A 115,343-nucleotide genomic window follows, 5' to 3' on the forward strand; every position below is an offset into this window, starting at 1 on the left:
ATGCTTAGGCCCCATCATATTCCCACTTTAGCCATGGCCGCATCGGGGGGAGACTTAAAAAATCGAATCTTACGAGTAGTCGATCATCAATGTACGCCTAAAAATACTTTTAATAGTGACGCTCTCGTTGCTGTCGTGGTTTTATCTTTGTTAAGCAGCGCTTTTTATAATCAAAAAAACCACGACCCAGAACTGAATCTGCCGACCCTGACCAGTATTGACACCGCACCTAATGATCAGTTAGAGCCAATAGGGACATTCGATAGCCCCATTGAGCCAACAGCACCGCTTGCAAATACCAACCACTCTGAACAGAGAAAAGTTAATCATTCAATATCGACGCCGCGACTGGCCGCTCAATCGATTCATTCAGACACTGAAGAATCATTCTCTCCCGTCGCTCAGCTAACTGCGACCCAAGGTATCAAGGAAACAGCACTTGAGAATGAATCTCCGACACCAGTGAATCAAGTCGATAGCAGCCCCAGCACAGAAATGCTAATCACAACACGACCTGTAAGTATTGATGCCGAGCCGGAAAAAAATTCAAACGTTATACTTACCCAAAATACAGCTCATTCAAGCGTTTCAGTAACGCCCCCCCCCTCACCACAGGCTGAACCAACATTACCTGCGCTCGAAAAAATTGAGCCGCCAATTTTAACAACGACAAACACACCGTCCTCTGCCGTGTTGAAACCACAACAACCAAAAGAGATAGTCGCTAAAAAACCACTACCTAAACTCAACGAAAACTCAGCACCTGAATTAATTCATTCACTGCCGGTTGAAACACCCAAAATAGGTTTTAGACGCAAAGATCGCGTGTCAGTCCAAGTGACATTTACGGTCGATACACAGGGTAATGTAAATGGTTTTGAATTTGAAAATGGCGCTTTGGCATTTCGAAAAGCGATCAAAGAGTCGGTGGTCGATTGGCAATTCAAACCCGCAGTCACTGATGGACAGTTCGTCGCTGCCCGAGTGACTCGAGAGTTCATTTTTACTAAACCTGAATTCTATGATGATCTCCCAACCACAGGAACTAGAATCAAACGCTATTAAATGTAAAAATACCTTCCCATTTTTTAGCGTACGATGTACATGATTATTAATCCAGCTTGGCGAGTTTTAACCATTGGCGATGGTGACTTATCTTTTTCTGCCTCAGTGTGGCAGCACCACCGACCTGCACATCTCACAGCAACCGTGCTCGATAGTGCCGATGTGCTTTGCACTAAATACCACCACAATCAGCTGGCATTTTTACAACAGCAAGCGGTGAATGTACTCACAGGCTTTGATATCACCGACCCAACAAGCTGGGGTGACATTAAGCGCCATCAATTTGATTTGGTCATCTTTCAATTTCCGCTCGTCCCTAACTTTACCGATGCCGCAGACTATCAGCGCTATTGCCAACATATTAGTGTCAATACGCTCAATCGCATCCTGCTCAGACAATATTTAATGCATTGTTTTTCGACTTTTTTGGATCCCCAAGGAGCCAAACTTGCGGTTATCACTTCAAAAGATGTTAAACCTTATTTACACTGGCAAATAGACACCACATTGACCAACCAAAGCAATATTCAATTTCTCGGTAAACGTCAATTTGAAATTAATCAATTTCCAGGTTATCAAATCAGAAATGTCGATCGCGACAAACACGTAAAAGACACCCAAGGATGGAGCTACTTTTTTAGTACTGAGCCTGCACACTCAATAAAAAGTGAGCTCGACCAACCTATTGATTATCAGCTTGGTTGTTCGCTATGCAGAGTCAAGTTGTTATCCACCGCTGATGAACAAGCGGCCCACTTTAACTCAAAGCGCCACCGAGAAATGCTCAACTTTGAGCAGCAATGGCAATGGGCCTTGCAGCACCATCCAGCTATCCAACGAAACAATTAGCCGAACCTCCAGGTTACATTGCTACATCCGACTTTTAACCCGGTTAGTCGCCACACTTGTGGCGGGTTCGTCTGGCCAAAAATGTTTTGGATACCGCCCTTTCATTTCTTTTTGCACCTCTTTATAGCTGCCTTGCCAAAAACCAGCCAAATCTTGGGTCAACTGAAGTGGGCGACCCGCGGGCGATAAAAGCGCCATGAGTACTGGTATTTTACCTTTGGCGATCTCAGGACTTTGCAGCCAACCATACACCTCTTGCATACGCACTGATAACTTTGCAGGCCCATCCAGTTGATACTCTAACCCAATTGCGGAGCCACTTGGTACTTTCACTTTCGTCGGAAAAAGTTGCTTGAGCTGATTTTGACTTTCCCAATCAAGCAAATTACTCACTATTTCAAATAAGGTTACTTTCTTTAACTGTGAAAATGTCGTGATATTCACTAAATATGGCGCTAACCACAGGTTTACATTCTCTTTTAGATAAGTATCTGAACACTCATTAAATAAATCGGGAAAATGTGTTGCCGCCAACTCCATCCGGATCAATAACTGCTGGCACCGTTCATACTCAGTAAACAACCCTAAACCCTGTTTGCTCACCAAGTTTAACCAAGCTTGCGTCCGAAGCTGTTCATCTATATTTGCTTTATTATCTTTTCGCTCAACAACAAGCGCCCCTAACATTAAGCGATTTTCAGCGATAAATCGCTGCGCTTTTTCATCAAACTCACACACATCGCCGCGCTGAAATAAATGGGGTAAGTACTGTTGCAATTGTGCTATTGCCACAGGGGCTGCACTAAAAATTCGCTGTCCTTTATGCCCTCCAAGTTCAGCAATAGCCAGATACTCATCTTGATACCAGTACCCCTCAAGCGCATCAGCCCCTGCACCGTTCGCCAACTGATACCCTTGACCTCTGCGCTTTGCAATTCTATCCGGGTAAGCCATTGCCACGAGTAAGCCTAAGTTTTCGGTTTCAAGCGAGTCTCGACCTTTTAAACCAAAGCGTTTTAGCCACGCCTTTAAGCTCAATTTAAATTGCGGATGAGTTAAATAATGAGTCGTTTGTAATGCCAATGCCAGATCTGGGTGCTTACTGACTCGAGACTCTAACAGCGCCACTAAATAAATGGCTAACAGCAGGAGTTGAGGCTGCTCAGCATGTAATGCTTGAGCCTTCAGCAACATATGCGCTAAACGAAGATCAGTACCAAAACTTAACATTTGACGACCAAATGGAGTAACTTTGTGCTGATTATCAACGGCTTCAAGCATAATCAGCACTTGCCATGCCTGCTGTTGAGCTATGTTTGAAGGGTAATCGAGTAAAGATAGCTCTGCAATATCACAACCCCAAAGCGATGCTTCTAACAATAATTGACTAATATCACTGCTTAATATTTCAGGTACATCGTGGGCATCTCGGCGCTCAAATTGTGCTAAAGAGCCCAACCGATACACAACCCCTGGCTCTAACCGCCCTGCTCGGCCAGCACGTTGCACCGCAGATGAACGTGATATGTGTGCAGTCACCAGCTCTGTTACTCCTGTTTTGATATTAAAATGTGCTGCACGTTTACGACCGCTGTCGACCACGATGCGAATACCTTCAATCGTTAAGCTGGTTTCGGCAACATTAGTGGTTAAGACTATTTTGCGTTTACCTGATGCAGCTGGCGCAATCGCCGCTTGCTGCAGGTGTTTGCTTTGCTCACCAAATAATGTCAATACTTCAATGTCAGCGGGCAGGTCCATCAACTGCTTATATACGTAATTTATTTCTCTTTGACCTGGTAAGAACACTAAGCAACTTCCAGGCTCTTTCACTATCGCTTGTTTGATGATCGATGGCATTTCAGCAAGCCAGTTACTCTCATCTTTGAGAGCAACATAGTGCTCAGAAATTGGATAACTGCGCCCTTCACATTGGATCAAATGGCAGTCAAACTGCTGTGCTATCCGCTGCGAATCTAAAGTTGCTGACATAATTAAAATGGCCAAATCTTCACGAAGCGCCGCCTGACATTCCAAAGCAAACGCCAACGCAGTATCTGCGGCTAAAGATCGCTCATGAAACTCATCAAAAATCAGGCAATCAACACCATTAAGTTCAGGGTCTTGCTGGAGCATCCGGGTTAATACCCCTTCAGTCACAATTTCTAACTGAGTCTGCTCGCTGATATGCTGCTCATTGCGTATACGCAAACCAATGCTTTGCCCCAAAGGTTCTTGCTGGCAATTCGCTAAAAAATACGCAATGTTCCGCGCCGCAAGTCGCCTAGGCTCTAACATAATAATACGTTTAAAATGTTTATCTCTAACAAGCTGCAGCGGTAACCATGTTGATTTACCCGCGCCAGGAGGGGCTTGTAATAAGGTGACAGGATGTGAGTGGAGTTGCTCAACGAGATCGGAATAAATAGTCTGAACAGGAAGCACGGAGAAATAACTTTACCAACAAAAAGATACGCTATTGTAGCGCTAATTAGTCGCTCGCCCAACCAATTAGCGCAATGCTTTTACACCAGAAAACTCGGTGGTAATAAAATTTCAGCCACAAATGGGAATGCTAAATACCGTGTTAAATACTGATTTATTAGCACATACTCTGTAGTTAAATTGAAGCCCTCAGGCAAATGAGAAACATAAAAAAGCATTGGTAAAAGTAAGGCATCTGCAATGCTAAATAACGGCCCATTTAAAAAAGGTAAGCCCGCCCCTAAAGCCTGCTCAACTACCTTTAAAGCTTCATGAACACCACTTTGCTTTTGTTTTGCTACATCATAACGAACTGTACCACTTTCTCCTTGCGGGAACGCAAATTCTAGAACGTATTGACGCATTAACGAACGGTTAATATCAATGGAAATCATCGCACACCAAGCATCTTGTAAAGCTCTCATTGCATTATCATCACTTTGCAAGTGCGGGGTCGGAAACTGCAGATCAAGATATCGACAAATACTGGCGGTTTCGGGTAGCACTAATTTTTGATGCAACAATACAGGTATTTTTCCAAATGGGTGACACTGGTGGTGCTGCGACGATTTGAATCCTATCGGTTGACCCTGGTAGTCCAAACCAACACTGTAATCGAGATTTTTATACGCACAAACAAGCATGACACTTCGTACAAAATGTGATTTTTCTAACCCTAAAATATGGACTGTGCGTGTGTTATTACTTTCTGACATATAATTCACTCCTGTGTTTAATCTGAGTGCTAACTTACGCAACTTTAAAATATGTTAAAGAACATATTTTAAAGTTATGCTTCAATAGGCATTCCAATAAAATCAGAGGAGCATCTTATGGCTTGGCAATCGACTCACAAGCACAATACAAAGCAACGCATTCTTCTAAGTGCTGCAAAGCTTTTTACTCAACATGGTTTTGCTTTAGTTTCAATTGATAATGTCATGCAAGATGCTGGCTTAACGCGCGGTGCTTTTTATGCCCATTTTAAATCTAAGAGCGAGCTGTATCAGCAAGCATTGTGCACCGCGTCACTAGAAGCCCAGGCACGAATAAGCCCAGCCCAACACTCGGATCTGGCCACGCTTGCAAAGCATTACTTAAATGAAACGCACCGCAACAGTGGAGACAAACAAATGTGCCCGCTTGCGGCCTTGATTTGCGATATCAGCGCACAAGATCACGCAATCAAACACACCTACACTGAGTTATTCAAAGGGTTTTTGAACCATACCGAATCAAGAGCAACAAACCGTACTCATGCATTGCAAGCGAGTGCTTTATTGATAGGTGGACTGGCATTGGCTAAAGCACTCAATGATGAAATGCTTGCCAAAGAGTTAATGGCCGCTTGCCATCAAGCAATCAGTCAACTCACTTAATAGATACCTTATTGATGAGTAAGTACTTACAATTAATTTAATACCAAATAAAAACTTGCAAAAATCATCTCGCTGAGCCGTGAAATTTGATACAAATAACCAGACAATTGAATCCTTAATAAACACATACCCAACCGAGGATTATTTAAAAACACTTGACTGCGCTTTGCTTTCTATTACTTAGATAGCTGCTTAAGGGGTGGTTATTTAGGTGGAAAGCCCCTCAATTCACCTTACATAAAGAATTACGAAAATCAACAGGGTTTACTGAACCTTTAACCTACATGCTTTTTGAATTGTGCCATCACCTCTTCAAGATCATGGACTATTTTAAAGTGCTCCAGGGCCATTTCTTCGAACTTCATTAAAGTTGAATCAGTCACTTCTGTCAGCGATTTTTCTTCATCATCCGTCAATTGCAGTTGATTAAACACTTCAAAAAACAACCAAGATTGTTGAGTTTGGATATGATTGGTTTCTTTATTAAATTCGTGCATCCTGAATTTTACTAAATCAAGCGCCTCAGAGACTTTAGAGAAATACAACTGCTTCATCATATCTTTATTTATACTGACTAAATGATGCTCAGCGCACTCTACATAAGCGGTCAATACATCAATTAGTTGCCCTTGTTTAATTTCATCGTCAGGGATATTTTTAATCAGCATACTGATGTTTTCAGTTTGAAAAAAATAGCGTCGCCCTATTTTTAAAATTCGATCTCCTTTTTGCATCGCCAAGCACATTACTTCTTGTTCTAATCCCGTTGCAGCATCTTCAGGGCTATCCCAAATTGTCAGCCCCTTATTCTCATTAATAGCAATGGCTGCTAATAAATTAAGCTCACTGAGATAATGAAAAATAGCACTCAAAAAACCCGTTATACTGTGAGTCGTTAAACAAGAACGAATTGCACGTGCCGTGTGACCCCATACAAATGAATCAGACATCGCCACATACACGGCTTCCGTAGACGCTTGCTCTGCTAAAGCAATCTGGCGATATTTAGCCTGAAACTTTAATGCTTGCTCTAATTTAAAATTTAGCATCGCAGGCGCACATTGTGTTTTATCAATCCAGTCAATTGCACCGCTATTAAAAGCAGCCATTTTTTTATCAAGCTCTTTCGAGGCGCTTAAAAAAATAACAATTGGACGCTCAGAACGAGATTTGAGCTGCTCTGAAATAACCACCCCTTCTCCATCAGGTAAATGGTAATCCAATAGCACAACATCAAAATGTGTGCTTTCTAAGCATCGTTGACCTTGTGCTATGTTGTGAGCTATTTCAGTCTTATATCCTTGACCTAATGATAAAACTAATAAATCACATACACTCTCATCATCTTCAACAATAAGTACTGACACAGCCATAAATAAACCCTCAAATAGAATTCATTAAGCTTAGTAAATATCTTAAAAAAACCCGCCTCATAATTGAAAAAAACACATCAATGCCTCTTAGCAAAAAAAAGCCCGTCTTAACAACGGGCTTTTTTATAAGCTGAGTAATTAGATGTTACTGCGCACAGTTACAAACTCAGGGTATGCGTCAACGCCGCAATCATGTTGATCCATACCATTAATTTCTTCTTCTTCAGAAACACGGATCCCCATAAACTGCTTCAGTAAGGCCCAAGTAATAAATGACGCAACAAATACAAAGGTAAAAATCGTTGCTGTCCCAATCAACTGATTAATAATCGTCGCATCTGCATTAGACAGCGGCACAAGCATGAGCCCTAAAATACCGCACACTCCATGAACAGATATTGCACCAACAGGATCATCAATTTTGAGCTTATCAAGTAACACAATACTAAATACCACTAATGATCCCCCTAATGCGCCCAGCAATAAAGCCAATACAGGAGTCGGTGATGCAGGCTCAGCAGTGATTACAACTAAGCCAGCAAGTGCACCGTTTAACACCATGGTTAAATCCGCTTTACGCCATAAAATTTTACATACAAACAACGCAGCTATCGCTCCTGCAGCAGCAGCGGCATTGGTATTGACCATAATTTTACCCAGCGCCGTTGAGTTCTCGACATCAGATAAGAGCAATTGCGAGCCACCGTTAAATCCAAACCAGCCCATCCATAAAATGAACGTTCCCAATGTTGCTAATGGTAAGTTTGAACCTGGGATTGGGTAAATCTCGCCATTTTTACCATATTTACCTTTACGAGCACCTAATAAAAGAACCCCCGCTAATGCCGCTGATGCACCCGCCATGTGTACAATGCCAGACCCTGCAAAATCAACAAAGCCTAACTGAGATAAAAAGCCCCCTCCCCATGTCCAATAACCTTCTAGCGGGTAAATAAACCCGGTGAGTACCACAGTAAAAGCCAGAAATGCCCATAGCTTCATGCGCTCAGCAACAGCGCCAGAGACGATTGACATCGCCGTTGCAACAAAGACCACTTGGAAAAAGAAATCCGATTCTAAAGAGTGATTAGCATCTGCAGCTTGCGACCCAATCAATCCACCAAACGATGGGATGATGCCGCCTTCAGGATTATCCACATACATAATGTTATAACCCACTAACAAAAACATAGTGCACGCAATGGCATATAAAGCCACATTTTTAGTTAAAATTTCGGTGGTATTTTTCGAACGCACTAAGCCCGCTTCTAACATCGCAAAGCCTGCCGCCATCCACATCACTAAGATACCTGAAATCAAAAAATAAAACGTATCCAGTGCAAATCGTAATTCTAATACAGTGTTTTCCATTATATTCCCCTTAAATCGCTTCTTCGTCGAGTTCGCCAGTACGAATACGCACAATTTGCTCTAACTCATACACAAAAATTTTGCCGTCGCCTATCTTTCCTGTCGACGCCACTTTGGTAATCGCCTCAACAATACGCTCAACATTTTCACTGCGAGTCGCGATTTCTAGTTTGATCTTTGGAATAAAATCCACTTGGTATTCAGCACCACGATATAGCTCTGTGTGACCTCTTTGGCGGCCAAATCCTTTGACATCAACCACAGTCATCCCTTCAACACCCAAATCAGAGAGCGCTTCACGCACATCATCTAATTTAAATGGTTTTATAATTGCACTAATCATTTTCATAGTGGACCCTTCAATATCATTATTATTAATCTGTTGATATTTTGTTAATCCAACCTTTGTGCCACTCTGTAAAAGACAGTAAATTCAGCATGATAGAAATATTATTTAACAATTCAAAACTTTACTTGCACCACAAATGTGCAAAAATAAATCACTGCACACATAATTGGTGCAAACTAAGACGCCTGATTTAGTTACAGATTGATTTATTGTGATTTTTATCACAATATAGGGTCTTTATTACCCGTATTTTGAGTCCATTTTTCTGGGGTAACCTTTTTAATTTACAAGGTAGTTTTTAACCAATGACTTATTGGATCCTCCAAGCCATCGCTGCTTTAGCTTTGTTTAGTTTGCAGTTTGCTTTTGCTCATGAGCGCGAATTTAGTATTTATCCTGCATGGGTCGTATTAACCCTTATCATCAGTAATTGTGCTCTGCTTACCCTGCTAAGCCACTTTATTATTCGTGCGCCACAAAAACATTTACACAAAGATAAAGCCCGAAAAAAACTGATTTTTTACACCTTAATCATCACGTCATTAGCGGCGTCCCTTATCGATATCACCATTGCCTCTGTGATTGACGCCACAATTAAAGAGCCATTAAATGGTCAAGTTTATCAATTTAGAAACGGCAGTGAATTCACTCAAGAGCTCAATGTTTTGGGGCTGTATAAAGAGACTTGGGATATTTCGCGATTAATTGTGATCCCACTGATCATGTTTGCTCTTTATTTTTTCTGGGGCCTTTGTTATCTATGCCTGACCAGTCTAAGAAATCGATTACAAATCAAACAAAAAGTCAAAGAAGGACAATTGGCCCTGTTGATGAGCCAACTTAATCCACATTTTTTGTTTAACTCGATGAATAGTATTCGCGGCATGATTTTCGAAAATAAAGACATCGCCAAGGAGCTGGTCGATAAACTCACCGAACTGTTTCGCTATAACCTCAGCTCAAAACAGCAACCAACAATTTCCCTCAAAGAAGAGCTTAAAATCTGTGAGTTCTATCTCGATATTGAACACACTCGCCTTGAAGAACGCTTACTGATTGAAATTAATATTCCGGACGAGCTGTATCATTATTCTATCCCAACCATGGGTGTACTCACCTTGCTTGAAAATGCCATTAAACATGGCATTGCCCCTCGAATTGAACAAAGCTTGTTGCGTATAACCGCTTCTGAGCAAGACAAAACGTGGCAGATCGATGTCTCTAACCCACTTTATCTGGGTGAATTTAAGGCCAGCGGCACTGGAACAGGGCTATCTAACCTCGAGCAACGAATGGCATTGATGTATCAAGGTGATGCAAGCATTTCAACCAAAGAAATCGACAGCCACTTTATTGCGTCACTCACTTTACCAAAAAAGAAGCATTAATATGAATTGGCGATACCTTACTCACACGGGCAAAAAATATTGGCAATACCTTGGTATCTCTTTTGTGATCGGGATTGGCTACTCCTTTTACACCATTCTCACCTTTTTTGAAGAGTTAGCCAGCCGGCCCTACCTTGTGGCACAGGTTTTAGTTAGCTACACCGGATTTTTCATTGCTTTTCACGTTGTTGCACGTGGTATGTACAAAGTAAATGAACACAAAATCATGTCGATTAAAAAGCAGTTGCTTTGGATTGTCTGTATATCCATCATGGCTCCACTTCCTTGGTTACTGATTGACTTCCTCTTTTTTCAACTTGCACCACGCACATTTACATTTGATGATTTAATGAACATCATGTATCAACTTCCAACAACTAATTTTTCGTATCAATTAATGACAATCGCGGGGAGCTATTGGGGGAACTTTATCGTTTACTTGATTGTGTACGTCATGATTGTATCTGGGCGTAACTACCAAAAATTAAAAGACATTAATGAAAAGCAAGAGCTGAAAATTCTGATCAATCAAATCAATCCTGATTTTCTTTACAACACAATGGACGTGATAAAGCAGACAATAGATGTCGACACTGAGCAAGCCGCCGATGTCGTCACCCAAGCTTCAGAGCTCTTTAGATATAACCTCACCGCGAGTAAAAACAATGCAGCCACATTAGAGCAAGAGCTAGAAAGTCTCACTAACTACCTCAATTTACTTAAACTGCAAAAGCGCGCACCACAAGAAATCCACATAGAACTGGTAGATCAACATTTAATTGAATCACTGCCAACGATGACCCTGATTTTTATGGTGTCGCATATTTTAAAAAATGCCTTGCATCCCAATCATTCATTATTGATAAAAGGGGAGCAACAAGGTGACAAGTACGTGCTTAGTTTGCTACACACATCGACGAAAAAACGCATTGTTGATGCTGATTACTTTAGAAACATCAAACAGCGACTCGCGTTTATGTTTCATGACAAGGCACAACTCACCTCTGTTAAAGATAAAAATAGTCATAAGTTAATGTTATCTTTGCCCTTAAAGGAACAAACAACCACTCATCCTGATATTTTACCTTCTGTCATTTAACATTAGGAATTATGGATGTTAACTTTTACAATTATTGTTACGCCTTAATTAATGCGATTCTACATTACTTTTAAAAAGCGACTTTATGTTTGATACCAATACCGAATCAGCGCTCAACCCACACTTCATCTTCAATAGTATGAACGCGATTCGCTATACAATTTTTGAAGATCAAGACAAAGCCAGTGAGCTACTAAGCGAACTTGCACAATTGCTCCGCTACAAGCTCGCAGATGGCAAAGCTCACACCGATGTGCTTGAAGAGCTCACCTATGTTCAGCAATATTTAAACCTTGAAGCTTTACGCCTTGAAGAGCGACTAATCAGCACTGTCACCGTCAATAATGTCAGTAAACATAACCCGCTTAGTCATTCAGTTTTATTGCCTTTGGTAGAAAAAATCTGTCACGAAAAAGACATTTACAGCGTACAAGAAAATGCGCTCACTATCGACTGTACAGAGCAGGACAAGTGTGTCACGTTTACCCTTGAATTAACCCAAAAACCCGGCGTCAAAGCTGGTGAAATCAATTTTGATACCGAACTCAATGTAATTAAATCCAGCGTAGCAACTACAATTGCACAAACACTGACAAAAAATAGCTATAAAATGGAGTTAACGCTTAATTATGACCATTAAAGTGATCATCGTAGATGATGAGCGTCTTGCCCGTAACGAACTAAAACGCCTACTCGCCAAACACAGCCAAGTAGAAATCATCGACGAAGCAAAAAATGCTGAAGAAGCGAAAGAAAAAATAGCCGAGCATAAACCCGATGCGATCTTTCTCGATATTCATATGCCTGGTGCTACAGGGCTTGAATTAGCTGAGTCACTTGGTGATGACGTGAATATTATTTTCTGTACTGCTTATGATCAGTTTGCAGTCGATGCATTTTCCCTTAATGCTATGGATTACCTCGTCAAACCCGTCAATCCAGAGCGCCTAGCTGACAGTTTAGTCAAATTAGAAAAGCGTTTAGTGCAATCGAAAGAAAAGTCGTCACTCCCCGATGACCACAAATTGATGGTTAAGTACGGCGAAAAAATGCGCATTATACAGCTCAATGAAATCATACGTTTTGAATCGATAGGTAATCATGCTGCCATCTACACCCCACATGGCAAAGCGTACTTACACAGTTCATTGAATAAAATCGAAAAGAAACTCGACGAATCTCATTACTTTCGTGCCAGTCGCTCAGACATCATTCGCCTTGATGCGATTTCAAGTATGGAACAATCAATAGGTTATGGCTTAACCGCGACATTATCAAACAATCAAACTGTTGAAATATCACGCCGTCAAGCCACTAAACTGAAACAACTACTTGAGTTTACTCAGCTATAATGACTAAAAATCAGCAATGCATCACACGGGTTCGATGCATTGCTCTTTACTCTCAAAGACTACCACTTGATTTCGACCTTGTCCTTTGGCGTCATACAATGCGACATCCGCGTGTTTAATGGCCGTTTCAAGCGAAGGGTCATCAACAGATGCCACTCCAACACTTATCGATACAGCAATAGGCTGAGAAGCAAAACTAAACAAATAATTTGACACATAAAATCGAAATTCATCCATCAAATCTACAGCTTGATTGACGTCATTCACATCTAAAATTAATGCAAATTCTTCACCGCCAATTCGGGCAATTAAACATTCACAAAAGTGATTTTGTAACAAGGAAGATAATGATACCAACACTTCATCACCGGCTTGATGGCCATAGGTATCATTAATTTGTTTAAAATAATCAATATCGAGCATGGCCAAGGCAAAATGAGTATCTGACTGGCGATTTTTTATCATCAGCTGAGCTTGTTGATAAAAGTAGCGACGATTATATAAGTTAGTTAAATAATCTCGGTTAGCCGCGTCTTTTATTTGGCTAATCATATTAAGCTGCTCCATTGTCTGCATCACTCGACAATGAAACTCTTCAGGCATAAAAGGTTTAATCAAAAAATCATTCGCGCCATATTTAATAAATTTTGCCGATAAACTTTGACTGCCCGAACCTGAAATACCGATAATAGCGAGTTCATCTCGGCCACGGCGATGGCGGATCGCTTTAGCAAGTTCAAACCCATCCATTTTTGGCATCGCGTAATCTGTCAGCAGCAATTTGATTGAATTATCGGTACTCAACATCTGTAAGGCTTGCTCGCCATCAGCAGCTTCAACCACTTGATAAAGTAGCTGTTCTAACATCTGCTTCATTAAGTTACGACTGGTTTTTGAATCATCCGCTACCAGAACTTTACTACCTTGATTGCGTAAAAGTTGGGCTAAAAGCTTGATTGCATAAAGGTACGAATCTCGATTATCTTTAAGCACATAGTCAATCACGCCCATCTCGATCATTTGTAACCGTTTATATTCATCAATGGCAGAAGTGAGCACCACCGTTGGAATCGCTGATTTCATCATTAATTTAACGACTTCACCATTGGGCGCATCCGGTAAGGTTAAATCAACCAACGCAATGGTGTAACGATGTTTCTTTATCAGGGTGGCAGCCTCACGCAGCGACCAAGCAAAATCAACGTCAATATCTAACCATTGGGCAGCTAAATGCCTTAAAACTTGTTGAACCATTTTGCTGTCTTCAACAATCAATACTCGATGCATGTCTCTACTCCATACTGCCAAGACCAAAAACCTTAGCCAGCTTAACGCTTTATTATTACAATCGATGCGAGATAAATACCGAATGTAACAACTTGTTGCAAATTTAACAACTGAGACTCGAATGAAAAAAATAATGATTACAGGTGCAAGCGGCCTTTTGGGGCGCGCATTAATGACCACTCTCTCTGCTCATTTCACCGTATTAGGCACTGCGTTTTCTCGAACAGTACCACCTCTATTTAAGTTAGACCTCACCAATTTCTCCGCACTTGAAGCCTTTTTGATCGAACACAAACCAGCTTACCTAATCCACGCAGCAGCAGAACGTAAGCCTGAAGTCTGCCAAGCTCAGCCCGAACTCACTCAGCAGCTCAATGTGTCACTACCAGAAAAGTTAGCCCAACTGTGTCACCATCATCAAATTGAGTTGTTTTTTATCAGTACTGACTATGTGTTTGATGGCTTAAATCCTCCGTACGCAGAAAATGCCGCCACACATCCGTTGAACGACTACGGTCTCTCCAAACAACAGGCAGAGCAAGCAGTGTTAAGCTTTGCACAACACACTGTGATCCGTGTTCCTGTGCTTTACGGCCAAATTGAATATATTGAAGAATCCGCGCTGACAGTAACTTGGGCACAATTACAACAAAACCAACAACCTAAAATGGATAATTGGGCCATTCGTTACCCAACCCATGTCGATGATATTGCTGCCACCCTACTGGATATGATGACCAAACTTACCGTGTCTGAGCGCGGTGGGATTTTTCATATCTCGGATACCACAGCTCACACTAAATACGCACTTGCCTGTGCACTCGCCGATGCATTTGGTTATGACAAAACCCGTATTATTGCGCAAGATAGCGCTGTTGGTCAGGCTGCAAGGCCTAAAAATTGTCAGTTGCAAGATAACCGTTTAACGAAAAAAGGAATTTTACATCAACGAGATGCGATAAAAAGCTTAATTGAAGTGGTGCGTCCATTTATCACAGAATCATCAAATCACTAACTTCACCGTAAAATCTGGTCATCAGTCTCAAGATGTTTGGTTTTTAGTCTAAAGTTGCTTTAAATGGACAAACTCTAATCTTACGAGACCCGTTATGAACGTATTAAAAAGCTCGCTCATATTGATGCTGATGCTCAGTCAATTCAGCTTTGCGACCAATATAGAAATTGAAGCTCAAAGTAAAGTGACCACTGAACACAAAGTAAAAATCAATGGTGATACTGTTAATTACTCAGCCACAACCGGTACGCAACCTGTTTGGGATGAAGAAGGTCAAGCTATCGCCACTTTGCATTACACGTATTATCAAAATAAAGCATTCAAAGATCTCAGCAATCGGCCACTACTCATCTCTTTCAATGGTGGCCCAGGCTCCGCCTCTGTTTGGATGCACCTCGCCTACACAGGCCCCCGAATTTTAAATATCGATGACGAAGGCTACCCAGTGCAACCATATGGCGTCAAAGCCAATCCTTATTCAGTATTAGACGTGGCCGATATTTTATATGTTAATCCTGTCAATACTGGCTATTCTCGGGTACTGAAAAACCAAGATGGCAAACTTCCCAGTAAAAAAGAACAACAAGCATTATTTTTTGGCGTCAATGCCGACATCAAGTATTTAGCTCAATGGCTCAATACTTTTGTGACACGCCACGACCGTTGGTTATCTCCTAAGTTTTTAATTGGCGAAAGTTATGGCACGACCCGTGTTTCAGGCTTAGCTCACGCCCTTCAAAATCAACAATGGATGTACTTAAATGGGGTCGTGTTAGTTTCTCCAACCGATATAGGCATTAAACGCGATGGGCCTGTTGATGCTGCCAATCGCCTGCCTTATTTCACCGCTGCGGCGTGGTACCACAAAGCCCTCACTCCAGAGCTGCAAAAACTCGATTTAGATGAAGTCTTAGCCCAGGCAGAACTCTTCGCCATTGATGAGTTGATCCCTGCTATTTCTCGGGGCGGTTTTTTAGCACTCGATGAAAAACAACGAGTGGCCGAGAAAATGGCTCATTTCAGCGGCTTAAGCAAACAAGTGATCATGCAAAATAACCTCGATGTGGCGCCAAGCTTTTTTTGGAAAGAGTTGCTAAGAGATAAAGGGTTAACTTTAGGTCGTTTAGATTCTCGCTATCTCGGAATTGATAAAAAAGAAGTCGGTGACTCACCTGATTACTGGCCAGAGCTTACATCTTGGTTACACTCATTTACGCCTGCAATCAACTGGTACCTCAGTCAAGAGCTGCAATATAAAACCGACATCAAATACAATATGTTTGGTCCTGTTCACCCTTGGGATCGCACCCAAAACAAAACTGGCGAAAATTTGCGTCTGGCCATGGCGCAAAACCCCTATTTAAATGTGCTGGTGCAAGCAGGTTATTACGACGGCGCCACCAATTATTTTGATGCCAAATACACCTTATGGCAGCTTGATCCGAGCGGAAAAATGAAAGATCGCTTAAGTTTTAAAGGCTACCGCAGTGGCCATATGATGTATTTGCGCCGAGACGATTTAAGGCTCTCCAATCAAGACTTACGCGAATTCATCTTAAACTCATTGCCCGCAGCAGGCGTAGCAGCTAAGTATTAATATCATTTTGTATTTTATGAGCAAAGGAGGCATTCACCCCTTTGCTCATAAAGCTCCCCTCATAGCAATAAAACCAATAACTTCTTCGAGTTAGTTTCTAAATAATTTCAATAAAATCTTGCACCTATTTAAACACCTAACTCGCCATAATCAGCTTCTTGGGTATATAATTTAAACTTCGAAATGGGGAATAGAGAGCAATCAATGAGTGATCAATGTAAAATTGTCTTTGCAGGCTTAACCGCCAAAGTATCGCCTGAGGCAGCTAAACAGTTATTACAGCAAAAATTAAAGCTGAACGACAGCACCATTAGTAAGTTTCTCAAAGGTCAGGATGCCTTTAACCCTACAACCGTTGAAAAAGCTCAAAAACAGCAAAAGATTTTCGCAAGCCTTGGCATTAAAGTGCAAATTGTCCAACTTAATCACGACGACCAAGAAGACGAAGCAGAGCAAAGCCAAAAAGAGCGCGATTTAAAAATCATCAATGCGCTCGATTACATCACGACTAGCCTAATTCGTTTAGAAGAAAAAGTTGACGAGTTGGCTCAAAATACCCCAGCCAAGATGCCCGATCTCGAGGATGATATTGATCCTGAGCCCCATGCAGAACCCTTAGTATTTGAAGATGATCTAGACGCGCCGATTTCTAAAGGGCCCAATAAAGTTTTTATGCTGATCGGTGGGTTTATTTTGATACTGCTCATTGCCCTTTTAGCAATCAGTTTACTGTACCCAGACATGATTAAATTTTAATCCACCATTACTCTGATGCAGCCAATGCTGCATCCTTTTTATTCGGTAAAAAACCTTGAATCGAGCAAAAATAAGAGAACTCGTGCGAAAAAAGCGCAATTCTCTAACAAAAAAACAGCAACAAGACGCAGAAAAACACCTAAACTTGAATTTAATTCAACAACTAAAACACCACAGAAACGCCAAAATAGCCCTTTACCTAACCAATGACGGTGAACTTGGTACAAGCGAGTTAATAAAAGGCTTAAGAGCGCTAAACCATCAGATTTACTTACCCGTAATCCACCCATTTTCAACCGGGTATTTACTCTTTCAGCGCCATGAAGAAAATTCACCCATGACCACAAATCGCTATGGTATCTTTGAGCCCAAGTTAAATTGCAGTCAAATCTGTCCAGTTGAACAATTAGATATCCTATTTACTCCCTTAGTCGCATTTGATGCACAAGGGAACAGATTAGGAATGGGCGGTGGGTTTTATGACCGAACATTGGCCAAATACTACCAAGAGCAATGGCAAAAGCCGATTGTCATTGGGTTGGCACATGAGTGCCAAAAAGTAGCCAAAGTGCCAACCGAAGCGTGGGATATTCCGTTAAAATGGATTGCTACCCCCGAATTTAATTACCGTTGGTAACTAAAAAATTTATATACTGACGCCCTAAACAAATACCCGTTCTGGAGATTACTGCAATGACACAAGATGAAATGAAAAAAGCAGCGGCTTGGGCTGCACTCGAATACGTAGAAAAAGGGAGCATTATCGGTGTTGGGACGGGCTCAACCGTCAATCACTTTATCGATGCGTTGGGCAGTATCAAAGAAGATATTCGCGGTGCGGTTTCTAGCTCTGAAGCATCAACGGCCAAACTCAAAGAGTTAGGCATTGAGATATACGAATTAAACGATGTCGACAACTTAAGCGTGTATGTTGACGGGGCTGATGAAATCAATCCACATAACGAAATGATCAAAGGCGGTGGTGCGGCACTCACACGCGAAAAAATCGTTGCCGCAGTCGCCAAAAAATTTGTTTGTATTGTTGATAGTACCAAACAAGTTGACATTTTAGGCCAGTTTCCGCTGCCGATTGAAGTAATCCCTATGGCTCGCAGTTATGTGGCGAGAGAGTTAGTGAAACTAGGTGGCGATCCTTTGTATCGCCAAGGTGTAATAACTGATAACGGTAATGTTATTTTAGATGTGTTTAACCTGAGTATTACCGACGCTAAAAAATTAGAGCTACAAATTAACCAGATTGTGGGAGTCGTGACCAATGGCTTGTTCGCTGAACGCGGCGCAGACATTGTCATTATTGGCACCCCTGATGGACCAAAAACACTTAAATAAACTGAGGAATGAGGATGAGTAAGGTTTCGTTAGCAAAAGATAAAATTAAGATTTTATTACTCGAAGGGTTGCACCAAAGTGCCGTTGAAACACTAAAACGCCATGGATATAGCAACATTGAGTATGTCAAAACTTCCTTAGCTGAAGACGACCTTATCGAGCGGATCAAAGATGTCCACTTTATTGGGATCCGCTCTCGAACTCATTTAACAGAAAAAGTATTAGATGCGGCAGAAAAATTGGTTGCTGTCGGCTGTTTTTGTATCGGCACTAACCAAGTCTCTCTCGATGCCGCTCGTACTCGTGGGATTGCGGTCTTCAATGCACCGTTTTCAAACACTCGCTCTGTTGCGGAACTCGTTTTAGGTGAAATTTTATTGCTACTACGGGGTATCCCTCAAAAAAATGCCATGGCTCACCGTGGAGAGTGGGATAAATCTGCTCATGGCTCATTTGAAGCTCGGGGTAAAACATTAGGTATAATTGGCTATGGCCACATCGGTACCCAACTGGGTATCATGGCTGAGAATATCGGCATGAATGTGCAGTATTTTGATATCGAAGATAAATTAAGCCTAGGAAATGCCAATCAAGTCCATCAACTAACGCATTTACTTCAAACTTCTGATGTCATCAGTTTGCATGTACCAGAAACACCGCAAACCAAAAACTTAATAGGGGCTGCAGAGCTTGAAGTAATGAAACAAGGCGCAATTTTAATTAATGCCTCTCGCGGTACTGTGGTTGATATTGATGCTCTTGCCAGCAGCTTAGCAGAGAAAAAACTCTCTGGCGCTGCGATTGATGTCTTCCCTGTTGAACCTAAATCGAATGATGAAGAATTCATGTCGCCACTGCGCGAGTTTGATAATGTGATTTTAACCCCTCACATTGGTGGTTCAACACAAGAAGCCCAAGAAAATATCGGAATTGAAGTCGCGGGTAAGCTAGCGAAATATTCAGATAATGGCTCAACGCTATCTGCGGTTAACTTTCCAGAAGTCTCTCTTCCTGAGCTTGGTGATCGAAGCCGTTTATTGCATGTTCACCACAACCGCCCAGGTATCTTGACACAAATCAACCAAGCATTTGCTCAGCACGGCATCAACATCGCTGCGCAGTACTTACAAACTGATGAATCTATTGGTTATGTTGTCATTGATGTTGATTCTGATGACTCAGAGATCGCTATCAAAGAGTTACGTGCTGTAGAAGGCACAATTAAAGCGCGTATTTTACATTAACCAACAGAATCATACCGAGTCCTCTGTTAGTGACCGCTCATTAACAGAGGGCGTTGAAGGTGAACCTTTCCCGACACCACAATGTCATTCTGCAAGTCATAATTGAACCCCAAAGAAAGCCCTCTCGTTTATTTAACATCATTTTGGTTTAAACACTAAACCTGCGCTTGGCGTATAAAAAGATCTCATCATCGTAAAACAGTTGTTGACAATAAGCTGCTTAAATTTAAAATAACCACATTCGAATTATGTTCGAATAAAGTTCAAATGGTTTTATTCAACATCTTTGACGAGAACGTTAAGCTATTTTTTTAAGCGAGAAACCTGATATGCCAGCACCTAAATACACACCTCAGCAACAAGAAGAAATCATTCTAAATGCAGCTGCAGAGAGCATTACTTCAACTTCCCTATTAGATTTCACAATGTCAGCAGTTTCTAAAACGGCTAAACTTTCAATGGGTTCGATTTATAAGCATGTTCAGTGTAAAGAAGATATTATTTTCGCTCTCGCCACTCGCGTTTTTCGCTATCAATCAACCATTTTTGCTCAGATTTTAGATTTACCTATCAGTACCCCTGAAAAAATCGTGGCGATTGCATTGCTCAACCCAGCCAAGATCAAAGTGTATTCATTTGACAGTGATTTAGAATCATTCGCCGCCAATGAACTGGTAATCAGTCGGGCATCTAGCACATGGACTGAACGCATGATCCTCGCGCAACAAACATGTGAAACAATCTTTAATAAATGTATGCACCAAGCCGCATTTTCAGGTGAATTGACCTTAAATGGCAATACGGAGCAAATGATTGAAGAAATTAATCTGGGCTGTTGGGCGTTATTAATGGGTTATCAATATGTAGATCGCATGACCCAAATTCGAAATATCAACAGCGGTATACACCCGCTTGATGAACCTCTCGCACTCGATGCCACCCCGATAAAGAGCTTGCAACGCCTGCTCAATGCGTACCAATGGCGCCAACCACTGACTCGCGATGGGATCCAAAAAACCGCAAATTTACTGATCGAACTTCAATTGCGTTAAGTCATACAACACAAAGGTGAAATAGAATGAAACTTTATCGTTGGTTAACTACCATTTTTATCATTGCCGTGACAGTGACCGGGCTTGGCTTTGTAAAATTTACCCAAATCCAAGCAGCCATGGCGATGGCTGAATCATTTCCAGAGCCATCTGCGACCGTCAATAGCATCATCACTGAATATACAGAACTTCAACACAGTGAAAAAGTGACCGGCCAAACATCCGCCACTCAAGTCGTACAACTGCAAAATGAGTTGCCTGGGCTGATTAGTCAGGTTAATTTTGTTGCTGGTCAACACGTTCAGCAAGGTAAATTATTACTTGCGTTAAACACGACCGAAGAAGAAGCGCAGTTGGCTGCTGCAGAAGCTAACTTTACATTAGCCAAAAGCAATTTTGCTCGCATGGAAAAGCTACTCAAGCAAAACAAGGTGAGTCAGCAAGAGTTTGATACCGCCGACGCCGAGCAAAAAGTGTCACAAGCCAATGTCGAAAACTTAAAAGCCACGATTGCAAAAAAACAAATCTTTGCGCCTTTTTCTGGAATGGTGGGATTAGATACCTATCAAGTCGGTCAATATGTCGCGGCTAATTCAGCCATCACAACATTAGTGGGCCATGAAGCCACTCTATGGGTTGATTTTCAATTACCGCAACTCAAAGAAAAACTCGCAATTGGTGATACCGTGTTAGTTAAACCAATTAACGCACCTGATACGGCTTATCAAACTGCACAGATCCTTGCCAAAAATAGTCAATTAAAACAATTGTCACGCCATATGACTTATCGCGCAACACTCCCGAATGGCCGCCAATGGCATGAGCATAATGAAATTGTTGATGTCAAAGTACTCAAGCCAAGCAATCAACATATCCTAGTCCCTAATTCAGCCATAAGCCGAAATCAAAATGGTAACTACATATTTATATTAGAAAAAGATGAATCAGAGCAATACCGAGCTCATCGTGTTCAGGTCGAATTAGGCCAACGACTTTTAGATGATCAAATCATTAAAACGGGCTTAAAATCTGGTCAATTAATCGCAACTGAAGGCGCATTTAAGTTACGTGAAGGCTTACTCGTTTATCCAAAAACACATGCTGAGCCAATTGTCCGCTTATCTCAACAGGCGACGACTTTATGAACCACAAATCGCATGACTCATCTTCTGTGATGGATATTTTTGTTAAACGGCCCGTACTCGCCATCGTGTTATCACTCTTAATTGTGCTTGCGGGGCTATACAGTGCAAGTAATATTTCGGTGCAACAATATCCTAAAATACAAAGTGCTTCTTTAGAAATCACAACGACTTACACGGGTGCCTCGTCAGAGATCGTAAAAGGGTTTGTCACAGAGCCCATTGAGCGTATCGCCGCGACCGTTCCTGGAGTTGATTATGTTGACTCAATCACGACCTCAAGTAATTCCAAAGTGACTGCATGGCTTGAGCTTAATCACGACACCAACGATGCACTGACCGAGTTGAACACTAAACTCAGCCAAATCAAGTTTGAATTACCTTCGGGCGCCGAAGATCCAGCCATTGAGGTTCGCCGCACAGACAGCCCTTATGCTTTGTTTTATCTGGACGTTAAATCTGCAGGACAGTCACGTTCTGAACTCACCGATTACCTAGCTCGAAATATCACCCCTATTTTAAGCGATATAAATGGGGTGCAAAAAATATCACTAGAAGGTGGGCGCAACCCCGCAATGAGAATTTGGATTGACCCTGATAAACTGGCTGTTTTCAATTTAAGTGCAAACCAAGTTTTTTCTGCATTACAGCGAAATAATACCATCGCCACTTTGGGGTATAGCGAGAACAACCAACAACGGGTTGATGTGATGGCAAATACCACCCTCGAAACTGTCGATGATTTTGAACAATTGGTCGTGGCCGAGGTTGATGGTGCCCAAATCCACCTTGCCGATGTGGCCCAGATTGGAATTGGTGAAGAAGAAGGGTTTGTCAACGCCCGCTTAGATCATGACACCACCATTTTCTTAGCTGTGTGGGCACTGCCTGGCGCCAATGAAATCAGTATTGGCGATGCTTTATACCTCAAACTTGATCAACTCAATAATACCTTACCGGATGGAGTCAGTATTAGCATCGGTTACGATGGGACTTTGTACATGCGAGATGCAATCAACGAGATTTTTACCACCCTGCTAGAAACCGTTTTACTCGTCGGTGTCGTTGTGTTGGCAATGATGGGATCTTTTCGCAGTGCTTTAGTTCCGCTTATTACAATTCCTATTTCAATTTTAGGCGCCATTGCAGTGATGTCGTTAATGGGGTTTTCTCTGAACTTATTAACCATTCTAGCGGTTGTTTTATCTGTTGGCCTTGTGGTTGATGATGCCATTGTGGTGGTTGAAAATGTGGCACGTCATATGCGAGAGGGGAAAGGACGATTTGAATCAGCATTGCTCAGCTCTCGTCAACTCTTAGTCCCTGTCATTGCAATGACTCTGACACTTGCCGCTGTTTATGCGCCGATTGGGTTTTTGTCTGGTTTAACGGGATTTTTATTCCGAGAGTTCGCCTTTACTTTAGCCGTTGCTGTAATAATTTCAGGGATCGTCGCTATCACGCTGTCACCGATTATGAGCGCATATGTGTCTGCTGAAGGCGGTAAAGAAAGCACGCTCACGCGAAAGGTGAACCATGGTTTTGATTACCTACAAACTAAATATCGGCATTTTCTTGAAGGTGTTTTTCAGTGGCGCTCACAAGTATTAGTAATGGCGATTGTATTTAGTTTATTGGTCGTGCCTTTTTATATGTTTTCTCAAAAAGAACTCGCCCCCATTGAAGATCAAAGCAGTATCCAAGTCGTGGTTGAAGCTCCGCCAGAAGCCTCTCTTAATTACACCTCAGAAAACATGAATAAAGTGGTTGATACACTAAAGACCACCGACGGCAGTAAATTTGTTTGGCAAATTCTCACTTCTGCTGCAGGGTTTGGTGGGGTAGAACTTAAGCCGTATGACGAACGAGATAAGAGCGTGCAGCAAAGTGTGCCTGAGCTTTACGGCAAGCTAGGTGAAATCAGCGAATTAACCCTATTACCAATCTTACCTTCAGCCTTACCGACTGCGGGTCAATTTGATGTGGAAATGGTGATCCGGGCAAACGATAATGTCGAAAACATGCGAAACTTTGCAGAACAAATTATTGCTAAAGCTTATCAAACCGATCAATTCATGTTTGTTGATACCGATTTAAAAATCGATTTGCCACAAGCCAACCTGTTAATTAATCGCCAACTCATTGCCGATTTAGGCCTCACTTTAAGCGAAGTCACCGAACAACTGAGTGTATTAACATCCAATAATTACGTGAACCGTTACAATGAAAATGGTAAAGCATATCGCGTGATCCCAGTGGTGGATAATGCCAATAAATACAAGCCTGAACATCTTTTAGATCTACAGATAACCACACCGAATGGTGATCTCATCCGTGTGGCTAGCTTTGCTACTATCGAATCGGTTACGAGTCCTCGTGTTTTAGGCTCATTCAATCAACAAACCGCGTTTCGTATTTTTGGCGGAGCACTGCCTCATATAACTAAAGAGCAAGCTCTTAGTACTATCGAGAGCCTTGCTCAAGAAATCCTTCCTGCGGGTTATTCTATCGATTATGCAGGTGAGTCTAGGCAGCTAAGAAAAGAAGGCAATACGATGATTAATGTCTTACTGATTTCAATGATCGTGGTGTATTTTGTATTAACAATTCAATTTAACAGCTTTCGCGATCCTCTTGTTGTCTTATTGGGCTGCGCACCTTTGGCACTAAGTGGCGCTCTTTCACTCGCATTTTTAGGCTTTACATCGATTAATATTTATTCACAAATTGGTTTGATCACGTTAATCGGCCTCATTGCTAAAAATGGTATTTTAATTGTTGAATTTGCCAACCACATGCAGCAAGAAGGCGCGACAAAGCTCGACGCGGTAAAATCAGCCGCTGCGACGCGTTTACGACCAATTTTAATGACGACCGCAGCGACGGTTTTAGGTCATTTTCCCTTAGTGTTAGTCACTGGAGCGGGCGCTGAGGCGCGAAATAGCATAGGAGTGATCTTAGTCGCCGGTATGTTAATTGGTACTTTCTTTACGTTAATTGTCCTGCCTCTTTTATATAATTGGCTGGCGACGGATCATAGGAAATCACATCAAAACGCAGAAGGATTAACAGCGACCCCATCACCCGTCGTTTAATACCGCACACAAAAAAAGCCAATCTAAATAGATTGGCTTTTTATCTCACACGATAGCGTGTTTATTGAGCTGCTTTTTTCGCACGCGCTTGATGCAGTTTTTTATAACTCTCTATCAAACGTTGATGACGCTCTAACCCTTCCAGCTTCATGCTAGTTGGAGTCAAGCCATAAAATCTCACATCACCCGTTACTGAACCTACGACATTTTTCATCACGTCTTTACCGAACATGCGCTCAAAGCTAACCATGAAATCACTCAGCTCGAGTTCCTCATCTAAAGTGATCTCTAACACACAGTGAATCGCTTGATAAAACAAGCCGCGCTCAACGGTATTATTATTAAACTGTAAGAATGACTCAACTAACTCGATCGCCTCTTCTAATTCACCTAACGCTAAATAAATTAAAATTTTCAGCTCTAAGATCGTCACTTGACCCCAAACGGTATTTTCATCAAACTCAACGCCTATTAACGTAATAATATCGATGTAATTATCTAATTGGCTTTCTTCTAAGCGTTCAACAAGCGCCGACAGCGCATCTTCATCAAGCGAGTGAATATTAAGAATATCACTGCGATACGCTAACGCTTTGTTGGTATTGTCCCAAATTAAATCTTCAACCGGGTAGACTTCAGAGTAATCAGGAACCAAAATACGACAAGCGATGCCTAAATCTGAAAACTCAGCGACGTAAGCTTCCTTACCAAGCGCTTTTAAAATACCAAACAAACTGTCAGTTTCTTCGGCATTAGTACCAGAAAAATCCCATTCACAGAATTCATAATCGTGTTTCGCACTGAAAAAGCGCCATGAGATCACACCGGTTGAATCAATAAAGTGCTCAACAAAATTCTCAGGTTCAGAAACGGCCATGCTGTTAAAGGTTGGCTTTGGCACGTCATTGAGCCCTTCAAAACTGCGCCCTTGTAACAACTCAGTTAAGCTGCGCTCTAATGCCACTTCAAAGCTCGGGTGTGCACCAAATGACGCAAAAACACCGCCGGTTTTTGGATTCATCAACGTAACGCACATCACCGGGAATTGACCACCTAACGAGGCGTCTTTAACCACGACCGGAAACCCTTGCTCTTCTAAACCTTGAATACCAGCGACAATACTTGGGTACTTATCTAATACAGATTGCGGTACATCTGGCAAAACGATTTCTTGCTCAATAATTTGGCGCTTTACTGCACGCTCAAAGATTTCAGATAAACACTGTACTTTCGCTTCAGCAAAGTTATTTCCAGCACTCATGCCGTTACTGAGAAATAAGTTTTCAATCAGATTCGATGGAAAGTACACCGTTTCGCCATCCGAGTGACGAACATAAGGAATCGCACAAATACCGCGTTCACTGTTTCCTGAATTCGTATCAATCAAATGTGAGCCACAAAGCTCGCCCTCGGGATCATAAATTTCTCGGGTATAGTCATCTAAAATACCTGCAGGTAACGCATCGCTGTCATCAGGCTTAAACCACTTTTCATTCGGGTAATGAACAAATTCACTGTTTGCTATCTCTTCGCCTAAAAACTGGTCATTGTAAAAAAAGTTACAATTTAAGCGTTCGATGAACTCACCTAATGCAGAGCATAACGCGCTTTCTTTGGTCGAGCCTTTCCCATTAGTAAAACACATGGGTGAGGCCGCATCACGAATATGCAATGACCAAACATTGGGCACTATGTTACGCCACGATGAAATTTCTATTTTCATACCTAAGTCGGCTAAAATAGCGGTCATATCAGCAATGGTTTGTTCAAGCGGCAAATCTTTACCGACAATAAAAGTATTGCCATCATCACTTGGTTTAGCCATCAACATCGCTTGCGCATCTTCATCCAGATTGGCCACGGTTTCGATTTTAAATTCAGGCCCCGTTTGCACAACTTTTTTCACCGTACAACGGTCGATTGAGCGTAAAATTCCTTCACGATCTTTATCTGACAAGCTTTCTGGTAACTCAACTTGAATTTGGAAAATTTGGTTATAGCGATCTTCCGGATCAACGATATTATTTTGTGACAGTCGAATCCCATCTGTCGGGATATCACGCGCATTACAGTACACTTTTACAAAATACGCAGCGCATAAAGCCGAAGATGCTAAAAAGTAGTCAAAAGGGCTAGGTGCAGAGCCATCGCCTTTATAGCGGATCGGCTGATCGGCAATAACAGAGAAGTCATCAAACTTAGCTTCGAGTCTAAGGTTGTCGAGAAAATCAACTTTAATTTCCATTGAAATAGTTCCAGTTCGAGTACAATTAGTCAGGTGACACCGCTATTGACGCTGCGCACCTGTTATTTGCATTGATCTTAATTGCAGTAATTATCTGCTTTTTCCAAGCAATAGTCTTGGTCAAATCGTATAAATTACCAATAATGTGGTGCAGACGTCATAAAGAGCCACCGATTGGTGGCATTCCATGTCTGCGTAAATGAACACATTCATGCTGGTGTGCTAAAACAACGCATCCAATGCTTGCGATAAACTGGTGACCGCAATCACTTCCATACCATTAATCACTTCTTTTGGTTTATTGGCAACAGGAACGATTGCTCGTTTAAAACCATGTTTAGCGGCTTCTTTTATGCGCTCTTGTCCACTGGGCACAGGTCGTATTTCACCGCCTAAGCCAACCTCTCCAAACACCACTAACTCTCGAGAGAGCGAATAATTTTTAAAGCTTGAAACTAATGCGGCAATGAGTGCTAAATCGGCACTGGTTTCTGTCACTTTGACGCCACCAACCACATTAACAAATACATCTTGATCGGCCACTTGTAAGCCACCGTGACGATGCAATACAGCTAACAGCATCGCAAGCCTGTTTTGATCCATGCCAACAGTGACCCGCCGAGGATTAGCCAACTGAGAGTAATCAACAAGGGCTTGCACTTCTACCAACAAAGGGCGAGTACCTTCCCAAATCACCATCACCAACGAACCTGGCGTTTGTTCAGTTGAGCGATTAAGGAAAATAGCCGATGGATTACTGACTTCTTTAAGCCCTTGCTCTGTCATGGCAAAAACGCCCAGCTCATTCACCGCGCCAAATCGATTTTTATTACCACGCAAAGTGCGAAAACGGCTATCGCTTTCCCCTTCTAGTAAAATAGAACAATCAATACAGTGCTCAAGAACCTTCGGACCCGCTAAAGAGCCGTCTTTAGTAACATGACCGACCATAATAATCGCCACTTGATGTTGCTTTGCAAACCGGGTCAAATAAGCAGCACTCTCTCTTACTTGCGAAACACTCCCAGGCGCCGATTGCACATCACTCATATGCATCACTTGGATGGAGTCAATCACCATGATTTGTGGCTTTTCAATTAACGCCAACTGACATATAGTCTCGACGTTGGTTTCGGCTAACGTTTTAAGGTTTTTGGTCGGCAGATTCAGTCGTTTAGCGCGCATCGCAACTTGCTGTAATGACTCTTCGCCAGTGACATACAAAGCCGTCATTTTTTCAGCTAATAAACACATTGTCTGCAACAACACCGTGCTTTTACCCGCTCCAGGAGAGCCACCGATTAATATTGCACTCCCCGGAACAACCCCCCCACCTAGCACACGGTCAAACTCCGAAAAGCCCGTACTAAAGCGCGGTAGCTCGGCCAAATCGACATCATCGAGGCTTTGCACCTTCGCTTCAACAAATCCTGCATAACCCGCAGTTGTGCCGCGAGTTGGCTTAGTTGAAGGTACTCGAAACTCCGAAATTGTATTCCAAGCTTTGCATTCCGAACACTGACCTTGCCAACGTGAAAAATCAGCCCCACAATCATTACAGACAAACGCAGTTTTCTTTTTTACCATAATATCAAAGGCATACTTTTTGCAGTGATGTTTAATAGAGATTTTTACCACAAAATTGGTTATTCTCATTATTCACTACGTGGTGATTCAATATTCTAATTATACAGTGTTTTCAAATACAAAGGTGATGGATTTTTATGCCAGATGATGTCTTGCTTAAGTATCAAAGTATAATCGAAGAACTTCGAGACAAACTCGGCGCACCCAATTTCGACAAAATTTTTCAAAATAAAACCAAAGCTTTATCTAAACCTGACCAATTCTTATTAAAAATGGAAATGAATCGCTTGTCACAGCCTGTGCAACGATTTATTGATTTACGTGGTCAAGTGACCGGTGATGTTCGACCATATGAGCATAATGGCAAGCAACACTTTATGGACGATCTTGCTATCGAAGTGTTTGAAAAAGCATTAAAACAGCATGGCTCCTACACTTTAGCTGTGTATGAGTCAGTGATGAACACTGACAATAATCACAAAGTCATGCAACGCAAAGCCAAGGCGCTTGGTACTGACGCTCCCATCAATGTCAAAGAACCCGAAAAAGAAAAAGCCCTCACCCATTTGGTCGAGTTTGCTTCCTATGAAACACGCAGTGAAGAACGCATGAATTACTCTATTCGTGTGAAGATCCATATTTCGGCCAAAAATACTGTCGAAGCCAATACTTCTGATATTTCTGTGAGTGGCTGTAAAGTCAAACTGCCGATGCGCTATCAACTTAAGGCAGGGCAAAAATTAAATATTCGTTTGGTTGGGCTCGAACAAGATTTCGAACTCGGTTTAAAAGAAGGCGTGCAATACGAAGTGGTGGCAATTGAACCGGTAAGCGAAGACACCAATCACATTCGGATGAAGCGAACTTATGCCGAAAACAGCGCCAGTTTTGATGATTTTTTACGTAGCTTTATTCATGGCAACAAACGCCGCTATAAAGTGAACCTCGACAATACACTCGAAGCTGTGATCGTTAAAGGCTATGAGCAATACTACTTGCCACGTGTGAGCTCACTTTTTCTTTATATCAGTGATAAAAATCAGGTATTGACCCCTTCACTCTCTTTGACCAATGAAAATAATATTAATACTTTGCGTTATTTCACTGATGAAACCAAACAATCGGTATTATCGAGTATTTTAAACCCTAAACGGCTAAGTTCGATCATTAAGCAATCAGGTCAAGTGAAGTCAACAATATTGTATTGCTTTACCCACATTGTCGCCGGAAAAGTCTATTTCTATTCATCGACAGCGCAAGAGCTCGACTTGGTGCCGGCACTTAAAGCGCTATTTTTTGGTTTTGGTAGCCAAAAAAATAGCTGGCGTACATTTAACTTGCAAATGCTGCCGACTATCGAAGCCGATGCCTTTATCCCTTTATCACTTCCTGAAAGTGCCAGTGCTGATATCGCCAAATTTAATAAGCCGCCTTCAGCTCGAGTTCAGAGCTTTATTCAGAATATTCAATTTATTACCTTACTCACTGATATCACTTCTAAATCGGCTTCTCAGGAGTACCAAAAAAACACTTACAATAAAGAGCAAGTCAACGCCCTTAAACAGTTTGGCCACGCCAAACAAAAAACTTATGCCAACATTGACGCTGTAGCACTCGAATACGTAAATTTACGCAGTGAGACCCGCTACTTGTATAAGACGACCATTGAGCTCGAACAAGAAGAAGGTGGGAAAATTACCGCGCATACCTTAGATTTATCAGAAAATGGCTTACAAATAGAACTGCCAGAACCAACTCTGTATGAGAAAGGTGATCTCTTGCTGGTTGCGTTACCTGACATGCAAAAAATCACTAAAAAGCATCAATTAAGTAAGTTGCCTTACGAAATTATGGCGGTGAGTAAAACCAAAACAATAATCAATTTACGAAGTTATCACCCGACTCCTGACATGCAGCATCAAGGGACACTGTTTTTCACTCAATTGATTGCCCATAACCGAGAAAAACTCCAAGCAGCCGCAGACTCCCCCAAGACGCCAGGCCTTTCCAGCGCTTTACGTAACATGGCGACCAAAAATGTCTGCCAATTTCCTTTTTACATGCATAAAAAAGGCGCTCATTTTGAAATTGGCGCCATTGGTAAAGGTTTGTATCCGAACAGTTGCCATTTGTTACTCCAGCACTTTGATTTGCTCAATGATCATTTTTCAATTGAACATTTCATACCAGAAAGCGCCATTAATGATATTTTTGTACCCCGATTAAAAGCTCTTAAACGCCAAGATCCACCACTACAAATCGATTTATACATTCGCTTTAATCCATTAATAAAAAACATTGAAAAAGCCATGATGTGTGATTTTATGCCCACGGAATATACAGGGATAACTAAAAAAAGCTTTATTGCCGCTTCAGCAACACAAGATTTATTTTTTGGTTTTCGGATTTACTTATCGCGTACCGGACGCCCCGATACTGAGTATTTGTCCAAAGAGCTAAGTTATATCAGTCACTATGCCATTCATAAAGCCAAAATATTAGAAGAAGAATTATGGTCAGTGGTGTGTGTCGGAGAAATGATTGAAATTACTCAAGAACTATTCCAGCGCTATCATATCGAGCCTAGCATTATAAAAAACATGCAGATCCGCAAACAACGCTGGTTAGACAAACTTAATCAATCAACCTAGGGAAACTTAAAAAGTACGCGACTTGCAACAATGATCCGGTATTAATCGCAACATCAGCCGTTTTTGCAACAAGTGGCTTGCCGTGTACTGCAACGCCAAGCCCCGCAGTAGCCATCATGACTAAATCATTCGCGCCATCGCCCATCGCAACTGTTTGTTCAATATTTATGCCTACAGTGTCTGCATATTGCTGTAAAAAGCGGCTTTTTTCGTGCGCATCAACAATCACCCCGAGTACATTTCCTGTTAATCGTTGATTTTCAAATTCTAATTCATTGGCATGAATGGCATCTAAATTCAGTAACTGTTGGACTTGCTCGGCAAATGGGATGAATCCACCCGATGCAATAGCGAGCTTCCAATTGTGTTGTTGTAAATATTGGCAAAGTTCTTTAACGCCAGACATCAGTGGAAGCTGTTGTTTTAATTCATCAATTAAAGATTGTTTAATGCCTTTTAGTTTTGCTACTCGCATCCGCAAGCTTTCTGAAAACTCCAAGGCACCTTGCATGGCCTGTGCTGTAACCGCTGACACTTCATCATAGACACCAGCTAATCGGGCTATTTCATCAATGCACTCTATTTCGATAGCAGTAGAATCCATATCCATCACTAATAACCCTGCTTCATGTACAGTCGGTGCGTGTGTCACCACAGCTAATTGCCCTGTTACACGTGATTGGAATGTGTCTATCTGGGCTTTTATTTCTGCTGTATCGCCATTGAAGGCTAGTACCACCGCAGGAAGCAACGTTTCAGTCGGTTGAAATACCGCCGCATTGACGACAGGCACTTTGGCATGGGTCAATAACTCATGCAAAACATCAAATTCTATTGCATCCAATATTGTACCAAAAACCAACAAATACGAGAGTTCTTTATCTCGTTCGACGTTAAATGCTTCATCAGTAAGTTGAAATGTTTGCCATTCATTTTGAGCTAAAGAAGGGTGGCTGAGGCTTGAATGTATTGCAGCCCATGGAAATGAAGGCATGTATTACTCCTGTATAAAGTGGGTGAATGCTCAAGGCCATGTGATATACCTTTTACTGTATTGCATTTTTACCAAGAAATGCGCACACTGTCAGTAAGGTATTGGGCATTATGAAAAAAACACAACTACAAAATCCAGCTGTCGCATCCATTTATCAAAGGATCACTCGTTTGAGCCTGGCGCTGCTTTGCCTGTTTATTTTTATCAATATTGCTTTTAATACCAGTTTTGAAAGCCACGAAATCTTACTCAAACAATCACATACGACCGCTCGCAGTTTAGCATTACAAATGTCGCTCACTGCGCGCGATGCAATCAAAGAAGATGATAATACCGCCTTACAACGTATTGTTGATAATGTAGTACAAGATCCGTATGTACAATCAGCCGCCATTTTTGATAAACACGGCCAACTGATCAGCAAAAGTGCAAATGGCTACTTATATAAAGAGCAGCTCAACCAACCCAAAGCTTTACCAGGTATTTCAAAATTACTGACTCCTGTGATTGAGCCCATCACATCTAAATCGGGAAAACGATTAGGGTTTGTTAGATTGACCTACTTATCGATGGCGGCCATGCATGAAGGCCACTCGTACTTCCACCAGCTTGGACGGCAAATTGGCTTAATGCTGATTTTATGTGTTGTTGGCACTTGGTTAATCGCCCGCACCATCAAGCGATGGCAAGTCATGCGCTATATTCGAAAAATATCTCTAGTAGATTGATAGACTTGCTGGCTAACTTGCTCGGCAGGTTCAGATCTAAGTGTTTGCAAACACTTCAGTACTTCGGCTAAAGCCAATGGAGAATTATGTTGACCTTGTGCGCCAGCTAATGGCATCGAAGGAGCATCAGTCTCGAGCACTAAAGATGAAAGCGGAACATGAGCCAAAGTCTGCTGAGTTTTGCGGCTTCTTGCATAAGTGATGATCCCTCCAACCCCCAACTTAAAGCCTAAATTGCAATAATAATTCGCGATTTGCTCACTTCCCGAAAATGCATGGATTACGCCACCAAACTTCGGCTTGGTTTTTTTAAAAGCAGCTTGGATTAAATCATGGCTTTGCCGATGATGCACAATCAACGGGCGATCGAGTTCATTAGCAAGTTTAATATGCTGAATAAATAGCTGAGATTGAAGGGCCACATCAGGCTGGCTTCGATCGATACCACATTCACCAATTGCAACTATGGCTTGCTGGTTTTGCCTGCATAATTGCACTAATTGGCTCATCGAATCTAAGTTGTGAGTCTTGATAAAGTATGGATGCAAACCGAATGAGACTTCAACAAAATCAGAAAACTGACCTTTGAAACCAATCAATGCCTGACATTGTTTTAAGTCGACACCCGGCACGATGAGCCGTTCAATCCCTAGCGCTTTACACTGTTCAACCATCTGTACTCTTTGGCCATCAAATACAGAAAAGTCAAAATGACAATGTGAGTCTATCAGTCTAGGCATGATAAAATAGATGAGTTTACGGGTTTAATCGTTCAATCGACCACTCACCATTTTCTTGCTTTTTATACATGAAACGATCATGCAGACGGTGTGCGCCTCCTTGCCAAAATTCAATTTGATGAGGCTCAATACAATACCCCCCCCAAAATGAAGGCAGTGGAATTTCGCCTTGAGAAAACTTATTTTTCATTTGCGCGAACTTTTCTAACAGTACTTGTTTAGACGAAATAGGGCGACTTTGTGCCGACGTCCAAGCGGCTATTTGACTTTCTTTTGGGCGAGATAAAAAATATTTTGTAACCGCTAAATTAGATAAAGGCTTGGCCGTACCATAAACGATTACTTGACGCTCTAATGGGTGCCAAGGAAAGTGCAAGCAAATTTTTTGGTTTTGAGCCAGCTCCTGCGCTTTGCGTGACTCTGTGTTTGTAAAGAACACAAATCCTTGCTCATCTAAATGCTTGAGTAACACAATGCGCTGTGAAGGTTGACCATCTGGAGCCACTGTAGCGACAACCATCGCGGTCGGATCTGGTAAATCAGCTGCAACTGCTTGCTCTAACCAGATTTCAAATTGCGCAATTGGGCTGTCGTTTAACATGTCACGATCAAGCCCATCTTTTAAATATTCACGTCTAATGTCTTCTAATTGCATTTTTCATCCCAAGCAAAAAATGATACATAACAGCCAAAAACAGCGCCGGAGCGCTGTTAATGTTGAAGGGTTACATCTGCTCCATCACTTCAATACCGAGCAAATCAAGCCCTTGCTTAATGGTATTAGCGACTAAATTACATAACATCAAACGGCTGTCTCTCAGCGCTGGAGGTACATCGTTCTTTAGCACTGGGCACGCTTCGTAGAATGTCATGTATAAGCTCGCTAACTCATACAAATACGAACACAATACGTGCGGCGTCGCTTCATTGATCATTTGATCCAGCACTTCTTCTAATTGTAATAGCTTAAGCGCTAATGCTTTTTCTTGTGGCTCTGCAATGGTAATGGCTGCATTTAAGGTGCTGACATCAACATTCGCTTTACGGAATAAGCTTCTTACGCGCATATACGCGTATTGTAAATAAGGAGCAGTTGCGCCTTCAAAGCTCAACATTGTATCCCAGTTAAAAATGTAATCACTGGTGCGATTTTTTGATAAATCGGCGTATTTCACTGCGCCTATACCAACTTTACGAGCGATTTCAGCACGCTCTTGCTCAGATAAGTCTGATTCACGCTCAGCTAATTTTGCAGCCGCACGAGTAATAGCTTCTTCTAATAAATCAGCAAGTTTAACTGTATCGCCGCTGCGCGTTTTGAATGGTTTGCCATCTTCACCCATCATGGTGCCAAATGGACAGAACTCATAACTTGTCTCTTCACGTAGTAAACCGGCTTTACGCGCGGTTAATTCAACTTGACTAAAGTGCAAACTCTGACGGGCATCAACAAATATTAAGATGCGATCAGCCATCAGAGTATTTGAACGATAATTACACGCGGCTAAGTCTGTTGTCGCATACAAGAAACCACCACCTGATTTTTGCACGATAAAGGCCGATGGCTCGCCGTCTTTATTGGCCAGCTCATCTAAAAACACCACTTGTGCCCCTTGCGATTCAACCGCGATGTTTTTCTCTTTTAATAGCGAGATAATCGTGTTTAGCTGATCGTTATAGGCACTTTCAGCCATAATATCGTCTTGACTGAGTGTGACATTTAATTTTTGATACACTTCAGCAGAGTGCTTCACTGATGTATTGATGAATAAACGCCATAACTTATCGCAGTGCGCATCACCGCTTTGTAACTTCACGACATAATCACGGGCCTTGTCTGCAAACCCATCTTCATCATCAAAGCGCTTTTTCGAATCACGGTAGAAAGACTCTAAATCAGCCAAAGCAACGGCTTCTAAGTCGATACCTTGATTTAATAAATCTTCAAGATGCGCGATTAACATGCCAAACTGCGTCCCCCAATCACCCATGTGATTTTGACGCACAACGGTGTCACCACGAAATTCAAGCGCACGCACCACAGCATCACCAATAATGGTCGAACGTAAATGACCAACGTGCATCTCTTTGGCTAAATTTGGCGATGAATAATCCACAACAACTTTTTGTGTAGTTGCATGAGGACTGACGCCCAGCTTTTCATCTTGATTTGCACTGACTAACTGACTCGCTAAAAACTCTGGCTTTAAATGGATATTGATAAAGCCTGGTCCAGCAATTTCAAGCTGAGCTGCCACATCGTCAAGCTGCAGATTATCGATAATTTTTTGGGCTAATTCACGAGGATTGCTTTTTAGTTTTTTCGCAGCGCCCATTGCACCATTAATTTGATAATCACCAAACTGAGGACGTGTACTTTGTGTGACCGCAGGGTTTGTGTCTTCAGGTAAACCTGCAGCGACCATCGCGGCGATGGCTCTTTCGACTAATAATTGACGAATATTCATTATCTTTCTCTTATAGTCGCCGGTAACCTTGAAGCACCAGCTATGTCATTAGAATATCGATTGCATCATGCAATCTAAAACACGCAAACAGCGGTGTGATCTCACACCGCATCAGGGTTAATTTTCGCGAGTCTGATGGAAGCTCACGTCAGGGTGGCGTTCCATCGAAAGGTTTAAGTTCACGCGACTCGGTGCGATATACGTTAGGTTATCACCCCCATCCAGTGCTAAGTTCGCTTCACACTTACGCTTAAACTCTTCAAACTTTTTATTATCGGTGCTCGACACCCAGCGCGCAGTGTTTACATTGACACTTTCGTATAACGCATCGACGTTATATTCTGATTTCAAACGAGCTACAACTACATCAAACTGCAGCACACCGACCGCACCAACAATCAAGTCATTATTGATCAGTGGTCTAAATACTTGCACCGCCCCTTCTTCAGACAACTGCACTAACCCTTTGAGTAACTGCTTTTGTTTAAGTGGATCACGTAAACGAATACGACGAAACAGTTCCGGTGCAAAGTTTGGAATACCACTAAACTTAATTTTTTCACCTTGAGTAAACGTATCACCGATCTGAATCGTGCCATGATTATGCAAACCAATAATATCGCCAGCATACGCATCAGCAGCTCGCTCACGATCGCCCGCCATAAAGGTAACCGCATCAGAAATACTGATTTGCTTTCCAATTCGAACATGGCTCATTTTCATGCCTTGGCTATATTTACCCGAAACAATGCGCATAAAAGCGATGCGGTCACGATGTTTTGGGTCCATATTTGCTTGAATTTTAAAGACAAAACCACTGAAGTTCTCTTCTGTTGCCACGACTTCACGTTCTTCTGTTTGACGAGGCAAAGGCTGCGGTGCCCAAGCTGTTAAACCATCTAAAACATGGTCAACGCCAAAGTTTCCAAGCGCAGTACCAAAATAAACAGGGGTTAACTCACCGCTTAAGAACAGCGCTAAATCAAACTCATGAGAAGCACCCATCACTAACTCTAATTCTTCACGCAATTGTTCGGCTAAATCTTCGCCTATTGCTTGGTCAAGCTCAGGGTTATCCAACCCAGCCACTGTGCGCACTTCTTGAATCGTATGGCCTTGGCCTGTTTGATATAAAATCGCTTCTTGGCGATGGATATGAAAAACACCTTTAAACTCTTTACCACAGCCGATTGGCCATGTGATTGGCGCACAGGCGATGTTTAATTCGTTTTCAACTTCATCCATGACCTCCATCGGATCGCGGATATCACGGTCTAATTTATTCATAAACGTGACTATCGGAGTGGTACGTAAACGCGTGACTTCCATCAACTTTCGGGTACGTTCTTCAACACCTTTTGCCGCATCTATCACCATTAAACATGAGTCAACAGCTGTTAATGTACGATAAGTATCTTCCGAGAAATCTTCGTGCCCGGGAGTATCGAGTAAATTAACTAAACAATCATTATAAGGAAATTGCATAACAGAGGTCGTTACTGAGATACCCCGTTCTTTTTCCATTTCCATCCAGTCAGATTTAGCATGCTGATTAGAGCCTCGGCCTTTTACAGTCCCAGCTTTTTGTAATGCCTTTCCGAATAAAAGGACTTTTTCTGTAATCGTTGTTTTACCCGCATCCGGGTGTGAGATAATGGCAAACGTGCGACGTTTGGCCACCTCAGTAGAAACACTGGACATTAAAACCGCCAATTGCTGAATTTAAGGATCAAAAAATGGCTTCGATTATAATACCAAACCATTATTTTAACTAGGGTCTGTTGATTTTTAAAAGTGAATATTCCCAGACACAACGTTTGCTGGAAACGCAGTAGCAACCACTTAGATCCAACCTCTTTTCAGCCAAACCTTTCGAGAAGCTCCAATTTAAAAAGCAGTAAAATAAAGGCAATTCATTGCATTTTATTCGTTTGGTTAATAAACATATTTAGCAAGATATGCTAAGTTAATTTAATACACTGTAATTAATAAATTATTCAATGAATTATACGCATTTATCTTCAGTACTTTTATTAGTTAGCTGCGCATTTTCATCGACTGCCGATGAAAATGAGTTATATAGCTTAGAAACACTGCATGTCATGTCTCTTAATGAATTGCTTAATTTAGAAGTCATTAGTGCAAGCCGCACAAAAGAAAAAATCATTGATGCCCCAGCGAATATTACCGTAGTCACAGCTAACACTATTCAACAACGCGGTTACCAAAATTTAATTGATGTTTTACGTGATGTGCCCGGGTTTGACTTTGCCAATATCGAAGACAGTGCAGGAGAATACACCACCCATAGCATCAATAGAGGAATTGGCGGTTCTCCAGGTAATGTGCAACTGCTCATTCTTGTCGATGGTGTGGTGCAAAACCACATTGGTTTTAATTGGTCACAGCCATGGGGAAATCAGCAAATTTTTGCTGATTTAAAGAAAATTGAAATCATTCAGGGCCCAGGCTCTGCCAGTTACGGAGCCAATGCTTATTCTGGCGTCATTCACTTTATAACCGCTGCCAGCGATGAAGAAGTAACCGATCAATTCTCAACATTATTTGGTCAAAACGATTCTCACTCATCGAGCTTTGTGGTCGACAGTCAGCTGGGTGAATTGTATTTGCAAGCATCTGGCAGATTCTCAGAAACCGAGGGTGACTCAGGTTTAAAACGCTATGATCCTGCAGGCTATTTTAGCGCCCTCCCTTGGCCACTGACGCAAACGCAAGATTACAATAATGGTCAGTACATCACAGATGCGCCAAACCCTTTCGCTCAGCAACTCCAACCAGCAGGCTTTAACAACCAATCGAAAGATTGGGCACTGCGAGGCAAAGCAACCTGGCAACCAACGAACCAAACCCAAGGGGTGACCCGAATCAACCTTGCTTTTAATAAATGGGTACAGCAACAAGGCTTAGGGAGTTATGTGGCGGGTTTTGAATATCAAACGCGTGCAGAAAGCTTTCAAAAGCACCATGAAGCCGCTCATATTGCCCTCGATGTTGACTACCAAATCAATCACTATGCGCTTTTAACTTCTAAGCTTTGGTACCGAGAAAACAAGCAGTTGCCTCAAACCGGTTTTCAATACAGTTATCGCTTTGTCGATTTAGTAAAAAGCTACCACAGCACCAACAGTCAAGTTGGATTTGAACAGCAAATACAACTTAATCAAATCAACTCGAGTTGGCTTTTTGGCTACCGAATTCAACAGTCAGATAAAATGAATCATGTGATCTCACTTGGGCAATATCAAAGTGGCAAAGATGCTTCAACTCAGTCGCATTGGGAAAGTGCAGCTTCAGGAGGTGGGCTTAACCAATACGCGCACTCTGGTAGCAACTTAGTCGATGAGCACGCAGCTTACGCACAATATCAAAATAAATTTGGTGAGTTATTCAATTACACCCTCGGGTTGCGTTATGACAAGAGCGATGAATACGGTTCGACCATCAACCCACGGTTAGCGTTGATTTATAATGCAGATCGCCTAATAGAAAGTGTAGATTGGCGCATTAAGTTTTTATATGGCCAAGCTTTTCGGGAGCCAACTATATTTGAATTAACCGATGAATTCAGAGGCAATAATCACCTCAAACCTGAATCAATTAACACCTATGAAATCGTGAACCACTGGGTGTCGAACAACGATTCGTATGATGCCAGTCTAAAAGCAGCCATTTTTTATAGTCAACAAGATGATGTAATCACCCTTCAAGCCCAAGACAGCGAAGGGGGCAGTGTTTATATCAATGGTCAAAGTAACGATACTTATGGCTTTTCACTCGATAGCCATTGGAACATCTCGCCATATATCCAAACTTATGCCAATTATCAATTTACTGACGGTACAAATAACGCCAGTACATTATCACTTCAGCACACAGCCAAACATAAAATCAATTGGGGAGTCAGTCTCGACACTTTTGAACAAAAACTAAATATTAACTTACGAGTTAATCACCTTTTATCACGCTCTGTGCCACCAAGTAACCGCTACTTCATCGACAAAGCACCCAGTGCCACTCTCGCCAACTTAGTGCTCAGTTGGCATGGCTTTAGCTCATCAACCATGACTATCACCCCTCAGTTGTTAGTTAACAATTTATTTGATAAACAATATTTAGGGGTGGGCCGCCAAGATGGGAGCAGTGACATAGCGAGTTATCATCCAGAATATAACATTAACCCGAATGGCTTTACCCCACCTTACCACCCGCAGCCCGGTCGCACAATTGCGGCCAATATTAAGGTGACATTTTAAGCAGAAAAAGTAGGCACCGACTAACGATAAGTTTGTGCAATTGACAAAATTTTATCATCCCACTGGAGGCCTGATGCGGTACTCGTGGTTAAATTAATATAAAATTTAGGCCGCCCATCTTTGGCTCCTAACCCTAATGTCACCCCTTTTTTTACCCAAGCAGGGTTACTTGAAATTAATAACGCGTTATTTTGAATTGCGTATTCCACAGCTGCGTCGAGCTGTTCTTCATCGGCTATATAAACTAAATCAAATGTCGAGTTAGGCAGGTGAGAGCCAATCTCAAGGTTATTGATTTGAATTTCGCTGTACCCTTTTACTTTTAGCTTATGAAATGCTTGGTAAATCGTTGGCGATGCTAAGACATAAATTGAAATGCTCTCTTTGCTGTTCAGTTTAGCTTCGTAAGATAAAATCTTTGACACTAAAATAACTTGTAAGCTCGCAGGAAGTTCAGACGAGAGTGAGAGTTTTGGCAGGAGCAAAAAGCACATACAACACAACATCATCACGTTGTGTTTTAATTGGTTATTTTTATTTTGCCGCGACCCCTGCGTCATACTAATATTAAATACTCTCAATGTAGTTAAAAAACATCTCGTAAATTGCTATGTTCCAAACATAACTATTTAATATTAAATCACCTAGTGTTATAAACAAGTACTAATAAGGATATAGGGATAAATAATGATCAAAAGCAAGCTTAGTATCAAGTTACTCTGGTATGTAACCCCGCTTGTGATTGTACCATTATTATTTCTAGGCGGTTTCGCACTCTCTAATGTCACACAATTTACAGAACGTCAGGCAGAGCTCAGCGTAAGTCGTTTCGTAGATCAACAACAACAAAAAATATTCAATTACACCGAGTCTTTTCATGCGACAACAGAGCTGCTTTCAAACTCGCCGGTTTTGTTTGAATTTCTTGACGATTATGAAAATAAAACCAAAAACAAAGTGGTTAACCCCGGTAATTTACTCGATGTTTTTGTCAGTTATACCGATGCCTACCCTGATATTCTGAGCATTGATTTAATTACACCCGACGGTAAAAGCATTGCGTTTTATTCTAGTGATTTATTTGCAACCTCTGATAGCTACCACTTTACGGATAATTTAAAAAACAGCTCTATTAGACGCCAGCAGTTTATGTTTCAAAATGAGCAAGGCGCAACTTCACTCTACTTTGCACAACAAATTTTCAAAGCAGATTACCACTTAGAAAGCCCGAAACTACTAGCCTATCTTATTGTGCACTTAGACCCATCAGTTTTAAACACCAGTATCTTAGAGACCCCTTTTGAAAATACGCTCAATATCGTTTTAAACGACGAGGGTAAAATTCTATTTAGCTCAGATTTCAGTAAGCTTGGGCGGTTTTTAACTGAATTTGAATATAAAAACATAGTAAACGCAGCTGAGCGAGCTCACCTCATTGAACTGCAACTCAATACACTTGATGATGAAGAACGGATGATTTATGCCAGCCAAATGAATGGCGGTGCTTACTATGTATCGTCCATCCCAAAAAACATCCTTTATGAATCGGGTAAAGCCATCACATTATTCACCGCCTTGGTGGTATTGGCATCTGTGATTTTTTTACCCATTTTGATCTTTATCGTCGTACGTTCTTTACTCTTAACTCCGCTCGAAATGCTCGCAGAAGCCAGTCACAGAGTCGGTGATGGTGATCTAAAAATCCTGCTACCTATCGAGCGTGAAGATGAAATGGGCTCCCTGTTCCAAGACTTTAACCACATGGTCAGTCAAATTCGCCATTACCAAGGACAACTTGAAGATTATAAAGAGCACCTAGAAGAAAAAGTGTCCGCACGAACGCACGAGTTGGCTAAGATGAACCACCAACTTGAAAAAGCCATGAATCAAGCCGAACAAGCAAGCCAGTTAAAAAGTCGTTTCTTAGCCAATATGAGTCACGAAATTAGAACCCCTCTAACTGCGATTATGGGCTTCACAGAACAAATGCTAACCAAAGAGCCTGACGACAAAAAATCACAGCATCTTAATACTGTGTTACGGAACTCTCGTCACTTACTCGAGCTCATCAATAACATTCTTGATCTGTCAAAAATTGAAGCTGAAAAACTAGAAGTTGAGCAAAAGCCGCTCGAGATAAACCAATTAATTGATGACATTACCTCTGTGGTCGAGGTGTTAGCACAAGACAAGCAACTGGAGTTTAATGTTCATTATCATTACCCACTGCCACGAACTATCAACAGTGATGTTACTCGCTTAAAACAAGTCTTGCTCAATGTCTGCACCAATGCAGTGAAATTTACTAGCGAAGGCTCAGTAACACTCTCAATTAACACCCAACAAGACTTAAGTCAGATAGAGTTTAAAGTCCAAGATACGGGTATTGGTATGTCTACCCAAGAGTTGTCACGTATTTTTAAACCCTTCGAACAAGCAGACTCTAGCACCACCCGAAAGTTTGGTGGCACAGGGCTTGGTTTATGTATCTCGAAAAACCTGGCGCAAATTCTAGGCGGAGATGTAGAGGTCAGTAGCGAGTTAACTAAAGGCAGCTGCTTTACCATTACCGTTGCCGCACATAATGAACACATTCCTGTTGAAGTAATAAAATCTGCAGCTGACTTAGCTCAGTTGAAGCCTTCACAAACCCCTTTCAAAGCCACGCATTATCAAGCTCATATACTCGTTGCAGAAGATAACCTTGATAATCAAGAGCTCATTCGTCTATTGCTAGAACAGTGGGGGCTTGAGCCTCATTTTGCAAACAATGGCGCGCAAGCGGTTGAACTGGCACTTAAAAATGATTACGACCTCATTCTAATGGATATGCAAATGCCTGTAATGGGTGGGCTAGAGGCGACACAAATGCTGCGTAACACAGCATATGATGGCCCTATTATCGCATTGACTGCCAACGTTATGAAAAATGACATTGATACATATCTCGCTGCTGGCTGCGACGAATCGTTAGCAAAACCGATCGATAAACAAGAACTCGAAAACACCCTTGAAAAATATTTAAGCCTACAACACGATTCAAATAAAGAGTGGGAAGAAGTCCTAAAGAGCGATCAATTTAAACAAATAAGCAATAACTACAAAGCCAAAATGCCTCACCTACATCAAGAATTAATCGAGCTTTATAGCGCAAAAGATTGGGAACAGCTCGCTGCTCTTGCCCACAGCATCAAAGGCAGTGCAGGCTGTTTCGGGTTTACTCATATTAGTGAAGCAGCTTCGGAATTAGAAAACTGCTTAAAGAATAAAAACCAAGAATCCCTTGATTATCAATTTTTGAAACTAGAAAAGTCAATTACGTATGTATTGCAAATGGGTTAAACGCAAGCCCCATTAACACTGCATCTTCTTTGCCTTGCGCCGTTGGGTAATAGTTTTTACGGATCCCCATTTCGCAAAAGCCCATTTTATCGTAAAGGTTAATCGCGGCCTGATTACTGGCTCGCACTTCTAAAAAAATGTTTTCTGCGCATTGAGTTTCGGCTTCTGCAACTAGGTGTGCTATCAGTTTTTCACCGATGCCCCGCCCTTGAAGCTTACGATCAACACAAATATCCATTAAAGTGATATCTGGACCTGCAATTTCGCCAATATAAAATCCGACCAGCTCATCAGCTATAAAAAAACCAAAGTTAAAATACCGGCCACCAAAACACGATTCCATATTTTTGTACGACCAAGGAAACTGATTTGCAGCCACTTCAATCGCCATCATGGCGTCTAAATGCTGTTTATTTAATACTTGTATGCTCATCAAAATACCGAGTTAATGCTAGCCACAACGCTTTTTTATTCTCAATGGTCATTTTGACCGATGAAAAGCGCAAAGTCCCATCAGACAACAAAAGCGTTTCAGGTGAATCGCTGTGTACAACTTGTATCTGGTAGTCCGTCAAAACACGATTTAAGTCAGTCAATGCTTGAGTGGTTTCAATAACTTGAACGTCATTGCACATTTGCGTGTCAGCCGAGGATAAAACGAGATGTTGATAGTGCTGATTAAGTTGTAGCAACTCAACATCAAATATTGTTGCTTCGATAGAGTTCATATAAAGCCAAATGAATCAAAACTGATGCTAGTGTAACAACAAAATTAGGTAAGATAAAAGAAATGGCAGGGGCGGAGAGATTCGAACTCCCAACCGTCGGTTTTGGAGACCGCTGTTCTACCAATTGGAACTACGCCCCTGCAATGTCGACGAATTATAAAGAGCTTTTTTCAAAGGTAAAGTAAAAAATGCATATTTAAGTTCAAGTGCCTACTTTATAAGCGCAAAGTTTATTAAAAATACAAAAACTAGCTAGGATCCTGCTTTTACTATGGTTGCTATTTTATTTAATTCAATTATAAATAGATATGGAGTGCGCTTTTAGGGAAGATGTTTTATTCAAAGATTTCCTAGAGGGGTAGACATGCAAGAAGAGTTACTCAATTCCGTTGTCAAAATCACCAAAACTCGCGACGTCGACTCTCTCGAACTTAGTTTAGTGTCAACTATTCATGAATTCATTGAGTGCAAAGAAATCATCATCTACAAAAACTTATCTGAATTTAATAGCACAGGGATAGAAAGAAGTGCTTCACTGCGCGTAGGAGCAGAGAATAATTTCATATGGGGTGAAAGGGATATTCTCTCCGATGCCTCGCAAGAGCTTGCTTCGTGCTTGCACTCTGCTTGCTCGATTAACATTCAAAATAAAAATGCCACAGAGCAACGCTGGATCCCCATTTTACTCAACGATAAACCCGTTGGTGCCATTTATATTGACTGCAATAGCTTATCAAGCCACCAACAAGTTATGATTAATGCATTTTGCCGAATATATGAAAATTACCTTACGATCTTAAATGAAAACGAGCGAGACAAACTGACAGGGCTTTTAAACAGGCAAACATTTGATCGAAAAATCAAAATGCTGATGGAACGACAACTTAACGATCACTTCAAAATAAAAGCAGAAAAAACCAATAGAACAATTCATGATGATTCTACCTCATGGCTAGCAATCATTGACATTGATCACTTTAAAGCGGTGAATGACACCTATGGCCATGTCTGTGGTGATGAAGTGCTCTTGTTATTAGCACAAAAAATGGCGAGCTTTTTTAGAGCCTCAGATTTAGTGTTTCGCTTTGGCGGTGAGGAATTTGTAATTGTCTTTGAACCTACCACATATTCTATGATTGAAAAGCGCTTAGAAGCATTCAGACAATCGATAAATGAAGCTGCTTTCCCATTTATCAAACACCTCACACTAAGTATTGGAGCTGCTCGAATGAGCCCGTATGACTTTCCGATATCTGTCATTGAAAATGCTGACAAAGCACTCTATTACGCCAAAGAACATGGCCGCGATCAGTTAGTGTTTTATCATCAAATCAATAAAAAGCAGCCTGCGGCGGCTAAAAGCGACTCAGATATCGAGCTTTTTTAATAGGTCGTGTGTTTTATCATGATAATAGAACCTTAACGACACCAAGTGATACCAACCTATAAACACGCATTCATCACCTTGGTAAGCAGACATAAAAAAACAGCAAGCCAAAGCTTGCTGTTTTTTATCGAGTCAGGTTATTCCCACTCAATTGTCGCTGGCGGCTTACCTGAAATATCATACACAACTCGTGAAATACCATCGATTTCATTAATGATGCGATTAGACACTAAGCCTAAGAAATCATAAGGTAAATGTGACCAACGTGCGGTCATAAAATCAATGGTTTCAACACAACGTAATGAGACGACCCAGTCATATTTACGTGCATCACCCATTACGCCCACTGATTTTACTGGTAAGAACACAGTAAATGCCTGACTTACTTTATGATAAAGATCTGCTTTATGAAGCTCTTCAATAAAGATTGCATCTGCACGACGTAATAAGTCGCAGTACTCTTTTTTGATTTCACCTAATACACGTACACCGAGACCAGGCCCAGGGAATGGATGACGGTATAACATGTCGTATGGTAAACCAAGCTCTAAACCTATCTTACGTACTTCATCTTTAAATAACTCACGTAGTGGCTCAACTAAGCCCATTTTCATATCTTCAGGTAATCCACCTACGTTGTGGTGAGACTTGATGACATGCGCTTTGCCCGTTGCTGAAGCTGCTGATTCAATAACATCTGGATAAATCGTACCTTGACCTAACCATTTTGCATTTTTCAGCTTTTTAGATTCTGCGTCGAAGATATCAATAAACGTATGGCCAATTGCTTTACGTTTTGCTTCAGGATCTGATAATCCCGCTAAATCATTCAAAAATTGTTCTTCAGCATCAACTTTAATGATATTTAAACCAAAGTGATTACCGAACATATCCATGACTTGTTGACCTTCGTTAAGACGAAGCAACCCGTTATCAACAAAAACACAAGTAAGGTTTTTACCGATAGCACGGTGAAGTAACATTGCAACAACCGATGAATCAACGCCACCAGATAAGCCTAAAATCACTTCATCATCACCCACTTTTTCTTTGATACGCTCAATAGCATCATCAATGATTTTGGCAGGAGTCCATAATTTTTCACAGCCACAAATATCAACCACAAAACGCTCTAAAATACGTAAACCTTGTTTTGTGTGCGTCACTTCAGGGTGGAATTGAATACCAAAGAAACGTTTCTCATCATTGGCCATAATGGCGTGAGGACAGGTTTCAGTACGTGATATAGTGGTAAATCCATCAGGAATTTCAACTACTTTATCGCCATGGCTCATCCACACATCTAATAAGCCATTTCCTGACTCTGAAATATGGTCTTCAATATTGGCCATTAATACCGAGTTTGCGACATTCTCAACTTGGGCATAGCCAAATTCTTTTTTGTCTGAGCTTTCTACTTTACCACCCAGCTGCATCGCCATTGTTTGCATACCGTAGCACACACCTAACACAGGAATACCCGCATTAAATACATACTCAGGAGCACGTGGACTACCTTCTAATGTCGTCGACTCTGGACCGCCAGATAAAATAATCCCTTGTGGATTAAACTCTTTGATTTGCTCTTCAGTCACATCCCAAGCCCACAGCTCACAATAAACACCTATTTCACGTACTTTACGTGCAATTAATTGAGTGTATTGAGAACCGAAATCTAAAATTAGGATACGTGAATCGTGGATATTTTTGCTCATGATGTCTCTCGATTGAAAGAAAACTAAAATAAAGATGGGCTAACCTGAGTTAGCCCAAAAGCGTGACCGGTATTAAACGCAATAATTAACCTTGACGGTAATTCGGCGCTTCTTTAGTGATTTGCACATCATGAACATGTGACTCACCCATACCTGCAGATGTAACACGGACAAACATAGGTTTAGTGTTCATTTCTGCAATGGTTGCACAACCCGTTAAGCCCATAGAGCTTCGGATCCCGCCTACTTGCTGATGAATAATATTAGCAATCGGTCCTTTATATGCAACTCGACCTTCAATCCCTTCTGGAACCAATTTTTCAACTTGCTTAGAATCTTGGAAGTAACGATCTGATGACCCTTCTTTTTGATTCATTGCGCCAAGACTACCCATACCACGGTAAGATTTATAATATCGACCTTGGTACAACTCGACTTCACCGGGTGATTCTTCAGTACCAGCAAGCATAGATCCCACCATCACAGAAGAGGCTCCAGCTACAAGGGCTTTTGCGATATCACCCGAAAAACGAATACCACCATCAGCAATCACTGGAATATCACGGCCTTTAAGACCTTCCACAGCATCTGAAATAGCCGTTAATTGTGGAACACCACAGCCTGTTACAATACGAGTCGTACAAATAGAACCTGGGCCAATCCCTACTTTAACAGCATCAACACCCGCATCAGCTAATGCGATTGCACCTTCTGCTGTTGCAACATTACCTGCAACAATTTGTAAATCAGGAAACGCTTGACGAGTTTCAGCGACGCGATCGAGTACACCTTGTGAGTGACCGTGTGAGGTATCAATTAATAATACATCGACACCTGCTGCTACTAAGGCTGTAATACGCTCGTCCGTACCTGGGCCGACACCTACAGCGGCACCTACACGTAAACGACCACGCTCGTCTTTACATGCATTGGGCTTTTCTTGCGCTTTTTGGAAATCTTTAACGGTGATCATCCCTTTGAGTTTAAATGCATCATCAACAACCAAGATTTTTTCAATACGGTGTTCGTGCATTAACCCTAAGATTTGCTCACGTTGCGCACCCTCTTTCACTGTTACTAATTTATCTTTTTTAGTCATTACAGTTGAAACTGGCTGTTCAAGCTTAGTTTCAAAGCGCATATCACGGCTGGTCACAATCCCAATTAAGGTATTGGTTTCATCCGTAACAGGAAACCCTGAAAAACCTTTATCTTCAGATAAAGCCAATGCTTCTTGAATGGTTAAATCTGCAGGTACAGTCACAGGATCAGACACAATTCCCGCTTCGTAAGTTTTCACTTTACGTACGTTTCTTGCCTGTTCTTCAATGGTCATGTTTTTGTGAATAAAACCTAAACCGCCCTCTTGTGCCATTGCAATCGCGAGACGTGCTTCTGTCACTGTGTCCATCGAGGCAGACACTAAAGGTAAATTAAGTTCGATACCACGCGTTAAGCGCGTTTTCAGATTTGCAGTATGAGGTAATACGGTAGAATGACCAGGTACTAAAAGTACGTCATCAAAGGTTAAAGCTTCTTTAGCTATTCTTAGCATTTGGCAACTTCTCACAATTGAAGGTTAATATATAAATATATATAGAGGGAGTTGCGGTAAAATTTTATCAGCAGTTCCAAGTTGAGTAAACAAAATTCCAGAATATTTATGTTAAAGTAACCGCTGTTGTTTAAAAACAGATACCTGGCTTATGTTCAATTTACGAAATTCACCAACCGTTTACACTGTAACGCGTTTAAACAAAGAAATCCGTCAACTTTTAGAACGTAATTTTGCCTCTATTACAATTGATGGGGAGATTTCAAACTTTGTTAGTCCAAGTTCTGGCCATTGGTATTTTACCGTCAAGGATGATCTTGCTCAAATCCGTGCCGCGATGTGGCGAGGAAACAATCAAAAAATGCAATTTAAGCCTAAAAATGGTGATCAAGTGCATATGCGAGCCCGCATTTCGCTTTACGAGCCTCGGGGTGATTATCAACTGATTGTTGAACATATGGAGCCTGCCGGCGAAGGGCAGCTAAAACAACAATTTGAAGCATTGAAAATGCAACTTGCCGCAGAAGGGCTCTTTAGTAGCGCGTTTAAAAAGCCTTTACCAAACACAATCAATAAAGTGGGGATTATTACTTCCGCCACTGGCGCAGCAATAAAAGATATTCTCACCGTATTACACCGCAGAGCCCCACAACTTGAAGTGGTGATTTACCCCGCTCAAGTTCAAGGTGTAAACGCGCATCAACAACTCATCGAAAAACTCGCCCTTGCTAACGCTCGCAATGAAGTTGACGTACTAATATTAGGTCGAGGTGGAGGCTCTTTGGAAGATCTGTGGTGCTTTAATCACGAACTCCTCGCCCGCGCAATTTATGCCAGCCAACTTCCCGTAGTCAGCGCGGTAGGCCATGAAATAGATACGACTATCAGTGATTTTGTTGCGGATATTCGAGCGGCAACACCATCTGCTGCAGCTGAATTGGTCAGTCCTGATCAACAGCAATTGTTCGCCTTCATTGAACAACAAACGCAGCGTCTGCATCATGCATTTAAACACACTTTTTCACGACTGAATCAACAAGCTCTCGAATTGCATCATCGGCTTTCTTTATGTCATCCAAAAAACCAGCTCCAACAAAAGACGCAAAAACTGGATGAATTACAATTAGCCTTACAGCAAGCGATGACACAGCAGTTCAATAAAGCGCGCACCCAGCAGACACAATTAGAAAACAGACTGATGCTGCGTTCACCACAAACTCACGTTCAGCAAGCACAGAATCGGCTTCAACAACTTGAAAGTCGTATTCACCAAGCGATGAAACAAACATTAAAAGACGGCCATAACCAACTCGCATTATATGCCGCCCAGCTCGAAGCCGTGAGCCCATTAGCAGTGTTATCCCGAGGTTATAGCATCACCAAAAATGACAAAGGCCAAGTCATTAAATCAGCTGAGGCAGTACACGTTGGCACAACCGTAACAACAGAGCTTGCCAATGGCATGTTTGAATCAACGATCGTGAGCGTGACCCCAAAGTTACCTTAACGCGCCTGCTCAGATTGTAATATCGTAATGAGTTTACCCACTGACTCTTGAGTTAAGCCGCCCATTAACTCAGGGTTAGCAAGCGCATACAGGTAATCGTCAATGCATTGACCATCCAGCTCATCACTATTTTCAATCAAGTCTCCCCAATCCGACAACGCCTCGGCATCAATTTGATGGTGATAAAACAACTCTAAAACGTGTAACAAAATGGCTTTATCCACCGTTACTGACTGCGCGTTTTCAAGACGCGGAAAATCAGATAAATGGCGCCAAGCGGTATCAGGTTGATCAAATAAAATTATTTGGCGCAATAAAGAATGTCGATTCATAAATAAGCTCACAAAATAGCGTGCGCTTACTGTACAGAGGTGCCTTATTACTTGTAAAGAGGCCCCTCTTTTTATTGCCCAACCTGAGGGTTATTGGTGCTTTTCTATTGCCCAGCCTTGTTGGCTTAACAAAGCCTCTCCAGAGGCAATCGCGCCTTCCTCTAAAGTGGTCGCCATCGAGTCATTCCAACGATTTAGATAGCCAAATAGCGCAATCACTCCCAGTATTTCGACAATCTCATCTTCAGTCCAATATTCATGTAAACGCGCTTGGATCTCTGCATCAACGCCATTAGGCACTTGTGACGCCGCTAACGAAAAATCTAACGCAACACGCTCTGCTTCACTGAACGCCTCATGGGTACGATACTCCCAAATATTTTCGAGTTGCGCTTGCTCTGCCCCGTAACGCTCAGCGGCACGAATAGTATGCGCTTGGCAATAACGACAGCCAGTTGCATGACTCGATACATAGGCAATCAGTCGCTTTAATGCACTAGTCACTCGCCCTTGATTATCCATTACCGCCATGTTCAAACCAATAAACGCTTTGGCTATTTTTGGACGGCGCATCATGGTTAAGACACTATTTGGGCAAAAGCCCAATGTTTCATTAAAAAACTCAGCTAATAGCGCTACTTCTGGATTACTGTCAGCAGCAAGAGGGGTCACTAATGGCATGGTTTTATTCCTTTTTGATTCATTGCTAAACACTATAAATCAATCAAAAAGCTCGAAATAGACACACAAGCAAGCTAAATTACCAGTACAAAATAACATTCAAGTTCAGTGTACCGCTAATTTCTTATAAAATTGTATCGTTAAATTTATTGAATCAGCGAGCTTACATCAACGAAACGTGTAAAAGGCCCGTAATGCATACGTTAAAATACCGCGCTATTGCAGAGCATATCGCAGACCAAATAAAAGATGGCACTTTAGCGGTCAATGAGCGATTACCCGCAATTCGAACAGCTTGTCGACAATTTAGTGCCAGTATGACCACCATTCAAAGTGCGTATCAATATTTAGAGCAACAAAACTTGATAGTTGCCAAAGCTAATTCTGGCTTTTATGTAATTGAACAACCTTGCTCTTCTCCAATTGAGCTGGCCGCGCCCGGACATTTGCAGCTCAATAACAGCATGTTTGATATTTTAACTTTATGCCAAAAGCCTAATACGTATAACTTTGGCACAGCTGAGCTTCCCCCGCAGTTACTCCCATTAACCCACATCCAAAAAATACTGCATCATTTAACCCGCTTCCATATCCATGATCTGGTGCAAACTCACTATACCAGTGGTGATTTAACTCTTAGAAAACAGATTGCCAAACATTTAGTTAATGTAGGGGTGCATTTGCATCCTGATGAACTGATCATTACCAGTGGTTGTCAAGATGCAATCGCTTTAGCCTTATCGACTGTATGCAAGGCAGGAGACATTGTCGCTGTCGAAAGTCCGTGCTTTCCTGGTTTTTTACAAGTGTGTAGCGCGCTTAAATTAAAGGTCATTGAAATACCTTGCCATGTAGAGCGTGGATTGAGTTTAGAAGCTCTTGAAATGGCGCTAGCTACTTGGTCAATAAAAGCATTATTGGTTGCGCCCTCTTTTAGTAACCCAACTGGCAGTTTAATGCCAAAAGAAGAGCGTCTTAGGCTTTGCCTATTAGCTGAGCAATTTGATTTCACTGTAATAGAAGATGATCTGTATTCAGAGCTCAATTTTACTGGCGCAACCGAACAAGCTATCAAACACTTTGATCTTTCCAATAAAGTGATCTACTGCTCTTCAGTCTCTAAGATTGTTGGCTCAGGGTTTCGCTTAGGTTGGATTGCGCCAGGACAACACTACGCATCGATTATGCAGGCCAAAGCATTTAGAAATATTTCAGAACCACTCATCAGCCAAAAACTGATTGCCGAATTGATGCAATCAGGGCGCTACCAAAAGCATGTCAAACAACTTCGTAAAATTCTGCACCAAAATTACGAAAAAATGCATTTTATTATCAAAACCTGTTTCCCCTCCCAAACCCAAGTGTCTCAACCAAAGGGTGGGCTCGTCGTGTGGGTCACTCTACCAAAAGGTTGTGACAGCTCCCTTCTACTCGATGAGGCAAGTAAAGAACACATCACATTCTTTCCGGGCCAAGTTTTTTGCGAGCAAGCACTTTATCAACATTGCCTTCGTCTTTCATTTGCACTCGATTGGAGTGAAAAAACGGAGCAAAATCTAAAACGGTTAGGTGAACTTGTATATAAACAAATACAAAAAGGTAAAATCGCACAACCTTAATCATTCATCTCATCCAAACAGTCGATTGTTTCTATCTTTTTAACTAGTTACCATTTCGGGTGCATTTAACTTTTGTATTAAGTTTTTAATAAAAGCTAGGTAAAGCGAAACAATTCTATGCTTAATTATTAATAAATGTCCCCCTGAACACACTTGATGCAACCTTCTTTGTCTTTAGGAGCAAAATGAAAAACATCAATAAAACACGATTAGCAATGGCTCCCATTGCTGCGGCACTCTTACTCCCTTTATCACACACAGTTTCTGCTCACGGTTATATTTCAAAACCTGAATCTCGAGGTTATTTATGTCGCCTTGGCGAAAATACAGCTTGTGGTAATGTTGTTTATGAACCACAAAGCCTTGAAGGGCCCGACCGCTTTCCTGAAACGGGGCCTGCCGATGGTCATATTGCCAGTGCTGGACACAGTGCATTTAGCCAACTCAATGCACAAACCATTAGCCGTTGGACAAAGCGCCCGATAAAAGCGGGCCCAAATGAATTTACCTGGACCTTTACCGCCAATCACTCGACCCGAGATTGGCGTTATTTCATTACCAAAACAACATGGGATCCAAACAGCCCATTAACACGTGATCAATTTGAAGCTGTGCCATTTTGTGAATATTCAGGTCATTACAAACAACCGCCTCGTAACGTCACACATTTGTGTAATGTGCCTGCTGATCGCAATGGCTACCACATTGTACTAGGTGTTTGGGATGTTGGTGACACAGGGATGAGTTTTTACAATGCGGTTGATTTAATGATCGACAATGGTGATACCAGCAACGTGTACTGGCAAGATGTGGGTGATATTTTAGCTGGCCGAAACTTAAGAGCGGGTTCAAGCATTAAAACACGTGTATTTGGTCAGGATTCAAAAGCACTCCCTTCTCTGCAAACAGTACTTGAAATTGATAGCGATGAAGCTGGGCTTGGCACCAATTGGCCATTAGCACTGGCGAATAAAATCAATGAAACACAGTCTTGGTTGCAAGCCGGTCAACTTGACGAAAATAACACTATTCAGTCGATGGCTGGGCGCAATGAAATTTTTGCACAAAGTAATTCGGGGATCAGCTCTGTCGAACTCGAATTTGTTGCGGCTCCGTTACCAAAACCGGACTTTGAAATATCAGGTATTAGCCATCGTTACGAAATCAATGACAGCGATGTCAACTTCACATTTACAACCGATATTAGTGAAAAAGCAAGCATTACTGCCACCCTCAATAAAAGCTATAGCAGTGTAGTAACAAACACTTTCCAAGTTGCAGCAGGTCAAACTGAATTAACGATGTCATACCTTGATGCAAAAGCTGGACACTATAATTTAGTGATTAGCTACCTGACGGAAAACGGCACCACAGATCAAACCACATTCCACCTTAATATTGTTGCTCCAACAGATGGCGGCGATCCGGTCGATCCGGTTGAACCACCAAAAACCGATGCTGAGTATACCTTCCCTGAAGGGCTAAGTAGCTACCAAGCTGGAACAACGGTATTGCAACCAAAAAATGGAAAGGTCTATCAATGTAAACCATGGCCTTACAATGGGTATTGTGTGCAGTGGTCTGAAGGGTCAAATCAATATGAACCGGGTGTCGGTTTATATTGGCAAATGGCGTGGATAGAGCTGAACTAAGACGTCAGCTGGACAGGTAAAATCCGCGATCAAAAAAGCCACCAGCACTAACCTTGGTGGCTTTTTTATTGATAATTACTGCACGTTAATTGCTAAATTCAAGCCACTTACAGCGGCGTAGCCATATACACCCACATGCCAAGTTGTCGTGCCAGAGTTCGTTTGTGAACACTGTTCTGAGTTCCCGTTTTTCCACGGGCGACAGTCGTAGCTATTTAAAGTGGGTTGGCTCCCTTTGCGCACATATAAATCCGCATCGCCAGAGCCACCAGATATACTCACGCTAACATTCGTCGCATTGGCTGGCGCATCGACTGAAAAATATTGCCAAGCACCTTTGGCAACACTAACATTTGATTCATTCACAACAATTGGTAATGTCACACCGCCCAATTGATAGCTACCAACTAAACGTACATTACTATAAGTGCTGTAACCAGATAGCATCACAGAATAGTCACCACTTTGCGTTAAAGGACAACTTTCTACGTTACCAGATTCAAAAGGACGACAATCCCAATTATTGCTGCCTGCTTTGCTGCCTAACTTAACATAAAGATCGGCATCACCTGTCCCACCAGATGTCGCAATACTGATATTGCTCGCCCCGCTTGGCACACTAAAGCTATAAAATGTCTGACTGTCCTTTGCTCCTGCGACCGTTTGCGCTTGATTATTCTCAAGTACGATTACTTCTGGTGGCACAATCGTCCCAGTTCTAAAATTGGCCATCGCAGGTGAGGTAAGGTTTAACACTCGAGCATTATCATTACGTGCCGTTGTGCCCATCACATCGCCGTTGTAGGTTTTGTTCGGATTTGACCAATAATTGATACGCGTACAGCCTGAGGTACAGTTGTAAGCCATTACAGAACGCCAACGAGATTGCGGATCTTGGTAACCATGTCCGTATGCATACGGAGTGTTGGTTGGGTCATTTTCAGGGTTGTGGCGCGCTCCTTGTAAGTGACCAATTTCATGGCCAAATGAGTAATAACCTGTAGCACAATCATAATCAACAATGACAAACGCAGAATCTGCATCAGCGCCAATGGCATCCGCTTGTCCACAGTAACCATTCGTATCATGTACTAACACCACCACATCAGCTGCGTATTGATCACGTAAACTATGTACTTCATCCATGTAGCCATCATTTTTGGCCGCAAGGCGAGTTAAATCAGTACTCGAATTAGGTGCTTCGGTGTAATTAACTTTCGCTTTATGCGCTAACGTCACCTTTGCGTTAATACCTGAGTTACCATACCCGGCGTTTGTTTCTGTAATCGCTAAATCAATTAAGCTATTAATATCGGCGACTTTTGACTCTGCTGTAGCCGTATAAACGACTAAAAGCTTGATATCTGCTACTGCAGCTGTCGCAGCTAACTCACTGTTATTTAAAACATGGTTAAAATTTAAATCACCTAAGTGACTCGGCGCGTTTTCATTAAACCCTTGTGGATGCTCTTGCGGCGTATTGGATTGATCAATTTCAGTGATTAGATGTGTATTATTTTCGCTTGGTTGGATTTTAAATAAACGATTTTCAAATTGAACCGTCCCTGTAATACCTGCAGCACTTTGCACTAAGGTTGCATGTTCACCTTGCGCGTTAACCCCCTGCCAAATCAAGTTACCGCTCGCACTGTGCTGGGCCTGTTGTTTGGTGAACTCAATCTCCATCCCATCAAGCGGAATCGATAGGCTTAAAGTAGTCGCATTGAGAGTAAACTGTGTGCTACTCAGTACAGATTGGCTCTTAGCAAATTCATTCACAGTCAAAGGAGCATGACTGGCAGTGACATTAAAAAGAGACTGATCAGCATAAACATTTAACGAAGCCAATACAGCCAAGCTCAGCATGGTTTTTTTCATCATAATAGTTCCCGTATTATTTTAAGTTGTTAACAATCGGGGAACACATTAACAGTTAATTTTTTGTTATCAATACAGGAAACAATTTCAAAAAACTGATAAATTTACATTTTGTAAACATTGTTTTACTTTATGGTACAACTTTTTACTGAGTTGTTTTTATACGTTTTTTTATTGGCATTTCAGCAAGGTTAATTTTATAAGCATTGCCCCCTACCCCATTAAAATTTTCGTCGGTAAAAATAAGGGTCTGATTATCATAAAAGGTCACCGACTCTTTTTGCGTCACGATCCCCAAGTCAATTTGCGACACCTCTCCACTAAAAAAGTCATCACCAGACCAATTTTCAAAGAACCACAAACGTTGTGAATCGAGTAAAACGAGCTTAGTTCGATCTGGACTCAAAGCCGCCGATGTCACCCAACACAATAACTTCACATCAGTGCAAGTCGTAAAAGAGCTAATATTTTGCGCCGCAAAATTATTGGCATGATCGCCAATTTTAAAAATATGGGTTTGACCATCAAACGCAGAGGTACGGTTTTTGGTAAAGAGATAAAGCGAATGATTAAAGGACACAAATGCTTCTAAATCATGGATGCCTTGTGCACTTTTTTCTGTGGCATCGCTAAACGCAGGGTAATTAAATTTATTGATCGCTGCTTGCGTGGTATCGCCTTTAATATCAATTGGGTTTTCAATTTTATAAATCGTTAACCATTCGCGTTTTTGATCATTATTGCCAAAATCACCAATAAAAAAATGACCAAAATCATTTTGGGTCATATCTTCCCAATCAAGGTTTCTTGCATTGGTAATTTCAATGGAGCGCACCACTTGACCATCAACCCCGAGTTGATGCAAAAATGGGCCTCCACCACCATCATTTATTGCCCAGAGCCTTTGTTTTTTTATCAAACTCAATTCCGGATATTTCGCGTACTTTGTCATCCATATCGGCGATTTTGAACTGATACAAATAATAAATTTGATAAATAATAAACACACTCAGTAGCACAACAAGTAACAAGACTATCTGAGCAATTTTTTTGGCCACTAAACGCATCGTGTTCACTTTTAAAAACTAACAATAAAAAAGGCCAGAAAACTCTGACCCTCTAAAATAAGATTAGCTAAACAACATCACAACCACGCACTGGTCAATGAATCGTCTGCGAGCGCTAATACGTTTTGATCCATCGTTTCAGCTGGGCGATTGCAAGGTCTGCCTACCACTTTAGCCGGAACGCCGACGACCGTCGTATGCGCACGCACAGGACTTAACACCACGGAGCCTGCACCAATGCGCGCACCTTCAGCGACTTCAATATTACCAAGCACTTTAGCACCAGCACCTATCATCACGCCTTCGCGAATTTTAGGATGGCGATCACCTTGCTCGTTGCCTGTCCCACCTAAGGTCACCCCTTGCAAAATAGATACATTATCTTCGATTACTGCGGTTTCGCCGATCACGATGCCAGTTGCATGGTCAAACATAATGCCATGCCCTATTTTACACGCTGGATGAATATCCACACCAAACACTTCTGAGTTGCGACTTTGAATAAACCGAGCCAGCTCTTTACGGTCCTGACGCCACAAACAATGCGCTAAACGATGTACTTGAATCGATTGGAAACCTTTTAAATTTAATAACACCGTTAAATAACTGTCAGCAGCAGGATCGCGATCTTTTACCGCTTTTATATCATGTGATACATGGGTTAGCATACGGTCACAATCAACAAATGCTTGATCAAATAATTCTCGAAACGTAAAGGCCGAAACAACTGCATCAGACAACTTATTAGCAACAATAAAGCTCAGTGCTGAGCCTAAACATTCATGATTTAATATACATGAATAGACATGACTCGCTAACAAAGGTTCTTTTTTAACTAACTCTGTTGCTTCTACTTTTAATTGCTGCCAAATTTGGTGTCTCATACAAGCATTAACCTGAAAATAAAATGGGCTTTAGTTTAGCTTAAATATTGATTAAAGTGTTTAGCTTCATTACGCCCTGTCGTTATGCCTTATAACCAACAGTTTTAAGGCCACAACCGAAATGTTTAAGGATCATTGTGAATCGCCACGTTATTATTTTAGCTCTGTGCCAAGGTCTAATTGTGACCGGAAATATCATGCTGGTCGCTATCACCGCATTAATTGGGCAAAAAATTAGTCCAAGCACTGTATGGATTACGCTGCCTGTTGCAACGCAATGCTTTGGCCTACTGCTGGCGACTATTCCAGCTTCGTTATTGATGGCCAAAACCGGCCGTAAGCTGGGTTTTACAATAGGAAACTGCATCGGGATCAGTGGAGCACTGCTTGGATGGTACGCCCTTGAACATCATTCTTTTGTTTTATTTTGTTTGGCTACGGGTTTGATTGGTATCGGTATTGGCTTTGCCACGCTTTACCGCTTTGCCGCCATTGAAGCGTGCCCAGATAAACCCAGCCAAGCGATTTCTTTGATCATGGCCAGCGGTGTCGTTGCTGCAATTATAGGCCCTAATTTAGCGATTTGGGTCGATCATCACTTCGACTCGATTAATTACAGCGCCACTTTTTTGGCACTCACTGCACTATATTGCTTCGCCATAGTGTTACTCCAATTCGTTCGCTTTACGACAACACACGTTCAAGGTGAAGTTGGCCCTGCTCGCCCACTCAAAAGCATTTTGGCGCAAGAGCAATTTATCGTCGCCGCTTTTGTTGCAATGGTTTCTTACACAATAATGAATTTATTGATGACAGCAACACCACTGGCGATGCATCGCCATGGCTTTGATTTAGCGCAATCAGCCTTGGTGATTGAATGGCATGTATTGGGCATGTTTTTACCCTCATTTTTCACTGGTAAATTGATTGAGAAAATAGGGCAATCACATACCATGCTATTGGGTGCTGCACTGATGCTTCTGTGCATCGCGATTAACTTACTAGGCGTTAGCCACACCCACTTTTTACTGGCTTTATTTGCGCTCGGTGTCGGTTGGAATTTCATGTTTATTGCCGCCACACAAATGGTATCGCAAACCTACCGAGCAAGCGAAAAAGCCAAAAGCCAAGCGGCCAATGAGTTTTTAGTATTTAGTATGGTCACCGCTTCAGCCTTAGGTGCTGGTTGGCTAGAAAACACGGTGGGCTTTCAAACACTGAATAGCGTCTCGATTGTGCCTCTGTGTTTGGTTATCGCTTTATTATTAAAATTCAAATCAAACGAAAAAAGCCAACAGCTTCAAATGGCTAATCAAGATTAAGTTTCCATTAATTACAACGCTTGTCGCAGGGAAATGCCTTTGCTTCAACACAGACAAATGGTATAAATTAGCTCTGCGTTATAATTATATTGCACGTTTTTTGCTTAAGGTTTTAGCGAGTCTCAAAACTAGCCTTAATCGGCACTAACAAATAGCGTGTATTAAAAGGATCGTGTTGTGATTGATGGGTTAGCTGAGTTTATAGCAACAAAGGGATACACCATTTGTGAGCCTATCGGCAAAGGCGGCATGGGTGAAGTCTACTTAGGACATGACTCTCGGCTCAATCGCCCTATTGCAATTAAAGTATGTTCATTAGCCGACCAACCACATAGTCAATTAGAAGCAAAAAATTTAGCCGCGCTAAATCATCCAAACATCGTACAAGTTTACGATGTGTTGGCGTACTCAGCACATACTCTGATCATCATGGAGCTGATTGAAGGCAAAACCTTAAAACAACATCTAAAAACCGCTGTTTTGACCGAAAAACAAAAACTGAATATTGTAACGCAAATATGCCAAGCATTAGTTCATGCCCATCAACGTGGTGTATTTCATTGTGATTTAAAAAGTAGCAATATCATTATTAACTTGCAGAACGAAGTCAAATTAGTCGACTTTGGCATTAGCATCAGCACACACAATCCCCTGCCAAATCAAATAAATTATGGCTCCCAGCTGAGTGCGTCTCCTGAGCACTTAAACGACCAGCCCCTCGATCAGCATAGCGACTTGTTTTGTTTAGGTTTACTTGCTTTTGATATGTTTTATCAGCGCCATCCGTATGTCACCAAACAAAGTAGTCTAAATGGTGACATGTTTAATCAACCCAAACTCGATGCCCAAGCTTTGCTCCCGCTTCTTCCTGAAGAACTCGCACAATTACTCAATCAATTAGTCGAAGTCAAAAAACAGCTGCGCCCCAACAGTAGCCAAGAAGTATTAACTCGATTGCGCGAACTCGAACGCCAATTTGAAATGGCACATGACGACACTTTGGCTATGACAAAAGTACTGCCAAACGTTCCCCCCTCGAAAGCTTTACACAAAAAAAGTGTCGCTGGATTCCTGAGCCTAATTTTAATTTTTACTGCTGGGTGGTATTGGTTTTCGCTTCCCAAAGAGAAAGAAACGGTTTTATTATTGCCGACCACTGCACTCAATGCAGTCGAAGCAAATTTTACTCTTACTATCGACGATGCGTTAAGCCAGTACTTTATTCAAAATGAACACTATAAATTACTACCTGAAGCAGACGCGCGTTTGATAGCAAAAATGACCACCAAAAGCCAAAGCGAACAACTCGCCATTGCTGGTGACGAGTTAGGAGCCTCGACAATTATCCGTCCAACGATTCGCTGTGAAAAGGTATTTTGCCAAGTCAAATTACACTCTTACAGAGGGCCAACATGGTATGTCGACAACGAAAAATCTGGCCGCCTGAATGTTGAAAGCTACACCAGTTTGTATACGTTTAGCCAACTGCTGCTCGAGCAAATCACAACGAACCTGCAACCCCAAAATAAAATAACCAGTGGTGATGAGCAAAATTATCAAGAATACTTAGCCATTAAGCAGGCTTTTTTAAATGGTGAAATAACCAGAACCAGTGATCGCAATGCCTTAGCGCAACTCGATACTTTACTGACACAAAATACCAATATTTATACGGCGTATAGTTTGTATCGAGAAATAGCACTCAATACCTATCACATCGATGGGAACCCTGCACATCTAGATAGACTGGACGACCTGTTAGCGGCCTCCCCCAGTCAATACAAACAAACTGAAAGCTATATAATTGATTTGTTTAGCTTATATCAGGCAAAAAAAGACTGGCCGAAAGCACGCAACATAATCGAGCAATTAAAAATTAAAGACCCGAGTTACTATTACAGCTTATTGGGTAAATGGCATCACAACCAAAATCAACTCACTGAAGCTAAACAGTTCTATTTGCAATCTTTGGCACTTAAGCCAACACTAACACTCAGGAAATCACTGGCGTACTTGTATTACTTAGAAAATAACTTGGCGCAGGCATTGAACGAGACGATGCGAATTGTCACTGTCTTACCAGATGATATTTTTGCTAATCAGCTGCTTGCTGATATTTATATGGCTAAAGGCGAGTATAAAAAAAGCATTAAACATTACTACTCATTTATTGAACACTCACAAAGCCCCGTTGATTATACCAATTTAAGCTTGGCACTTTGGATGGATCAACAACCAAAAAATGCACTGGAATTTGCAGAAAAAGCCGTCGCCATCGCACCGGACAATACAAATTTCAAGCTCAATTATGCCGATTTACTGACCGTAAACGGTAAAACTCAGACAGCCAAACACCAATACCTGCAAATCATCAATAAGGTGATTGAACAACCCAGTGCACAAGACTTATTAGAAAAAGCGCAAGCATACAGCCAAGTCGGTGACCATATGCACGCACTTAAAATGCTTAACTCGGTTATTTTAAATAATGATAACAAACCGCTTTATTTCTATACCGCCACTTTAGTTAATACCAATGCCAAACAATTTGAGTCTGCGTTAGTTAACTTTGAAGAATCCATTCAGCAAGGCTACCCTATCGCATGGTTTCAACTTCCTTGGTATCAACCTTTATGCCAATTTAATGCATTTAGTCTGAAGGTAAATACGTTTTGTTTATAACTCCCAAGCTTACATTTCGACGGGTGGTCTTCTAATGGCGATTGCGGGATCTTGTGACATATAAATCCCATTATCTGCATGATTTTGTGCAACGTAACGGAAATTAACCGCAAGCCCTTTATCTTCATTAAGCACTTCAACTTTAATCACATTGGTTAAGTTTTCATTCGGGTTAGGGCTAAATACCTCGGTCTTCCCAACATTTGTGATTGTGAGAATGAGCGCTTTTTTGTCACTTGATACCGTAGAGTTCAAATTATAATTGCAATTATCAATAGCTTGGACATACTCAATGCCATTACCATAAAAACTCCATCCTTGTTTTAAGTCATCATGGATCTCGATTATGAGTACAGCTTGTTGAAAAGGTGCAGTGAGTTCTTCGAACTTTTTCATGATAGGATCTGTGTAATCCTCAAACTGGATCAGCACAGACTCAGCCATTGGTTGGCCATTTTGCGATAAAACCCACGGCTCGTTCACGCTAGGCGAAATTTGATATACCGTATTGATCGGATTGACAACGATTACATTATTATTTTTATTACTCATGGATGCTTCCTTTTTGATTTATGAGATGTGATTATTCAAAACATTTTAACAATAAGATATTACATTCAATAACACCGCCACTACTTACAGATCGACAGTCTTTTATTTTTCTCAAAATAGCGATTCACCCATAAACTCGACATAATAATACCTCCTCCAATCACCAGTCGCAGTATATCGGCCTCGCGATCCCACAGTGTCAGGTTGACGATTATTCCCGCAGGGATAAGTACATTATTCATCACTGCTAATGTGCCGACATCAACAAGTGTTGCCCCTTTATTCCATGCAAAGAAACCAAGCCCTGAAGCCACAATGCCTAAGTACACTAACACTCCCCACTGCAACAGTGTGTTTGGTCGTTGCGAGGCATCACCAAATAATGCATAACAAATTAACGCGACAAAAAAAGCACCAATAAAAAACCAGCCAAAAATCTGATGTTGTTTGAGTGGCTGTGAATGTGATTGACTTAGCTGTAACATCACGCGTTTGTAACTTACCTGTCCAATCGCAAAACACAGGTTAGCGCCTTGCACCAATAAAAAACCCGTAATAAATCCGCTATCAACGCCCTGATAACGAATCGTCACCGCACCTAACACCGCCAGTAACGCTGACACTAAAAAATGCAGATGAAATTGACGCTCAAGTACATCATTAATCAAGGTAATATACACAGGAGTCATTACCGTAAAGAGCAGCACTTCTGGCACAGTTAAATACAAAAATGAGTGATAATAAAAGCCGTACATTAACCCTAATTGCACCGCACCTATCGCCATGAGTTTCATAACCAAGGTTTTACTAAGCTCAGCCAAACGCAAAAAAGGTAAAAAGACCAATGCAGCTAATCCTACCCGCATCAGCACCGCAAACCACGAGTCAACCTGCCCGGCTAAATACACACCAATCAAGCTAAACGAAAACGCCCAAAGGCCAGTGACCACAATTAAATACTGCATGATGAATTCATCGTAAATGATAAAAGCACTATGTTAATCAATAACGATATGACAACAAAGCAATAAACAACATCCGCTATCCATTTACGTCATCATAATAAAAAAGCCCGCGATATACGCGGGCTTTTATTGTTAAGCTCGTTTATTGCTTAATTATAAAAACACTTTTTCGATGTCGAGCACTTCAACGTGTTTTTTATTCAGTTTTAGCGTGTAGCTTTCAATGATTTTATCTTCATTAATAAGCGCTGCTGGTTTATCTGAATTATATTTCAGCGGCGACACTTGCTCAGTGGTTAAGCGTTTTGCCATATCTTTACCATCACCGGTTACAAATACAAACTGAATATTATCGGTTTGTAAGTTGTCACGAATAACGCGGTTTACATCTTCAACCGTTAAGCTGGCAAGTTGCTTGCGCACATAACTTACAAACTCATCCGTTTGATAGAACTGGCTATCGAGGGCATAACCGAGTTGGCGATCTTGGCTTGCTACTAATTGCGGTACAAAGTTAACTAAGAAATTACGGGTTGCAGAAAAATTCTCTTCACTCATGCCGTCCTTGATTAGTTTATCAAGTTCAAACATTGCAGTACGGGTAGCAAAATGCGCATCGTTATTAGAGCGCAGTGGGCGTAACCACACTTGGAAGATTTGCTCAGAGCGGCCTAAGTTTGCATCCGGCTTGGTTTGGAAGCTACCACGTGGGAAGTATTCAATGTAAGAATAATCGCCATAGTTCATACCGCGCGTTTGGCGAATTCGTTGATACAAGAAACTGTTCGAGCTTCTGTGTTCACCAAAGTAAGAGCGAACCAACCAAAGAGCAGCCCAATCTTTGTCACTACGAATCGTCTCGATAGGGAAACCAAACGACACTGCGGTCGACTTAGCGGTTTTTTCTACAATGGATGCATGTCGGCCTAATAATTTAGGCGCGTCCGCGATGGTTAAACGCTTTTCATCGCCTTTTGGCAAGCCAGATAAGTCTTGCAGCATCGTCGCTTTCACTTTAGCTGGTAATGCGCCAGTGATCCCTAAATTCAATTTAGCTTGGGTGAATTGCGTTTTATAAAACGCTTTAACATCATCCAAAGTAATTGATTCTAAATCAGATAAGTCGCCATAGTTGTAGCTTTCATAGGCATGACCTTGATACAACTTGTGATACAGCACTTCTTTACCCAACTCTTCATCGTTAGATGCTTTTAAGCCTGACTTTAAGCCATCTATTTGCTCTTTTTTCAGGCGTTTGAAGTCTTCTTCACGAAAACCTGGATTCAGCAATTGATCGCTCACCAACGCATACCATGCAGCAGCATTGTCTTTATGAACACGACCACGTAACGAAATCATTTCTTTATCTAGCTGAGCGCCAAAACTACCTGCAATCGGATACATGGCTTTTTTAATGTCGTTATATGAGCGGCTTTGTGATCCACCTTGCGACAATAAGCTAGCAGTTAATGCCGCTAACCCTTTTTTACCAGCCGGATCAGCCGCAGCGCCGGTGTAAAATAAAAAGTTTACATCCACCAGCGGTGAATCATTGCTCTTATCAAGGACATTAAACGCGACTTCTGTCGGCTTATTGTTGATATCATTTACCAACTGATTGAGGCTCACCTCTTTTTCAAACCCTTCAATGCGCGCTAAATCAGACATGGTCACTGTGGTGCGCGCTTCATCAACAAAGTATTGGTTGGCAATATCTTTGATGTCTTGTGCTGTAATCGCATCAGCTGAGGCATACAGGTCGTTAATGACTTCTGGATCACGCTCAAAGTGCATGTAAGACGCAAGTGTCGACGCAATCGCTTCAGATGAATCAAGCCCACCGACAAAGCTGTATTTCAAGTTTGATTTTAAGCTCGCAAGTTTACCTGCATCTACCAACTCGGTACGCGCTTTGGCATAAGTTTGGTTAATCGCATCACGCACGACCGCTAAGTCTTGCTCTTTTTCAACTTTAACAAAGACATGTAATAAACCCGGATCTTTGGTTTCCGCGTTGTATGTAAACATTTGGCTGGCAATTTGTTTATCAACCACTAAGTCTTGATACAGTGCTGAGTTATTTGAAAAATAAAGCTGAGAGATTAAATCAAGCGCTGCGCGATCTTTTTGCTTGGGCTGCCATGCCGTGCCTTTATACGACACTAATAACCAATGACCTGGTAAGCCATCATTTTTCTCATGGATGTATTTAGCTGCTTGCTGTTTTGGCTCAACCGGAATATCGGCGACATAATCGCCTTTTTGCCAATTTCCCCAATGTTTTTTCACCATTTTCATGGTTTCTTGTGGGTCGACATCACCCACAATCACTAACGATACATACTCAGGCTTATAAAATTTTTCAAAGAACTCTTGTCCATACACCATTTGATCTGGCATGGCTTCAATATCTTCAAAAAAGCCCATGGTGGTATGTTTATAGGTATGTTTTTCAAACGCTTCGTTTCGAACTGCAGAAAGTAACTTACGAATTGGGCTGGCATTATTTTTTAAATATTCACCCTTAACAGTTAAAGCTTCGGTACGAAATTGTTCTTCGGTATACGACAAGTTTTGGAAAATATCTGCTTCTATTTCGAGTACTTTATTTAAATGCTCTTTTGAAAAATTCAGGTGATAATTAGTGTAATCATTGGTGGTGTAAGCACGGTTATCCACCCCTGAGTTTTTTAAAATATCCGAGTACACATCTTGCGGGTATTTTTCTGACCCTTTAAACATCATATGTTCAAAAAAGTGAGCGAAACCTGTTTTGCCCGCTTCCACTTCGTTACGTGAGCCGACCGAAACAGGTATTTGCAGCGATACAACATCTGGGTAATCTGTTTTAACCACCATGACACGTAAACCATTTGGCAGCTCTTCTAATACATAGTTATGCGAAAACACTTTATCGCTACTGTGGCTGCTGGCCTGTCGTTTGTTATTATTTTGTTCAACCGTATAAGTAGCTTGCTCGGTTGCTTGATTATCTCGTTTGTTACCTGCATCTACATGGACAACACAGCCCGATAAAATGGCAGACACTGCCAAGCTGGTCGCTAAAAGTTTAAATTTCATGGTGATCCCTTAAGTGTTTTTGTTATATCGCGGCCTATTATGCTCAAGCATTGATTATTACGCGACTGATTACGATGAAAGTTTGTAAATAGATGTGTCGTTTGACTAACAGCCCTCTCCTTCAATATGAATTTTATTCAACTTTAATGAAAAACTTTCACTAAAAAAAATCTATATAGACGTCTAAATGGCTGCTATATTAGTTGCCATAGATTGAATTAAGTTAGGGCAAGGTCATGGCATTATCGCTACAAGAGAAAATTGAAGATGCAAATCAAGGTGTTTACCTTATTGGTACTACTCCACCTAAAATTGATACCGATAATGCACAATTAGAAACCATCGCCAATAAATTATTGAGCCGTCTGCATGAAATTGAATACGATGGTGTTGTTATTTACGATATTCAAGACGAAAGCAGCCGCATCAGTGCCCCTCGCCCCTTTCCATTTAAACAAACGGTTGACCCGCGTAAGTACAGTCAACTTTTAAGTAAATTATCTAAACTTGATGTCATTACCTATAAAAGTGTCGCCCAGCGTGGGGTGACAGAATTTAAAGACTGGTTAAACGAAACCAAGCAAGTATTCAATCTGAAAAATTTAGTGTTAGTCGGCAGTCCTTCTTCAGAAGGCGACATCAAACTGAGCTTACCTGATGCCTATCAAACATTGGCTGACAGCGAACAAGATTTTTTCTTAGGCGGCGTGACGATTGCAGAGCGCCATGCCTCAAAGCGGAATGAACATACGCGTTTGATCGAAAAAACCCAACAAGGCTGCCAATTCTTTATTTCGCAAGCTGTTTATGATGCGCAGGCAACCATTGATTTAATCACCAGTTATGCCAGAACATGCCGCCAAGAAGGCATTAAACCTAACCGTGTGATCTTAACCTTCACCCCCTGCGGCGGTGAAAAAACCCTGCAATTTATGCAGTGGTTAGGTATTGCAGTCCCTGAAGCGACAAAATGGCGCATGTTAGATGCCGAAGATTCACTTAATGAATCGATTCGTATTTGCCGTGAAAATTTAAACCAGATTTTACGTAGTTGCGCCCACCTAGATGTGCCGTTGGGTTTAAATATTGAAAGCTTAACCAACCGTAAAGAAGAAATTGATGCATCCATCAATTTATACCGGTTACTTAAAGCGACAATGGAGCTCAACCTAGCCGAAAAACAAATTGCTTAACCCATCTTAAAGCAACTCAAAAAACCTAACCTTTACCCCAAGGTTAGGTTTTAGACCTTGCGCTATTACCACATAAATAACAGCGTTGTCATATAGATAAATTACTCTATCTATAACGCGATGTGATTTTTGCCTGCTTTTATATAGCATAAAAATCTAGCTTATTATTTTACATTAGTTTCCAATTTAAATACGCTGGTAACCCGCTTTCAAAAATCTATACAACCTATAAAAGGAAGTTATAAGTGAATTGGCAAGAGTCAAATGTATATCTGCAAGTATCGTCACACTATCAAGAATCCAATACGATCAATGTGCTACTGAAAGTGCTAGAAACAATGTGTTGTAATGTCAAAGTCGACACTAATTTACCTGAATTAGATGAAGCTAAAATAGAAAATCTTTATTTGATATGCGCGCGAGACACCCCCTGGAATGAAATGCTGCCAGCACATCTCATGTTGCTCGCCAGAGATCATCGTGTGATTGTTTACAATGCTAAGCAAGAAGAAATATCAGAACAATTATTGTTGATGGCTAATGTCAAGGGTGTGTTCTACCATGATGATACTCCTGATATTCTACTAAAAGGGATCAATAAAATTTTAAATAATGAATTGTGGTTTAAGCGTAGCTCTATTTGTAAGGCGTTTGGTAATTTACTCGCCCAACAACCTAAATATGAGGTTTCAGAGCAAAACAACGACTCACTAGACAAGCTCACCAAGCGTGAGCGCACCATTATTCATCTCATCTCACAGGGCGCTAAAAACAAAGATGTCGCTGAAAAACTACATATTAGCGACCATACAGTTAAAACCCATCTTTACAGCGCATTTAGAAAAACTAATGCCCGTAATCGCATAGAACTAGTCAATTGGGCGCAAAAATTTTTACCCCGAGCAATGCAACAAGGTACTGTTATCCTTAATAAACCTGAGATCTGCTAAGGCAGAGATCAGGTTTGTTTGAATATTCAGAAAATCATCAATTTTTGGTTAGATAACCTTCCACAGTCGGTTTATTGTAAAATATTACTTACTATATTTTTACAAAGTGACCGCGGAGCTATTCATAATAATGAATACGCCCAGCCACAGATAATAGCAAATAAATCACCATACCACTTAGAAGCCGATGAAAACTATATTCAATTACTTGCTTGTCTTTACTACGCTGAACATATTTACAATAAAAAGCCAATCTTAATCTCATGAGTACCGACTGTAGAATCAGCTGAAATTAGATAAATTATAAGCAAGTTCTACCGCTTAAAAAATTTTAGTTCGGATCTTTAATACCAATATTATTAATATTTTGAATACTTGTTCAACTTTGTTTAATAGCCTTTCTGGGGGCTAATAACATTAAAACAATCCAGCTATAGAGGTACTATATTCAATAAGAACAAAACCCATGGCTGTTTTAGTCCCTGTATTTCTAACTTTCATTTAGCAAGAAATCAGGTAAAGCCCTTTACAAATAACACTCAGTAAAAGCGCATAAAAAAACCGAAATTATCAATTTTCGGTTTTTTTAGCCAAAATATAACAGTCTATAATTTTATATATTTAAATTATAGACATCGACATCATCGCCATACTTATTATTTTACTTTAGCTGCAAGCTCACCTGATAAATATTTCAAGTGCATTTCATCAAGTGAAATTGGTTTAATTTTACCAGCTTGACCCGCTGTACCAAACGATTCATATCGTGCAATACAAATCTCTGTCATGGCTTTAGTTGCTTCAGCTAAAAACTTACGAGGATCAAAATTAGACGGATTAAGCGCTAAATGACGACGAATTGCACCTGTCGACGCTAAACGTAGATCGGTATCAATATTGACTTTACGAACACCGTGCTTAATCCCTTCGACGATTTGCTCAACAGGTACACCATAAGTTTCAGGGATCTCTCCACCGTATTCATTAATAACGGCTAACCACTCTTGTGGAACAGATGACGAACCATGCATGACTAAGTGGGTATTTGGAATACGTGCATGAATTTCTTTGATACGATCAATGGCTAAAATGTCATCTGTTGGTGGGCGTGTAAATTTATATGCACCATGCGACGTTCCACAAGCAATCGCTAAAGCATCTACACCGGTTTTATTGACAAAATCAGCCGCTTCTTCAGGATCGGTCAGTAGTTGCTCAAGATCTAATTTACCTACAGCACCGATACCATCTTCTTCTCCGGCTTCACCCGTTTCAAGCGAACCGAGGACACCTAACTCACCCTCAACAGACACACCGCACGCATGAGCTAATTCAACAGTACGACGAGTCACATCAACATTATATTCATATGTTGAAGGTGTTTTGCCATCAGACATTAAAGAACCATCCATCATCACTGATGAAAAGCCTAATTGAATAGAACGCTGGCAAACGTCAGGTGATGTACCATGATCTTGGTGCATCACAACTGGAATATGTGGCCACTCTTCTACAGCCGCTAAAATCATATGACGAATGAAAGGGGCACCGGCATAAGCACGAGCTCCAGCAGAACCCTGTACAATCACAGGACTATTGGTTCTGTCAGCCGCTTCCATAATCGCGCGCATTTGCTCTTGGTTATTGACATTAAAGGCTGGGACGCCATAACCATTTTCTGCTGCGTGATCTAAAAGTTGACGCATACTGATTAAAGCCATATTGGTTTTCTCCAATTGCGATAGCAATGTAATTGCCATCTAGTTTTGAACGGTTAGATTAATTTATTCTGAAACAGTCAGATCCTTAACTGAATCAAGGGCTTTACACCTAGTTAAAACCCTAAATTAAACACTGTACGAAAATGAGAGAGAGCACAGTGTTTAATAAGTATAGGACGAGTCCTTATTTTGCGCGTGATTCTAACATCGCAACAGCTGGTAGTTGTTTCCCTTCTAAAAACTCTAAGAACGCACCGCCACCTGTCGAAATATAAGAAATTTTATCTGCTACGCCATATTTATCGATAGCAGCAAGTGTGTCACCACCGCCAGCGATAGAAAATGCGTTTGACTCTGCAATCGCGTGAGCAATCGCTTGTGTGCCATTACCAAATTGATCGAATTCAAATACCCCAACAGGGCCATTCCATACTACAGTGCCTGCATTTTTGATAATCGCAGCTAACTGTTTGGCTGAATCAGGACCAATATCAAAAATCATGTCATCAGCCGTAACTTCACTGACATCTTTGAGTGTTGCAACAGCTGACTCTGAAAACTCAGAACCCACAACGACATCTGTTGGCACAGGAATATCGCCATTGTTGGCTTTGGCATCAGCGGTTAGCTTATTAGCTTCATCAATTAAATCTGCTTCATACAATGATTTTCCAACTGGGTGACCTGCAGCGGCGATAAAAGTATTGGCAATACCTCCGCCCGTTACCAGCTGATCAACAATTTTAGAAAGTGAATCAAGCACTGTTAATTTAGTCGATACTTTTGAGCCACCAACAATCGCCACAAGTGGGCGAGCTGGGTTATCAAGGGCTTTGCCAAGTGCTTCTAGTTCAGCTGCGAGTAATGGACCTGCGCATGCGATTGGAGAAAAAAGCCCTACGCCATGAGTTGACGCTTGTGCGCGGTGCGCTGTACCAAACGCATCCATCACATAGACATCACATAATGCCGCCAGTTTTTTAGCCAAGACTTCATCGTCTTTTTTCTCGCCAATGTTAAAACGCACATTTTCAAACACAACCACTTCATTCGTTTCAACAGCCACGCCATCTAAATAATCTTTCTCTAACCGAACCGGGCAGTCGAGTACATCATTTAAATAGTCAACGACTGGAGCAAGCGAAAATGCTTCGTCATATTCACCTTCAACAGGGCGACCTAAATGCGACATCACCATCACCTTAGCGCCTTTTTCTAACGCTAATTTTATGGTCGGTAAAGATGCACGAATACGTGCATCTGACGTCACTTTGCCATCTTTAACGGGTACATTTAAGTCTTCGCGGATCAGAACGCGTTTGCCTGCTAAATCTAAATCGGCCATTTTAATGACTGACATCTTGTGCTCCTTTTTAAACTAAAATTCGCTTATAAACTATAAACGAGCTAATCAAACAGTTGTTGTGGCTACTTGGCCAACATCATGGCGTAAGAGGTATCGAGCATTCGGTGGGCAAAGCCCCACTCGTTATCACACCAAACTAATAATTTTACTAAACGTTTATGACTAACACGTGTCTGTGTTCCGTCAATGATACAAGAATGCGGATCGTGATTAAAATCCACTGAGACTAACGGCTCTTCGGTATAATCTAAAATGCCAGTCAGCCGGCCACTTGCAGCGGCTTTAATAACACGATTAATATCTGCCAACGACACATCACTGTTTAACGTAACGCTCAAATCCATCGCGGTGACATTAATGGTTGGCACACGCACAGCAATCGCTTCAAAGCGACTCTGGAACTTGGGTAAAATACGTTCAATACCACGAGCCAATTTTGTATCAACAGGAATAATCGACTGACTCGCTGCGCGAGTTCGACGTAAATCAGGATGATACGCATCAATCACTTGCTGATCGTGCATTGATGCATGGATTGTCGTAATAGCCCCTGATTCTATCCCAAAAGCATCATCAATCACTTTAATAACAGGCACGATACAATTGGTGGTACAGGATCCATTCGACACTATGGTATGCGCCGATGTCAGTTCGTCATCGTTAATACCATAGACAATCGTCGCATCCATATCAGCATCAGCGGGTTGTGAAAACAACACTTTCTTTGCACCTGCATTTAGATGAATTTGCGCATGCTCGCGCGAGTGAAAAACACCGGTGCATTCTAAAACGACATCGACATCTAATTCATGCCAAGGGAGTTTTTCGGGCGAAGATTCTGCAAAAAGTTGAATATCATCATCAGCAACACGGAGCGTCGCCCCATCTAAAGTAACTGGAAATTTAAACCGACCATGAGATGTGTCGTATTTTAGCAGGTGGGCAATCCCTTGTGGCTCTGCGAGTTCGTTAATCGCAACCACTTTGAAGCGATCATGTTGGTTTGATTCATAAAGTGCACGCACGATATTACGACCAATACGACCAAAACCATTTATTGCCAATCTAATTGTCATCGAAATAAGGGTTCCGAATGATTTTACTTATCTTGAGCTGGATTATCCGAACTTTAAACGAATCTTAAAGTGTATGAACAACAACGTCAGATTTACATTTAATGAATGGCGCTATTGTAATCGACCTTGAGCAAGTTCGATAGCGAAAATATCTAATAATAAGATTAGAAAATTTAGGGCAATGCAAATCAACGAAACAATCAGGTCTGATTGTTCTTTGTAAAGCATAAAAAAGCCAGTCTATGACTGGCTTTATCAATTTCAAACTATCTTAATAGAAACAGCTGAATGAACTAGTGCATCGGGTTGAACCATCTGATAATGTTGAGCAAGTTGTTGTAATCTGGCAACTTGAAAACACCTTACCAGATTCTAGCATTTCATCTAAGAAATCACTTAAAGATTGACCAGTCGAAGTTGACCGAATATATGTTACTCGCGCCTCGATACTTCTTTCATCTGCATGTTCAATGTCCATCACTGATTGACAGGTATTGCCTGTCGGCATGCACAGATCATGAATTTGTCCATTTTTCTTATAAATCAGAAAATTACTTTTATCTTTAGATTCATCACTCGAAAACTGTTTAAAAATATCTGCACCGTTCTTAAAAGCTTGAGACCAATTTAAAATTTCTTGCGAGACAGACGTCTCTTTTGAGGCTGGCTGCCTACTAGCATTCCCTTTTTTCGGCTGCTGGCAGACCTCTCCAGGCTTACAGAAAGGCGGTTCTTCTTCGAAAACCCAAGTATAAAAAGCATGTGCATCAATTGCGGAGACGAAATCTTCTGCTATCTGGCTACTTTGAAAGCCAGTATTACATGAGTAAAGGGATGTACATTTTCCACTAAAATTATAACTACCCGCTAGTGGTAACCATTTTTTCTTTGAGTTATCATATTGATAAGAGCCTTTATAATTCACTTCGACTTCATTACCATGACGATCTTCAAAGTAAACCGTATGATTACCAACTCTCATTTGTGCATTTGCAGTCGCACAACCTAAAAAGAAGAAACCGACTATCAATGACTTTATAAGCGTATATTTCATAGTATTTCCTTAAAATTTATTATATTTCCTTAATCAAATAAGTACGTATGATACAAACACACCGTACCCACAAAGAATACAACCATACAAAAAAAAATCAATAAAAAATCAATAAAAAATCAATAAAAAAGCCAGTCTATGACTGGCTTTTCTTGTTGGTAAAAAATTATTTAGAATAATTCAAGTGATTTGGCGACAATGTTATCGACCGTAAAACCAAAGTGCTTGAATAATTCACCTGCTGGGGCTGACTCTCCAAACGTCGTCATCCCAATGACGGCACCGTTTAAGCCCACATATTTATACCAGTAATCAGCAATACCGGCTTCAATGGCCACACGACGGCTTACCGCTGCCGGCAGTACCGACTCTTTATAAGCTACCTCTTGTGCCTCAAATACATCGGTCGAAGGCATTGAAACAACACGGACTTTCTTACCCTGCGCACGCAGTTCTGCAGCTGAGTCTTGCGCTAATTGTACTTCAGAACCGGTTGCAATCAAGATGACTTCAGGTTCGCCATCACATGACAATACGTATCCACCTTTTGCAACATTGGCTAATTGTTCAGCGGTACGAGCTTGTTGCGCTAAGTTTTGACGAGAGAAAATCAACGACGTTGGTCCGTCTTTGCGTTCGATCGCGGCTTTCCAAGCCACGGCCGATTCAACTTGGTCACAAGGACGCCAGTTATCAAGGTTAGGCGTTAAACGCATGCTGGCTATTTGCTCAACCGGCTGATGGGTTGGCCCATCTTCACCTAAACCAATTGAATCATGAGTGTACACAAAAATTGAAGGTTGTTTCATTAATGCGGCCATACGCACTGCGTTGCGCGCGTATTCCATAAACATGAGGAAAGTCGCACCGTATGGTACAAACCCTTTATGCAGGGCAATACCATTCATAATCGCTGACATACCAAACTCACGCACCCCATAAAACACATAGTTCCCAGATGCATCTTGAGCCGTTAAGCCTTTAGAACCCGACCAAAGCGTTAAGTTAGAACCAGCTAGGTCTGCTGAGCCGCCCATAAACTCAGGTAACAACGGGCCAAATGCTTCTAAAGCATTTTGTGATGCTTTGCGAGAAGCGATATTCGCTGGTGTGGCTTGTAATTGCTCAATGTAGGCTTGTGATTTTTCAGCCCAATCAGCGGGAAGTTTATTATTATTACGACGGACAAATTCAGCGGCTAGTTCTGGGTAGGCGGCTTTATATGCTGCAAATTTAGAATTCCAGCTTGCTTCTAAGTCTGAACCTTTTGCTTTATTGTCCCATGCTTCATAAATATCAGCAGGGATATCAAACGAGCCATGCTCCCAGCCTAAAAACTCTCGGGCTGCAGCAATTTCAGCATCACCCAATGGTGCGCCATGGCAATCATGACTACCTGATTTATTCGGCGAACCAAAACCGATAATGGTTTTACAACAAATCAGTGTTGGTTTATCTGATTGCGCTCGCGCTTCATCAATTGCAGCACGCACAGCTTCGCTGTCATGACCATCAACATTTCGTACAACATGCCAACCATAAGACTCAAAACGAGCCGGAGTATCATCAGTAAACCAACCTTCAACTTCACCATCGATTGAAATGCCATTGTCATCCCAAAAAGCAACCAGTTTCCCAAGCCCTAAAGTACCTGCAAGTGAACATGCCTCATGAGAAATACCTTCCATTAAGCAGCCATCGCCTAAAAACGCGTAGGTAAAATGATCGACAATGTCATGGCCTTCACGGTTAAATTGCGCCGCCAATGCTTTTTCAGCAATCGCCATTCCAACCGCATTAGTGATCCCTTGACCTAATGGCCCCGTAGTGGTTTCAATACCCGGTGCATATCCATACTCTGGATGGCCTGGCGTTTTTGAGTGCATTTGACGAAAGTTTTTCAAATCATCAATTGAAAGCTCATAACCACTTAAATGTAAAAGAGAATAAATTAGCATTGAACCGTGACCATTTGAGAGTATAAATCGATCTCGGTCTGCCCACTCTGGATTGGTTGGGTTATGATTTAAATAATCACGCCATAATACTTCGGCGATGTCTGCCATGCCCATCGGGGCTCCAGGGTGACCAGAATTGGCCTTTTGTACTGCGTCCATTGATAAGACACGAATTGCATTAGCAAGTTCTTTGCGAGACGGCATGAATTCTCCTACCTTTAAGTGTGTTTGCGCTGGTTGTAAGTCCCAATTAGTTTGGGGATGCACCTATTCTTACTTATTAAACCAGTCGGAGCAATGAAAAAACCCGCAATAATAGAGCTTGTTTGTTACTTATTAATAACAATGCGTTATTAAAAATTTAATTTAGCCATCTAGGCGTAAAAACACTATGAAAAAAACTCACTTTCATATAAAATACGCGCCTAAATTTTTTCCTGCGCAAATCCACCTACGTGGGCGCGATTTTTGAGAGTATAAATAAAATGGCAAGACATTTATTTACTTCTGAATCTGTATCTGAAGGTCATCCGGATAAAATAGCCGATCAGATTTCTGATGCGGTGCTAGATGCAATTTTAGAGCAAGACCCTAAAGCACGCGTAGCCTGCGAAACATATGTTAAAACAGGTATGGTCATGGTAGGTGGTGAAGTCACTACTAGCGCATGGGTTGATATCGAAGAATTAACACGTAAAACAGTCCGTGAAATTGGTTATACCCACTCAGATATGGGTTTTGATGCTGATTCATGTGCGATTCTAAATACGATTGGTAAACAGTCTCCTGATATCAACCAAGGTGTTGATCGTTCACGTCCTGAAGAACAAGGCGCTGGAGACCAAGGCTTAATGTTTGGTTATGCTTGTAACGAAACAGATGTATTGATGCCTGCACCAATTACTTACTCTCATCGTTTAGTACAGCGTCAAGCACAAGTTCGTAAAAGTGGTGAATTAAACTGGTTACGCCCAGATGCAAAATCACAAGTAACATTTGCGTATGAAAATGGCATTGCTGTTGGCATCGATGCTGTTGTGTTATCGACCCAGCACTGCGATTCAATTTCGCAAGATGATTTAGTTGAAGCGGTAATGGAAACTATCATCAAGCCAGTTCTTCCAGCTGAATTGATAACAAGTGCTACGAAGTTTTTCATCAACCCGACGGGTCGTTTCGTAATCGGTGGCCCAATGGGTGACTGTGGTTTAACGGGTCGTAAAATCATTGTTGATACATACGGTGGTATGGCACGTCACGGTGGTGGGGCTTTCTCTGGTAAAGATCCTTCAAAAGTTGACCGTTCAGCAGCGTACGCGGCACGTTATGTGGCTAAAAACATTGTTGCTGCAGGTCTTGCTGACAAGTGTGAGCTACAAGTTTCTTACGCGATTGGTGTGGCAGAGCCAACTTCAATCAGCGTTGAAACATTCGGCACAGGCAAAGTAGATGAAGCACGTTTAATCGAAATTATTCGTGAGCATTTCGACCTTCGCCCATACGGCATTTTAACTATGCTTGATCTTGAGCGTCCAATTTACCAACCAACGGCCGCGTATGGTCACTTTGGCCGTGAAGAATTCCCATGGGAAAAAACAGACAAAGCTGATGTTCTTCGTACAGCAGCTGGTTTGTAAATAACTGAGCTGTGAGCTTGTCAGCATAAAAAGGCGCCTTGAGCGCCTTTTTATGTTTCAAAGTAACTCTATTTCCCCTAAATATATTACCTTTGGTATCTCAATACCATAAGCATAAAAATCGACTCCTCGAATTGCAGATATATCCATTTCTCTATTTTTGAGTGAATCCCGTATAGTTTGCAAATTTATTTCAAATTGATTCCAACCAGGTTCAGAAACCAGCCATTGATTAAAACGATCATTCGAATTTGGCTTATTTTTTTTATAGTGAACATCTGTAATAATCATTCGTAGTTTTAGTATCTGTGGATTTGGATTAAATATATTAACTTTTAAGAAGTCAAAACCATTCCAATTGCCTTCAAAAACTCTTAATGCTGCCCCTGTATACTTCCGATTAACTAAAGTAACCGCCATAACATTACCTTCAACTGCCCCATCTGAAATATGACCAATTGCTGGGAGGTCGTGTTTTGGATAAATATATACAGGCTGATCAGCATGCCAGCGTAGCAACTGTGTAGGTGAATTGAAATCAACTAATTTAGGGAATATTTGCAGCCCATGAAAATGGTCAAGGCTGACCAAATAGACTGGCTTTAATAAATAGCAAAGAAATATTAAACTAAAAAATTGACTAACTCGAAGTAAAATACCTTGCGGTATGGCTCGACTAAAAAAAACCCAAGCAAGTATAGCACCTACCATGTTCATTAATAGATCATCGAATTGAGCCGAACGATTAAAATATGGTTGTATTAACTCCGTAATTATACCTAATGTGATCGTAACTACCATAATAACAACTAACTGAATCAAGCCACTTAGCGACTTTACAGGCTCAGACCACAAGAGCAAGCCTATAGTTAAGGCTCCAAATAAAACGACGTGACCAAGTGGCCATAGCGCACTTATAAACAGTTCGTAATATGGCTGCGGGTGAATAGGAATAAATAAAAGGCACAGAACGGGTAAAGAAAAAAAACATACAGCTAACATTCTCAAAAAATTATTTTTGCCCAATTTCTTACTTTGCATAAAAGCTATAAAGATAATATCAATAACATATAAGCTAAAAGTATCACAAAATAGAAGAGTAAGAGCATTTATCCTCCAATATGTGAAATTTATGAGATATAATATATAGATTAGGTAAAACAAACGCCCAAAAATGACAGCGTTGTCAAAATACAATGGAATCAATATGAAAAAAGTACAGTTAGCGCTGTGTTCATTAGTTTTTGCTTGTTCGAACGCTCTTTCATCTCCGATCGACTTAGGGGCCGCTGGTGATTTCACTTTGCTTGCAGCCGGGACCCCATGGAAAAGTAATGGGGGTGGAGTGAATACTTTAGGAGTAGAAGCCGAAATTTTTGGAAACGTAGGGGCTCGGAATCATTTAGCTTTAGCTAGTTCGGTTAAGATTCATGGAAATGCGTATAGCGAAACTCGCCAAGCAGGGACTAATTCTCAAATAAATGGAGATATAGGCAACCTAAACTGGGATCTTATTTACCAAGATATGCTCACGGCTTCTAAATATGCCAGTAGCCTGACTGCTGACCACGTGTTTTCAAATATAATAGACACATCAGTATTAAGTGCTTTTGGCTCAAAGTTATCTGTTTTCAACGTATCAGGCGACATAAAACTAGAAAGTAATGAAACATTAACTTTCAAAGGTAACGCTTCAGATCAATTTATTATTAATGTAGCTGGAAATTTTGAAATCGGCTCTGGAGCAAAAGTATTGCTAGAGGGTGTCACTGCCGAGAATATATTGTTCAATTTAACTGGAAATGGATTCACTCACGCAATAAATGTAGGTGGCTCAACTTTAAGTGGAACGTATTTAGCTCCGACAATGCACATCACATTAGGTGATGGTGCAACGCTAGAGCAAACACGTTTTTTAGCAAGTGGCATCACTGCGAATGTACAAACTGTATCAGGTATTACAACAATTCCGGCTCCTGCAAGCCTAGGATTATTATTGCTTGGCCTACTTAGCTTCGCTTTTATGCGAAAAAATCAGTATTTAGGAAAGTTTTCAAATTAGCGTTATACAGGTGAGTATCAAACTCTTGATATCTCACCATCTTTCACACTTTATACCTCATGGCCTTTATATGGCTCTCAGGCAAAGTAATATATTTAGCTAGTTCTCTATAAATTTTTATCGAAAACTTTTTACCTTAGGGCTGAAGTTAGCGCATCTCTATCCGTAATATAACCGCAGGTCCCCACATTTAACTGAACAATACATAGCATATAAGTTTTCCCAATTACAAAAAACCTTAGTCAAACTCAAAACCATTGCATGGATCATTTGAATATAAGCCAACACCACATTTTTAATATTAAATCGACCATACTCAGAATTACTTTCAATAAATAAAGCAATAACAATATTCTATTGACTGATATAAATGCTAGCTCACCTCTAAAACATATAAAATTCTACTGAAAATTTTATATAACTTTTACCTCCAACACTCACCTTAACTTACAGGCATAAAAAAGACCCATAATAATCAGAGTCTTTATAATTTATAAATATTGAATAGCAAAGAAAAAATAAGCTCTTAGCTTTTATTTAATAAGCATTTTTATTCATAAACCCTTTAAAGATAGTTAAAATAATGATTTTAAAATCTAAAAATACTGACCAATGCTTAATATATTGAAGATCAAACTCAACTCTTTTCTCCATTTTCTCTAGAGTATCAGTTTCACCTCGCCAGCCATTAATCTGTGCCCAACCTGTAATTCCTGGCTTTACTTTATGGCGGAGCATATAAAATTCAACTTTTTTTCGATATTCTTCATTATGGGAAACAGCATGTGGGCGAGGACCAACTATCGACATAGTACCAGAAATCACATTAAAAAATTGCGGAAGCTCATCCAAACTGGTCTTGCGCAAAAACGCACCAAGTTTAGTAACTCGTGCATCCCCTTTCGTGGCTTGCACTACCTCATCTGAATTTTCCATAACGACCATTGAACGAAATTTCCACACTTTAATCTTTTCGCCACCGAGCCCGTAACGGTCTTGTTTAAACAAAGCTGGACCCTTAGAAGTCAAACGAACCATGACACCAATAGAAATCAACAAAGGTGAAATAAGCAGTAAGATAGCACTCCCAATAACCAGATCCTCCAAACGCTTTATAATCCGTTTAACACCGTAGTAAGGTGACTCAAAAACACTTAAAGTATCAACTTCTCCAACATGATCAATTCGAGAGTGCATCAGGTTTGATAGTAAAAAATCAGGAATTAAATGCACGTCTACAGTTGTATCACCAAGTTGATTTACAATTGACTTTATCCGCTCTTGTGCAATTAGAGGCAAAGCTAAAAATAATACCTCTACTTCACCTGATTTTGCATATTCTACACAACTATTTATGTTATCTATTAACTTACTATGAAGCTCTTTTTCAACACGCTCTTTGTTTCGATCATCAAAAAAACCAATGCAACGCATACCCATTTCTGGATGTTTTAGTATTTCTTGATATAAGCGCTCACCTGATTCTGTCGCACCTACAATTGCCACATTTCGAGTAAAATACCCGCGTTTTATCGCCGCTTTTTTAAAAAGGTAAAAAATAATTCTATAAGCTAGCAAACCTGAGCCGCAAAACAAAAACCAAAGTGCGATTCCTATCCGAGAATAATCATCGCTAATTTTAAGCATGAAAGCGACTGCAACTAAACCAATAAACGCAGTAATCAATGGAATAACAACAAAAATTAGCATTTGTTTAATTTGCCTTATTCGCCAGCGTCGGTATAGACTAACAGCTTCTGAAACAAGCACGTAGAGTAACACTACAAGTAATGATGCAAAACGGTATTCACCATCACCAGATACAGGGTAGACCTTAAATACTAAAAATAAAGATAAAAAAATAATCGAGACATCTATCACCCGATTAAATAAAGCATAGCTATTTGTTCCATAATTTAATGTTCGATTCCCTTGCACTATACACCTTCATTTTGCAATATTTAGAGATAAATTAAGCCGCTTATTTTATAGTATTTTATCATTACTTTCCATAGAATTAGGAAGTTATTATGGCGATTCAACTAGAGAAAAAATCAATATCAATCAACACCATAACTTCATGGGAAAATTTTAATTCTCTAAAAGATCAATGGAATGAACTAATTACCATTTCAGATACAAACAATCTTTTTTTGACATGGGACTGGATAAACTGTTGGCGTATTTGTAACCCCCATATACAAAGTCCCTATATTATAACCATTACCTATAACAATTCACTTATAGCGATCGCACCTCTATACATACAAAAATATAGACTATTTGGTTTTTGCAATTACAAAGCATTACAAGTGCTTGGAGATAATGGCGTTGGCTCAGAATATAGTAACCTTATAGTTAATAGTAATTATGGTAATTTAAGGGATATATTTTTCAAACACTTACACGAAACAAATCATATATGGGATTTCATTTGGATTAAAAACATCGCCTCTTGGAATACTGGAGGGCAAGATTTATTAAACTGTATCGAAAGAGAAAATTTAAAAGTAAATCTCAGAGAAGTTGAGTTCGCTATCACACAACTTGATGACATCCCAATGGATATATTACCTCTGTTATCTAAAAGTCTTAGAACCAATATCAAACAAACACGCACACGGTTGAATAAATCAAGTCAATGGTACATTTCGCAAGTTACTGACCAAAACCAACTCAGCGAGAAACTTGAAACCTTATTTAATTTACATAACATGCGCTGGGCAGAAGTAGGAATTACAGGATCTTTTGCTAAAAGACCAATGATGAAACATTTCTATCATTGTTATGCCCCGATAGCACTTGAAAAAAAGCAGTTAAAATTGTTTGAGTTAGTAATCGACGGAGAAACACAAGCTATGCAGTACGGCTACGTTTACAATAAACAATTTTTAGCAATTCAAGAGGGATTTAACCCTAAGTTACTACCAGGGATAGGTCAGTTATTACGATATTACTCATTTTCAACTTGCCTAGAAGAAAAACTCAATTCCTATGATTTTTTAGGTATTTACACAGATCACAAACGTCGTTGGTTAGCTAAAAGAAGGGTTGGCCACAACGTATTTATCTGGAACAAGAAATTAAAAAACGCCCCGTTTTCATTTAAACCAATTTGGCCTACAGGGCGCTATCTAAATGCAGTTATTGAAAAAAAAGCTACCAACTAATTTGAGTTTTAAATTCTGTATTATGGGCAACTCTAGCTTTCAAACAAATCGTACTAATCGCGACCTGTTGATGATAACCACGGCTTAACCAACCAACACACGGTTCAACAGGTAAACTTTCCCCTTGACCTTGAATGATAGAAATAGATAGCTCTTTGCTGAAGCTTAAAACAATAAAGTCATCACCGAGCTTTAAACGACAACCATGCTCAAGCACTTCAAGCTCATGACAATATTCAGATAGATGGAAATAAATAGCAATATCATGCTCCCCATCCGTATTAATTGTATCGATTACTTCGAGCAACCGCTCTTGAGTATCCAATAGAACACTTCGTTGATGCTGTACTGGCTGAACTAAACGTTGGTAACCAGAATGAGAAGCGCTGATTTTCCCACCTGTCTCGCTTGGAGACCAATTTATTAACGTCGTTTTGGCATGCTGCTCCCACATAAATGGGCCTGTCATCACAGATTGATCAACACCGTCGACTTCAACCGTATTATGTGCTTTCGTTGAGCGAAAATGATTACGCCACTGTGGATAACTAAAATAATCAAATGTGCCTGTATCAACAAATAAGTCTAATTGATTAATTCGAACAACTAAACTTAATGCATCAGCATGCCCATGAGCCGCTATCGCTGTGTATCCTAACTCCGCACAATCGAATAAAACACTGGCTTGATTGCGATCTTCGATTTTCCCTCCCTGAAGTAAATAATACCCTGAATCTGAAAAGTCCATAGATGCAAGAGGAACATCGGCTAAACCTTCACACGACATTTTATCCATTCTTTCATCAAATAACCAAAATGATGTTTCACTCTTTTCCATAGACAAGCTGTTATATATTGGGTCATTAAAGAAGTACCCCATAACATCACATAGCGCATTAATATTATGAACATGATCTCCTAAATCAAGTACATATCCATCATCTTGGTCACCCAACATCGGGTATTCCCCCCCCCCTTGCGCTACTTTTGCGATAAACAAAGACAGAGAGTTCAACGTAGACCAATACTCGGCACTAAAATTATCTCTTTTCAATTTTCCCGTTAAAGCCGTAAATAAATAAAACTGATAAACAAAAAATTGGTAACTAAATGCATGCTCTTTAGTGCAACCATCTAAAAATGTTTGGGCTTGAATCTCAGTTTCGAGCACCAATTTACTTTTTTCTTGCCACATTTTCGCATCGTCAAGCATATCGAAATAACAAGCCGCAATGTAAACCCCCGCCGCCTCACCAACTAAGTGGTTATTCGCTGATGTGCCTTGAGAAAATTTTCCGCTCACATCACGACAATGTAAGTAAACACTCTCCAACACTCTTTGTTTAAATTCCCCCACAAATAAGCCTGATGATTTAATGAGATCAATTGCCCAAACCCAATTAATCAACCGAATAGCTAGCTCAAGAGGACTTCTCCAGTTCATTCCTCGACCATAAGGATTAGCATCAAGCCAAGACGTTAGCTGATCTACAACCCCTTGAGCATATTTCAATTCACCACTTACTTTATATGCGCGAGCAAGCACAACAAATTGATGATGGCGATTAGGCTCCCACACCAGCTTACAATCACCGTTATTTGGAAAGTCTCGGTAATTCACTGCCAAAATATGATCTAAACTGGCGACAATATTAGCGCTATGATCTTTATGCCAATTTATTGGAGTTTCTAAATCACACTCCTTTAAATCAAAGTAACTGAGTTTGTTTTCAAGAATTAAATCAGCTTTAGATATTAAAGGCTCACGCCATAAGTCTGAATATGAGGTTATATTGCCATCAAAGACAGAAAAACCACCTTTAAAATCAGCTTTTTCATCAAAATCGCGATCAAACCTAGCACTTGGTACCAAATCGAACTGAACTCGAAACCGCTCAACCCAAGCATTAATCAAAGAGGTGACCCGCCAGATAATTTCACTGACTGACATCATTTTTATACGTTTAACATACCAAGTAACAGACTGCATAATGTCCTTCTTATTGCTGTAATAAAAATTGAGGAGAACGGATTACTCCCTCAATAAACTGATTAAGTACATTAAAAGCCTCGACTTCTTGAATTGCAGAATAATCGATCATAACGGCAACAACTGATGCTCCAGGTCGACCCAATATCGTGGCTTTTACTTCATTGAATTTGGTTATCTTTTTATCAACACTGATTTGACCATCGACAATATAAAACGATGCAATTATGCGGTGCCTATCTGCACCTCGCGTTAAAAAAGTGTACTCAGCATGCGCAGACAGTACCCCCGAAAATTCTGGTTGTATCGTTTTGTTCCAACGATTCTTGTTAAAAAAACTGTTCTTAACAAAAATCATTTCACTGCCTTGTGCTTGATACACATAGTTGCCCAAATAAGCTTGAATATTAATTTCGGGATGCGCTATTGATTGGTAAAAATAGAAAGATTCAGAACTGACCCCACTGAACTTCGGCTGCCAATTTGGGCTACTTGGCAGGTTTCCTTTAACTAATTTAAATTGGCTGATAGCTGGAAGATCAAGCTTATAACTCGCGTCAAACCGAGTAGGTAAAAACAATTGTAAAAATGATAAAGCAATAAGTACAAATAATAGGCTCATATAAAAAAATGTATTATTCTTTTTTGAATCAGATACTTTACCGACAAAGAAAACTTTTTTGTCGGCTTCCAATTCAACATCTACCTCACCAGAAAAGTATGTTCGAGCGATATAAATAAGTGGTACAAGGCAACCTGCAAAAACAAACCAGCCAAACGTCAGGTGGTCATTAACAATGAAATGCTGCATTTGTGTGTGATTACCAACCAAAATAATGACTATTATGCGCAACCAATTCGCTACAATTGACACACTCAATGCGATCAGTAAAAACTGAAGTCCTTTGCGCAAAGGTAAACGATTAAAATAAGCCAAACACACAGCCATTAGAGCTGATACCAAAAAGAACCCCAACCCTGAGCATGCCGGCTCAACATCAAACATTCCCCCAGGCGCAATTAACCGGTAGCCCTCCCGCTCTATTGGAATTCCCAATAAATTAACTGCGTGGTATCCGACCCAGGTAGATATTTCTCGTAATGGATATTGCAACACACTCCACATGGGTAATATCAATAAAATCATTGCAAACGGGCACAAATACAATTTAAATGCTGGCCAACCGTAAATAGCTAAAAAATAACTAATAGCCACCATAAAAAAGCTCAATTGCTGTAATTGCTGGATACTCGCGAATGAGCTCAACATCAACACCAATAAAGATCCTATAAGCGCGCCGCCCCCTAGCAGACTAGGTCGAGTTGGTAGCTCAATGAAGACTAAGCGCTTAATCCACAATCCATATAAAGCAACCGCAAACCCTAGAAAACCATGGCTATAAGGGCCATTACTGTTCCACTCATCAAAGATACTAATTAATATAGGGTAATTAAATAGGCATATCAGCAATAGCCCCAGGCTAAAGAAAAAATGTGGGTATTGTTTATTGTCTAGCACTGTAAACGCTCCATGCACCAGGGCATATTATTGACTTACTACTTCTTGGTAAACAGCGAAAGTTCTTCTTGCGACACTTTCAGAATGATAAAGATCCAAAGCAAGCAATTTTGATTGTCGTGTCATCGCTTCTTTCAAAGAAGTATCATTCAATATCTGCTTACATTTAGCCGCTATATTTGATTCATCGAAAGGGTTAATCAAAAAACCCGTCTCACCATTTCTAACCATATAAGGCATCCCACATCGGTTAGAAGTCACCACAGGCACACCAACAGCCATTGCTTCCTCGATCCCCATTGGCGAATTTTCTTCTAATGAAGCTAACGCATATATCGACGCATGAGTTAGTTCTTTCATGACCTCTTGGGTCGAAATCCGCCCCAAAAGAGTGATGTGATTATCAAGTTGATGTTGGGCAATGTAAGCGAGTATTTGATCCATATAACCCTGATCACCGACACTTCCAGCAATGCGCAACTCTACATCTACTCCGTCATCAACCATTAATTTAACAGCTTTTATTAACCGTAAAGTATTTTTTCTGGGGCTGATCACTGCCGATGTAAAGATTTTCCCCCTATGCTCATCACGGGTTAGCTTAAAAAACGCATCTGAAATTGGATTATCTATATCAAAGATAGTGGCATTAGAAACAGATGAAACTCGTTCTCTAACATAAGGACTAATCGAAATTATATTGGGCTGCTTTGCCCAACTGCCTTTTTCGACTACCTCCCAAATCTTTGAGCGTAACTTTTTGAACTGCCCATTTGCCAGAAGTGTGTCCCCATATATAAAGCCATGTACAGTAAATACTTTTGCTATAGCGATATTTTTGACCATAATGCCATAAGTATCATGCGCATGAATAAGGTCTGGCTTCAATTTATCAATCTCTTGCTCAATTTTTTTTCTACCCTTACCCAAAGCATTAGTCAGTTCACTACCTTGTGGTTTAACCAAGCGATGAAGAGTCACTTCTCCCCATAACTCAATCGTATCAACCTTTGTTTCTGGACAAAGCGTGATAACATGAATATCTAACCCACTATATGCAGCTAAAGATCGCACCAAGTTAACACTTACAGCTTCAACGCCACCTAAGGGACGATTAATATCAATTGGAAATTGAGTTACAAAAGCAAGTTTAATAGATTGCATGACTAGTCCTTAGCCTTATTTGAAAGTTCGCTAAAAATGCTCTCGAAACGTTGCATCACTTCATCTACCGAATGATTTTCTTGGTAGTATTCACGTGCATTTAAAGAACATTCATCCCACACATTGGAGTTACCAGATATAGCTTCTATACCTCGTACCAATTCATCTTTATTACTTGCATAAAAACCTAATTTTCTTTTTTGTATTAAACTATCAGGATCAAAAGTAGACACTATTGGCAACCCTTGACTCCAAGCTTCTAAAAACGTATTTGGAAAGCCTTCATACTCAGAAGTACAACAGAATAACGTACTCGAGCGATAAAGTTCTGGCATGGATTCCCTCCCCACCATTCCTAAATATGTAACATTCTCCAATTGTTCCATTTTCTTAAATAAGCCATCAGAGTACTCATCCTCTTCAAGCGGACTTCCTCCAACAATAAATTGAATTTCAGGGAGCTCTTCTGCAACTTGCAGTAAAAGTTCGAGCCTTTTGCAAGGGTGAATACGTGCAGCCCATAAAACAGTTATTTTATCCGAGTTAAAAGCTAATCGCTGATATTCGCTATTATTAGGGCCTGGGCAAGGCATCGGCATCACAGTGGACTCTAAATTGAATCCATCAAGCAGTAAATCAACCTGCTTATTTGTTTGCGCAAGAATCCGGTCTGCATTTTTCAATCCATAACGATACAGAACGCGCTCACGTAACTTAGTCATTACAGGTAAGGAAGCATCCGCATCCGCATCACTCGCCAATGAGTATAAAAATTGTTTATTATTACTTTTACACCACATGGCAATTTGACCTGTTATATATTCGCCGCAGTTTTGGTAATACACATCAGCATTAGCTCTTTTCATTGCATTAATCAAACCGCTCCAACGTGGATAAAAGAAACGAAGCCCTGGAATACCCGCATCTCGTCTGCAAATTTTTATTACATTAATACCATCAATCAATTCATCTTCAGAGCTTCCATCTGCCCAAGTTAATAAAGAGACTTTATGTCCTCTAGCAACTAACCATTTAGCCATTAGAGTTGTCTGCCTTTCAACCCCACCGATAAAACCAGCATTACCACCTTTAACGGCATCGTATGCAAAATGCGCTACAAGACATATATTCAACATGCTAAATACAACCTATAATGAAATAATAAACTCGATAAAATGCTACAAATAATGAATTATTGATTCAAAAGATGAAGTAGCTCAGACTTAGATTTTTGGGCAGGAAAATTAAAACGTTTTAACATCATTAAATCATCCTTGACTCTGCACAAACCGACATCCGTAGAAAAAGCAGCACGGTACCCAAGTTTGCGCAATGTACTGATTGATAGCTTGTTATAACTTCCATTTGGATAACAAAAATAGCGACACTCTATCCCTAAGTTTTGCTCAAGTTGCAACTTTGACTGCTGTAGCTGAATAATTAGTTCACTTTCAGGTAAGCAATCAACTCGCCAATGTTCTACAGTGTGACTTGCGACATCAATACTATCAGAGTGAACGGCTTCACGTAATTGTTGCCAAGACACAATTGCCGACCAATCATCTTGGTCACAAATTGCATTCAGAGACAAACCACTTTTTTGCTCTAATTGCTCACACAGAGCATCAAATAGCGCCCCCATCTCAATATCATTACGAAATTCCTGCTTACACGTATCCCTAAACACCTTGTAGCTTTTTATCAAAGCATTTCGAGAAGTCGCATCAAAGTGATATTTACGACCTTGATGCTCAAGTGACAGTACTTCACCCATATTCTGCTGTAATGCATAATCTAGTCGGTCGACTTTAAATGGACGACCCGATTCAACATTACCCGTAGTAACAAACAACAAAGGTTTGATAGAAAATTGCTTACAGATTGGCAGAGCGTAATCTAGATTATTGCGATAGCCATCGTCAAAAGTGATGAGCAAAGCATTTTGAATTGCCGGTTGTTTACCCTCAATTAGCTGAATGGCCTGTTCAATATCAACAAACTGATAAAAACAGGACAATATAGCCAATGTCCGCTGAAATTCAGATGGAGAAAGTTGGGAGCGTAGAGGCTCCCATTGGCTGTGAGCATGTTTCGCCATCACACCATGCACCATCAGTACACATACTGCATCACGATTATTCTGGTGACGCGCGGGTATAAAGCCAAATTTAAACCCTAAACCAAAGAGCATTCTCTTTAATAAAACTTTACCTATCATCAAGCACACCCTTTAGTACAAAAATAAATCCATTTAAAATCTATAAACAAAATTACTTTATATTACAAACGGATATCAACATCACCTTTAGGTAAAATATACTTCAAATCGTAAAGGACATGCTTAGCTTTACCTAGTTTTCTGACATCTGACGGGTTTAAAGACTTATATTCATTATGCGCAACGGCAAGAATAATCGCATCATAAGTATCAGCCTGAGGAGTGTGAGTTAAAGACAAACCGTATTCTTTTTCAGCATCATCGTTTGAGCACCATGGATCAACAATGTCAGGAACAATATCGTACGATTTCAATTCTTTGACAATATCGACCACTCGCGTGTTACGTAAATCAGGACAATTTTCTTTAAATGTAAGCCCCATTATTAAGACTTTTGCACCGCTCACATGAATGCGTTCTTTAAGCATTTTTTTTACCAGCTGAGAAACAACATACGCCCCCATACCATCGTTAATCCGACGCCCTGCTAATATCATATCTGGGTAATAGCCTGCTGACTCTGCTTTATGCGTCAAATAATATGGGTCTACGCCAATACAATGCCCACCAACTAAACCCGGCCTAAAAGGTAAAAAGTTCCACTTAGTTCCAGCAGCTTCTAATACATCTAAGGTATCAACACCGAGCTTATTAAATATGATGGCCAACTCATTAATCAAGGCTATATTGACATCACGCTGTGTATTTTCGATAACTTTAGCTGCCTCAGCCACTTTAATTGAAGGTGCTTTATGAGTTCCTGCTGTGATAATCGATTTATAAATAGCATCAATATAATCTGCAACAGCAGGGGTAGATCCCGAGGTCACTTTTAATATATTAGTCACTCGGCGCTCTTTGTCCCCCGGGTTAATCCGCTCAGGACTATAGCCCGCATAAAAATCAACATTAAATACCAAACCTGATACTTTTTCTAAAACAGGAATACAAATTTCCTCGGTGGCACCTGGATAAACAGTCGATTCATAAATAACAACATCACCCGCTTCGATTACCGTACCTAACATTTCACTTGCTTTAATCAATGGCGTTAAATCGGGTTGTTTATCACTATCAATTGGAGTTGGAACCGTAACGATGTATACATTGCTCTGCTTTAAATCTTCAATGCTGCAACTATACTTAAGCAATGTTGCTGCTTTTAGATCATCTGAAGAACACTCTAGATTCGAGTCAACACCATCATTTAATTCACCAACTCTGGCTGAGCTAATGTCAAAACCGACAGTATTGTAATGCTTACCAAATTCTGCGGCTAAAGGTAAGCCAACATAACCTAAGCCGATAATCGCTAGTTTTGTATTAGAGAGTTCGAACATTAATTGAATCCTTTCCAAAAGAAGTTTGTATAAATTTTTAATTTTTTACGTTATTTATATAGTTTTCATAACGTCAATTAGTTGAGTGGGAAATGAAATAGCTCAGCCCATTTTTAGTAATTTTTTGTATAGTGCTGCCACATTGTTGACATAACGCTCAATTGTATATTTTGCCAAATTTTGCTGTGCTGCTTGAGAGAATTGGGTTCGCAAATCAGGATCTGATATTAATGAATTCACTTTATTAGCTAATTGTTCATAATTTTCTCGTTGAAATAGAAAGCCGTTCACACCATCTTCAATCACTTCTGGAATTCCCCCCGTATTACTTGCTACACAAGGTAAGCCAGCAGCTTGCGCCTCGATGAGCGCAGCCCCTACGCCTTCAGAACGAGATGGAAAAATAAAGATGTCACTCGCTTTTAGAATACAATCCACATCACTGCGAGCACCGGAAAACATCACGCGGTCTTGTAAACCTAAAGAGCTAATCAGCTCGTTTAGTTTCTGATGAAAGCTTAGTGATGTATGTTTACCAACCAACAATAACGTTGCATTAGGAGCTTTGTCAGCAACTAAAGCAAAGGCTTTAATTGCGATATCCCAGCCTTTGACTTTGACACTATGGCCGACAGCCGTAATAACAATGTCATCATCGGCAAAATTAAACGCTTCTCTAATACCGACTTTTGAGGCTAACAGATATTTTTCAGTTGGAACGGGAGCATTGATCACGTCTATTTTATTAGCAAAACCTATCTGTTGAATTAGCTCATCTTTCACTGCATGACTTATTGCAAGAACTTTATCAGAAAAAAAAGTGGTAACTCTTAAACTTGGAAACAACTTACGCAATCCCTTTGCCTCCGTATTATTTTCATAATAAGAAGACATAGCTAACTTTGACCAAATTTTAACCGGAACACCTGCTAGGGCAGCAGCGATCATCGGGCTTGTATGGTCATTATTACAATGAAATAATGTACAGTTGAGACGTTTTAGTAATTTAAAATTTCGAATAACACTCGAAAGATCAAAATTCCCTTTAGATCTTGGTTGGTAAATAATTTCGCAACCAGCATCTAAATACGGTTGGATTAAACTTTGTTCAATTGGTTGCGATAATACTAACCAATTGTTCCAACCATTTTTATCGCACTGTTCAATTAACTTTAGTGTCCGTAACCACTTTGAGTTAGGCACGATCGGTGCTCCCCCCCAATAGTGAACAATGTTTATTCCCTTATCCAATTAAAATCACCCTAAAAATAAAAATTTTTAATTATTTTAACCAATATATAGTATCAATATTATTGGCAATGAGAGTATAAAAAAATAGTTATATACTATTACATATTAGCTTTCAGCCTTTAGCTTCACGCTAAAGGCTGAAATATATCTTTACTGCTCTATCACTTCGATTAACGTTGGCGCAAGAGGTAAAGAGACATCATTAAAATCTGCGTTATTTTGGTTCTCGTATGCACCAATATCCACTGTACCCAAAACCCTATTATTTCCTGTTATATCAAGGGTTAAAGGGGCTTTAAAAACACTCTCATATCGAGTCAGTATTTCTGATATTGATGATCCAGAAGAAATAGCAGGGCTAGTATTATCAATTGCATATCTAGTCTCCCCCTCTGAAGGTGAAAATTTAGGCTCTTCATGAATACACGTAGGGCAAGTAGCATATTTATAATTGAACTGATAGTTTTTGTGAAAAATGAGATTATTTGCAACATCATTTACAGCTTTCGATGAAGCAGCTGCAATATCATAACTATCAACTTCATTCCTCTCATTAATAATATTATTTATGAACAAGAATCCTCCACTGGAAGATTCTATCCCCTTATCAATATTAATTAATGTATTATTTACAGCACCACCAGAAGGAGCACCGCGAAAGTGTATAGCTGAACCAGTTGAATAAATACTTTTAGGATCCCAACCTAAATCCCAATGAGAATGCCTGATATTCTCTATAACATTACCAACAACCCAAGTTTCTGTTGCACCTTGAGATATTAATACACCATCAGCAGCATTATAAATATGATTATTAACGACCCATGTATTGTCTGCTTGATTATGAATTACAATGGCGGCACCTGTTGAAGGATTTCCTTTATGCTCTCGCCAGTTATAAATTTTATTTCCTATAATTAAAGTGTTATCTGCTTCTTTGACATCCACACCGTTTTCTAAGTTACTATGAAACTCATTATCTGCTATATAAATGTCTCGAGGACGCTTCTGATCTGGTATGGTTGCCCGTCCCACTTGCACCGAGTCGCCCCCTAAATTATGAATCTTATTCTTTAATATCCAAACACGATCAACATTTAAATCAGGATGAACGCCATGAGCGTCATTTTCAGTAGTTGCACCCAATGCGGTATCAACATCATCGAAATCATTCCCTCTCTGTGATATCTCGTTATTATAAATAACGAAGTCATGGAATCGGTCAGCATCATTCAAACTATAAATTGCGATAGCATTACCAAATCTACTAAGCTCACCATCTCCAACAAATATTGAATTACGAATAACAACATGAGATAAGCTGCTATTGTTATGAGTTCTCAGACTTAAGGCTTTCTGTTCAAACCTAATATTTTCGATAAAAACATACTTGCCTTTTACGATCGTTTCACCATTAATTACAGCTTTATTTTCCAAGGAAGCCCCACGAAACCATATTGGCTTATCAGGGGTTCCATTAGCATTAAAAATGATCTGCCCCCCTCCATCATAAGGTCCACCGTGTATTTCTATGTATGAACCTGCAGCGTAATCTCCTTCAGGTATAGTTAATCTAGGTGCACTTGGAGAGCCGAATGGATTATTAGAATTCGTTGCGTTCGAATGAGCACTATCTATATAGAATGCCGGTAACCCCAGATCTTTAGCTGCTTGCCAAGATTGTGGAGCAACTCCTGTTAAAGGGTTAACGACTTGCCCTTGAAAATTAGCATCTACCCACGTGTTAATCGGATCAGGCACTCCATGCGGCAGTAAAACCTCGGAAGCTGCTAACCCAGAAAAAGTAAAAGTCAGTACGAAAGGTAAGCACTTGTATAATTTAATTTTTTTCATAACTTTGTCCATTATTTAATAATTGAAATTCAGTGCAAAAACAAAGCTCAAAATCCATTAAGCTCATTATTTTAGTACTTGAATATACTAGCATAAGCTAGCTAACTCGGTTAAATCTTAAAGTTTCTTAAGAGTCTCCTCGACAGGGTTAGAACCAAGCAATAGACTCCCTTTCCCTTGCTTTACTTTTTTTCTTTCTACGAATACTCTCAGAGTTAATGCTATTGCGACCCACATACCGACAGCACCTTCTCTAGGATAAAATGTCTGACTTCCATTTGATGCAATCAAAAAGGCCAATAATAAAGATAAAGAAATACCTCCTGTGACTACATATAATTTGTTTGTGTCATCCCGAAAAAGTTGCCAAGAGATCTTCAAAATAAGTAAATAAAATAAAAATACAGGTACCGCCCCTATATAGCCATTATCTAATATCCATTCTAAATACGCATTATGAGGATGGGGGAAGCTTTCTCCTTCACCATATTCTTGCTTCAAACGCATGGTAATTCCATTATTTTGCATTGCATTACGGCCATAACCAAAAAATGGTGCATCTGCAATTCCCTCTATTACTTTTGGCCAAGCATAGACTCGGCCAGAAGTCACAGCATGTAAATCAACTTTCTCTTGTTCAAAGTTGGTTTCTTGTACTTCGATGGACTCATCAGCAACAAAACCTTGAAGTAGCCGATCGACCGCAGCGGGTGCAAAAGTGATAACTCCGATCAACATAAAAGGCGCCAACATTAAATATTTTCGCCATTTAAACATACAGAATATAAAGCCAAGCACGGCCCATGTCCCATATCCTGTTCTACCTCCTGTCATAGCCATTGCCATTAGGATGGCAATACAACTTGGTACAATAAACAGCCAAAATTGTTTCGTCGTTGCAAACTCTTTTAAACAAAACATTGCCCAAAAGGCCCCACTCATCATCATCGATATATTGACACGATGAAATCCAACGCTGTTCGTAATAATTTTCAAGGCTTTACGCTGTAAGCCCTCGCCACTCATAGTCAAAGATCCTAGTTTCATCGCTTTTATAACTTGTAATGCAAGTAGTAAATACATCAAAACTAATGCTAATACCGCTATATTGTATTGTTTGCGATCACGGCAGCCATCAAAGATAATTAACGAAGGGATAACCCATTTAAAGCAATTGATTAAATATTCATTAATAGCCGTGGCACCTAAATAAGGCTTCCCACCATATGTCGCAACAAGCAGATCGACCCCTGAATGATCATATAAATACCGAATAACACTAGAAACGATAAATACAGCATAAAAAATCAATAAGGTATTGAAAATAGGGGGCATTTCCCATACCAGCTTTTGCTTTTTGCGATTTACAACCCATGACATCACCACGTTCATGAACAGAAAATTCCAGTGATTTAAACCTGGTACCCCGCCAACTGCCTTCGGCATGTCAGGGTGTTGAAAAATAGACATCAATAAGATCAACCAGCAAGCAGTGCGAAACCAATCTTTCCACGCATAAGCCGACAAGTAAGCTATTAAAAAAGTAAGAAGCGTAATTCGAATCACATTAAAACCTCATTTAATGATCATTAAAAGAAGAGAAAATTGACCGCCAATAATCTGCAACGAATGCATTTGCAAATTTCGACGTAGACATTAGTGCCTGTTTTGAAAACGCTTTATACTGTTCTTGGTTTTCTAAGATTAAAACAAAACTCTCTGCAAAACTTTCTGGTGTTAAATCATTAATTAAATAGCCATTTTCTTCATGCTTAAGTAAATCACCTAAGTCACCTACTTTTGAGGTTATTGAAGGTAGGCCGACCATCATTGCTTGAATCAATGCTTGAGAGAGACCTTCAGAATCAGAAGTTAAAACAAAGCATTTAGACTGTTTTAACCAAAAATCAACATTATTTTGCCAACCAACAAATGTAACTTGTTTATTTAAATCAAGTCGCTGACTTTGTTCCTCAAGTAAATTTTTATCTGGTCCATCCCCGACAATAACTGCTGTAATATCTTTTTTATTTGCTTTAGCAATTTTTATTGCCTGTAAAAATCGATCCACTCGCTTCACATCAGATAATCGACCTATTAAAATAAAGTCATATATTTTCTTAATTTTTTCATCAGGTAAGAAAGCTTTTTCATCGAATCCTCCAGCTACAATTTCACACCTTGCCGTTACATTTTTAGAACGAAAATAAGTGATTGCTGAAGATCCCATTGTTATAACTAAATCCATATTATTTACAGCACGAAGGAGAATAGATTCAACAAATAAATCAGGGGTACCTAATCGATTGAATATTCGATTTTCAGTATAAACGCCTCCTCCTAAGACTTCTCTTGGCCCTCCACCGCAAATATAAACAGATCGACCCCTGATTAATTTACTTAAAAAAACAGCAAACAATCCATTTAATAATAAATGAAACCCAACGATTATATCTGGCCTTAACTTAATGGCTAGCCATGAAAAATAAATCAATCTAGCCCCTACTTTTCCTGATATTTTTTCTAACCATTTTGGAGCATACACCCCCCTAACATTTTCTATATCTGGTACAACAGTAGAGGCAACCATTATAAGCTCTTGACAATTATCGGCTCCAGCCATTGGTTTTAAGTGCGTTATTAACCAGTGATCAGAATAGAAAGTGCCCGTAGCTAGCACAACAACTTTTTCGTTTAACTTTCGCTTTGGAATCAATCTACACAGTAATAAAAAAGCATAATATACGAAAAGAAAAAACCTTAGAATCCAACGAAAGATAAATCGTAAAAATGTTGTTTTATTTAATTGAGAACTCATAATTACTCTGCAAATTTGGAAATTGAAGTAAGTGCCACGGTAAAGAAACACTTCGAAAGCCTCTTTGATCTGGCTGATTTATTTGTATGTCTTTTTGTTCTCGATTATTGATAAAAACTTGCACATCGTCGACATCACCAATGTACCAAGTCAAACCTTGTAATTCTGCTATATCAAGATCTGTTGTGATAAAAATATGTAGAGTCTGATTTAGCATCTCTGTATGAACAACCACTTCTTGTTGCGCTCTCAAATAACCCAAAAGTCGGCGCGTGGTCGCAACCAAAATGCGCTTCTCATCTTTATAACGAGCAAGTAATTCAAAAGCAGAACGAGTTTGATCTGTAAATGGTGCGGACTCTGAGTGAACTTTTCCTAGGTGACTATAAAAAATACTACAGCCTTCGTTGCGTAATAAGGTATCGAGTACTTTTTTAGTTAAAACCTGATGGACCCCTCTACCTGTATCACTGTGAGAAACTCCTCCCCAAGATGGATTGCAACGCATAAACTCGAAAACAGGAGTATCATCTAACAGAGTAGTTTGGCGCAAAACTTTATTATCTTTGTGCATCGCATATTTTTTATTACCTAAGCGCGCGAGCACTCCTTTTACAAATTCCAACGCTAAGGTTTTTCCTGAAGCGATAAACTCTGACCAATTTATAATACCTTGATAACTCCGAGGTGAATTCTGTGCCACAATACTAGTGACTCGGCCTTTCCAAACAAATGGGATAACGCCACTTTGTATAGTAAGATCACAATGATATGCATTAGCTCCCACTATTGCTCCCTCACCTTGCATAATATCATTATCTAAGTTTGTAATGGCTTGCCCATGGTCAACCCAGACCTCAATCTTTCGCTGACCACTTTGAATCACAGACCAATATCGCTCTATTTGCGCTCGTTCAGTCACAAAATCCCCAAACGAATGGAAGCAATCAATGTGACCTGAATCTATTAATTGATGGATTTTTATTCGACCTAGATCTGACGTATTAGTATAAGAAAACTGCCCTTTTGGCATATCGAAATAGATTGTATTGCCGACTTCGAGGCCAACACCTTTACCCAACATAGTTTGATCTGTGGTATTAAGGTAGCGTGCTGTTTCGAAATAGATTTCGCTTGAAGGGGTCTCATCTAAATCGCTACAAATAGCCATCATGGCCTCATACGGGTATGGGTACTTACGTAAGCTAACATCCATATTTGTAAACCTTAAAAGGAGTAATAATTAAATTTAAATTTAAATTTCATGAGTAAAACCTTAATCGGCCATACACTTTGTTTTGAAGGTGTTTAGGGACTAAATACAAGAAGTATATAAAAACTGTAATAAGGCTCCCGCACAGCAAAGCAATAAACGCTGTTGTAATCTCGTTATTCTCAAATGCAAAACGTGACCAAGCTATCAATGCAAAAAATGGTAACACATAGATAAATGGCTTTATGAAAGCTTTGTTAAGATATAAAAACCAAGAAAGTTTGAGTTCTCTACACGTATAAATAGGTACAAGCAGTCCGTAAACAAGATTCATAGGGATTACAAATAATAATGCCGCAGTTGTGAGCTCCCAATGCTCAACACCCGTGAACAATAAACCTATAGAAAATGAAATAAAAATAGCAATAAAAGCAACTAGCGAGATTCGTCCATGCTGATTCATTCCCATCAAGATCCGAATAGATGTATCTTGCCCCATTGGAAGTAACTGTCCAAGGGCTAGAATCATTACCAATGAAGTTAGCGCGTATTCGCTACCCATCCAATAGTGCAATATCACATCACCATATATAAAAAGAAAACCTAAACTAGGAAATGTAAATGCAAAACTCAATGCCGTAGTATTTAAAAACAACGTTTGTATCGCTTTCAAATCCCCAGCTCCTTGCATCGAACCTGTGGTGGGTGTCAACATTAAAGTAAATTTTGTCATGAATGTTTTTACTTGTTTGGTTAATGCCATAGGGCGAGCAAAAATAGCTAGTGCAGCCGGTCCTATCGTACTAACCAACATAATGCTAATCGTTTGTAATAAGATAATTGGGGGAATGTTTGACAGCATGCTTTTGATACCAAACACAAACATTTCTTTACAAGTAATTCGATTTGCAAGTCGCAAATTAAACTTAAACTCTTTACACACTTTGTTCATAAATACAAAACGTAAAAACTCAAATACGATAGTCGAGACCAAATAACCTAACGCCATCCCCGCTACACTCATCTGTGTAAAATATAGGGCTATGACCATTAAGATCACTGATAAAATACTATCTCCAGCATGTAATGCATTATGAATATCCCAACGATGATATCCGGTTAAAAGCCCACTCGCTGAGCCCGAGATCATTCTAACGGCAACACTAAGTCCTAAATAAAGTACGACCCATTGCGCCGTTTCGGTATGTTCCATCAGTGTGTCGCTAAAATAAATTGGTAACACAAAGTAAAAGGCTACTGTGCTTAATACTGCTGTCGTCGCAAAGATGGCCTGTACAAATACCGCAGAGTTGGCCACTTTGTTTAACTCTAAAAAATCTCCAACAGAACGGTATTTACTCACATATCGATTAAAACATGCCCCCATACCTAAACCAATCAAGCTTAAATAACTGACAAAAGACCATCCAAAATCCCAGATCCCCAACGAGACTTGCCCAACATTGTCATCAACAAGCCGAGGCATAACAAAACCAGAAAAAATCATCACTAGCTGACTGATCCAACCAACAAACAGATTCCAAGCAAAGCGATTCTGACCCGTCAAGTCTTCGGTTTTAGACTGAGAGTTACCTTTTTTCATTATTCTGCGCAGCCAATTTTTTTATGGTAATCCCCAGCTATTTCATCATAAATCTGTAATTCTTTGTCTGTTAAATCTTGAGACCAACGGTCATCAAGTTTAATCACTTCAGAGTCATCTAAACGCATTCCGTTTCCGACAACATGATGCTCAACAGTCTTGAAATCTAAGCGTTTTTTATTCGGATCTACACCGATAAAAGAAAAGATTTCATCAAGAGTCGCTTCTGTATTGTTGCAGATATCCTCGTAATGAACTTTAATCCAATTATCTCTTGGCATGGTCGCCAGAACAGCTTCAGTTTCTTGATTGCAGCGCACCCATTCGTGAGCCCCCTGTGCAACCCCTCGACCTTGCTCCCCTGTTTTTCCAGCACCTCCCCCACGGAATTTAGGATCTTTAGCATCTGCATATTCTGAAGGGTTTTTATAAGCCAGAGATACTCCGCGACCATCACGTACCACCCAAACGACCTTGATATCAAAATCTGGGTTCTTTAATAAATACTTTAGCCTTATACCTATTTTCGAAGAGTCTACAACAGTATCAACCTTAGCTTGTTCAGCAATCGATCGCGCGTAATCCGCATTACGCTTTTGCAATTTTGGTAAATTACTGCGCCATGTTGGAGATAAATTTAAAAGGCAATCTCTCACCCATTCGATTAAGGGGCTGCGAACTAATGGACTTAGTAACTTTAAGACGTAAGGAGTTGCACCTGTACGAATATCAGTATCAGCTTTTGATATACAAAAATCATGGCCTTTGGACTGCATTTTTGCAGTCACTCCTTGCCAAAAACCACATTCTGACACTAAGGTTTTACACGAACACAAATAACTGTCTTTCCCACCTAAATTAATTGCTTTCAATTCGCCCACACTGCATAAGTCTGGATGTGCACCAAGTAACATCGCTGTCATTGTCGAACCAGAGTGGCTCGCCGCAGCCAAGTAAACAAGTTTTTGTTTTTTAATTGTCATTTTAATACTTTATCTTATTAATCTTTTATACAAAGAGGGGTTATTTTGTTGGTTTTATAAGCTCTTTAGCTAACATTAATAGATACAAAACATTAGTGATCAAATATCGTTTCCATAAGCGGCCGGGCTCTTGTTTAACTCGATATAACCATTCCATTCCATATTTTTGCCAAATCAGAGGAGCTCGTTCAACCTTTCCTGCCATAACATCAAAAGAGCCACCCACACCATGGACTACCGGTACTTGCATCAGTGCACTCCAACGAGCCATAAATTGCTCTTTTTTTGGAGAAGTAATTGCGACAAACAAAACATCAGCTTTACTATCAGCTATTTTTTGAGCGACCTCTTGCGCTTGTTGTTCATCAAAGTAGCCATTTTGGCGCCCTGCTATCACCGCACCAGGATACAAACGGTTAATCTCAGCTTCAACTTTTGCAGATATTTCCTCGGTTGCTCCAAGGCAAAAGAAGCGATATCCATGATGGTCGCCTCGTCTCAAAATGCCATGCATCAGATCAATACCTGCGACTCTCTCAGGTAATGACTTTCGGAGTAATTTACTGGCCATCACCACTGAACTGCCATCGGCCATAATCAAATCAGACGAAAGGACATCTTGACCTAACTCTGGATTTCGTCGCATATTGACTATTTTTGCAGCATTTAGCATCCCGATATTAACCGAATGACGTTCAGTAATTGCTTGATGTATATCATCAAGTGCCTGCTCCATAGTGACACTATGGACATCGATTCCGAATAAGCGCACTCTCGGGCGGACAACTTGAAATTTTGCTAGAGGAGTATCTGAGGGAGCTTCATTTAACTGCATTTATATTACTTTCCATAGTACAAATTTTAAGTATTTAAGATTCAAAAACAAACTGAGTTTAAAAATTCAGCTGTATCGAAGGGCGGCGATATTAGCACTTTTTCATTAAAAATGTAAGTATTAAAAACCAGCAATCTCGCTTCTTAAAAAATACTAAAAACTAAAGTCTAAAAATAAATACCTCCTCACTAATATTTTATTCACTCACGCGAAAGCGTCATTTCAACTTCACTTTTTCTTCTTTTACCTTTACAGTACGCCCCCCCTATTTGTTGTTGTCGACTGGGTTAAAATAAGGAGTGTAATTTATGGATAAGAAAACACCGTTTTTACTAAGCTTGGACTATGAGTTATTTTTTGGAAATGAAGTAGGGACTGTTGAGCATTGCATGATTACTCCAACTAATGAGTTACTCAAAGTGTTGGATAAACATCAAGCCAAAGTAAGCATGTTCGTTGACGCCAGCTTTTTATTAACCCTCCAACAGCAAGCTATTCAATATCCTGAATTAGCAAAACAATTCGACTTAATAAAGCAACAACTACTATTCCTTTCAGACAATGGCCATGATGTACAACTTCATATACATCCGCATTGGCTAGATAGTAAGTTTGATGGCTCTAAATGGGTAATAAATACCGAACGCTATCGCTTGCACGACTTTAGTAATGAACAGATAGAGACCATCATTTCCAACTGCACTGAAATTCTTCAAAGCTGCAGCCATAATAAAATTTTTGCTTTTCGTGCTGGGGGATGGTGCTTGCAGCCATTTGAACGTTTACAAAAAGCGTTAATGGATAATGGAATTTGGCTTGATAGCACAGTGTATGAAAATGGTTATTCTAGCCACCCATCGCGTTATATTGACTATCGGAATGCGCCATCAAAAATGCAATGGCAATTCGAAAGTGATCCTCTTGTTGAGCAACAGACTGGTTCTTTTACTGAAATTGCTATTTCAGCAATGAAAACATCCCCTTTATTCTTTTGGAAACTAGCTTTAGTTAAACAATTTGCAGCACAAAAATTTCAATCATTTGGTGACGGCTCTGCCATTATATCAAATGGAAATTATTACTGGAAAAGACTAACTCAAGCCACCTATGGACCCGTCATGGTTGATGGCGCTAAAGCTGGGTTACTTGAGAGTGGTTTTGCGCAACATCTTAAAAAACATGGCTCAGATGCAATTTTTAATGTAATGGGACATCCAAAAAGCCTCTCTCCTGACTCTCTACACAAACTTGATATGTTTTTATCTAAACATGATAATTTTGAATTTATCACATATCAAAATCTTAAAGATCAAAGAGTTCAATAAAAACTAATTCTACTTTAATAATGCTACTAACAACTAAAGTAATACTCTGTAATGTGTTGCAAAAACTAAAACGGTAGCCTGTTTAAAAAAAAAACGTATAATAGCCATACTTTTTTATGAAAAAAATAGTTTAGCATTAAGAATCATAAGGTTAATCCCCTTAAAGATTTGAAATTAGCATTATCATTAAATGGACTCTGTTTTAAATGGATATTAATAGCCTAACCCTAATAGATGTATTTCGAGCCAGTATCGAAATCGCTTTGGCGATCGCTGTCATTATTAAAATTAAAAATTGGCCAGTTAAAATTAGCTTTACCATTTGTGCACTCGTCACAGCTCTATGGCAAGTGAATTACCCGCTTCTTCCGGAACAGACCTCACCAAATCTAACTTTTTTTCTTCTAGATAGCTTACGATATTTCGCTTGGATTATTGCGCTTTTTCATTTGATGCTTATTTGCCGGAGAATGACCTTACCTTTGTATTGGGCTTTGAGCTTATACTCTATTTTCGCTACTCTTTTGGCTATTTTAATTTTTGAAAACCAATTAAGCATTCCAGATTTCTCTGGCTTTAGTATTGCGCTTTATCTGAAGCTGATGATGTGCCTTTTAGGAATAATTTTTTGTGAGCAGATACTAAGATATGAGCATTCAAGCCGAATGGCTAAAGTTACTTGTTTAGCTGCATTAATGTTATTTTTGTTTGATACATTTACATTTTCAAACAATATTTTATTTTCGTATTTCAATAGTGATATTTGGCTCGCTCGCAGTGGAATATCTACATTTACGTCTCTAATTTTAGCTTTAAATGTTATTTTTTATTCTGAACAGCTCAATGAGCGGGCTAAATTTAAACTTTCAAATTCAGTTATTTTATTTAATACAAGTTTAACTTTGGTTGGTCTATTTTTTATTTTGATGGCACTTGTAGTGTCCGCCATCAGTTTTTTTGATTTACAGTGGTTAGCCCTCTCTAAAATTTTACTTTATGTGGCAGCGATATTTGTCATTGTAACACTGTCTTTTTCTGAGAAAATTCGCCTAAGAATTATAGTTTGGACAAGTAAACACTTTTTCGCACACAAATACGATTATAAAAAGCAATGGATAACATTAGAGTCTTACCTTTCAAACCAAGGAGCTGGCTGTAATTGTTATGATAAATCTCTGCACGCCTTATTAAAACTATTTAACTGTAACTCTGGTGGAATTTGGCTTCCAGGCCAGCAATTTTTTAGCGCCGGTACAACCAAAAATTTAGATTGCCAGCAGCAATCAACCATCGTTGAGAATAACTCATCTTTTATCAACAAACTCAAAAGTGAAGACTGGATTTTCCAAGTGGGTCAACATAGTCAGATAATTGATACGCAATATAATGCTCTATTACCGGACTGGCTTGCTCACCTGCCTAATTTATGGGTCGTTGTGCCTCTAAACACCGAAGATAAGTTAATTGGTTTCGCCGTTTTATGTAAGAACAAACTCAGCGGTCGCTTAACATGGGAAGATTTAGACATCTTAAAGCTGACAGGTCGGCAAATAGCAAGTTACATCAGCCGTCAACAAGCATATGAACAGCTGATTCACAATCAACAATTTGATTTATTTAATAAAATTACAACTTTTGCGATTCATGACATTAAGAACCTGATTGCTCAGCAAGATCTAGTTGTCAAAAATGCAGAGAAATACAAACATATTCCCGAGTTTGTAGATGATGCAATTGAAACGATTGCCAATTCAGTTCAAAAAATGGATTTATTATTGGTTAAGCTGCAAGGAAATACCCAACAAGAAATACAGGTTATTAACTTACAAGAATTAATCATTGAAGCCATTGCGATGAATAGCTCTGGAGCCGTTGTCCCTGTAGCTAATTTTTCGGACGAAGCATTTATTAAAGCCGACAAAGATAAATTACTGATGGCACTTAACCATTTAATTAAAAATGCACAAGATGCTTGTACCGATAAAGAAGGTAAAATTGACATTCACCTATACCATCACCATGAAGCATTTTGGATAGATGTCGTTGATAATGGAATTGGAATGAGTCAAGCCTTTATTGCTAATCAGCTTTTCAAGCCATTTACGAGCACCAAAGATAAAAAAGGGATGGGAATAGGGGTTTACCAAATAAAAGAAATTATAACGAATTTAAACGGTGATTTACTGGTAGAGAGCACCGAAGGTCAAGGAAGTAAATTTTCAATTTATCTCCCTTTGAATACACACATTAAACTATCTAACTCGGCGTAGCCGCAATAAGCTTTATATAGAAGAGGGAAAAATGAATAAATTTCTATTTTTATTACTTACTTTGGCATTACTTGGGGGGTGCAGCTCTCCACCTATCGATGTCTATGATGATGAGTTAGATACTTCAGATTACATTATTGGACGAGGCGATAACTTATACATTAGTGTTTGGAAAAATCCAGAGTTATCGATTTCAATCCCAGTTAGACCGGACGGAAAAATATCAGTCCCCCTTGTTGGTGACGAAAAGGCAGAGGGACTTTCCGCACGTGAATTATCTGAAAATTTGACAGAAAAACTCACAAAATTTATACGAGCACCTCAGGTCACTGTGATGGTAACCGCAGCGAATAGCTCAGAGTTTTTAACTCGCGTCAGGATTACCGGAGCGGTGAATCAACCTCAGTCAATTCCTTATCGTCGAGGAATGACCATTTTAGATTTAGTTTTACAGGCTGGCGGATTAACAGCTTTTGCCGACGCCAACGATGCGATTTTATATAGAAAAACACCAGATGGCACTGTACCTTACGATATCGAGGTAGATGAAATTCTCACAAATGGGAACCTAAAAACAAATTATCAACTTCGCCCTTCTGATATTTTAATCATTCCTGAGAGTGTATTTTAAGCTATGCAACCAAACCTTATTTTTAGTTATGTTTTAATCGTTTTACGTGAACTCAACCAACGCAAATTTAAAGTCGCTTTAGCAGTGGCTATAATTAGCTTTGTTGTGTTGTTCATGGGAATGCTTAGGCCGTCAAACTTTCAAAGTTCTGTTACCATTTTTGCTGATAATCAAAACATCATCAAACCGCTTTTAGCTAAATCAACCAGCGTAACAAATGTAAAACAAAACCGGACAACCCAAGTACAAGATATTATCTACTCTCCGCGCATTTTAACGCAAGTAATTAAACGCGTTTATGGTGAGAGTACCTTTCCAAGTCAAGAACTTATTGATGCCAAAATATTACAACTCAGAAAGAAAATCAGAGTCGAAGGCCTTTCTGGTAACTACATAAAAATTTCATTTAGTGATGATACTGCAGACGCTACTTTTCGCATTTTGAATGAAGTCGTTGTCATGTTTATAGAAGATAGCGCTAATACAAAAAGAGACGAGAGTCGCAGTGCTTATAACTTTATTGAGCAACAAGTAGATTCATACAAACAGCAATTGTTACTTTCTGAATCAAAATTGAAAGCTTTTCAATCTAATAATTTAGACGGAACTGATACAGAGGTTAATAACCGAATTGCTACACTTCGAGCAACAATTGAAGAAATGAAAATTCAAGTTCAAGAAAGTAATACTCGCGTTTGGTCCATCAAAAAACAGTTAGACGGTGAAGATAAGTTCGCTAACAACGATTATGAGTCAGCCGTATACCATACTCAACTTAAAAACCTTGAGCAACAAAAAGCAAACTTATTGCTGACTTATCAAGATGACTACCCAGAAGTTGTTGAGCTTAACTATCAAATAAATGATCTCAAACAGACAATACTTGCGCTTAGTAACAACCCTAAAAACACATCAGAACTCAATTCTGAGTTTAACCCTTTGTATAAAGAGCTTCGTAGTAAACTTTCAGATGCTAATGTAGAAAATCGCACTTTAAAAAATCGTTTAAGCTCATTTGAGAGCTTACTTGAAGAAGCCTATGAACGCCGCAAACGTATTGCCAATAATCAAGCTGAGCTTTCTGAACTTACACGAGACTATAACGTCATCAAGGCGCAATATGATGAAATGCTAACGACGAAAGAGAAAGCACGTTTGTCTATGGTTCTTGATATTGAAGGGCAAGGTGTTAACTATAAAATTCAAGAGCCTGCAGCTTATCCAAATGCCCCGAAAGGAATAAGGTTCATTCACTTTTTCTTATTAGGCCCTTTTATTGGATTGCTGATTATTGCCGGTATTTTTACCGCTCGCGTATTACTTGACGGGAAGATTCGATTAACTTCTCAATTTGAATACCTTGAAGATATAAATGTTCTGGGCCAGGTTAAACGTACAATAAGCAAGTCTGAAAAGTTAAAAAACCGACTCAGTAATATTTATCTACTCATGTTCACTTTTTTAATTGGTCTAGCCTATGTCGCTGTCGCTTTAGCTCATAAATACGATTTATCAATTGGCCACTTTCTCGACCTTGGGAGTTTAAAAAATGCAATCCTTTGATTTCACCCCTTTACAAGCCAATGAAAATAACACGACGTCGGAGAAGCCGACTCGTAAAGACATTCGTCGTATGCTTGAAACATCATTACTCACTCCAAAAGAGCTCGATGATAAAAAAATAATTTACCCTGGTATTGATGATTACGAAACTCTCAACGCATACAGGGAACTAAGAACAAATTTATTCAAGAAGTGTCCAAATAAGAACTTTGTTTGCATGGTTACTAGTGTAACTAAAGATGCAGGCACAAGTCATATTGCGATGAACCTTGCGGCGAGTATCGCCCTAGATCAAAACAAAACGGCACTAATCATTGATTGTAATATTTACGCTCCTCGAATGGAGTATTACTTAAAGCTAGAACCAAAGTTAGGCCTTACAAACTTTTTAGAGCAAGATACAACTGACATCGCCGATATAATGTACCCTTCAGGCCTCCCTCGCGTGAGGGTTATTCCTGTCGGTAATAACATTGTTAATGCCGCAGAGCATTTCTCATCTGAGCGAATGCAATCTTTTCTAGACTCTGTCAAAGCTCGCTATCCTGACCGCTATATTATCTTAGACACTCCAGCCATAGGCCAATTTGCTGAAAGTCAAATACTCGCTGGTATTTGTGATTTAGCGTTACTGGTTGTCGGATATGGCAAATCAAATGCTCCTCAAATTCAAGCGGGTGTAGATGCATTAGGTGAAGATAAATTCGCAGGGATCGTTTTCAATAACTAAGACCTGAATATGACGAATCAATACAAAATATTTTCATTAACTATTTTCTTTGTCGGTTTAAGCGCTGAGAACGCTTACTCTGATACCGCATTTGAAGTAATAGATCCGATAAAGAATCATCTCTCTTTTGGATTAGCGCATGAATATAGCGATAATATTTATAGCCTTCAAAGCAATGAGCAATCTGGTTATGAAGATATTATGAAAGCATCTGTTGGGTACCAAGTAGAGCGGCCAACAAATAAACTCTCTTTGAATTATCGAGGGAACCGTTCTAAATATAGTGTGAATGACCTAGGAAATAACAATTTCTGGGCTGGTTCAGCACAAGCTCTACAGCAATTAGGAAGTGAAAATATTGTTATGGATCTTCGTCACTTGCGACATCGATACTTACTCGATGAAGGAGGTCCTGCACAACCTAATAATCAAGGCAATCGTGATATATTGTCTGCAACACCCATGCTTCGGTTTCCTTACACTAAAAGAGCCCGGTTTGAATTAAGCCATAGTGTCAAAAGAATAAAGTTCACTGATGAACCTGACCAAAATACAAATAGGGAAATTACTAATTTAAATTGGGTTAATGCAGTCAACTCCAAACTATCTTTTCAGCTTTTAGGTGAAGTAGGTACATCGAAATTTCCAGAATATGGTATAGATTACGATCAAAAAAAGGCTTCTATCAACTTAAAAGGGTTATTGAATAATGGTGAATATTCATTCGCTGGTGGTCACAGTCAAGTTGAACTGCAAGGAACTATAGAGAAAGGAACAAACTACAATATATCCATGCTCTATAACATCGGTAAAAGTGCGTTTAATATTTCTGCGCAGCGAGAACTGACCGACTCCTCTGTTGGGTTGGAAATCGGTGAATCAGAAACCGGTGATTTCAACTTTTCACTCACTCAATTGCTTTGGCGTGAACGAGTTGATTTAACTTACTTACTCACAGCCAGAAATAATTTATTTATGAACACAACAACCGTGTTTTGGAATAAAGAATCCCCTCTTTTTAAACTGGGCGAAACTAATGAGGATACAAATTTAGAAGAAATAGAGCAGTCTGGTATATCTAATAGCTCTCGGTGGAGACTATCAAATAAGATAAATGTAAGCATGGCTTTATCTTATCGCGACTCAGATCTCTATGGTGGTGACAATAAACAACAGTGGCGCATAGATAGTTCAATGAGGTACAAGTTAAATGATAAATTATCGTTCCAACTTAAAGCTCGATATACCGATGAAAAAAATAATCAACGCCGAACACAATTTGATGAGATGCGCTTTTCTGCAGAATTGGAATTTAGGTACAAATAATGAGTAAAAACATTGAAACATTATTAATCGTTGAAGATGATAAAGGCTTACAAACTCAGCTAAAATGGCACTTTGGACAAAGCTATAACATCGTAACAGCATTGAATCAAGCTGACGCCATATCAGCTATTCGTTTGCATGAACCCAAAGTTATGATTCAGGATTTAGGGTTACCGCCTGATGAAGATGGGGTCACTCAAGGTTTTGAACTTTTGCAGCAAGCACTCCATTTAAACCCTCACATGAAAATAGTTGTCATGACAGGAAATGAAGGAAATGAGCACGCAATGCAAGCCGTAAAGCTTGGTTCCTATGACTTTTATACAAAACCAGTCAACCCTGACACACTCGATCTGATCGTGCAAAGAGCTTTTCACATTCACAGTTTGGAAGAAAAAAACCGCCTTTTAAGCCAGAAACACACATCGACCCTAAATGGCTTGATTGCATCTGATGAAAAAATGCTAAAAATTTGCAGAATGATTGAAAAACTAGCCCCTACAGATGCCTCTTGTTTACTAATAGGTGAAAGTGGAACAGGTAAAGAAGTATTAGCAACGGCGTTACATGAATCCAGCCCAAGAAGCGATTACAATTTAGTAGCAATCAATTGTGGAGCTATTCCTGAAAATTTAATTGAAAGTGAGCTATTTGGTTATGAGAAAGGAGCCTTCACTGGTGCACTCAAAAGTACACCAGGGAAAATCGAGCTCGCTCATAAAGGTACACTGTTTCTAGATGAAATTGGCGATATGCCACTTCATTTACAAGTTAAACTTTTACGTTTTTTACAGGAAAGAGTCATTGAACGTGTCGGTGGACGACAACAAATCCCTATCGATACACGCGTAGTGTGCGCTACTCACCGAAATTTACCTGAAATGGTAGAATCAGGTGAATTTCGGGAAGATTTATTTTACCGAATAGCTGAAATTCAAATTGATATACCTCCATTAAGAGAGCGTACTTCTGACAAAATTTTATTAGCTAAATACATACTAAATAAAGCAGTTAAAAGCCAAAACCTCTCCATAATTGGTTTTGCTGAAGAAGCCGTTAACGCAATTGAAAATCACCCTTGGCCAGGTAATGTACGAGAGCTTGAAAACAAAATTAAGCGAGCCGCGATAATGTGTGATTCTAAGTACATTACAGCGTTTGATCTTGGCCTCAGGGCAAAAGATGAAAGCCCACTTAACTTAAAAGAAGTAAGAAAAAATGCAGAAGTAATGGCACTAAAACAAGCACTAGCAGCGAATGACAATAATGTCTCAGCAGCAGCTAAGGCATTAGGGGTCACTCGACCTACTCTCTATGATTTAATGAAAAAGTACAATATCTGCTAATGTTAAAAGGATACATACTATGAACACTAGATTTAGCCAAAAAACAAAAACAACACTCGTGGCTAGCTTCATTCTTAGCAGCGTTTTATTTAACTCTGGCTGTAGTGACTCTAATTCTGGAAATGATTTCCATCAACAAATTCAACAGAGTTCAACCTATCTAAAACAAAAACAATTTAAAGCCACAATAATTTCTGCCAATAAGGCTATTTTGGCTGCACCTGATAAAATTGATGGATACCTAATATTAGCTGAAGCTTACTCTCAACTGGGAAGTCCTATAGATGCGATTGAAGTTCTAAAAACATATCAAGGCCAAGTGAATGCTGATTATAACTTTTTACTACTCGAGTCATATATAAAAGCAGGCAAACACTTATCTGCAAATGATTTAATCGAGGAAAATATTGATTCTCTCAGTACAAATTTGGGTCGTCTTGCATTAAACAAAGGGAAATTAGCTCTTTTAGTTCAAGATTGGACTGCCGCAGCTTCACATTTTTCAGCAATTTCGGAAGATAAAACACTCAACGTTGATAGCTTAATCGGCTTAGCTCGTGTAGACGCACTTAATAATCAGATAGATATCGCCCTAAATAAGTTAGAACAAGCTGCACAGCTATCTCCTAAAAATATAGAAAGTAGAATTTTAAAAAGTTATTTACTTATCAATCAAGGGAAACTCAGTTTAGCGGAACAAGAGCTTTCAAATGCCCTGACTCTACTTCCTGCTTCTGATATTTTTACACCAGAAAGGATCAATATTTTACAAGCGCTCACAGAAACACTAACCCTACAAGGTCGAAGTGCTGAAGCGGTGATTTACTCAAGGATTCTTGCAGATGAATTCCCAGGTGCTGAATCTATAAACTCTCAATATAGTCAAGCTATTAAGCACTTTAATAACAAAGAGTTCGAAGATGCGATAGTAATTCTAGAAAAAATAACTCAATCAACGCCAGGGCATAAAAAAGCTTCAACTTTATTAGGAGTAATCTTGTACAGTCAAGGTAACTTCAAAGGTGCAAATAAATACCTAACAAATATGATTGATCCTGAAACGGATTCAGATCAATTGACACAGCTCTATGCAATGACACAATTAAAGCTTTCACAGACTTCAGAGTTAGTTTCTTTACTTGAAAATACTATTGACTCAGAAACAAACCCTGAAATATTACAGATTTATACATTAGCAGCGATTAACCAAAATGAATTAAGTAAAGCTCTTAGCTCAATTAACAAGCTCAAACTATTAGAACCCAACTCACCTAAATTGGCTTTAATAGAAAGTGTTTATTACTCGAGTTTAGCCCAACCTAATCAAGATAAAGCATTAGAAGTTTTATTAACAGCATTAGAAAAGCACGCTAGTGACGCTCAACTCCAAATGGCTTATTTAAAGAAGTTAGTAGAACTAAAGAATTACGAAGCGGCAGATAAGTACACAACGACCTTACTCAACACCCCAAATAACACTGAAGCAACCTTGACACTTATAGCCGATTATTACATACATAGGCAGGAACTTGAGCCCGCTAGAGTTCAATTAGAAAAGGCTCTAACTATTTCTCCCCAATATAAACCGGCCTTGTATGGACTTGCGAGAATCAATCAAAACTTAAAAGATTGGGAAGCAGTAAAGCAGCAATACAAAAATATCTTAGTTATTTACCCAGAAGATATACTTGCATATCAAGGAATTATAATTTCTTTAGTCCAACAAAATAAACCTGTGAACCAACTTAGAGAGATCCTTCCTGAAAATGCTAACCCTGCAATTGCAGATTTAGTTTTAGCGAGTTACCAAGCTCAGCAAAATAACCTAAAAGAAGCGCAAGAACTCTTAGCAAGTGCTAAAAGCAACTTACCTAACCAGTTTAAACAATATTTAGACTCTCTTAAGTTAGAACTCAATTTCAGACGTTCTTCATCAGCCTTAACCTATGGGGACTTTGAAGTAGCACGAACTAATGCATTAGAGGCAATAAAGGAAGCCCCTAGAGATCCTAAATTACTTGCATTGTTAACCACTATCGAAATTCGCTCAGGTCAACTTAGTGAAGCTGACAAAATTCTTAGTCAAATTAAAGATATTGTTCCGAATGATCCAATTATTAATATATTCGGAGCTGAGATCGCAATAGCTAAAAATGATCCCAAAAAAGCAATAGAACTTCTAAACCACGAATGGATGCGAGGAAATAGTGATCGAGTTGCACAAAAACTATTTAGTGTTTTAAATACATACGATAAAGGAAATGCTAATGATTTTCTCACCTCTTGGCAGAAAAAGAACCCCCAAAGTCTCATGGCTCTTTTAAATAAAGCAATTTCAGAGCAAACGAATGGAAATAAATATGAAGCTATTTCCATGTATGAAACCCTTTTAAAGTCAGTCCCTAATGACCCAACAAGCTTAAATAACTTAGCTTGGTTATATTATGAAACGAAAAATATAAAAGCTCTCGAGCTTGCAAAAAAAGCCGTAGAGATTGCTCCTAATAACGCGAATGTATTAGATACTTACGCATGGATTTTATATAAATCAGGGTTTAAGGAGCAAGCTCAAACATTTATTGAGCAAGCGTACAAACTTAACCCAACAGATCCGAGTATAAAAGAACATTGGCAGGAAATAAGTCAGTAAAAACGATGTAAAAAAGGCCTAAATTCGTAAAGCGAACCTAGGCCTTTTTTATCAATCTAAATCTCTAAAGTTGTTTCTTCCATTCAAGATGAAAAAAGCTATTTAACTGTGACACCTATGAATTCAAATGTACTATAGCCACCACGAACCTCTGATGGCTTCAGCTCAATGAGCGGAGAACCTGTAAATTCAATGGTTGCTTTGCCCTGATGCCAGCTCATATTTTTTGGTAATGGGATACGATGCAATCTACCGTCAATAGTAAGTAACAGTTCACTTTTTTCACTACTCCAACTACCCGCTCTAAAATAAACATCTGCAGTATGCAACTTAGAGTCATGACTTGATAGTTGAATTGAAACCTCATTATTCTGATCCCACTTAGCAGACCATCGAGGCTGAATCTCACCTAAGTCAACAAAACCAAAACCGCCGGTGCGAATTTTACCTACACCACTTACTTCTATACTGTCGATATTTACAGAGCTGAAATGTTCATTTTTATTGATGTTTAATGCTGTAGCATATTCATAGTTATCGACATCAATAGGTGCATTAGACATAAAATTAACACCTGAAAATTCTGATGATTCTACTTCAGGATTAGCTTGTACAATTAGGCCTGCAAACATTACAGCACTGTA

Annotated in this window: 86 protein-coding genes, 1 tRNA gene and 1 pseudogene (2 of these 88 cut by a window edge); 39 read left to right on the forward strand and 49 right to left on the reverse strand. The window is 40.1% G+C overall.

The genetic code is table 11. The features are described 5' to 3' along the window. A protein-coding gene (locus AC3KVK_RS12735; RefSeq protein WP_490311544.1) for a M56 family metallopeptidase crosses the window boundary here: on the forward strand, positions 1-1,065 show its 3' portion. Its footprint begins 831 nt before the window's first position; only the last 1,065 of its 1,896 coding nucleotides appear in the window; its start codon lies beyond the left edge, outside the window; it ends in the stop codon at positions 1,063-1,065. Positions 1,066-1,104: 39 nt separating this feature from the next. Next, positions 1,105-1,914 carry a class I SAM-dependent methyltransferase gene (locus AC3KVK_RS12740; protein ID WP_490311545.1) on the forward strand — a complete coding sequence of 270 codons (810 nt, stop codon included), beginning with the start codon at positions 1,105-1,107 and terminating at the stop codon, positions 1,912-1,914. Positions 1,915-1,935: 21 nt separating this feature from the next. On the opposite strand, the gene hrpB is transcribed toward AC3KVK_RS12740, so the two are convergent. Both hrpB and AC3KVK_RS12750 read right to left on the reverse strand, forming a co-directional pair. Next, on the reverse strand, positions 1,936-4,359 hold the full coding sequence (gene hrpB, locus AC3KVK_RS12745; RefSeq protein WP_490311546.1) for an ATP-dependent helicase HrpB: 2,424 nt from the start codon (positions 4,357-4,359) through the stop codon (positions 1,936-1,938). 80 nt (positions 4,360-4,439) lie between these two features. Then, positions 4,440-5,114 (reverse strand): glutathione S-transferase family protein, encoded by a 675-nt coding sequence (locus tag AC3KVK_RS12750; RefSeq protein ID WP_490311547.1) that lies wholly within the window; start codon positions 5,112-5,114, stop codon positions 4,440-4,442. 117 nt (positions 5,115-5,231) lie between these two features. Here AC3KVK_RS12750 and AC3KVK_RS12755 point away from each other — a divergent pair, with 117 nt between their 5' ends. Continuing rightward, on the forward strand, positions 5,232-5,777 hold the full coding sequence (locus AC3KVK_RS12755) for a TetR/AcrR family transcriptional regulator (RefSeq protein ID WP_490311548.1): 546 nt from the start codon (positions 5,232-5,234) through the stop codon (positions 5,775-5,777). Between the two features lie 275 nt (positions 5,778-6,052). On the opposite strand, the gene AC3KVK_RS12760 is transcribed toward AC3KVK_RS12755, so the two are convergent. From AC3KVK_RS12760 to AC3KVK_RS12770, 3 genes are all read right to left on the reverse strand, one after another. Next, a complete protein-coding gene (locus AC3KVK_RS12760) occupies positions 6,053-7,150 on the reverse strand; it encodes a response regulator (RefSeq protein WP_490311549.1) in 1,098 nt (365 codons plus the stop codon). 138 nt (positions 7,151-7,288) lie between these two features. Continuing rightward, the gene (amtB, locus tag AC3KVK_RS12765; protein WP_490311550.1) at positions 7,289-8,521 is read right to left on the reverse strand and encodes an ammonium transporter AmtB; all 1,233 of its coding nucleotides are present in this window, start codon (positions 8,519-8,521) and stop codon (positions 7,289-7,291) included. A gap of 10 nt (positions 8,522-8,531) precedes the next feature. After that, the gene (locus AC3KVK_RS12770) at positions 8,532-8,870 is read right to left on the reverse strand and encodes a P-II family nitrogen regulator (RefSeq protein ID WP_490311551.1); all 339 of its coding nucleotides are present in this window, start codon (positions 8,868-8,870) and stop codon (positions 8,532-8,534) included. A gap of 305 nt (positions 8,871-9,175) precedes the next feature. Here AC3KVK_RS12770 and AC3KVK_RS12775 point away from each other — a divergent pair, with 305 nt between their 5' ends. The 4 genes from AC3KVK_RS12775 to AC3KVK_RS12790 all read left to right on the forward strand — a co-directional run bounded on the left by AC3KVK_RS12775 (position 9,176) and on the right by AC3KVK_RS12790 (position 12,709). Further along, complete coding sequence (locus AC3KVK_RS12775; RefSeq protein WP_490311552.1) at positions 9,176-10,258, forward strand: sensor histidine kinase; 1,083 nt, start codon at positions 9,176-9,178, stop codon at positions 10,256-10,258. Position 10,259: 1 nt separating this feature from the next. After that, a complete protein-coding gene (locus tag AC3KVK_RS12780; RefSeq protein ID WP_490311553.1) occupies positions 10,260-11,357 on the forward strand; it encodes a histidine kinase in 1,098 nt (365 codons plus the stop codon). An 85-nt stretch (positions 11,358-11,442) separates the two neighbouring features. Further along, the gene (locus tag AC3KVK_RS12785; protein WP_490311554.1) at positions 11,443-11,997 is read left to right on the forward strand and encodes a histidine kinase; all 555 of its coding nucleotides are present in this window, start codon (positions 11,443-11,445) and stop codon (positions 11,995-11,997) included. After that, entirely contained in the window at positions 11,987-12,709 is a 723-nt protein-coding gene (locus AC3KVK_RS12790; protein WP_490311555.1) for a LytR/AlgR family response regulator transcription factor, read from the forward strand. Before AC3KVK_RS12785 ends, AC3KVK_RS12790 begins: the two co-directional genes overlap by 11 nt. Before the next feature lie 21 nt (positions 12,710-12,730). Here the strand turns inward: AC3KVK_RS12790 and AC3KVK_RS12795 are convergent, their stop codons facing one another. Beyond that, positions 12,731-13,996, reverse strand: coding sequence for a diguanylate cyclase (locus tag AC3KVK_RS12795; RefSeq protein WP_490311556.1), 1,266 nt, complete (start codon positions 13,994-13,996; stop codon positions 12,731-12,733). A gap of 121 nt (positions 13,997-14,117) precedes the next feature. Here AC3KVK_RS12795 and AC3KVK_RS12800 point away from each other — a divergent pair, with 121 nt between their 5' ends. From AC3KVK_RS12800 to AC3KVK_RS12840, 9 genes are all read left to right on the forward strand, one after another. Next, positions 14,118-15,011, forward strand: a complete 894-nt coding sequence (locus AC3KVK_RS12800) for a dTDP-4-dehydrorhamnose reductase family protein (RefSeq protein ID WP_490311557.1) — start codon at positions 14,118-14,120, stop codon at positions 15,009-15,011. Between the two features lie 94 nt (positions 15,012-15,105). Then, positions 15,106-16,608 (forward strand): S10 family peptidase, encoded by a 1,503-nt coding sequence (locus tag AC3KVK_RS12805; protein WP_490311558.1) that lies wholly within the window; start codon positions 15,106-15,108, stop codon positions 16,606-16,608. A gap of 204 nt (positions 16,609-16,812) precedes the next feature. After that, complete coding sequence (locus AC3KVK_RS12810; RefSeq protein ID WP_490311559.1) at positions 16,813-17,364, forward strand: hypothetical protein; 552 nt, start codon at positions 16,813-16,815, stop codon at positions 17,362-17,364. Between the two features lie 55 nt (positions 17,365-17,419). Further along, entirely contained in the window at positions 17,420-18,001 is a 582-nt protein-coding gene (locus AC3KVK_RS12815; protein WP_490311560.1) for a 5-formyltetrahydrofolate cyclo-ligase, read from the forward strand. Positions 18,002-18,057: 56 nt separating this feature from the next. Further along, entirely contained in the window at positions 18,058-18,714 is a 657-nt protein-coding gene (gene rpiA, locus AC3KVK_RS12820; protein ID WP_490311561.1) for a ribose-5-phosphate isomerase RpiA, read from the forward strand. Between the two features lie 14 nt (positions 18,715-18,728). Then, on the forward strand, positions 18,729-19,958 hold the full coding sequence (gene serA, locus AC3KVK_RS12825; RefSeq protein WP_490311562.1) for a phosphoglycerate dehydrogenase: 1,230 nt from the start codon (positions 18,729-18,731) through the stop codon (positions 19,956-19,958). A 329-nt stretch (positions 19,959-20,287) separates the two neighbouring features. Next, the gene (locus AC3KVK_RS12830; RefSeq protein WP_490311563.1) at positions 20,288-21,010 is read left to right on the forward strand and encodes a TetR/AcrR family transcriptional regulator; all 723 of its coding nucleotides are present in this window, start codon (positions 20,288-20,290) and stop codon (positions 21,008-21,010) included. Positions 21,011-21,036: 26 nt separating this feature from the next. After that, positions 21,037-22,155, forward strand: a complete 1,119-nt coding sequence (locus AC3KVK_RS12835; protein ID WP_490311564.1) for an efflux RND transporter periplasmic adaptor subunit — start codon at positions 21,037-21,039, stop codon at positions 22,153-22,155. Beyond that, positions 22,152-25,247 (forward strand): efflux RND transporter permease subunit, encoded by a 3,096-nt coding sequence (locus AC3KVK_RS12840; RefSeq protein WP_490311565.1) that lies wholly within the window; start codon positions 22,152-22,154, stop codon positions 25,245-25,247. Before AC3KVK_RS12835 ends, AC3KVK_RS12840 begins: the two co-directional genes overlap by 4 nt. A gap of 61 nt (positions 25,248-25,308) precedes the next feature. On the opposite strand, the gene AC3KVK_RS12845 is transcribed toward AC3KVK_RS12840, so the two are convergent. Then, positions 25,309-27,492: an OsmC domain/YcaO domain-containing protein gene (locus tag AC3KVK_RS12845; RefSeq protein WP_490311566.1), complete on the reverse strand. Its 2,184-nt coding sequence runs from the start codon at positions 27,490-27,492 to the stop codon at positions 25,309-25,311. Between the two features lie 222 nt (positions 27,493-27,714). Continuing rightward, positions 27,715-29,079, reverse strand: a complete 1,365-nt coding sequence (radA, locus tag AC3KVK_RS12850) for a DNA repair protein RadA (RefSeq protein WP_490311670.1) — start codon at positions 29,077-29,079, stop codon at positions 27,715-27,717. Positions 29,080-29,216: 137 nt separating this feature from the next. On the opposite strand from radA, the gene AC3KVK_RS12855 reads away from it, so the two are divergent. After that, on the forward strand, positions 29,217-31,730 hold the full coding sequence (locus AC3KVK_RS12855) for a PilZ domain-containing protein (protein ID WP_490311567.1): 2,514 nt from the start codon (positions 29,217-29,219) through the stop codon (positions 31,728-31,730). Here the strand turns inward: AC3KVK_RS12855 and serB are convergent. Next, on the reverse strand, positions 31,714-32,724 hold the full coding sequence (gene serB, locus AC3KVK_RS12860) for a phosphoserine phosphatase SerB (protein ID WP_490311568.1): 1,011 nt from the start codon (positions 32,722-32,724) through the stop codon (positions 31,714-31,716). The genes AC3KVK_RS12855 and serB overlap by 17 nt on opposite strands. 110 nt (positions 32,725-32,834) lie before the next feature. On the opposite strand from serB, the gene AC3KVK_RS12865 reads away from it, so the two are divergent. After that, complete coding sequence (locus tag AC3KVK_RS12865) at positions 32,835-33,452, forward strand: AhpA/YtjB family protein (protein ID WP_490311569.1); 618 nt, start codon at positions 32,835-32,837, stop codon at positions 33,450-33,452. Here the strand turns inward: AC3KVK_RS12865 and AC3KVK_RS12870 are convergent. From AC3KVK_RS12870 to prfC, 4 genes are all read right to left on the reverse strand, one after another. Beyond that, on the reverse strand, positions 33,422-34,126 hold the full coding sequence (locus tag AC3KVK_RS12870) for a TatD family hydrolase (RefSeq protein WP_490311570.1): 705 nt from the start codon (positions 34,124-34,126) through the stop codon (positions 33,422-33,424). The genes AC3KVK_RS12865 and AC3KVK_RS12870 overlap by 31 nt on opposite strands. Before the next feature lie 82 nt (positions 34,127-34,208). Next, positions 34,209-34,847, reverse strand: coding sequence for a pyridoxamine 5'-phosphate oxidase (gene pdxH, locus AC3KVK_RS12875; protein ID WP_490311571.1), 639 nt, complete (start codon positions 34,845-34,847; stop codon positions 34,209-34,211). A gap of 70 nt (positions 34,848-34,917) precedes the next feature. Next, the gene (argS, locus tag AC3KVK_RS12880) at positions 34,918-36,660 is read right to left on the reverse strand and encodes an arginine--tRNA ligase (RefSeq protein ID WP_490311572.1); all 1,743 of its coding nucleotides are present in this window, start codon (positions 36,658-36,660) and stop codon (positions 34,918-34,920) included. A 117-nt stretch (positions 36,661-36,777) separates the two neighbouring features. Then, positions 36,778-38,361, reverse strand: a complete 1,584-nt coding sequence (gene prfC, locus AC3KVK_RS12885; RefSeq protein ID WP_490311573.1) for a peptide chain release factor 3 — start codon at positions 38,359-38,361, stop codon at positions 36,778-36,780. Between the two features lie 299 nt (positions 38,362-38,660). On the opposite strand from prfC, the gene AC3KVK_RS12890 reads away from it, so the two are divergent. Next, a complete protein-coding gene (locus AC3KVK_RS12890; RefSeq protein ID WP_490311574.1) occupies positions 38,661-40,934 on the forward strand; it encodes a TonB-dependent receptor plug domain-containing protein in 2,274 nt (757 codons plus the stop codon). A gap of 20 nt (positions 40,935-40,954) precedes the next feature. On the opposite strand, the gene AC3KVK_RS12895 is transcribed toward AC3KVK_RS12890, so the two are convergent. Further along, positions 40,955-41,428: a YfiR/HmsC family protein gene (locus tag AC3KVK_RS12895; RefSeq protein ID WP_518526914.1), complete on the reverse strand. Its 474-nt coding sequence runs from the start codon at positions 41,426-41,428 to the stop codon at positions 40,955-40,957. A 193-nt stretch (positions 41,429-41,621) separates the two neighbouring features. Here AC3KVK_RS12895 and AC3KVK_RS12900 point away from each other — a divergent pair, with 193 nt between their 5' ends. Next, entirely contained in the window at positions 41,622-44,276 is a 2,655-nt protein-coding gene (locus AC3KVK_RS12900; RefSeq protein ID WP_490311576.1) for a hybrid sensor histidine kinase/response regulator, read from the forward strand. Here AC3KVK_RS12900 and rimI read toward each other — a convergent pair. The 3 genes from rimI to AC3KVK_RS12915 form a co-directional block, all read right to left on the reverse strand. Beyond that, positions 44,251-44,709: a ribosomal protein S18-alanine N-acetyltransferase gene (rimI, locus tag AC3KVK_RS12905; protein WP_490311577.1), complete on the reverse strand. Its 459-nt coding sequence runs from the start codon at positions 44,707-44,709 to the stop codon at positions 44,251-44,253. The genes AC3KVK_RS12900 and rimI overlap by 26 nt on opposite strands. Beyond that, the gene (locus tag AC3KVK_RS12910; protein WP_490311578.1) at positions 44,687-45,004 is read right to left on the reverse strand and encodes a hypothetical protein; all 318 of its coding nucleotides are present in this window, start codon (positions 45,002-45,004) and stop codon (positions 44,687-44,689) included. The genes rimI and AC3KVK_RS12910 overlap by 23 nt, the downstream gene beginning before the upstream one ends. Positions 45,005-45,067: 63 nt before the next feature. Beyond that, positions 45,068-45,144, reverse strand: a tRNA-Trp gene (locus tag AC3KVK_RS12915). Positions 45,145-45,368: 224 nt separating this feature from the next. On the opposite strand from AC3KVK_RS12915, the gene AC3KVK_RS12920 reads away from it, so the two are divergent. Continuing rightward, positions 45,369-46,391 carry a GGDEF domain-containing protein gene (locus AC3KVK_RS12920; protein WP_490311579.1) on the forward strand — a complete coding sequence of 341 codons (1,023 nt, stop codon included), beginning with the start codon at positions 45,369-45,371 and terminating at the stop codon, positions 46,389-46,391. 137 nt (positions 46,392-46,528) lie between these two features. Here the strand turns inward: AC3KVK_RS12920 and guaA are convergent, their stop codons facing one another. Both guaA and guaB read right to left on the reverse strand, forming a co-directional pair. Further along, complete coding sequence (gene guaA / locus AC3KVK_RS12925) at positions 46,529-48,106, reverse strand: glutamine-hydrolyzing GMP synthase (protein WP_490311580.1); 1,578 nt, start codon at positions 48,104-48,106, stop codon at positions 46,529-46,531. Positions 48,107-48,191: 85 nt separating this feature from the next. After that, the gene (gene guaB / locus AC3KVK_RS12930; protein ID WP_490311581.1) at positions 48,192-49,661 is read right to left on the reverse strand and encodes an IMP dehydrogenase; all 1,470 of its coding nucleotides are present in this window, start codon (positions 49,659-49,661) and stop codon (positions 48,192-48,194) included. A gap of 151 nt (positions 49,662-49,812) precedes the next feature. Between guaB and xseA the strand changes: the two genes are divergently transcribed. Then, on the forward strand, positions 49,813-51,168 hold the full coding sequence (xseA, locus tag AC3KVK_RS12935; RefSeq protein ID WP_490311582.1) for an exodeoxyribonuclease VII large subunit: 1,356 nt from the start codon (positions 49,813-49,815) through the stop codon (positions 51,166-51,168). On the opposite strand, the gene AC3KVK_RS12940 is transcribed toward xseA, so the two are convergent. Both AC3KVK_RS12940 and AC3KVK_RS12945 read right to left on the reverse strand, forming a co-directional pair. Then, positions 51,165-51,500: a hypothetical protein gene (locus AC3KVK_RS12940; RefSeq protein WP_490311583.1), complete on the reverse strand. Its 336-nt coding sequence runs from the start codon at positions 51,498-51,500 to the stop codon at positions 51,165-51,167. The two genes, xseA and AC3KVK_RS12940, sit on opposite strands and share 4 nt — an antisense overlap. A 90-nt stretch (positions 51,501-51,590) precedes the next feature. After that, positions 51,591-52,181, reverse strand: a complete 591-nt coding sequence (locus AC3KVK_RS12945) for a carboxymuconolactone decarboxylase family protein (RefSeq protein ID WP_490311584.1) — start codon at positions 52,179-52,181, stop codon at positions 51,591-51,593. A 194-nt stretch (positions 52,182-52,375) separates the two neighbouring features. Here AC3KVK_RS12945 and AC3KVK_RS12950 point away from each other — a divergent pair, with 194 nt between their 5' ends. Together AC3KVK_RS12950 and gbpA are read left to right on the forward strand one after the other, a co-directional pair. Continuing rightward, positions 52,376-53,800: an aminotransferase-like domain-containing protein gene (locus AC3KVK_RS12950; RefSeq protein ID WP_490311585.1), complete on the forward strand. Its 1,425-nt coding sequence runs from the start codon at positions 52,376-52,378 to the stop codon at positions 53,798-53,800. A 185-nt stretch (positions 53,801-53,985) separates the two neighbouring features. Continuing rightward, the gene (gene gbpA / locus AC3KVK_RS12955) at positions 53,986-55,452 is read left to right on the forward strand and encodes an N-acetylglucosamine-binding protein GbpA (RefSeq protein WP_490311586.1); all 1,467 of its coding nucleotides are present in this window, start codon (positions 53,986-53,988) and stop codon (positions 55,450-55,452) included. A 75-nt stretch (positions 55,453-55,527) separates the two neighbouring features. Here the strand turns inward: gbpA and AC3KVK_RS12960 are convergent, their stop codons facing one another. From AC3KVK_RS12960 to cysE, 3 genes and pseudogenes are all read right to left on the reverse strand, one after another. Next, positions 55,528-57,333, reverse strand: a complete 1,806-nt coding sequence (locus tag AC3KVK_RS12960; protein ID WP_490311587.1) for a pre-peptidase C-terminal domain-containing protein — start codon at positions 57,331-57,333, stop codon at positions 55,528-55,530. Positions 57,334-57,475: 142 nt separating this feature from the next. Further along, positions 57,476-58,397 (reverse strand): annotated as a pseudogene (locus tag AC3KVK_RS12965) (YjiK family protein). A 77-nt stretch (positions 58,398-58,474) separates the two neighbouring features. Then, complete coding sequence (gene cysE / locus AC3KVK_RS12970) at positions 58,475-59,281, reverse strand: serine O-acetyltransferase (protein WP_490311588.1); 807 nt, start codon at positions 59,279-59,281, stop codon at positions 58,475-58,477. Positions 59,282-59,418: 137 nt separating this feature from the next. On the opposite strand from cysE, the gene AC3KVK_RS12975 reads away from it, so the two are divergent. Next, the gene (locus AC3KVK_RS12975) at positions 59,419-60,603 is read left to right on the forward strand and encodes an MFS transporter (protein WP_490311589.1); all 1,185 of its coding nucleotides are present in this window, start codon (positions 59,419-59,421) and stop codon (positions 60,601-60,603) included. Positions 60,604-60,780: 177 nt separating this feature from the next. Further along, a complete protein-coding gene (locus AC3KVK_RS12980) occupies positions 60,781-63,285 on the forward strand; it encodes a protein kinase domain-containing protein (protein WP_490311590.1) in 2,505 nt (834 codons plus the stop codon). Positions 63,286-63,294: 9 nt separating this feature from the next. On the opposite strand, the gene AC3KVK_RS12985 is transcribed toward AC3KVK_RS12980, so the two are convergent. The 3 genes from AC3KVK_RS12985 to AC3KVK_RS12995 all read right to left on the reverse strand — a co-directional run bounded on the left by AC3KVK_RS12985 (position 63,295) and on the right by AC3KVK_RS12995 (position 67,883). Beyond that, positions 63,295-63,837 (reverse strand): DP-EP family protein, encoded by a 543-nt coding sequence (locus tag AC3KVK_RS12985; RefSeq protein WP_490311591.1) that lies wholly within the window; start codon positions 63,835-63,837, stop codon positions 63,295-63,297. Positions 63,838-63,917: 80 nt separating this feature from the next. Beyond that, the gene (locus tag AC3KVK_RS12990; protein ID WP_490311592.1) at positions 63,918-64,802 is read right to left on the reverse strand and encodes a DMT family transporter; all 885 of its coding nucleotides are present in this window, start codon (positions 64,800-64,802) and stop codon (positions 63,918-63,920) included. Positions 64,803-64,955: 153 nt separating this feature from the next. Next, complete coding sequence (locus tag AC3KVK_RS12995; protein ID WP_490311593.1) at positions 64,956-67,883, reverse strand: M16 family metallopeptidase; 2,928 nt, start codon at positions 67,881-67,883, stop codon at positions 64,956-64,958. Between the two features lie 236 nt (positions 67,884-68,119). Here AC3KVK_RS12995 and AC3KVK_RS13000 point away from each other — a divergent pair, with 236 nt between their 5' ends. Both AC3KVK_RS13000 and AC3KVK_RS13005 read left to right on the forward strand, forming a co-directional pair. Further along, a complete protein-coding gene (locus tag AC3KVK_RS13000) occupies positions 68,120-69,076 on the forward strand; it encodes a methylenetetrahydrofolate reductase (RefSeq protein WP_490311594.1) in 957 nt (318 codons plus the stop codon). Positions 69,077-69,321: 245 nt separating this feature from the next. Next, entirely contained in the window at positions 69,322-70,026 is a 705-nt protein-coding gene (locus AC3KVK_RS13005; protein ID WP_490311595.1) for a helix-turn-helix transcriptional regulator, read from the forward strand. Positions 70,027-70,682: 656 nt separating this feature from the next. Here AC3KVK_RS13005 and fba read toward each other — a convergent pair. The 5 genes from fba to tkt form a co-directional block, all read right to left on the reverse strand. After that, positions 70,683-71,747 (reverse strand): class II fructose-bisphosphate aldolase, encoded by a 1,065-nt coding sequence (fba, locus tag AC3KVK_RS13010; RefSeq protein ID WP_490311596.1) that lies wholly within the window; start codon positions 71,745-71,747, stop codon positions 70,683-70,685. A gap of 184 nt (positions 71,748-71,931) precedes the next feature. After that, positions 71,932-73,107, reverse strand: a complete 1,176-nt coding sequence (locus AC3KVK_RS13015) for a phosphoglycerate kinase (RefSeq protein WP_490311597.1) — start codon at positions 73,105-73,107, stop codon at positions 71,932-71,934. Between the two features lie 68 nt (positions 73,108-73,175). Continuing rightward, positions 73,176-74,189, reverse strand: a complete 1,014-nt coding sequence (gene epd, locus AC3KVK_RS13020; RefSeq protein ID WP_490311598.1) for an erythrose-4-phosphate dehydrogenase — start codon at positions 74,187-74,189, stop codon at positions 73,176-73,178. Between the two features lie 271 nt (positions 74,190-74,460). Continuing rightward, a complete protein-coding gene (locus AC3KVK_RS13025) occupies positions 74,461-75,243 on the reverse strand; it encodes a hypothetical protein (RefSeq protein WP_490311599.1) in 783 nt (260 codons plus the stop codon). 170 nt (positions 75,244-75,413) lie between these two features. Then, positions 75,414-77,405 carry a transketolase gene (gene tkt / locus AC3KVK_RS13030; protein ID WP_490311600.1) on the reverse strand — a complete coding sequence of 664 codons (1,992 nt, stop codon included), beginning with the start codon at positions 77,403-77,405 and terminating at the stop codon, positions 75,414-75,416. Between the two features lie 281 nt (positions 77,406-77,686). Here tkt and metK point away from each other — a divergent pair, with 281 nt between their 5' ends. Continuing rightward, the gene (gene metK, locus AC3KVK_RS13035; protein WP_490311601.1) at positions 77,687-78,838 is read left to right on the forward strand and encodes a methionine adenosyltransferase; all 1,152 of its coding nucleotides are present in this window, start codon (positions 77,687-77,689) and stop codon (positions 78,836-78,838) included. Between the two features lie 57 nt (positions 78,839-78,895). Here metK and AC3KVK_RS13040 read toward each other — a convergent pair whose 3' ends face one another. Continuing rightward, a complete protein-coding gene (locus AC3KVK_RS13040) occupies positions 78,896-79,879 on the reverse strand; it encodes a VanZ family protein (protein WP_490311602.1) in 984 nt (327 codons plus the stop codon). A 166-nt stretch (positions 79,880-80,045) separates the two neighbouring features. On the opposite strand from AC3KVK_RS13040, the gene AC3KVK_RS13045 reads away from it, so the two are divergent. Next, a complete protein-coding gene (locus AC3KVK_RS13045; RefSeq protein ID WP_490311603.1) occupies positions 80,046-80,900 on the forward strand; it encodes an ice-binding family protein in 855 nt (284 codons plus the stop codon). Positions 80,901-81,437: 537 nt separating this feature from the next. Here AC3KVK_RS13045 and AC3KVK_RS13050 read toward each other — a convergent pair. Next, complete coding sequence (locus AC3KVK_RS13050; RefSeq protein WP_490311604.1) at positions 81,438-82,838, reverse strand: undecaprenyl-phosphate glucose phosphotransferase; 1,401 nt, start codon at positions 82,836-82,838, stop codon at positions 81,438-81,440. Positions 82,839-82,930: 92 nt separating this feature from the next. Here AC3KVK_RS13050 and AC3KVK_RS13055 point away from each other — a divergent pair, with 92 nt between their 5' ends. After that, positions 82,931-84,070 (forward strand): GNAT family N-acetyltransferase, encoded by a 1,140-nt coding sequence (locus AC3KVK_RS13055; protein WP_490311605.1) that lies wholly within the window; start codon positions 82,931-82,933, stop codon positions 84,068-84,070. Here the strand turns inward: AC3KVK_RS13055 and AC3KVK_RS13060 are convergent. From AC3KVK_RS13060 to AC3KVK_RS13125, 14 genes are all read right to left on the reverse strand, one after another. Then, positions 84,060-86,060: an alginate lyase family protein gene (locus AC3KVK_RS13060; protein WP_490311606.1), complete on the reverse strand. Its 2,001-nt coding sequence runs from the start codon at positions 86,058-86,060 to the stop codon at positions 84,060-84,062. The genes AC3KVK_RS13055 and AC3KVK_RS13060 overlap by 11 nt on opposite strands. A gap of 10 nt (positions 86,061-86,070) precedes the next feature. Beyond that, positions 86,071-87,579, reverse strand: coding sequence for an exosortase/archaeosortase family protein (locus AC3KVK_RS13065; RefSeq protein ID WP_490311607.1), 1,509 nt, complete (start codon positions 87,577-87,579; stop codon positions 86,071-86,073). A gap of 27 nt (positions 87,580-87,606) precedes the next feature. After that, the gene (locus AC3KVK_RS13070; RefSeq protein WP_490311608.1) at positions 87,607-88,743 is read right to left on the reverse strand and encodes a glycosyltransferase family 4 protein; all 1,137 of its coding nucleotides are present in this window, start codon (positions 88,741-88,743) and stop codon (positions 87,607-87,609) included. Positions 88,744-88,745: 2 nt separating this feature from the next. After that, complete coding sequence (locus tag AC3KVK_RS13075) at positions 88,746-89,879, reverse strand: glycosyltransferase family 4 protein (RefSeq protein ID WP_490311609.1); 1,134 nt, start codon at positions 89,877-89,879, stop codon at positions 88,746-88,748. A 56-nt stretch (positions 89,880-89,935) separates the two neighbouring features. After that, positions 89,936-90,961, reverse strand: a complete 1,026-nt coding sequence (locus AC3KVK_RS13080; RefSeq protein WP_490311610.1) for a polysaccharide deacetylase family protein — start codon at positions 90,959-90,961, stop codon at positions 89,936-89,938. 62 nt (positions 90,962-91,023) lie between these two features. Beyond that, entirely contained in the window at positions 91,024-92,301 is a 1,278-nt protein-coding gene (gene tviB / locus AC3KVK_RS13085; RefSeq protein WP_490311611.1) for a Vi polysaccharide biosynthesis UDP-N-acetylglucosamine C-6 dehydrogenase TviB, read from the reverse strand. Positions 92,302-92,403: 102 nt separating this feature from the next. After that, a complete protein-coding gene (locus tag AC3KVK_RS13090) occupies positions 92,404-93,552 on the reverse strand; it encodes a glycosyltransferase family 4 protein (RefSeq protein ID WP_490311612.1) in 1,149 nt (382 codons plus the stop codon). A gap of 150 nt (positions 93,553-93,702) precedes the next feature. Further along, positions 93,703-95,406: a right-handed parallel beta-helix repeat-containing protein gene (locus AC3KVK_RS13095; RefSeq protein ID WP_490311613.1), complete on the reverse strand. Its 1,704-nt coding sequence runs from the start codon at positions 95,404-95,406 to the stop codon at positions 93,703-93,705. Between the two features lie 117 nt (positions 95,407-95,523). Continuing rightward, positions 95,524-96,972 carry an O-antigen ligase family protein gene (locus AC3KVK_RS13100; RefSeq protein WP_490311614.1) on the reverse strand — a complete coding sequence of 483 codons (1,449 nt, stop codon included), beginning with the start codon at positions 96,970-96,972 and terminating at the stop codon, positions 95,524-95,526. Between the two features lie 13 nt (positions 96,973-96,985). Beyond that, complete coding sequence (locus AC3KVK_RS13105; RefSeq protein ID WP_490311615.1) at positions 96,986-98,224, reverse strand: glycosyltransferase; 1,239 nt, start codon at positions 98,222-98,224, stop codon at positions 96,986-96,988. Continuing rightward, complete coding sequence (locus AC3KVK_RS13110; protein WP_490311616.1) at positions 98,205-99,440, reverse strand: hypothetical protein; 1,236 nt, start codon at positions 99,438-99,440, stop codon at positions 98,205-98,207. The genes AC3KVK_RS13105 and AC3KVK_RS13110 overlap by 20 nt, the downstream gene beginning before the upstream one ends. 46 nt (positions 99,441-99,486) lie before the next feature. Beyond that, on the reverse strand, positions 99,487-101,040 hold the full coding sequence (locus AC3KVK_RS13115) for a lipopolysaccharide biosynthesis protein (RefSeq protein WP_490311617.1): 1,554 nt from the start codon (positions 101,038-101,040) through the stop codon (positions 99,487-99,489). Next, complete coding sequence (locus AC3KVK_RS13120) at positions 101,040-102,023, reverse strand: sulfotransferase family protein (RefSeq protein WP_490311618.1); 984 nt, start codon at positions 102,021-102,023, stop codon at positions 101,040-101,042. Before AC3KVK_RS13120 ends, AC3KVK_RS13115 begins: the two co-directional genes overlap by 1 nt. 40 nt (positions 102,024-102,063) lie before the next feature. Beyond that, the gene (locus AC3KVK_RS13125; RefSeq protein ID WP_490311619.1) at positions 102,064-102,858 is read right to left on the reverse strand and encodes a WecB/TagA/CpsF family glycosyltransferase; all 795 of its coding nucleotides are present in this window, start codon (positions 102,856-102,858) and stop codon (positions 102,064-102,066) included. Positions 102,859-103,166: 308 nt separating this feature from the next. Here AC3KVK_RS13125 and AC3KVK_RS13130 point away from each other — a divergent pair, with 308 nt between their 5' ends. From AC3KVK_RS13130 to AC3KVK_RS13165, 8 genes are all read left to right on the forward strand, one after another. After that, on the forward strand, positions 103,167-104,183 hold the full coding sequence (locus tag AC3KVK_RS13130; RefSeq protein WP_490311620.1) for a polysaccharide deacetylase family protein: 1,017 nt from the start codon (positions 103,167-103,169) through the stop codon (positions 104,181-104,183). A 206-nt stretch (positions 104,184-104,389) separates the two neighbouring features. Beyond that, on the forward strand, positions 104,390-106,453 hold the full coding sequence (gene prsK, locus AC3KVK_RS13135) for an XrtA/PEP-CTERM system histidine kinase PrsK (RefSeq protein WP_490311621.1): 2,064 nt from the start codon (positions 104,390-104,392) through the stop codon (positions 106,451-106,453). Between the two features lie 31 nt (positions 106,454-106,484). After that, positions 106,485-107,084, forward strand: coding sequence for an XrtA/PEP-CTERM system exopolysaccharide export protein (locus tag AC3KVK_RS13140; protein ID WP_490311622.1), 600 nt, complete (start codon positions 106,485-106,487; stop codon positions 107,082-107,084). A gap of 3 nt (positions 107,085-107,087) precedes the next feature. After that, on the forward strand, positions 107,088-108,647 hold the full coding sequence (locus AC3KVK_RS13145) for an XrtA system polysaccharide chain length determinant (protein WP_490311623.1): 1,560 nt from the start codon (positions 107,088-107,090) through the stop codon (positions 108,645-108,647). Then, positions 108,634-109,377, forward strand: coding sequence for a P-loop NTPase family protein (locus tag AC3KVK_RS13150; RefSeq protein ID WP_490311624.1), 744 nt, complete (start codon positions 108,634-108,636; stop codon positions 109,375-109,377). The genes AC3KVK_RS13145 and AC3KVK_RS13150 overlap by 14 nt, the downstream gene beginning before the upstream one ends. A 9-nt stretch (positions 109,378-109,386) precedes the next feature. Continuing rightward, on the forward strand, positions 109,387-110,703 hold the full coding sequence (locus AC3KVK_RS13155; RefSeq protein ID WP_490311625.1) for a hypothetical protein: 1,317 nt from the start codon (positions 109,387-109,389) through the stop codon (positions 110,701-110,703). Beyond that, the gene (gene prsR, locus AC3KVK_RS13160; protein ID WP_490311626.1) at positions 110,703-112,049 is read left to right on the forward strand and encodes a PEP-CTERM-box response regulator transcription factor; all 1,347 of its coding nucleotides are present in this window, start codon (positions 110,703-110,705) and stop codon (positions 112,047-112,049) included. The genes AC3KVK_RS13155 and prsR overlap by 1 nt, the downstream gene beginning before the upstream one ends. A gap of 19 nt (positions 112,050-112,068) precedes the next feature. Continuing rightward, positions 112,069-114,699: a CDC27 family protein gene (locus AC3KVK_RS13165; RefSeq protein ID WP_490311627.1), complete on the forward strand. Its 2,631-nt coding sequence runs from the start codon at positions 112,069-112,071 to the stop codon at positions 114,697-114,699. A 98-nt stretch (positions 114,700-114,797) separates the two neighbouring features. Here AC3KVK_RS13165 and AC3KVK_RS13170 read toward each other — a convergent pair whose 3' ends face one another. Next, a protein-coding gene (locus AC3KVK_RS13170) for a hypothetical protein (RefSeq protein ID WP_518526915.1) crosses the window boundary here: on the reverse strand, positions 114,798-115,343 show its end. 798 nt of this gene lie beyond the right edge of the window; the window shows 546 of its 1,344 coding nt (coding positions 799-1,344); its start codon lies beyond the right edge, outside the window — the gene reads right to left on this strand; the stop codon is at positions 114,798-114,800.

Source organism: Pseudoalteromonas sp. J2K-J979 (genome assembly GCF_058169715.2).

Bases quoted from the DNA above. Each gene is read 5' to 3' on its own strand.
- AC3KVK_RS12740 (WP_490311545.1), top strand. From the start codon at position 1,105: ATGATTATTAATCCAGCTTGGCGAGTTTTAACCATTGGCGATGGTGAC.
- AC3KVK_RS12750 (WP_490311547.1), bottom strand. From the start codon at position 5,114: ATGTCAGAAAGTAATAACACACGCACAGTCCATATTTTAGGGTTAGAA.
- AC3KVK_RS12755 (WP_490311548.1), top strand. From the start codon at position 5,232: ATGGCTTGGCAATCGACTCACAAGCACAATACAAAGCAACGCATTCTT.
- AC3KVK_RS12760 (WP_490311549.1), bottom strand. From the start codon at position 7,150: ATGGCTGTGTCAGTACTTATTGTTGAAGATGATGAGAGTGTATGTGAT.
- amtB (WP_490311550.1), bottom strand. From the start codon at position 8,521: ATGGAAAACACTGTATTAGAATTACGATTTGCACTGGATACGTTTTAT.
- AC3KVK_RS12770 (WP_490311551.1), bottom strand. From the start codon at position 8,870: ATGAAAATGATTAGTGCAATTATAAAACCATTTAAATTAGATGATGTG.
- AC3KVK_RS12775 (WP_490311552.1), top strand. From the start codon at position 9,176: ATGACTTATTGGATCCTCCAAGCCATCGCTGCTTTAGCTTTGTTTAGT.
- AC3KVK_RS12780 (WP_490311553.1), top strand. From the start codon at position 10,260: ATGAATTGGCGATACCTTACTCACACGGGCAAAAAATATTGGCAATAC.
- AC3KVK_RS12785 (WP_490311554.1), top strand. From the start codon at position 11,443: ATGTTTGATACCAATACCGAATCAGCGCTCAACCCACACTTCATCTTC.
- AC3KVK_RS12790 (WP_490311555.1), top strand. From the start codon at position 11,987: ATGACCATTAAAGTGATCATCGTAGATGATGAGCGTCTTGCCCGTAAC.
- AC3KVK_RS12795 (WP_490311556.1), bottom strand. From the start codon at position 13,996: ATGCATCGAGTATTGATTGTTGAAGACAGCAAAATGGTTCAACAAGTT.
- AC3KVK_RS12800 (WP_490311557.1), top strand. From the start codon at position 14,118: ATGAAAAAAATAATGATTACAGGTGCAAGCGGCCTTTTGGGGCGCGCA.
- AC3KVK_RS12805 (WP_490311558.1), top strand. From the start codon at position 15,106: ATGAACGTATTAAAAAGCTCGCTCATATTGATGCTGATGCTCAGTCAA.
- AC3KVK_RS12810 (WP_490311559.1), top strand. From the start codon at position 16,813: ATGAGTGATCAATGTAAAATTGTCTTTGCAGGCTTAACCGCCAAAGTA.
- rpiA (WP_490311561.1), top strand. From the start codon at position 18,058: ATGACACAAGATGAAATGAAAAAAGCAGCGGCTTGGGCTGCACTCGAA.
- serA (WP_490311562.1), top strand. From the start codon at position 18,729: ATGAGTAAGGTTTCGTTAGCAAAAGATAAAATTAAGATTTTATTACTC.
- AC3KVK_RS12830 (WP_490311563.1), top strand. From the start codon at position 20,288: ATGCCAGCACCTAAATACACACCTCAGCAACAAGAAGAAATCATTCTA.
- AC3KVK_RS12835 (WP_490311564.1), top strand. From the start codon at position 21,037: ATGAAACTTTATCGTTGGTTAACTACCATTTTTATCATTGCCGTGACA.
- AC3KVK_RS12840 (WP_490311565.1), top strand. From the start codon at position 22,152: ATGAACCACAAATCGCATGACTCATCTTCTGTGATGGATATTTTTGTT.
- AC3KVK_RS12845 (WP_490311566.1), bottom strand. From the start codon at position 27,492: ATGGAAATTAAAGTTGATTTTCTCGACAACCTTAGACTCGAAGCTAAG.
- radA (WP_490311670.1), bottom strand. From the start codon at position 29,079: ATGGTAAAAAAGAAAACTGCGTTTGTCTGTAATGATTGTGGGGCTGAT.
- AC3KVK_RS12855 (WP_490311567.1), top strand. From the start codon at position 29,217: ATGCCAGATGATGTCTTGCTTAAGTATCAAAGTATAATCGAAGAACTT.
- serB (WP_490311568.1), bottom strand. From the start codon at position 32,724: ATGCCTTCATTTCCATGGGCTGCAATACATTCAAGCCTCAGCCACCCT.
- AC3KVK_RS12865 (WP_490311569.1), top strand. From the start codon at position 32,835: ATGAAAAAAACACAACTACAAAATCCAGCTGTCGCATCCATTTATCAA.
- AC3KVK_RS12870 (WP_490311570.1), bottom strand. From the start codon at position 34,126: ATGGTTGAACAGTGTAAAGCGCTAGGGATTGAACGGCTCATCGTGCCG.
- pdxH (WP_490311571.1), bottom strand. From the start codon at position 34,847: ATGCAATTAGAAGACATTAGACGTGAATATTTAAAAGATGGGCTTGAT.
- argS (WP_490311572.1), bottom strand. From the start codon at position 36,660: ATGAATATTCGTCAATTATTAGTCGAAAGAGCCATCGCCGCGATGGTC.
- prfC (WP_490311573.1), bottom strand. From the start codon at position 38,361: ATGTCCAGTGTTTCTACTGAGGTGGCCAAACGTCGCACGTTTGCCATT.
- AC3KVK_RS12890 (WP_490311574.1), top strand. From the start codon at position 38,661: ATGAATTATACGCATTTATCTTCAGTACTTTTATTAGTTAGCTGCGCA.
- AC3KVK_RS12895 (WP_518526914.1), bottom strand. From the start codon at position 41,428: ATGTGCTTTTTGCTCCTGCCAAAACTCTCACTCTCGTCTGAACTTCCT.
- AC3KVK_RS12900 (WP_490311576.1), top strand. From the start codon at position 41,622: ATGATCAAAAGCAAGCTTAGTATCAAGTTACTCTGGTATGTAACCCCG.
- rimI (WP_490311577.1), bottom strand. From the start codon at position 44,709: ATGAGCATACAAGTATTAAATAAACAGCATTTAGACGCCATGATGGCG.
- AC3KVK_RS12910 (WP_490311578.1), bottom strand. From the start codon at position 45,004: ATGAACTCTATCGAAGCAACAATATTTGATGTTGAGTTGCTACAACTT.
- AC3KVK_RS12920 (WP_490311579.1), top strand. From the start codon at position 45,369: ATGCAAGAAGAGTTACTCAATTCCGTTGTCAAAATCACCAAAACTCGC.
- guaA (WP_490311580.1), bottom strand. From the start codon at position 48,106: ATGAGCAAAAATATCCACGATTCACGTATCCTAATTTTAGATTTCGGT.
- guaB (WP_490311581.1), bottom strand. From the start codon at position 49,661: ATGCTAAGAATAGCTAAAGAAGCTTTAACCTTTGATGACGTACTTTTA.
- xseA (WP_490311582.1), top strand. From the start codon at position 49,813: ATGTTCAATTTACGAAATTCACCAACCGTTTACACTGTAACGCGTTTA.
- AC3KVK_RS12940 (WP_490311583.1), bottom strand. From the start codon at position 51,500: ATGAATCGACATTCTTTATTGCGCCAAATAATTTTATTTGATCAACCT.
- AC3KVK_RS12945 (WP_490311584.1), bottom strand. From the start codon at position 52,181: ATGCCATTAGTGACCCCTCTTGCTGCTGACAGTAATCCAGAAGTAGCG.
- AC3KVK_RS12950 (WP_490311585.1), top strand. From the start codon at position 52,376: ATGCATACGTTAAAATACCGCGCTATTGCAGAGCATATCGCAGACCAA.
- gbpA (WP_490311586.1), top strand. From the start codon at position 53,986: ATGAAAAACATCAATAAAACACGATTAGCAATGGCTCCCATTGCTGCG.
- AC3KVK_RS12960 (WP_490311587.1), bottom strand. From the start codon at position 57,333: ATGATGAAAAAAACCATGCTGAGCTTGGCTGTATTGGCTTCGTTAAAT.
- cysE (WP_490311588.1), bottom strand. From the start codon at position 59,281: ATGAGACACCAAATTTGGCAGCAATTAAAAGTAGAAGCAACAGAGTTA.
- AC3KVK_RS12985 (WP_490311591.1), bottom strand. From the start codon at position 63,837: ATGAGTAATAAAAATAATAATGTAATCGTTGTCAATCCGATCAATACG.
- AC3KVK_RS12990 (WP_490311592.1), bottom strand. From the start codon at position 64,802: ATGCAGTATTTAATTGTGGTCACTGGCCTTTGGGCGTTTTCGTTTAGC.
- AC3KVK_RS12995 (WP_490311593.1), bottom strand. From the start codon at position 67,883: ATGAAATTTAAACTTTTAGCGACCAGCTTGGCAGTGTCTGCCATTTTA.
- AC3KVK_RS13000 (WP_490311594.1), top strand. From the start codon at position 68,120: ATGGCATTATCGCTACAAGAGAAAATTGAAGATGCAAATCAAGGTGTT.
- fba (WP_490311596.1), bottom strand. From the start codon at position 71,747: ATGGCTTTAATCAGTATGCGTCAACTTTTAGATCACGCAGCAGAAAAT.
- AC3KVK_RS13015 (WP_490311597.1), bottom strand. From the start codon at position 73,107: ATGTCAGTCATTAAAATGGCCGATTTAGATTTAGCAGGCAAACGCGTT.
- epd (WP_490311598.1), bottom strand. From the start codon at position 74,189: ATGACAATTAGATTGGCAATAAATGGTTTTGGTCGTATTGGTCGTAAT.
- AC3KVK_RS13025 (WP_490311599.1), bottom strand. From the start codon at position 75,243: ATGAAATATACGCTTATAAAGTCATTGATAGTCGGTTTCTTCTTTTTA.
- tkt (WP_490311600.1), bottom strand. From the start codon at position 77,405: ATGCCGTCTCGCAAAGAACTTGCTAATGCAATTCGTGTCTTATCAATG.
- metK (WP_490311601.1), top strand. From the start codon at position 77,687: ATGGCAAGACATTTATTTACTTCTGAATCTGTATCTGAAGGTCATCCG.
- AC3KVK_RS13040 (WP_490311602.1), bottom strand. From the start codon at position 79,879: ATGCAAAGTAAGAAATTGGGCAAAAATAATTTTTTGAGAATGTTAGCT.
- AC3KVK_RS13045 (WP_490311603.1), top strand. From the start codon at position 80,046: ATGAAAAAAGTACAGTTAGCGCTGTGTTCATTAGTTTTTGCTTGTTCG.
- AC3KVK_RS13055 (WP_490311605.1), top strand. From the start codon at position 82,931: ATGGCGATTCAACTAGAGAAAAAATCAATATCAATCAACACCATAACT.
- AC3KVK_RS13060 (WP_490311606.1), bottom strand. From the start codon at position 86,060: ATGCAGTCTGTTACTTGGTATGTTAAACGTATAAAAATGATGTCAGTC.
- AC3KVK_RS13070 (WP_490311608.1), bottom strand. From the start codon at position 88,743: ATGCAATCTATTAAACTTGCTTTTGTAACTCAATTTCCAATTGATATT.
- AC3KVK_RS13075 (WP_490311609.1), bottom strand. From the start codon at position 89,879: ATGTTGAATATATGTCTTGTAGCGCATTTTGCATACGATGCCGTTAAA.
- AC3KVK_RS13080 (WP_490311610.1), bottom strand. From the start codon at position 90,961: ATGATAGGTAAAGTTTTATTAAAGAGAATGCTCTTTGGTTTAGGGTTT.
- tviB (WP_490311611.1), bottom strand. From the start codon at position 92,301: ATGTTCGAACTCTCTAATACAAAACTAGCGATTATCGGCTTAGGTTAT.
- AC3KVK_RS13095 (WP_490311613.1), bottom strand. From the start codon at position 95,406: ATGAAAAAAATTAAATTATACAAGTGCTTACCTTTCGTACTGACTTTT.
- AC3KVK_RS13105 (WP_490311615.1), bottom strand. From the start codon at position 98,224: ATGAGTTCTCAATTAAATAAAACAACATTTTTACGATTTATCTTTCGT.
- AC3KVK_RS13110 (WP_490311616.1), bottom strand. From the start codon at position 99,440: ATGGATGTTAGCTTACGTAAGTACCCATACCCGTATGAGGCCATGATG.
- AC3KVK_RS13115 (WP_490311617.1), bottom strand. From the start codon at position 101,040: ATGAAAAAAGGTAACTCTCAGTCTAAAACCGAAGACTTGACGGGTCAG.
- AC3KVK_RS13120 (WP_490311618.1), bottom strand. From the start codon at position 102,023: ATGACAATTAAAAAACAAAAACTTGTTTACTTGGCTGCGGCGAGCCAC.
- AC3KVK_RS13125 (WP_490311619.1), bottom strand. From the start codon at position 102,858: ATGCAGTTAAATGAAGCTCCCTCAGATACTCCTCTAGCAAAATTTCAA.
- AC3KVK_RS13130 (WP_490311620.1), top strand. From the start codon at position 103,167: ATGGATAAGAAAACACCGTTTTTACTAAGCTTGGACTATGAGTTATTT.
- prsK (WP_490311621.1), top strand. From the start codon at position 104,390: ATGGATATTAATAGCCTAACCCTAATAGATGTATTTCGAGCCAGTATC.
- AC3KVK_RS13140 (WP_490311622.1), top strand. From the start codon at position 106,485: ATGAATAAATTTCTATTTTTATTACTTACTTTGGCATTACTTGGGGGG.
- AC3KVK_RS13145 (WP_490311623.1), top strand. From the start codon at position 107,088: ATGCAACCAAACCTTATTTTTAGTTATGTTTTAATCGTTTTACGTGAA.
- AC3KVK_RS13150 (WP_490311624.1), top strand. From the start codon at position 108,634: ATGCAATCCTTTGATTTCACCCCTTTACAAGCCAATGAAAATAACACG.
- AC3KVK_RS13155 (WP_490311625.1), top strand. From the start codon at position 109,387: ATGACGAATCAATACAAAATATTTTCATTAACTATTTTCTTTGTCGGT.
- prsR (WP_490311626.1), top strand. From the start codon at position 110,703: ATGAGTAAAAACATTGAAACATTATTAATCGTTGAAGATGATAAAGGC.
- AC3KVK_RS13165 (WP_490311627.1), top strand. From the start codon at position 112,069: ATGAACACTAGATTTAGCCAAAAAACAAAAACAACACTCGTGGCTAGC.